Raw genomic sequence first — 87,157 nt, 5'->3', positions numbered from 1 at the left:
TACATTTTGGCAGTTTTTGACCCCTCTTTTTTCAATCTTGGTGAGAAATCCGGGTTTTGTGTTTCGAGTCTTGAGATGAGTTATTTTTGGTTTCGCGCAATAGCAATATTTGTTAAACATTTTTGTATTTCAAATATATTCCCTCAACCATATGTATAACTTCCTTCTTATGTTCTTCCAGCCAATCTAATGCAGTATCAATCTGGTGATATACAGAAAGCCCCTTTAATACCTGTGCCATTAAAACCACTAAAATATCATTTTTACTCAAACGTCGCTGCACAGACTTAAACCTCTCAACCTGGTTAACAGCATTTACATAAGCATCTTCTAAAATATTTGTCAGATTATTATCTAATTTTACCTTCTCCCTTTTCTTACAAACCACAATTACATCAATATCAATAGGTTCTCTTGCCTGACTTTTTGATGTAGCCACAGACATTTCTGATTTAATAGGGTGCGTTGCCACAATAGCAAAACCAGCTTTAACTAAAGCACTTAAAATCGCACTCCATCCATCTGTTCTAGAATGATGATATGTAAATATCATTAAACCATCTGTTTTCAAAACACGGTGACATTCAACAAATACTCTTTGCAAACGATGAGCAAAAATTAAATAATCACTTGATTGCACTTCATGAAGATGACGAGTTGTATCTTTATCACTCAGATGATTTGTAATTAAGTAACATTGCCATACATAAAAAAAATCGGCTAATTCTGAATAGTGAACATTATCAAAAAATGGCGGATCTGTTATAACTGCATCAATACTTTCCGTTGGTATATCCGTTTCTCCTGAATCTCCAACGGAAAGATAAACAGGACGCAAATCATTTAACTCTTGAAAAGAATTTGCTATTTCATAACCAATTGGATTAGATATACCATAAACCTTTTGTGATTGCCATTTATTATTAACCTGAACTGCTTTCACCTCAAAAGGTTTTTCACAGTAATCTATTGCTTTAATTATTCTACTTGCAAATAATGTGGAAAACGACCCAGAACTTTTAGGTGTACCCCAAATATTAGCTTCAATTGGTGTCCGTTCTGGCTTCAAAATATGATTAGAAAATATTGGACGAACTGCGCCTGTTCCTTCTCCCTTAAATGAAGAAAATATATTATTAAATTCTAGAACACCAGAAAATAGGCAAATAAATAAATCTCTGATATTTATATCCTCAATTTTCTTAATTCTTTCAGCTAAAATACCCAAGCATAATAACTGACGTTCATTAAACATTTCATGCCAATAGTGGTAAGAATAATTTAAAATTTGATTAGTATTATTACCAGGTCGTATGGAAACCACAGGATAAAAATTATCTCTCTGACTCAATTCTCTAACGGTTACTTTATAGAGATCAATATCATATTGTTTAACAGTTAAATATTGCTTGACACCATTTTTTAATAAAACCAATTTAGCATACATTCTATGAGATGGTGGTTTACGAATATTTTGAATAATTTTATTAATTTGAAAAGAATGTCCACAACACTTGCAACTTGCCATTTTACCTTTGACAGTCGCAACTTGAGGGTTAAATACTGTGCTACATTGCTGACAAGTAACAGAAGTATCTTTATAATGTATAGAATTTATATCCCCACAATTGGGACAAACAGCCTTGGCTTCTGGAAACTTATTAGGGTAAGCGTGTTTAGAAAAAATATATGAAGAAAACAAATCTACTTGTTGATGACATTCAGGACATGGTAAGTATTTCACCCAAAAATAATAAAGAACTGTTACAGTTTCTCCATTACTTAAAACAGTAGTATAATATTTTTGCATTTGAGAATATATATCTTGTTTAATCTCATTAAATGTTGATTGAATACGTCCTTTATCTTTCTGAGATAAGGCATTTTTGACAAGAAAATAAGCAACAGGATTAATATCTCTACCAATAGCTGTTGCACCAAGTTTAACCGCTTCACCAACTGTAACTCCACTCCCCATAAAAGGGTCAAAAATTCTACTTCCTTTCAAGTTTAATTGTTTGTAAAAATCATCAACAATACTGCAATCTTGAGAAGAAAAAGTACCCATAATAATGGCGCGGAATACAGTTCCTAGTCTTCTTGCCCACCATTTATGAACATAATAAATAGGTCGATGTACTTCTTTACGCCAACTTTCTATCTCAGCAATAATACTCAAATATTCAAAGGGAAAATTAGGCGACTCTATGGCTTTTTTAAGAATTAATTTTTCTGCTGTTAAATCAACATGATCAAAATCAATAGTACACATAATTATTGTATATTAATTTACATATAATTGCTCTGAATAAATTAAGTACTTTTCTCTTCCTCCTCAGCTTCATTCAATACTTCTTGCTGTTCACTTTGCGATTTGAGACTAACTTTTTGACCTAGTGCATTAATACTTTGTAAAATAGCAGGACGATAAGCTATAAAATCATGAACTTGTCCTATAGATGGGTTAGGCAGAAGTTGAGGTCGTATGATATTAGTTTGCATATCAAATGAATAGCCTACAACCATTTGTGAAACCTCCATTCTGCTAAATTCGCCAACAGAAACAAGTCTATTATCTACAAGATAATCTCTCGGTAATATTAGTGTTATTTGTGATTCAACACCATTAAGTAATCCAAATGGCGTAGGTGCTACATACATTTTTCTGTCTCTAATTAAAATATCACCATAACTACCAAACCCCCTAAAACTCTTATTTTTATGGACATAATTATGATCAGCGTTCAGAAAATCACCATGACAAATAACTAAATCGTGAACTGGGTATGTTTTTGAGCTTACATTTTTAGGATATCGACCAAAAACATAAAAGATAGTTATCCCATTGTGATAGCCGCGTGGTACTTGACTGTTGCTATCATAATCCTTATATCGTCCTGGATATTCCAACCCTTTAATTTCATATCCTTCAGGATTTTGAATCATCCTAAAATCAGGATATGTATTTCTTCCTGGTTGTTCAAAATTAAAGGTAAGAGTAGATTGTAGATTTGTTAACCTAGCACCAAACCAATCTTGAAAGTGGTACTCTTTATCTCTCTGATTTTGACGGCTTACTAAAATACCATTTAAAATAGCCTGATGGCATTCAAAAAAAATATCAATGTAAAGCATGGTAAAGACAGCTAACTTGTTGACGAATAGATTTAGGGATAGATGACACTGGTATTACTTTACTAATTGCTCAAAATATGGAATAAAATAGCCTTTCCATTCTAAAAGTGCTGCTGCTAAATCTGGAATAGTTATTGCTATAACTTAAAACTCTCAACTTGATATACTAGAAATATTCCTACATACACATCTCATGTTAACCGTAACAATTGATGAAATCCAGCAAAACCTAATTAGCTATCTTCACCAAGTAGCCGCAGGAGAAACTATTATTATCATGCAAGCAGGTAAACCTATTGCAGAAATTAAACCAGTTTCAGCCACCTCTCAACAAATTAGACCTTATGGCTTATGTACTGGGGAGTTCATTGTTCCAGATGATTTTCATAGTCCCTTAACTGAAGAAATATTAAATAGTTTTGAGGGTAAATGAAACTATTATTAGATACCCATATTTTCTTATGGTTTATTAGTGGTGATCAAAAATTACCAATTCATTTACAAAATAGCATTCGTGATTTAAATAACGGCGTATATTTAAGTTGCGTTTCAGTTTGGGAAGCAACTGTTAAATATCAATTAGGGAAATTACCATTACCAGAATCACCTGAAATGTATCTTCCTAAACAGCGTCAGCAGCATCTAATCAGTAGTCTCAACCTAGATGAAGAAAGTATTGCTCAACTCTTGAATTTACCATTATTACATCGTGATCCTTTTGATAGAATGTTGATTTGTCAATCTTTACATAATTTAACAGTTGTAACTGTAGAGTCGGCAATTAGTTCTTACTCGGTCAGTGTTTTATATTAGGGTAATAATTGTTCAAAATTTAGAAGAGAATAGCGTTCACATTTTAAAATTGCATAAGCATAGGCTTTTTTCAGCATTAAATAATCAGCGCTCACTCTCAGCGATGCCTGCGGCGGGCTACGCCTACGCAACAATAATCTATCTGATTGACTTACTTGATTTTTCTCTAAAAGGCGATCGCTCTGACTCAGTTTTCCAATTATGATGGACTCAAAGGCTTAAGTTTCAACCTCAGAAGCTCAAAAGCACCTTCCTAGCACTCTGGTAAAAAATACTTAAACTATTAAGATTAGAAGCATCTACCTACTAAATACTCACTAATCTTTCCCAACCATGCCTCTGTCACGCATAGTAACGCTGATTGTTGGTCTGATCGTCATTTTGGGGCTAGCCCTATGGCTAATTGATTCCCTATCGCGCCTCTATTGGCAATTGTCCTATTCGCCGTTGCTAGGCAATTTGCTGTTGTTGCTGCTGATTATCCTCATTGCAGCGTTGGTTGCGGCTTTTGTCTATTATGTATTGGTGATTCAATCTGGAGAAAAGCGATCGCGCCGCAACCCGAAGCGAGTGACTGCGGCACAAATTCCTGCTGGCAAATCTGACGCTGCTTCTACAACTCTCCAGGCTGTGCGCCAACAGGTAGGGCAAATTCAAGATGAAGTAGCACGTCAGGCTTTATTAAGTAAATCGCGGGAGATTGAAGCGAACTTAGCACGGCGTGAAATTCAAGTAGTGGTATTTGGTACGGGGAGTGCTGGCAAAACTTCCCTAGTTAATGCGATTATGGGACGCATGGTAGGTCAAGTGGATGCACCGATGGGTACAACCCAAGTTGGGGAAACCTATTGTCTGCGGTTGAAGGGATTAGAACGCAAGATTTTAATTACAGATACGCCGGGGATTTTAGAAGCAGGGGTGGCGGGGACGGAACGGGAACAAATGGCGCGAGAACTGGCGACAGAAGCAGATTTACTGTTGTTTGTGGTGGATAATGACTTACGACGCTCAGAATATGAACCACTGCGGGGATTAGCAGAAATTGGTAAGCGATCGCTTTTGGTGCTTAACAAAACCGATTTATATACAGATGAAGATAAAGAAGCCATCCTTGCGAGATTGCGTCAACGGGTACGGGGATTTATTGCTACTAATGATGTGGTGGCGATCGCTGCTAATCCCCAATCTGCACAACTAGAAACTGGCGAAACCTTTCAGCCGGAACCGGATATTATCCCTTTGCTGCGACGCACGGCTACTGTTTTACGGGCTGAAGGTGAAGATTTGGTGGCGGATAATATTCTTTTGCAATCTCTGCGATTGGGAGACGAGGCGCGAAAACTCATCGATGGCCAGCGTCGCCGTCAAGCTGACAAAATCGTAGAACGGTTTCAGTGGATTGGTGCTGGTGTAGTATCAGTCACACCTATACCAGTTGTAGATTTATTGGCGACAGCTGCTGTTAATGCTCAAATGGTTGTGGAAATTGGCAGAGTGTACGGCTGTGAATTGAATATGGAACGGGGACGAGAGTTAGCCCTTTCTTTAGCGAAAACGATCGCCAGTTTAGGCATTGTCAAGGGAGCGATTCAATTATTATCTACAGCTTTGCAACTCAATGTTGCCACCTTTATTATTGGTAGAGCAATTCAAGGTGTGACAGCAGCTTATTTAACGCGAATTGCTGGTAAAAGTTTTATTGAATATTTTCGTCACGATCAAGATTGGGGTGATGGTGGGATGACGGAAGTTGTGCAGCGACAGTTTCAAATTAATCGCAGAGATGAATTTATTAAGGCTTTTATTCAAGAAGCGATCGCGCGGGTAGTGAAACCGTTAACAGATAAATCTGAAGCGATCGAGGAACAAGAAAGCAGAGAAGAATCTCAATAACTCTAAACTTTTTTTACAAAACAAATTAGTGTCAAAAATGCTCTTGCAAAAAAGCAAGAGCATTGAAATTTTTATCTGAAAAAATACTTTGTTGGATAGGCATCAAATTCAATTAGCCTATACAGCTTGGAACGCTTTTCTTTTGCGCTTTAGCCACAAAGCCGTAATAGCAGCAAGCACCGCTCCGCCAAGAGTGCCAGGTTCTGGAACAGTGGCTAGATCGCCATCAACCACAAGTCTAGCAGAAGAATTAACACTAGCTGCAAATAGATACTGGTCGCCAGTTCCAAAATTACCCAGAAGCGCAGCTCCAATTGAGAAAAATTTTCCACTTCTGGCGTTAATATCTGCAATAGCGTCCGAGTTGAGAACAAAACTTAGGATTTCCTTTTGTTGGATTTCGTAGTTATTGGGAGAGGTGGTGACGTTAAAAGTACCGTAATTTTTACCACTTCCCAAATCGTTATAAATATTGATATCGAGAATATTAACGTTTTGACTAAGTACATCAGCAGATGTTGAAACATCAAAAAAACCTAAAGTCTTTGTTGGGTTTCCTGAACCATTAAATCGTTGAACTTGCAAAGTTGCTGTGGAGACTCTAGTTAGAGGGCTAAGATCGAATGTAAAAAAGCTATGAAAACCGTTATCACTGTAATTTCCCGTTATATAGTTGTCGTTATCGTAACTGTTTTTTAAGCCCGTACTCCACCAACCTTGATTTGAACTACTCAAACTAACAGTTGCTGCTTGCGCTACGTTTAGCGTTCCTAATCCGAATCCAACAATAGCAGCCGTAATTGCCACTTTGTAACAGTTTTTCATGGAATATACCTCTAAGTTTGAAACTGTTTAGGCGAAATTCACAAAAATTTTTCCTATGCAATCACTGATTTTCAGAGGACACGGTTGCTCCACAATCAGAGTAACTAAGCGTAGTGAAAAATTCAATATTGAACTAAGGTTTTATAGCACTGTAACTTATGTATTAAATCTAATAATGTTGTTCATAGCATGATAGTACGAGAAATACTATCGTAAGTAAAACTGTGTAAACTTTATATAAACTTTACACAGTTTTTATGAATTCTCCATTTTTCCCTTCAAATTACGTCTGAACTCTTACAAAAAGACAAAAAATAGCTTTGAAGTTTGAGATTTTTTATTACTTATATAGAAATATATCGTTATATTAATATTTAATAATTTTAATAATTTTTGATAAACTATCTTACTATTTTTTACGCCAAAATACTAAAAAAATTAAATTTGTATTCAAAGTATCAAAATTCTGGTTATTTATTTTTAAAGCTTTCCGGAAACTGGAGGAAATGCCAGTAAATCTTGATAAAAGGACTTACTGAGTAACCAGGGCATGACCTACCACATAATCGGTAAATTACTACAAGGGCGTTACCAAATTGTCGAAAGCCTTAGTGCAGGGGTGTTTGGACAAACATATATTGCTGTAGATGTAGATTATCCACAGAACCCCAAATGCGTTGTTAAGCAGATTAAAGTTAGCAGTTCCGAATCCGGCTACTTGGAGATGCTGAGGTTACTGTTTCAAACTGAAACCCAAACCCTGAAGCTTCTGGGAAGCCATCACCAAATTCCTGAATTCATCGCCTGCTTTGAAGAAAACGAGCAATTTTATTTAGTGCAAGAGTGTATTGAAGGACATGCGCTGACTGCGGAATTGCCCATCAATCAACAGTGCGGGTGTCTGTGGAGTGAAAGCGAAGTTGTAGAATTTCTGATAGATGTCTTAGGTATTCTAGAATTTGTTCATTCTCAAGGCGTTATCCATTGCGATATCAAACCGGAAAACTTGATCAGACGTAATAGCGATTGCAAGTTAATTCTGATTGACTTTGGCTCAATCGAGTCTATCAATTTTGGCATAGGTGCGGAATTGCCCATTTATAGAATTCCCGTGACTTCATTGGGGTATATACCGCCAGAGCAATTTATTGGACAAACACAGCCCAACAGTGATATTTATGCTTTGGGTATGATTGCCATTCAGGCTTTAACAGGGTTAGAACCATTACAATTAAAAGCTGATCCTTATACTAATGAAATTTTTTGGCGTTCTCAAAACACGCCAGTTAACGATTATCTAGCTGCTGTTCTCAGCCAAATGATCCGCTACGATTACCAAAACCGCTTTCAGTCTGCGGGTGAGGTACTGCGGGTACTCAAACAAATAATATGGGAAACTCAGCCACCAGAAATATTAGAAGCAGATTCTCAATTTTTGCTAGAGGCGGCGATTGAAAATGATAATTCTCAGAATCCGACATCTGGGAAATTCTCGCCATTATTAACAGGGATGAAAGTAGGACTCGCGGCTAATTCTTTGGTGATGGGATTTGGTGTATATTCTTTAGTTAATAGTTCACCTGCATACTCAGAAACAGATACTTTATATAAAGCAACCGAAGAATATCAAGCAGGAGATTTGCAAGAAGCGATCGCACTCGCTAAATCAATTCCCTCCCACAGTAATGTTTATCCAGAAGCGCAAGCTACAATCGAAGAATGGCAACAGCAATGGCAAGTAGCTGCACAGCAATATCAAATAGCTGAAACAGCTTTTCATCAGAGCAGATGGTCAGATGTTCTTCATGCTGCTTCTCAAGTTCCAAATATTTTATATTGGCAATCTAAAACAGATAAACTAGTTCAGCAAGCATCCGTCAACATTGAAGCACAGACGGAAGATTTATTAGCCAAAGCTTACGAAAGTGCGAGGGAAAAAGATTTTTCTACTGCATTACAATATCTGCGTCAAATTCCTCAAGAAAGTCATGCTGGTACTTTAGTTCAAGAAAAGTTGGCTGAGTACAATCGAAAGCGGCAGATTAGAGCAGCCTACTTTTTACAAAAAGCCTATAAACAAGCATCTATTGGTGATTTTGATCGGGCTGTAAAACTTCTCCGAAATATTCCCAACGATACTTTAGTTTATGCTCAAGCTCAGGTTAAATTAAATGAGTATACTCAAAAACAACGCCTGCTGGCTGACAATCAAAAAGTAGCTTCTACAAACAGAACAAATTCATTCGTTCCTAAAAAGTCAGTCACTAGGGTTGAATATCTTCAGGGAGCAAATTACCTGCAAGAAGTGAATATTCGGTAGTTACAGCAATGTTTAAATGCGTGGAATACAGTTGTCTCGTTCCCAGTCTCCGACTGGGAATGCATATTGGAGGCTCCGCCTCAAGACTTGCGGCAGAGCCGCAATGAGGAGCATTTCCAGCCAGAGGCTAGAAACGAGATTTTAAAGGAGTTTGATCTGAAGTTGACACTAATGAATATATTGTGCCCTCATTACGAACCCAGCAGAGTTATATTGACAGAATACTAGGGTCTGGTCTGCGGTGGATTAGTAGGATTAGGAACTGGGATAATTGGCACGATTATAGGCTGTGGTTTTTGGCCTTGCAGTTGAATTTGGGCTTGATTGCGAGCATCTATTGCTTGTTGATAATTAGGCTTGTATTTTATTGCTTGATTGTAAGATGCGATCGCATCCTGATAGCGTTTCAAATTTAATAGGGCGTTACCTCTGCTATACCAGCTTTCGGAATGATCTGGTTTATAACGAACTGCCTTATTATAAGACGCGATCGCATCTTCGTATTGCTGCAAGATGTATTGTGAATTCCCCATATTATACCATAGTTGATAGTCATTTGCCTTAATTTTTGCGGCTTTATTATAATATTTTATTGCTTCTACATAACGTTGGTTTTGATGCAGCGACCAGCCCAAATTATACCATGCTTTATAGTTACCAGGATTGTATTTAATTACTTGATTAAAAGATTCAATTGCTTCGGGATAACGTTGTAAATTCAGCAGGACATTACCTCGCGACAACCAAGCTTGATAATAATTTGGCTGGTATTGCACTGCTTTATCATAAGCTGTGAATGCATCTTTGTAGCGTTGCAAATTGACTAGAGCATTCCCAAAATTATACCAAGCTTGCTCATAGTCTGGTTTTAAATCAACAACTTTTTGGTAGGCTGCGATCGCTTCTTCATATCGCTTAGAATTCTGCAAAGCTAATCCTTTTTTATACCAAGCTTCGTAATTATCTGGTTTGAGTTCAATCGCTTTTTCATAAGATTTAATTGCTTGGTCATATTGATTTAAATTACTGAAAGCTTCACCTTTAGCGTTCCAAACTTCTGAGTTGTCATTCTTTAATTCTAAGGCTTTGTCAAAAGAGGCGATCGCTTCTCGATATCGCTGTAAATTTCCTAATACAAAGCCTCGTCCAATCCAAGCTTCTAAATAATCTGGCTGAATTTGAATTGCTTTGTCATATGCCGCTAATGCGTCTTTATATTTTTTTAATTTATCCAGCGTTTTGCCTTGCCCATTCCAGCCTTGAGAATAATCTGGTCTAATATTAACTGCTTTTTCATATACTTCTAGCGCGTCTTGATAGCGTTGCAAATCAAAAAGCGTATTTCCTTGTTTTGATAATTCTATGGCGTTATTAGAATTAATGTTATTCAAAACCAATATTGATGCTACTCCGCTAATACCAATTAAAAATATCGTTAGTAAAATTTTACCCAATATACCTTTTTTAGGTTGAGGTTTGTTTATATTTTTTGGTGGAGAAATAGGAGTTAACGCTATTGTTTGTGCGGGTGGTTGTGTTAACTCTTTCAGCGCTTGTAATGCCACCGTTGCCGAAGGGTAGCGTTGCCGAAAGTCGTAGCACACCATTTTATCTAAGAATTTAGCGAATTCTGGCGTTACCGTGGCTTGATTATGCCAGATAATTTCATTAGTATCAGCATCTTTTACTATTTCCTCTGGGGATAATCCAGTCAGAGCTTGAATAGCAATTATTCCCACAGCATAGATATCACTACTTAATTTTGGCGTACCATGAGCTTGTTCACCAGGAATATATCCAGGCGTACCGATAGCAACAGTACCTTGTGTTTGACCTTGGGGAGTAATAACTTGAGTAGCGATTTGTTTAACTGCACCAAAATCAATTAAAATTAATTTGCCATCTGGTTTGCGTCTGAGGATATTTCGAGGATTGACATCACGATGAATTACATTCTGTTGATGGACAAATTCCAAGATTGTCAAAAGTTCTTGTAAAAGTGAAATTACTTGGTCTTGACTTAGGGTTTTACCTGGTGTTAATTCTTGACTCAGGTCGTGACCTTCAATCAATTCCTGTACGAGATAGAATTCGGCATTCTCCTCAAAATAAGCTAAAAGTTGGGGAATGCGATCGTGAGTTCCTAATTTATACAGAACTTGTGCTTCTGTATCAAATAAACGCCTAGCTGTCTCCAAAGTTACTGGATCACTTGCCTGGGGTTTGAGTTTCTTAACCACACATGGAGGTGAACCGGGTAATTGGGTATCACAAGCCACAAAAGTTTCACCAAAACCCCCACCTCCCAAGTTACTAATAATTTGGTATCTTCCTACAAGTGTGTTTCCCAGCATCTCGTTTGCCTACTTAAGTGCGATGCGATCTGATTTCAATCTTGCCACACGTTAAGGGAGAATGAGGGAGTGGGGAATGGGGAGTGGGGAGTTGGGAGAGACGCGATTAATCGCGTCTGTACGGAGTGGGGAGCAAATAAGAAACCCCTTATATAGCCTTGCTTCGTGTTTCCTAATTATGAATTACAAATTATGAATTATGAATTAGTATGATTCCTATTAGTGATAATATTCGTTGTCGGAGTAAGCCAATTATTAATTATTGGCTGATTGGCATTAATGTTACCGTATTTTTATGGGAACTTCAACTAGAATTTAGTGATGGATTGGGCTATTTTGTCAATAGTTGGGGTGTGATACCAGCCCAGATTAGTGGGGCAATTACAAATGCACTCTTCTTCAACAACTCTGCTGCATGGATAATTGTAATTTGGCGAACATTTTCGCTATTTGTGGGAATATTTCTACATGGCAGTTTTAGTCAAATATTGGGAAACCTGCTATTTTTGTGGGTTTTTGGGAAGACTGTAGAAAATATTCTCGGACATAGACGCTATCTCGGATTTTATCTGGCTGCTGGCGCGATCGCATCTTTTGTACAAATTCTGGCTGAACCGAGTTTGACAGTACCATTGATTGGGGGCAATGGCGCGATCGCAGCTATTTTAGGAGCATATGTTATGAAGTTTCCTAAAGCTAAAATTGATACAATTTTGCCGCTAATAATCGTGTATATTCCCATCCAACTCCCAGCCTTTTTCTATATATTTTGGTGGTTTGTGCAGCAATTATTTTATGGTATTGGCAGTTTAAATATTCCCCCCTTTGGCGTAAATCAATCGGGTGTTGTCTTCTGGGGGCAGGTTGTGGGATTATTGATTGGTGCAGGTTTTGTACGATTGAAGAGATAAACAAAAGTTGTATTTTAAAATTTTTACTTTTCAATTTTGAATTGTTTATGTGCCTTTTGAGGGATTACATTTTTAGCTGAAAAATCCATAGTTAAACTAGCGGATGCCTACTCTTCAAGTTGGTGTTATTAAGTATAAGCGGTGTACAGCAAGATGCCAAATGTTGATATTAACTTTCAACTCACTGATGAATTAGCAGTTATGCGGCAACGTGTAGCTGAGTTAGAGCAATCAGAGATATCTTATCAACAAAGGCAAGCAGCGCTTGAGGAGCAATTAGCAGAACTAGAAAAAAAACTGGCAATAGCAGCACAAAATCCCCAGATTCAAGTTGTCGAGCATGACATTGAATGTCATCTTGAACAGGGGACATCCACAGCCTTAAATCTGCCAACAGATGCGGCAGCAATTTTAGAGCAACTCCAACAAGGAATTACACAGCGACAGCAAGTAGAAGCCTCCCTGAGAGAGAGTGAAGAACGGCTGAGGCTAACTCTAGAGGTTTCCCATATGGGCTTGTGGGATTGGAATATTCTTAGCAATAAAGTCGTCTGGTCTGAAAATTACGAAGTGCTTTTTGGTGTGCTTCCAGGTAGTTTTGATAGCCCTTATGAGGCATTTCAAAAGTGCGTTCATCCTGAAGACAGGCAATCTGTAATGCAACTTCTCGCCCAGGCTTTAAGACAAAAAACTGACTACAACGATGAATTTCGCATAGTTCGATTAGACCAAAGTGTTCATTGGATTTCTGCCAAGGGAAAATTTATCTACAACGATCAGGGGCAAGCGGTGCGAATGATCGGAGTTTGTATGGAAACTACTGTCTGCAAGCAGGCAGAAGAAAGTACTCGCAAACTCACCAGCCAAGTGCAAGAACAGGCAAATATTTTAAATGCTATCCTCACCGCATCAGTGGATCACATTTATATCTTTAATTCCGCAGGTTGCTATCAGTATGTCAGTCGTGATGGAGCTACTTTACTAGGCTTGAAGCCCCAGGATATTATCGGAAAAACTTTGCAAGAAGTGGGTTTCCCCGCAGACCTTGTAGAGCAGGTAGAGAATCAACGACAAGCTGTGATGAAAACTGGGCAGCCAATCAAGGATGAGTGTAAATATATTACCGCCGATGGGGTGCATAATTATGAATACATCCTCACACCATTACGGAATTGCAACCAAACTATTGACGGCGTAATTACTGTTTGTCGCGATATTACCGAACATAAACGGGCAGAAAAGACATTACGTGAAAGTGAAGCGCGATTTCGGCGTTTGTTTGAATCTAACCTAATCGGCGTCGCTTTTTGGAATCTGGATGGTTTGATTATTGATGCTAATGATGCTTTTCTTCAACTAGCTGGCTACACTCGTGATGAATTTGCCACCTTAGATAGATTTAATTGGAAAGAACTTACTCCTGTCGAGTATCAACATTTAGACGATCGCGCCCTCTTGGAGGTGCAAACCACTGGAGTTTCCAGAATTTATGAGAAAGAGTACATCCACCGCAACGGTAAGCGAGTACCAATTGTTTTAGGGATAGCCTTACTGAATGATTCCCAAGACAAAGGTGTTGCTTTTGTACTGGATATTACCGAGCGCAAATTGGTAGAGAAAGAATGCGCTTATTTACTCCAACGAGAACAGACAGCACGCCAACAAGCAGAAATCGCCAACAAAATCAAAGATGAATTTTTGGCGGTTCTCTCCCATGAACTGCGAACCCCACTCAACCCCATCCTGGGATGGTCAAAAATGCTGCGGACTCGCAAATTTGATCAAAAAACTACTAACCACGCCTTGGAAACCATTGAACGCAACGCCAAGTTACAAACCCAGCTAATTGAAGATTTGTTGGATGTGTCTCGCATTCTCCAAGGAAAATTAAACTTGAATATCTGTCCAGTGAACTTAGTAATGGTAGTTGAAGCCGCACTAGAGACAGTAAAACTAGCAGCACAAGCCAAGTCAATTCAAATTCAGACCATATTTGATCCGACTTTGGGACAAGTGATGGGCGACTCAAATCGACTTCAACAAGTTTTGTGGAATCTACTTTCCAATGCAGTAAAATTTACACCAGCAGGAGGACGGGTAGAAATTCGACTTATGGAAGTTGGTAAGCAAGCTCAAATTCAGGTCAGCGATACAGGTAAGGGAATTCTGCCAGACTTTTTGCCTTATGTGTTCGATTACTTTCGCCAAGCTGATGGCACAACTACGCGGATATTTGGTGGATTAGGTTTAGGATTAGCGATCGTGCGTAAGGTTGTAGAGATGCATGGGGGAAATGTCCAAGCCGAAAGTCCTGGAGAAGGATTGGGTGCAACTTTTACTGTTGAGTTACCGCTTTTGGTCAGAAGTGAACATATTCGGGGTGAAGAGAAGGAGCCTTTAGATTGTCACCCGGAATCCTCGCTGCTTTCGCACACTAAAATTTTGGTGGTGGACGATGAACCGGATATCCGCGACTTAATTAGCTTTATTTTGCAAGACTACGGTCTAGAAGTAACCGCCGTAGCATCCGCACAGGAAGCATTACAAGCACTATCTGAGTCGATACCAGATGTTTTAATTAGCGATATTGGAATGCCCAAGACAGACGGTTATATGCTGATACGTGAAGTGCGATCGCGATCGCCCCAACAAGGAGGACAAGTACCAGCGATCGCTCTGACGGCTTATGCAGGGGAAATGAATCAGCAGCAAGCACTAGCAGCAGGATTTCAAATGCATATTTCCAAACCAGTAGATCCAGATGTATTGCTGAAGGCGATCGCTGATTTGATTAAGCCAAGCTAATCTAAATTATCCAATATATATAGGATGTCGAACATGGCGATCGCATTCTGCCAGTTGCGTAATATCAGGTTCGATTAAACACTTATTATATCTGTAGGTTGGGTTTCACTGCCGGTACCAACCTACATTCATAGATTTTATTACAAGTAATCACCCTAACTTCATATAATCCCTGGACTTGAAAAGAAGATAGGCGATCGCTACATGGGGAAAACCCTGTGTTCTCTGCACTACCTCACTGTATCAAGGATATTATTTGTATATTCTTATACTTTTTTCCTGACAATACAGGGGCTTTTATCCACAAAGAAGCATTTATTTTATTATTCGTAAGTATTTTAGATATGGCATCTGTATAAAATATCTATCTTTAGATATAATTTGTTAAAAATGCCCCGTTACCTAGTACACTTCGCATGGTGGATTGACTTAAATCTCTTTACATATGTTATGATTTGTATTAGTCTAATGTTATGATTTGTATTGTGTTCTAAGTTACTGGCCAGTAAATTATTTGCTAGTTTAAGCTAAAATAGCTTAATTTAGAACTAAAAAGCCAATTCAAGCAAACTTAGAAACTTTTTAACAGACACCCATTCCTTAGTAAAGGTTAAAGTTTTGTTACTAGTAACTCAGATATATTTAAATTATAAATTTTTAGGAGTTACTGAGGTGGTATGCTGAATACTGAGCAGTAACTTTACTGAATAAAAGAGGAATTATACTGTCATTCTCAATAGAATGTAGCGAGTTTAGCGATATAAGGTTTGATAGGAATGTTAAAAAACAGCGAACTAAGGATTAATCAGGGTTCTAATCTCAAATTAAAGCTTGGAGATAAACATACGAGTATTTCTCCAGGACAGAAGTTTTGCGAAAACGAAGAATCGGAAAGCTACTAAAATTAAGCAGAGTGGAATAAATCTGAATTAAGATGAATTTTCCTCTCATTAAAGTCAACAATCCCGAAAAAATAGTGCAAGCGTTATGGCAAGATATTGCTAGTAGGATTAGTTGACTAGCTTAGAGGTTATCCTGAATGATAGGTTAACCCACATACAGAATTTACTCAAATGAATGGTGTTGTTTAATAACATTGGCAGTCAATAATAAAAGTAAGCTTTTTTTATTGAAAGCTTATTTTGTGGCGACTTTAATCTCAAAGGATAAAGAGCATTATTTCCTGCTGACATACATGAGGGTAAATCGGAGTTATTACCGAAATCTCACTGTTTTTTAGTTGCAAAAAAGGTCAATAGACATGAATAAAGTTCAAGCATCGTTTGAAGCTACGGAAACTGCGTTTAACGTCCAAGGTTACGAAAAAATCGATTTTAGTCTCGTCTATGTGAACGGTGCATTTGATATTAAAAACAGAGAAATAGCAGATAGCTATGCGAAATTTGGTCGCTGTCTGACTGTGATTGATGCCAATGTCCATGAACTTTATGGCGATCAAATCAAGTCATATTTTAGACACTATGACATTGAACTCACAGTATTTCCGATCATCATTACAGAGACAGCTAAAACTCTTGCAACGTTTGAAAAAATTATTGACGCTTTTTCGGACTTTGGCTTAGTTCGTAAGGAACCAGTCTTAGTCGTCGGTGGTGGTCTAATTACTGATGTGGCTGGGTTTGCTTGCGCTTCTTACCGTCGCAAGAGTAACTACATTCGCATTCCTACCACGTTGATTGGTTTAATCGATGCAGGTGTAGCGATTAAGGTCGCAGTTAATCATCGTAAGGAAAAAAATCGCTTGGGAGCATATCATGCACCTTTAAAAGTGATCCTAGATTTCTCATTTTTGAAAACCTTGCCAACGGCTCAAGTTCGTAATGGGATGGCAGAGTTGGTGAAAATTGCGGTAGTTTCTAACTCTGAAGTCTTTGAACTGCTATACGAATATGGCGAAGAACTGCTTTCCACTCACTTTGGACATGTGAATGCTACACCGGAAATTAAAGAGATTGCCCATAAAGTCAACTATGAGGCAATCAAAACCATGTTGGAGTTAGAAACTCCTAACTTGCATGAAATAGACCTCGATCGCGTCATTGCTTACGGTCACACTTGGAGTCCTACCCTAGAATTAGCACCTCAGATACCCCTATATCATGGTCACGCGGTCAATATAGATATGGCTTTGTCTGCAACGATCGCAGCACAACGGGGCTATATTCCAACAGAGGAGCGCGATCGCATCCTAGACTTGATGAGTCGTATCGGTTTATCACTCGATCATCCTCTATTGGATGGGGATTTGCTCTGGTATGCCACCCAGTCTATAAGCTTGACACGAGATGGTAAACAACGCGCAGCTATGCCTCGTCCGATTGGTGAGTGCTTCTTTGCCAATGATTTGACTCGTGAAGAACTTGATGCTGCCTTAGCTGAACACAAACGTCTTTGTGCTAAATACCCTCGTCGTGGGGAAGGGATTGACGCCTACGTTGAAAGTCAAGAAGCCAAGCTTTTGGGGGTCTAAAAACATGACCAGTGTTTTAGGACGAGAAACTGCTAGGCCGATAACGCCACATAGCATCTTAGTAGCCCAGCTACAGCAAACCCTCAAATTAGCACAAGAGAGTAACATTCCCGTAGAGATATTAGATTCTCTGCGCCAGGGAGTTGAATTAGCAGCCGGTTTAGATCCCTACTTGGATGATTACACCACCCCGGAATCGAGCGCATTAACAGCATTGGCGCAAAAAACTAGCATTGAAGACTGGAGCAAACGCTTCAGCGATGGTGAAACAGTGCGCCAGCTAGAACAGGAGATGCTCTCAGGACATCTTGAAGGACAGACATTGAAAATGTTTGTTCACATGACTAAGGCAAAGCGGATTCTAGAAGTGGGAATGTTCACAGGGTATTCAGCCTTGGCAATGGCAGAAGCATTACCAAGTGATGGGCAACTTATAGGTTGCGAAGTAGATCCCTATGTCGCTGAATTTGCTTTTCGTTGCTTTCGTGAATCTCCCCACGGCGAAAAAATCGTTGTGGAAGTAGCACCTGCCCTAGAGACACTCCATAAGCTGGCTGCGAGAAAAGAAATATTTGATTTTATCTTCATCGATGCGGATAAAAAAGAGTATGTAGAGTACTTCCAGACCATCTTGGATAGTAACTTACTGACACTTGACGGGTTAATCTGCGTGGATAATACTTTGTTGCAGGGACAAGTTTATCTACCACCAGAACAACGCACCGCCAACGGTGAAGCGATCGCTCAGTTCAACCGTGTTGTCGCCGCCGATCCTCGTGTAGAGCAAGTTCTCTTACCCATACGAGATGGTGTGACTTTGATTAGACGCGTTGTCTAATCGAGAGATAGTCATTAGTCATTAGTCATTAGTCCTTAGTCATTGGTACTAATGACTAATGACTTCGATTTCCCCACGGCGATGAAAACATTGCTTTGCTCGTTTTCATCGCCGTGGGATGAGTTAATTTCTTTATCTGTGCTTCAGTTTAAGCTGAAAAACATCTAAATTGCATAACCCAATTAAACCTAACTCTTGTGGGGTGGGCATCTTGCCCGCCCTAATTATGCAAGTTATCTGTGCCTGAGTTTATCTGTCCCCAAGTCTTTTAAAATCAAAGAGCCTCAAGAAGTTATCAATTTCGATTTTAATCAAGAAACCCGCAAATATATTCTAAAAAGTATTTCTTACGACTCCGTTCGCCGTTTAAATTTAACCATAACATTAATTAGGAAAATTAATCATGCCAATACTTCGTATCCTTCATTTAGTTGGGTCTCCATACAATGATTTTTACTGTGAGTTGTCACGCAATTACGCCCAAAGCTGTCTGGTAGCTACGGCAAATCCATCGCTCTATGACTTTCTGATTGCATACATCACACCTGATCGCCAATGGCGATTTCCTTCCTCTCTCAGTCCTGAAGATATTGTTGTCGCCAAACCGATGACTCTATTAGATGCCATAGAGTTTATAACAGCGCAAAACATTGACCTGATGTTGCCACAAATGTTTTGTATCCCTGGAATGACTCACTACCGGGCACTATTCGACCTGCTTAAGATCCCTTACATAGGCAATACTCCCGATGTCATGGCAATAACGGCTCACAAAGCCAGAACCAAAGCAATTGTCGCAGCAGCAGGGGTGAAAGTGCCTTTTGGAGAACTGCTCCGCCAAGGAGATGTGCCGACAATTACACCTCCAGTAGTGATCAAACCCGCAAATGCTGACAACTCTTTAGGAGTGTCCTTAGTTAAAGAGGCTAGTGAATATGACGCTGCCTTGAAGAAAGCATTTCAATTTGATTCGGAGGTGATCGTAGAAACATTCATTGAAGCCGGTCGAGAAGTCAGATGCGGCGCCATTGTCAAAGATGGGGAGCTAATCGGTTTACCCCTTGAAGAGTATCAGATAGACCCCCAAGTAAGACCGATCCGCAGCTATACTGACAAATTCAAAATACCAATCGAGGGCGACTTGGATTCAACTGCTAAAAATTATGTCCCAGGTTGGATTGTAGATATTAATGACCCGATCACCCAAAAGGTTCAGCAAGAAGTTAAGAAGTGTCATTTGGCTTTGGGCTGTCGCCATTATAGTTTATTTGACTTCCGGATCGACCCACAGGGACAACCTTGGTTCTTAGAAGCCGGGTTATTTTGTATTTTTGACCAGAAAGCGGTGATTGCCTGTACGGCGAACGCAATAGGAATTCCTTTAGATGAGTTATTTATGACGGCAATCAATGAAGCGTTGGGGATGATATGATGTCCGGCAAATCACCAGCCACAGGTTCCACTATCATGTGACAATTACAACTATGAGAAAGCAGATTTTTGCAGTGTTCCAAAACTTGGGCACTCTTGCATTACTAGCGATCGCATTTCCCTTTAACTGCACCGTCGTACTTGCATCGCTGCTGTGGAATTTTTTCAGCCGCCCGAATGCTAATCTTGTGGTTTTGAACGAGAATCCTAAAAATATCTTGATCGGTGGTGGTAGAATGACCAAAACCCTTCAGCTGGCGCGATCATTTCACGCTGCTGGGCATCGAGTCATTTTATTTGATCTCGATAAATACTGGTTCAGTGGTTATCGATTTTCCAACGCTGTGGATGGCTTTTACACAGTTCCTGACTCGCAAGAAGATTTAGAAGCATATACTCAAGCCGTGCGTGCGATCGCCAAAAAAGAAAACATCGACTTTTTTGTTCCAGTAGGCATTTTCGCTGCCAGCTACTTTGACTGCGATCGCAAACCAGTGTTATCAGGCTATTGTGAGAATTTCCACTTCGATGCTGATACAATGAAGATGCTGGATAACAAGTTTACCTTTGCTGAAATTGCACGCTCACTCTCGCTATCTGTCCCGAAAACCTTCCTAATTACAGATTCCGAACAAGTTCTTAAATTTGACTTTTCCAACGAAAAGCGCAAGTACATTCTTAAAAGTATTGTCTATGACTCTGTTTTACGCTTAGATTTGACTAAGCTACCAATGGATTCTCCTGAAAAAATGGCGCTTTATGTCAAAAGTAAGCCAATTAGTGAAGATAACCCTTGGATATTGCAAGAGTTTATTCCCGGAATAGAATATTGTACTCACGATACAGTGAGAAATGGTGAATTAACGGTACATTGCTGCTGTGAATCATCTGCTTTTCAAGTCAATTACGAAAACTTTGAACACCCACAAATTAAGGAGTGGGTGAGTCATTTTGTCAAAGAACTACAACTGACTGGACAACTCTGTTTTGACTTCATTCAGGCAGAAGATGGGACGATTTATGCGATCGAGTGCAACGCTCGCGCTCACTCTGCAATTACAATGTATTACAACCATCCTGGTTTAGCGGATGCCTATCTTAGTAAAGAGCCTCCGGCTGAACCTCTGCAACCCCTGAGTGATAGTAAGCCTACTTATTGGCTTTATCACGAACTTTGGAGACTTAATGAAATTAGATCGTTAAAGCAGTTACAAAAATGGTTTAAAAATATTTGGCGAGGAAAAGATGCAATATTTGAAGTTAACGACCCACTACCGTTCTTAATGGTACATCATTGGCACATTCCTTTGCTATTACTCGATAGTTTGCGCTCCTTACGAAGTTGGGTGAGGATTGATTTCAACATCGGCAAACTCATACAGTTTGGAGAAGACGTAAAATATAAAACCTCTACCTCTGCAACTCCTAAGTGATAGTAAGCCTACTACCGCAAGGCGGAAGTCAAAAATCAAAAGTCAAAAGTCAAAAGTATTATGAAATAGGCTTTTTAGGGATTTTAAATGGTTGCCCTATTTCCGCCGTAGCATACTAGTTATTGGCTTGAATACTAATAGGGACTTAATAAAATTAGCTCGTTAAAGCAGTTGCAATTGTTTGAAAATATTTGACGAGGAAAGGATACAATCTTTGATGTCACAATTATAACTATGAAAAAGCATATTTTTGTAGTGTTCCAAAACTTGGGCACTCTTGTATTACTAACGATCGCATTTCCCTTAAACTGCATCGTCGTCTTAACTTCGCTACTCTGGAGCTTTCTTAAGCAACCATTCAGTAAGCCAATTGTTGTTAACCCGAATTCCAAAAATATCTTAATTGCTGGCGCTAGAATGACTAAAACCCTTCAGCTAGCGCGTTCATTTCATGCTGCTGGGCATCGTGTGATTATAATTGATATTGAGAAATACTGGTTAAGTGGTAATAAATATTCCAACTCTGTTGCCGGCTTTTATACCGTTCCCGATCCCAGCAAAGACTTAGAAGGCTACATTCAAACCCTACACGCGATCGCCAAAACAGAAAAGATCGACTTTTTTATCCCGGTAGCGATTTTTTCCGTCATCCACTACGATCAAGGCAAGCCACCATTACCAGACTTTTGTGAATTTTTCCACTTCGATGCTGATGTCACGAAGATCCTGGATGACAAGTTTGCCTTTTCCGAAACAGCGCGATCGTTCGGTTTATCTGTCCCCAAATCCTTCAAAATTACCGATCCCGAACAAGTCCTCAACTTCGACTTTTCTCAGGAGAAGCGCAAATACATTCTTAAAAGCATCCCCTACGATCAAGTGCGTCGCTTGAATCTCACCAAGCTACCTTGCGATACACGATCACAAACAGCAGAATTTGTCAAGAGTCTGCCCATCAGTGAGGAGAACCCCTGGATTATGCAGGAATTCATCCCTGGAAAGGAATACTGCACTCACACTACCGCGCGAGATGGAGAGTCAAGAATGTACTGCTGCTGTGAGTCATCCGCCTTTCAAGTCAACTACGAAAACGTTGATCAGCTAGAAATTATGCAATGGGCGAGTCATTTCACCAAAGAACTGGGAAAAACCGGGCAACTTTCCTTTGACTTCATCGAAGCAGAAGACGGAACTGTTTACGCGATCGAGTGTAACCCCCGGACTCACTCCGCCATTACTATGTTTTACAATCATCCAGGAGTAGCGGATGCCTATCTTGGTAAAGAGCCTCTGGCTGAATCTTTGCAGCCTCTTGCTGATAGTAAGCCAACCTATTGGCTGTACCACGAAGTTTGGCGGCTGAATGAGATTAGATCGTTTAAGCAACTGCAAACCTGGGTAAGAAATATCAGGCGGGGGAAAGAAGCAATTTTTGAGGTGAGTGATCCCTTACCCTTCCTGATGGTACATCACTGGCAGATTCCCTTACTCATTCTCGACAATTTAAGAAGACTCAAAGGTTGGATAAGAATAGATTTTAATATGGGCGAGCTTATAGAGTGATGTACAGTGACTTTTTATTTGTCGCTGTGCCAAATTAATGTCATCGAGGCTATGAAGCTTCAACTCTCGCTTCGTTAACCCCAGAAGCAGCACAGGGAACTTATAGGCTATATCAACACGAATTGTTGCCCTACTAAAGTGAATAAAGCTTGGTTTGATGACACGAATTTGTCTCAACGCCATTTAATTTGTCGCTGTACATCTTGATTCAGTAACGCCCTAATTTTTCATAAAATTATGCCACACTGGCAGCACGAGACAACCAAGCTTGGCGAAAATGTGCCGCTATTGGCAGAATTTTGAGAAAATCCTCTACAAATTCTAATTTCCATACCAGGGGTACAGTAGGCGATATCTTAGGCGCTGATACTGCATAATTTAGAATTGCTTCCATCAATGCGGCTGATTCAATTAGCGGTTCTGGATGCAGCCAAGAGGGAAAAATCCGAGCTTCAAAAGTAAATTTGTCAGGAATCTGATGAATTAAGTTTTTGAGGTTAAAGTCACAGTATTTTGTTAACTGCAATTTGGCAAGGACTATTTGGACATCAGACCAAGACATCTCACAAAAATCAGTTTCATTAATTAGTGTCAATAACTCTTCATCCCAAGCCCCCAAACGCCTGCAATGAGGGTTAGTTCCCACCAATTTTTTCAAAATTTCCCCGTATGTCCACAAAATATTAACTAAATTGGTGAAGACTCTTGGTGAACATAAGTTGACAGCATCGAAATGGAAGTGGGTCGCACCTTCACAGGGAATTTTGAAACCCAATGAGCGAGCCTTGTTGAGCACAAGCTCCAAACGCTGGAAATGATTGCTATCAATCGGTGGCGTAATTAGTTCACAGGGGCGTTCTCGTTCCCCTGGTAAGAGTGCAGCGATCGCAATCGGATTACCTGTATGATCGGCAACACGCATCATCCCACCAGGCCCTATTTCCACTTGAGTCGCAAATAAATCGGCAATTGGTTTAAGTACTTCCCCAGAAGCTGCTTTCGGGTCAGCTTGACAGATCACCAGTTGTAAAAGTCTGGTATCATCACTCACAATTCGATACCATTCTGGCTGCGGTTTTTGAGTTTTGTCTAAGTCGTCTTGGAGGGTGAGATCATCTACACAGCGAACAATTAAATTCCCTTCGCTATCAATAACCTCAAACCCTAAGGTGAGATTATGAAACAAGGGAGTTCCCGGAACATGACTTGGTTCAGATTGAGGATAAAAGATGCGATGGACAAAGCCATCATGTTCTTGAGCGATCGCCTCTGCTAAATCCTGTCTGCTAAGTCCTCGCGGTGCCATTAGCTCAATCTCAAAACCAATTTTCCAATTCAACTCGGACATCACTGTTTAATGATTGCTAAAAGCTAGTCTAAACTTACTATTTTGAGGTACGAGCATATTGCAATGCTTCCTCGATAATCTCGTCATTTCCCAAAATTAGGTTACGTTCAATCCTTAGTTTGGCATCCCAAGGTGACGGATCACCCCAAAATTTAGCTAGTAATACGGCATCATCGTATTTATATTTCGACTCATTATATAGAGAGTTTGGGGTTGTTCCTACTGACTGGAGAGCTTTCACTCTAGCATCTAAAAGAAACTGTTCTAGGATGGCAACATCCTTTCTCCCCCAAAGAATTTTTCTGCCAATTCTAGCTTTAGCATCTTCTAGCGACTGTCCCCAATAATTAGCTAAAACTCGTGCATCCCAATAGTCATATTGGCTTCTAAAAAAAGCTTGGAGTTCTTTACTTGTATCTGTCGGTTTTGGTGCTTTTGTAAAGTTTGCCTCTTTTTCAGCAATATCGGTGATTGATTGATAATTCTCATTAATCTGTTGTGCAACTGCTGCATTTAGAGAAGTGCTTACAGAAGCAAATAAGCTTAATAATAATAAGAAAATCTCTAACTTATATTTCATCTTGAATTTCTCCTACATTGATATATTTAATAATTTTTTGCAATGCCAATGACTTTGTAATCTTTTATTGCATCGACGCTGACTTTCAGTTGTTTATGGGAGCAACGCTCTAACAGTGAGGTGCTAAAAATTAGAGGTAGAAATCACCTGTTTAATAGTGCGTAGGCATCGCAGTGAAATAACTGTTTTTATTGAGAATTTAGCTATATAACTGAGGATTAAACCCCGATCTCACTTTTTCGCGTTGCTCCCGTTATTTATTTATACAATTTCAGGGTGGCGTTTTTCTGAAAATTGCAGAAAAAACTGATGACTTGAGTAAATTTCAAATCACTTGTGTACAGTGACTTTTTATTTGTCACTGTACCAAATTAATCTCATCGAGGGTATGAAGCTTGAACTCTCGCTTCGTTAACCCCAGAAGCAGCACAAGGAACTTATAGGCTATATCAACACGAATTTTTGCCCTACTAAAGTGAATAAAGCTTGGTTTGATGACACGAATTTGTCTCAACGCTATTTAATTTGTCACTGTACAAGTGATCCCTGGAATGACTGACTACCGCGCCCTATTCCACCTGGTTAAGATCCCTTGTATCACAGTTCGGGTGATTACTGGTATTGATAGTCACTATCCCCCTCTGCGGTGGGGACTATCAACTCAGTGTATTCCCAAATATCCCTCTAGGTGCATCAGCACATTGCTGCGAGATATCCATAAGCGATCGCAGTTTCGCACATTCTCAGCGCTTCTAGAATTTATCCTCAAATTCAGCAATGCCGGATAAGTAGATTAGACTTCAGGTGAACCAAGTTTGACAGTACGATAAATATAGACAGGATGTAGTTTGAATTCTATCTACCGGTTGGATGGAAATGACTGAGCAACGTGATTCTGACTCACCGTTAACTGATTCTCAACAATTGAGTGAACCGACTGATATAACCAAGTCGGTCAATAATTCCTGGACAAATCGCCTTGGTGGTGTCTGGAACAAAGCAACAACACGTCTAACGCAAGTCCTACCCGTAGAACAACTGGCACAGATGGTTGTTGAATGGTTTAGTGTGAGCGAGACTCAGGTTGCAGAGATTTTGGAGAAAATCCGAGCCGAACTGCCAACCACAGAAGCGCTGCTAATTGGTAAACCCCAAGCCGGAAAAAGTTCTATTGTGCGGGGATTGACGGGAGTTTCTGCCGAAATTGTCGGTCAGGGATTTCGTCCCCACACGCAACACACCCAGCGCTATGCCTATCCTTCTAATGACCTGCCGTTACTGATTTTTACTGATACGGTGGGATTAGGTGATGTTAAAAAAGATACTAATGCAATTATTCAGGAGTTAGTTGGCGATTTACAACAGGAAACTGATTCCGCGAGAATCCTGCTGCTGACGGTTAAAATCAATGACTTTGCAACTGACACGCTTCGACAAATTGCTCAACAGTTGCGCCAGCAATATCCAAACATTCCCTGTCTGCTGGTAGTTACCTGCTTGCACGAAGTTTATCCTCCCGATACCGTCGATCATCCCGCCTATCCGCCAGACTATCAGGAAGTCAACCGCGCATTTGCGGCAATGCAACAAGCTTTCGTCGGAATAACTAACCACTCTGTACTAATTGACTTTACCTTAGAAGAAGATGGCTACACTCCGGTATTTTATGGCTTAGAAGCACTGCGAGATTCCTTGGCAGAACTACTCCCACAAGCAGAAGCCCAGGCGATTTATCAGCTATTGGATCAACAAGAAGCTGGCAACCAAATTAGCAACCTTTACCGAGATGCTGCACGCCGTTATATTTTGCCATTTGCGATTATGTCTGCCACCCTGGCGGCTGTACCTTTGCCATTTGCCACAATGCCCGTACTAACTGCCTTGCAAGTATCAATGGTGGGTCTGTTGGGTAAATTATATGGGCAGACAATTACTCCATCTCAGGCGGGAGGCGTTGTGAGTGCGATCGCAGGTGGTTTTTTAGCACAGGCAATTGCACGAGAGTTAATTAAATTTATACCAGGTTTTGGCAGTGCGATCGCAGCCTCTTGGGCAGCCGCCTATACTTGGGCACTAGGGGAAGGAGCCTGCGTTTACTTTGGTGATTTAATGGGAGGTAAGAAACCCGATCCCCAGAAAATTCAGTTGGTGATGCAAGAAGCGTTTCAGGCGGCGCAAGAACGGTTTAAGGGAATCAAACATTAACCGATCAAGAAATTCCTTTCTCAAAGCAAACACTCACTGGATTTCCCACATAGCGTCCAAAGTTCAAATACCTTGATAACCCGCAGATTCATATAATCGAATCGCCGAGCAACACAAAATTATTCAGGAGATCAATATGGCTTTCAGTAGTTACAAAACCATCGCTGAAGTCATCAAAGAATTTCAGGTTATCTATACAGAAGCTAATTTCATCGGCGAAGCTGAGTTTAATGTCTCTGACTACTTTCGAGAAGATTTAGAATTTACGATGCGAGAAGGAGCCGTTGACTGTTCTGAGTTTGCTATATGTGAAAACTTGATATTCCCAGTATTAAAACAAGTTTGGAAATTATATAGTAGCAAGTTGATTTTGTGGAGTCATTATTCTCGAAATTATGACGAAAAGCTATCAGGATTTCCTGAATATATTTTGGCTAAACGTTCTCCTTTAGGCAAAGTTGTCTTTGACAAGCCATACTTTATTTTAGTAGAAGCAAAACAGGATAATTTTGAAACGGGTTGGGCACAGTGTTTAGCAGAAATGATTGCTGCTCAAAAACTGAAGGGCGAATTGTCAATAATGATCTTCGGTATTGTTTCTAATGGAGTCACATGGCAATTTGGCAAGTTAGAAGCAGAAGTTTTTACGAGAAACATCACATATTACAGCATTCAAGAGCTACATAAATTATTCCCTGCTGTAACTTATGTATTTAAACAGTGTGAATTGCAGCTAAATAATTTGGTAGCTGCTTAATACTCCAAATTATTATAGTGAAAAAAATAAATGTAGAGACGTAGCACTGCTACGTCTCTACAAAGGTTCTGGATAACGCATATTTAATTTCACGCCTATGTCTAATAGCTATAAGATGCAGAAATTTACATCTGCGATCGCTATAGTTATCCAGATGAGTAATCTGTCATCAGCCTAACCAATAAATTTCTGCCAGCTAGCAGGCCCGACAATGCCATCAGCACCTAAACCATTTTGCTTTTGAAAGTTCTTAATTGCAACCTCTGTTTGCGGCCCGTAGACGCCATCAGGCTCAATACCTACACGCTCTTGCAAGTATCTCACAACTGCACCACCAGCATGGTTTGGTCTGATAATTCGTTTTGCCAAAATTAGATTTATGGCATTCCATGTAGCATCATCAGCAATTCCAGTCGGCTGAACCCCGACAATAGTCTGAAATTTTTCTACGGCAGATTTGGTGTTACCCCCGGTGAAGCCATCTTCCACTAATGCCTTACCATTTTTATCGGTTATTTTGAGTCGATTTAAGGATTTTTGTAGTCTTTGAATAGTGGTATCTACATTCTCCTCTTCATCCGGTACGGGTTTAATAGGAACACTTGGCACTTTACCAGTTAAGCCTTTGACGATCGCATTAGCCATTGCTTCTGGATTATAAAGATTCATATCTTTTTGCGAATCGAGAAAACAACTTTCTACCAGAATCGCCGGCATATCTGTATTTTTCAGAACATACAAGTGGGAACCACTCTTAACGCCGCGATTAAAAAATCCTAATTTGACGATTTCATCTAGTACAGGTTTAGCGATTTTTCTTCCCGTATCGCTAGTCGCATATACTTCTGTGCCGTTAGCTTGTCCGTTAAAGCAGTTAAAATGAATCGAGACGTAAATATCTACTTTACTCCCATTAGCTGTAGAACACCTTTTTGAAAGTGATTCAGTTACTGTACGAGCACTACTTGGTCTACATACTACGACTTCGTTTCCCAAAGCTCTTAACTTGGCTATAACTCTATTACCTACATCTAGAGTTAAATTATCCTCAAATTTAATCCCGTTGGCTCCTGTATCTGGTGGACAATTGTGCCCGCTATCAATTCCAAATTTCATGATTTCATCCTTGGCTTACTTATTTTTAAACTAGTTCCAATCTATTTCAATTATAGAGACAAAGCTTTGTTAATAATTTTGTTTAAGTACTTGTAGGCAATGTCCGCATTATTTTAAGCATTACTACGCTGGTAAACAAAATAAGTTTTTGTGTGAACCTGATCAGCAAATTCTATTTGATAAAACCTCCTAATTCAAATCTATATTTCACCCAAACCACAACCATTATAATTTATCAAAATCGGGAATAATCGGTTAATTTTTGCAATAAATTGAAATGCAGCAATTGCCTCCATTATTCAAATAATAACGCTGACAAATGTACCTAGTACCGCAAGGCGGAAGTTTGCCTACCTTTAACAAGTTGCTCAAGCAATTGTCTGGTTAATTGAGATGGTAGCTGGATTTACGCCCTACCTCAAGCAATTACTGACCGGAATCTGTGGGTAGATATTTAACAATCAGCCTGTGAGCCAGTTTAAAATTTAAGTAAAGAAATATTTCGTAGCTTACAGGCATGAAACGCATCGTCTTGGTTGCTGGGTTTGAATCGTTCAACGCTGACTTGTATAGAAAAGCAGCTTTTTTGGCTAACTCTCGCTGTCCTGAGTTGGATATTCGGGTATTTAGCGATCGCGATATTACCACCAAACGCACCGAGGTAGAAGCAGCACTTCATGAGGCGGATGTATTCTTCGGTAGCCTACTATTTGATTATGACCAGGTTGTGTGGTTGCGCGATCGCATTGCCCAAATTCCCATTCGCCTAGTCTTTGAGTCAGCCTTGGAATTGATGAGTTTAACCAAGTTGGGTGACTTTGCCATTGGCGACAACCCCAAAGGAATGCCCAAACCAGTTAAATTCATCCTGGACAAATTTAGCAACGGACGAGAAGAAGACAAACTCGCTGGTTACATCAGCTTCTTAAAAATTGGCCCCAAGCTACTGAAATACGTGCCAGTGCAAAAAGTCCAAGACTTACGCAACTGGTTAATTATCTATGGTTACTGGAATGCTGGCGGCCAAGAAAACGTCGCTTCATTATTCTGGACACTAGCAGAAAAATATTTAAATTTAAAAGTCGGCGACATTCCCCCACTAATCGAAACCCCCAACATCGGATTACTCCACCCCGACTATCAAGGGTTTTTTGAATCGCCCCGTGAGTATCTGGAATGGTATAAAACCTATTGTAGAGACGCGATTCATCGCGTCTCCCCTAATCGCGACTCCCCAGTTGTTGGAATTCTCCTCTACCGAAAACACGTCATCACCAAACAACCCTACATTCCCCAACTAATTCGCAGTTTTGAATCAGCCGGGTTAACTCCTTTGCCGATTTTCATCAACGGCGTAGAAGGACATGTGGCGGTACGAGATTTGATGACAACCGACTATGAAATTCAGCAACGACAACTAGGTAATATAGAGACTCCCTCACTTTCTAGTGAAGCAGTAAAAGTGGATGCGATCGTTTCGACAATTGGCTTTCCTCTAGTGGGTGGCCCGGCTGGTTCAATGGAAGCTGGGCGTCAGGTGGAAGTTGCAAAGCGCATCCTCACTGCGAAAAATGTACCTTATATTGTTGCTGCACCATTATTAATTCAAGATATTTCCTCGTGGACGCGCCAAGGTGTCGGCGGCTTGCAAAGTGTGGTGTTGTACGCGTTACCAGAATTAGATGGTGCTATTGATACCGTTCCCCTTGGTGGTTTAGTGGGCGAAAATATTTATCTGGTTCCCGAACGGGTGCAGCGATTAATTGGGAGGGTGAAAACTTGGGTGGCTTTGCGGCAAAAACCTGCTTCGGAACGCAAGATTGCGATCATTTTATATGGGTTTCCTCCCGGTTATGGTGCTGTGGGCACAGCTGCATTATTAAATGTGCCGCGTAGTCTCCTGAAGTTTCTCCACGCACTCAAAGAACAAGGTTATACCGTGGGAGATTTACCAGAAGATGGGGAAGAATTGATTCGCTGGGTGAAAGAAGCAGATGAAGCTAATTCTCTTGTGGGGCAGTCGTCTCGCCTGCCCCTAGATAATGGCGGGCAAGATGCCCAACGCCACTTGCTTCAAGTCGGGGAACCCGCCCAACGCAGTGGCTCCCCCACAAGTACTGTAAATGTCCGTACTCTAGAAAAATGGCTGGGATATCTACAAACTTCCCGGATTGAAAAACAATGGAAATCTCTCACGGGAACTGGAATTAAAACCTATGGCGACGAATTCCAGATTGGCGGTGTGCAATTAGGGAATGTCTGGATAGGTGTACAACCACCTTTGGGTATACAAGGCGACCCGATGCGCTTAATGTTTGAACGGGATTTAACGCCCCATCCACAATATGCTGCTTATTATAAATGGCTGCAAAATGAGTTTGAAGCTGATGCTTTAGTTCATTTTGGAATGCATGGGACGGTGGAATGGTTGCCTGGTTCTCCGTTGGGTAATACGGGTTATTCTTGGTCGGATATTCTGTTAGGAAATTTGCCTAATCTATATATATATGCGGCGAATAATCCGTCTGAGTCGATGTTGGCGAAACGTCGCGGTTATGGTGTGTTGATTTCTCATAATGTACCGCCTTATGGGCGGGCAGGTTTGTATAAGGAATTGGTGGCGTTGCGTGATTTGATTTCGGAGTATCGGGAAGATCCACAAAAGAATTATGTTTTGAAGGAAGGGATTTGTAAAAAAATTGTGGACTCTGGGTTGGATGCAGATTGTCCGTTTGAGGATGCGAAGAGGTTGGGGATTGCGTTTACTCCTGAAAATGTGCGAATGTTTAGCGGTCATGCTTTTGATGATTATTTGGTGGAGTTGTATGGATATTTGCAGGTTTTAGAGAATCGGTTGTTTTCTTCGGGGTTGCATACTTTGGGGGAAGCACCGAATGAGGAGGAGTTGGCGGCGTATTTGGAGGCTTATTTTGGGGGGGAAGAAAACGAACCGCAGAGGCGCGGAGAACACAGAGAGGAGAGAGTAGAGGAGGAAAGGGTAATAAGGGATTTGTTGATGCAATCTACGGATGAGTTAACGAATTTGTTAAGGGGGTTGAATGGGGAATATATTCCGCCTGCGCCTGGGGGGGATTTGTTAAGGGATGGGGCTGGTGTTTTGCCGACTGGGAGAAATATTCATGCTTTAGATCCTTATCGGATGCCTTCACCTGCTGCTTATGAACGGGGACGAGAAATTGGTCAAAAAATTATCGCGCAGCATTTGGATGAACATGGGAAATATCCAGAAACGGTGGCGGTGATGTTATGGGGATTGGATGCGATTAAAACTAAGGGTGAATCTTTGGGGATTCTTTTGGAGTTGGTGGGGGCTGAACCTGTTAAGGAAGGAACTGGTAGAGTTGTTCGTTATGAGTTGAAGCCGTTGGCGGAGGTTGGACATCCCCGCATTGATGTGTTGGGTAATTTATCTGGGATTTTCCGGGATAGTTTTGTAAATATCATCGAATTATTAGATGATTTATTTCAACGGGCGGCTGATGCTGATGAACCGGATGATCAAAATTTTATTAGAAGACACGCTTTAGCTTTGAAAGCCCAAGGTGTGGAAAATGCATCGGCGAGATTGTTTTCTAATCCGGCGGGTGATTTTGGTTCTTTGGTGAATGATAGTGTAGTGGATGGTAACTGGGAATCTGGCGAGGAGTTAGGCAATACTTGGCAAAGTCGCAATGTATTCAGCTACGGGAGAGAAGATAAAGGTCAAGCTAGACCGGAAGTGTTAAATACGTTGTTAAAAACTAGCGATCGCATTGTTCAAGAAATCGATTCTGTAGAATATGGTTTAACTGATATTCAAGAATATTACGCCAATACTGGCGGTTTGAAAAGGGCAGCAGAAAAACAAGGCGGTAAGAAGGTTACAACCAGCTTTGTAGAAAGTTTCTCGAAGGATACTACACCCCGCAATTTAGATGATTTGCTGCGAATGGAGTATCGCACTAAGTTGCTAAATCCCAAATGGGCGCAAGCAATGGCGAATCAAGGTTCTGGTGGTGCTTTTGAAATTTCCCAACGGATGACGGCGTTGATTGGTTGGGGTGGTACTGCCGATTTTACCGATGATTGGGTTTACGATCAAGCCGCAGACACTTATGCGTTAGATGCAGAGATGGCGGATAAATTACGCAAAGCAAATCCTGAAGCTTTTCGCAATATTTTAGGCAGAATGTTAGAAGCGCATGGACGCGGTTTCTGGGAAGCTGATGGTGATAAGTTAGATAAATTGCGCCAGTTGTATGAGTTAACGGATGAAGAGTTGGAGGGTGTCACAGTTTAGAAAGTAGATGCGTTAAAACTTCAAATTAAGACACTAACGATTAATAAAAATTATGGAAAATTCTTTTACTGCTGTATACCAAAAGTTAGATGACTGGTATATCGGCTACGTTCAAGAGTTACCTGGTGCAAATGTCGAAGAGAGAACTCTGGAAGAAGCTAGAGAAAGCCTACGGGAAGCGATAGAGTTAATTTTAATATCAAATCGGGAACTCGCAGAGCAACAAATTTCCGGTAAAGATGTCGTCCGTGAACAGATTACTGTCAAATCATAGTGAAAAGACGTGAATTGATTCGCCATTTGGAAAAGAACGGCTGTTTGTTTCTTCGAGAGGGTGGAAGGCATACGATTTATTAGAGAACTCCAAATAAAAAATACTCAACTACTTCTTGTGGGGTGGGCGTCTCGCCCGCCCATAGCCAAGGGCGGACAAGATGTCCACCCCACAAGATTGGATAATTTATTTGTTGGAAGTCCCTTACAATCCATCAAACAACAGAACCTCGGCAGTTCCAAGACATACTGAGATTGTTGAGATTCTAGCTATCAAGATTTGCAAAGATTTGGAGATTTCCCCACCCTAGTGTTGTAAATGAAGCGTAAAGCCTTCTCTTGTCCTTCCGTTCGGGACGCTGCGCGAACAAAAACGCACTCGCGTTCGAGAGGCTTCTTTTTCAGAGACGCTAACGCGTAGCTTGCTTCTCCGTAGGAGTACGCCTTCGGCATAGCTTCTCTACGAGAGGCTGCGCCAACGCTTAAGGCGGTAACGTCTCGTAAGAGAAAAAGCGTAGCTTTGGGGTTCTTATTTTTGATTTATGCAAGAGGTATAATCTTCAGACAACAAGCAAAAGCGATGTCTACGATGGGCTACGCCTACGCTCTTACGCTTGAGGCTGTGAAAATTTAAACCTTTGCAGCTAATATTACTTCATATATAAGAAAGGCTTAAGTTTTTCTTGCAAATGTATAAGGCGTTGCTCCAAACGCTTAATACTTTGCAACAAATGTTCTTCCATGTATAAGAAAGGCTTAAGTCTTTCTTGCAAATATATAAGCAGTTGCCGCAATTGTTTAATGCTTTGCAACAAATGCTCTTCCATGTATAAGAAAGGCTTAAATCATTGCAGCAATTGTTGTAATGAACTTATGAATCTATTTATGACCGGGAATAAAATATAGTCTAAGTGAAATTAACTAAACTTTGAGAAATGTAATTGCAACCGATTTGCTAGATTTTCCCATGACAATCAGAAATTTTTTGGTATAAAACAGTACTAACAAACTAGTACCAAAGATGCATTATGGCACGTCGTAAAAGAAATTCCAGCATTTTAGAACGAGCCGATCGCCGGATTGAAAGTTTACAATCTATCAGCGTACAACTTGACTTTGGCCAAGGATTGACTATACAAGCTTACACCGTGACAATTAACAATCTCCGGTCTAAGCTTGCTGCCTATAACACTGCATTATCTACCATTGACAAACTCACAGATGAGGTGAATAACGCCGAAAAGGCTGTAATAACGATGTCAGAAAAAATGTTACTAGGAGTTGGCAGCCGTTACGGTAAAACCAGCCCAGAATACGAGATGGCGGGTGGTGCTAGACGAGGTAATACTAAGAAGAAGCAAAGCGTAGTAGGCAATTCCAAACTCACCAATTCTTTAGTAGCTGATTCTGTTAAGCTTTCTTCTACAAATGGATCTATGAATGGGGTGTCGGGTGCGATCATCAGTTGAGTAAAATCCAATAGGGTTTAGTGTCAACTTAAGTAAGTCGGTGAGAATAAATCAAACTAGATTAAGTAATGTAAAAAATCTTGAGATTAGTTCGTAGTGAGGACTTTAGTCCTCAAATGATGGCTGAAGCCCTCACTACAAACCTTGAATTATTCACACCGCTCTACTTAAGCTAAAACACTCAATTTACCGTGATTTGAGATCCCCCAACCCCCTTAAAAAGCGGGCACAAGTCAAATTACCCCCCTTAATCCCCCCGATATATTGGGGGGAAACAAGAAATCCAGTTCCCTCCCCTTGTAAGGGACTTTTAAATAAAAAAATACTCAACTACTTCTTGTGGGGTGGGCGACACGAGAGCCCTAAGCCACTCTCAAAAGAGCATGAAAATTTGGATTTCCCAATTAGGCGCGGATAGTATTAGGGAAATATCGCTAACTCGGTTTCCGGATCAAAAAAGTGAATTTTCTCTGGAGTTAGCGATAACCATAGTTCCTCACCAACTTGTACAAATCGGTCTGGTGGTATTCGCACTTGTAGGTAATTGGCTGTAGTGGCTCTTTGAGATCCCGGTTGGGCAATTTTAACAGCGAGAAAGGAATCGTTGCCAAGATTCTCTACCAAATCTACTTGCACTGGTAGATTTTTGGTCGCAGGCATACTCAAGTTAAAGTGTTCTGGGCGAATGCCTAAAATTAGAGTTTTTCGATCATATTTTTGTAGGGCTTTTCCCCAAACTTCGGGGAGGGTGAAACGAAACTGGGAATGGATAATCAACTGCGGGGCATGAAATTCTACAGGAATAAAATTCATCGGTGGTGAACCAATGAACTCTGCGACAAAAAGATTGGCAGGGCGGTTATAAAGTTCTAGGGGAGAAGCAACTTGCTGAATTTTACCCTCAGACATAATCGCAATGCGATCGCCCATTGTCATCGCTTCTGTTTGATCGTGGGTAACGTAAATTGTCGTTGTCCCCAATTGGCGCTGCAATTTGACAATTTGGGCGCGGGTTTCCGCTCGCAGTTTGGCATCTAAGTTAGAAAGCGGTTCATCCATTAAAAACACTTGGGGGTCACGCGCGATCGCTCTTCCCAATGCAACCCGTTGTCTTTGTCCCCCAGATAGCTGTTTAGGTAAGCGATTCAGCAATGTTTCGATTTGCAACAGTTGGGCAACACTACGTACCTGCTGATCCACCGCCCGTTCTTTGTCAGAAATATAGCGCAGTCCTTTAGGTAACTTTCTTGTCGCCCCCACGAAGAGATTTTCTGTCCAATTGGGGAGTGGGGAGTGGGGAGTGGGGAGTGGGGAATGCTGATTTTCCCTATTCTCTGATTGTCTGCGGCGTAACCCAAAGGCGATGTTGTCATACACCGTCATGTGGGGATAGAGGGCGTAATTTTGAAACACCATTGCGATGTCGCGTTCTTTGGGTGGTAGGTCATTGATCAAGCGATCGCCTATCCAGATATTACCGCCAGTCATCACTTCCAAACCGGCAATTAACCGCAGCAGGGTACTTTTACCACAACCAGAAGGGCCTACCAGCACCATAAATTCGCCATCTGCGATCGTCAGGTTAATCCGCCGCAAAACATTGACACTTCCCGCACGCTCTGGCGCTGCATCAGTTTTCTCGCCAGACTTGAGTGGGAGTTCGGTTTGTGAGGGAACACTTTCCCCTTTACGCGAGGAAAAACTTTTATAAACGTTTTCTAAAATAACTTGGGACACAACTATTAATTATTGTCATTGGGGATTGGGCATTGGGGAGCCAGGCGGTAAGAGCGGGTTTCCCACGCCAGCCCGCACAACGGGGGGAAAATACGCAAGCGGCTGGCTCGACTTGAGGCGACTGGCGTCATTGGATTTGGACTAATGACCAATGACAGTTTAGCGCCAATCATAATACACGTTCTCTGTAAATACGAAAAGTTAAAAAAACAGCTCGCATCATAAAAAGCAAACTATCCTGAAATTTAGGGCTATTAGGAGGTGTTGTTATGACTACCGATGTACCTAAAAATCTTTCCCAAGACCCAATTATTAACCCTGTTCATGACATTGTAGACGTACAAACCACAGATTGTTGCATTGTGGGTGGGGGGCCGGCAGGAGCAGTATTGGCGCTGTTATTAGCGCGTCAAGGCATTTCTGTGATGCTGCTGGAAGCGCACAAAGATTTTGATCGCGATTTTCGTGGAGATACGATTCATCCATCGGTGATGGAAATTATGGAGGAATTGGGACTTAGTGCAGCTTTGCTAGAACTCCCCCATACAAAGATGCGCCAAATTAGGTTTAAAACTCCTAAAGATACTGTCACATTGGCAGATTTTAGTCATCTGAAAACCCACTACCCCTACATTACGATGCTTCCCCAGGTAAAATTCCTGGAGTTCATCACCCAAGAAGCACAAAAATATCCTAGTTTCCATCTGGTGATGGGTGCGAATGTACAGGAATTAATTACGGAAAATGGGGTGATTCAAGGTGTTCGCTATCGAGGAGGCGGTGGCTGGCATGAAATCCGGGCAATAGTGACAGTGGGTGCAGATGGTCGCCACTCACGTTTACGCCATCTGGGTGAGTTTGAATCAATCGAAACCTCGCCGCCAATGGATGTCCTCTGGTTCCGCTTACCGCGTCAGCCAGAAGACCCTGAAGGGGGAATGGGGCGCTTTGGCAAAGGTAAAATCATTGCCATGCTTGACCGTGGTGATGAGTGGCAAGTTGCATATATCATCCCCAAGGGAGGCTATCAACAAGTGCGGGCTGAGGGTTTGGAGGAATTAAAAAAATCTTTTGTCGAAGTAGTGCCAGAATTCCAGCAACGCATCCAAAATTTAGATGATTGGTCACAAATAGCCTTTCTCTCAGTCGAGTCCAGCCGCGTCAAACGCTGGTATCGTCCAGGACTGTTACTCATTGGTGACGCAGCCCATATAATGTCCCCTGTTGGTGGAGTTGGCATTAATTACGCGATTCAAGATGCTGTCATCGCAGCGAATCTACTCAGCAAACCGCTCAAAAACGGACAAGTACAACTTAGCGACCTAGCAAAAGTACAGCGTCAACGCGAATTGCCCACACGCATCATTCAGGCGTTTCAAACTTTTATCCAAAAGCGGGTATTGGCCACGGTTCTCACCTCAAATCTCACCTTTGTACCACCTGCGTTTTTGCGCTTACCCATTTTGCGCGACCTTCCAGCCAGGTTGATCGCCTTGGGTGTTTTTCCAGTTCACATCAAGTCTTAATTTTTGCCAAGAATTTTTTCTATTTGATGAATCGGTGGTACAATTATACTATTCAATGCAGAATTTAATGCTCATTTAGTCAAGCGAGGGTGGCGAGCGGCATACTCAATGCTGTTCAAAGCGATCGCTTGGCTTTTATGCTAGAAATGACTAAAAACCTAGAGCGGATGTAGAAAATTTGTTCAAACATTATTAAAAAATGCAAAAGATTAAACCTATCTAGATATTAATTGGCACTACATAGAAAAACCTTCTCTTTTTGAATCAGTACTTTTTGCAGTCAGGAGTAATTTTAATGAACAGCTGCGTTTTGATGGCGGAAATTATTAACGAACCGCAACTCCGCTATACAGCCGATAATCTGGGAGTCACGGAAATGCTGGTGCAGTTTCCCAATTCCCAGAAACCAGAAGATCCGCCAGCCACCTTAAAAGTTGTCGGCTGGGGGAATTTAGCGACAGAAATTCAGCAAAACTACCACCAAGGCGATCGCGTCATCTTGGTAGGACGTTTAACTATGAATACTGTTGAGCGTCAAGAAGGTTTTAAAGAAAAACGCGCTGAATTGACGGTGCAACAAATTCAACCTGTTGGAGGTAGTTTTAATACTGATCCATTGCCCTCAGCAACCGTAACTCCATCATTCACTGAAACGTCTCCTCGACAACCATCTTCAGCATCCCGTCCTCCACAGAAAGACGTTCCCAGTTACGATTCACCACGTCCAGCACCTACCCCAGCGACAAATCCTGTTGGTGTTACTCCCCAAGCGACAACTTACGAACCCGTACCCCAAGCCACAAATTATGAGCGAACCACTTATCCAGCAGTGAAAGCGGAAGAACCAGATCCAGATGATATTCCGTTCTAAAGTTGGTAGTTGAGCGTGTATTCAATCGCAAAAAACATTACGATTAGACAATTTCTACAAGTAGCCATCCTTTAGGATGTGCTATTTTTTTGTCTGCGTTGACGCTTTACGTTTTTTCCTGAGACATCGCTTAGTTTAGCTATCGGAGTGAGTTAGGGATAGAGAAAGTTATACCAATTCTGTCTATCAAGAGAGGTGCTGAAAGATTTATTGATCAGGAAACGCCATAACAAAATTTTCACAAGTTATGTTTATCTTTATCTCGCTTTAGACAAATTCAGTCCTATTAACAAACCAATTTTCAACTCTTAAATTATTAAAAAACTCGAAATCAGAACATTATTAGTTACCAATATTAGATTATTACAGTAAGCAATACTCGCAATTTGACTATCTACAAAAGCAGGAGTTTTGCCAATCTTGGATAATCTAGCCCTTTCTTGGGCGTGCCATTGTGCCGCATTTAAATCGTAATCAAGGACTGGTAAATTTAATATCGATTCATGAATATAATTCCAAAGTGACTCTCGCCGCTTAGATTCTGGCAATCGCAAACAGCCATGTAAAAGTTCATGAACAACAACTTCTGATTTATGAATATCTAGCTTGTGCAAAACATTAGCATTAGGAATAGGACGTGCTGGCTCTGAGAGAATATTGGTATCAAGTAAGTATTTCAAGCTCATAAATCAATTTCTCTTCCCACACTGCGATCGCGTAAGTCAGCGAAATCATCATCAGTAAAGATAATCCCCTCGCTTTGGATTACGCTCATTCCAGGGCAATATCCACAATTATGTTGGTGTCAAGCAAGACTTTCACTGATTATGTTTATCCTTTAAATATTCCCATTTGGCTTGAAAGGAACTAATGCTATTAGTTTTCCAGCCGTTCTAAGGCAGCAAGGATACCTTTAGTAAAACTGTTAGCAAGCGCTGACGCAGCAGCAGGATCTTGCTGTATCTTTTCAATGTAGTTGCGATCGCTCCCATTAGCTAGATCACCTACAAAAATTACAACTGCTGGTAAATTCACATCTCGGCAAAACCTCAAGCCACGAGTAGACGTATAGGAATCAGGAAGGGCACTGATGGAGAACGATGGATTGTCTTCATGAAGAACAGTTTGCAAGGATTCTGCTAATTTCTTAGCACGGTCATTGCCAGCGTTGTAGTAGAGTTTGATGCTAAAATTTTTGGAGCTAGAAGTATCTGAACGATTGACCAGCAGTTCAATTGCTAGTTCACCCTGCTGTTCAGGATTGCGTTGCTGGTTAACATCCTTTATCGCCAGCTTGAGAGCTTCGGAGTACGATATCTCAGGATTTCCTAGTATGGAGACAAGGTGTACCCCTGGATCACGACGTTTCGTTTCCTCAAAAATTGACTGTCGCAGATGCTTCATCGCCTCCTGTTCTAGCTCTGCATCATCTCCTAAAAATGAACGTCTTCGTCCGGCTAGGATAAATACTTGAGGCTGTGTGCGTGGGGCAGTGCGATCAATGTACTTCTCCCAAAAATCTTGCAACTTTGGATCGCTAGAGGTTTGTTTCTTCAGGTCTGCTAAAATGCTATCGATCCGAATGCCTAGATAGCCTTTGATCTTCTTATCTTTGCTTTTTTCATCTAAGAGTGCCGCTTGATGAATACCAACTACCTGCCAATCTGTATTAAATAACGGACTACCAGAGGAGCCAGGCTCCGCATCAGTGTCATACTCAAGAAAATTCTCGTACACATTTACCAGGCGATTATTAAACACAACGACTTCTTTGGGTCGCCCCCCAGGATGCTCAATCATGTGGATTGGATCACCGTCAATAAATTTTTTGCTCTGGATGAGAGTTACAAAATCAGGTTCAATGGCTGCTTTGAGGTTGGAGTCAGTAGCTAACATATCTATGTTTATACGTGGAGCAACTTCTTCTTCTAAGATTTTTGCTAGATTAACTTTCCCAAATTTTACAATCGCCGACTTACCATCTACTGGCTTCAGTTTCAGCAACACGTAATCTAGGTCTGTGTTGGATGACTTGATCAAAAAATCATCAAACTTATACTTGTCTAATCGAGCTAATAGCTCTGGATTGCTTTCCTGACGATGGGGATCGGCTTCGTAGTTAAACACCGCACTAAATTCAGAGAGGAACTTTTTTTGCTCCTTACCATCGCAATTGGTTAGCAGATCCTCAACAACATGGCGATTCGTTAGCAGGTAGTCGCCGCCTACAAGAAATCCAGAGGCGTAAGGCAAATCCACCGTTGGAGCCTTAGTCTTAAATTTGTCTTGATCAGTGATCGGGTCAAAGCTGTACCATTTCAGTAGTATTGATCGCAGTATTGGGTCTTTGTCAGCTGCTTCGATCAATTTGTCTAAGTCTTTGGGTTCGCTAATTCGACGGACTAGACAACAGACACTTTTACCTGCCTCTAGCCCTGTCCTAAAAAAACTCAAAGGTAACAAATCGTTCTCATTTAAGACTGGGGTCAGAGGCGTACTGGTCTTCTGATATCGTCGGTGTAATCGCTTATTGATGAACTTTGCTAGGTCAGACCCTGACACGTGGGTTAACTCTATATTTTTTTCTTGAGCCTCGATACTTTCTAGCTCTTTGGAAATATTGCCGAGTTCAGGCGATATTCTATTCAGTAAAATCCTTGCCATAAAAAAATTTCAATGGTAATTTATGCTAATTATAGTACGTGTCATTACTTAATTAACAGTAGCTATTATTTTACTTGAATGAATCAGGCATCACTACCAACTAGCGTGCCTCGCTTGATTGATCTCCGAGGAAAGCGCATTTCTCAAGAGATGCTGAGTCAACTGGACTTCAGCCAATGTTTGCTGGGACTTTCGGCGATGAGTCGAATTGGGATATTTTCCTTAAGCTTACTACTGAGCCTCTTATGTGCCGTGGTAGCAGCCAACGCTGGAGCTAAGTTAGCGCTCGACCTGGTATTCGATTACCAGGGGTGGCGGTATCTGACGATCGCAATTGTGGCAATCATCCTAGCTACATTTGTTTACTGGGTGCGTACCCAATGGTTGCAGAGTATTTTAGTGGCATTGGTTGGGTGCTGGCTGGTTTTGCCAATTTTAGCGCTGGGGCTTCGACTGATGGGGCTAGAGAACTTTGTGGTCGTTAGCGCTTTATTCGGCACTTTATTGACAGCGACTTCTCTGTTGAGTGTAGTTGGTTTAAGCTTGGCGAGTTCACTGCTGGCTATGGGCTTTCAAAGACAATTCCGCTGGTTACATGGATTTTTGCTAGCTAGCTTCATGCTGTTTTGTGGTGCAGTCGGACTGGTGCGGGCTGCAAGCGGTGCTATGGACAATAAGTATTTGCAGGAAATACGGCCAACTCAAAAGATCATAGGTTTCATAACGGAGTTAGTGGGATGGTTAGGTAGTAGTGTTTTGGCTGTAGTGATCGCCTTAGTAATACTGCAATTTTTCCAAGACAACCCTCGTTTGCAGGGACAACCCGATGCAATTCTGGGACTGGGAAAGGCGATCGCTAACTTGGGAGGCACTTCTTTCCGTGAGCTAGACTTGAGCCACCTCAACTTTTCAAGAATATCCTTAGCAAACATTGACCTACGGGCCAAGAAACTCTACAGGACTCGTTTTACTGGTACAACTGATTGGGACGCCGCAACGGTGGATGATTCCTACTTAGATTTGCATCAGCCCAAAGTGCAAGCCTTACTAAAAGGAGAACCCAAAACCAAAAACTTTTTTCGCGCCAACCTGCGGGGAGCTTATCTGCAAGAGGCGGACTACTTGCAGGATTTCGACTTCACAGAGGCAATTTTGGATGGGGCAGACTTCCGGGGAGCTAACCTCCGTCATGCTAGGTTTGTGCGGACGCTGGTTACTGATGTAGACTTTTCCCAAGCAGATTTAACTGGTTGCTGTCTGAAAGATTGGAGCTTTAATCGCCAGACCTGTTTTCAGGGGATAATTTGTGACTATATCTACTGTGACTTTGAAGATGGTAAGGCTACCCAACGTTATCCTATAGAACGGAACTTTTTGCCAGGGGAGTTTGAGGCGATCGTTCGCAAAATAGAAACTTCCTATGAGCTGGTGTTTGAGCAGGAGATTGACCCCATATCCCTGAGTTTTGTGTTTGAGAAATTCCGCTTGGAGGATGAGAGTCTAGGGTTAGAGTTACAGGGTTTAGAGCAACGCGGCGATCTTTGGATTGTCAAAGTTGGTCATCGGGAAGGGGTTTCTCGTCAACAAGTGGTTGAGCGGGTAAATGAAACTTACGAAGACTTGCGTAAAGTGTATCAGTTAGCTTTCGACGCTAAGGATGGTGAGATTGCCAGGCTAAATAGTTACTTCCAGGTTTTAATGGATATGTCGCAAAAATTAGCTGAACGCACAGGTAGTTCTGCTGAAAGTGTGATTGTTCAGGGACAAGGCCATCGAATCTACCTTACAAATCAACTTGGAGAGATTATGGAACATCAGAACATTAATGCAGGTGGTAATGTGGATGCCTCCACAGGTGCAAAAATTACGGTGGGAGGCGACATTACAGGTTCAACCATTAATTTGGGTGAAATTAGCGGTAGCGTGTCTAACGTTCTCAATCAGTTGCCTAGTTCTCCAGATCCTACTCAACCTGGAATTAAAGAACTACTGATCCAACTTCAGCAAGCGGTTAATGAAGATACCGACTTAGCTCCCGAAGATAAAGCAGATTTATTAGAGCATGTCAAAGCTTTGGCTGAAGCAGAACAAACACCTGACCAGGAGAAAAAGAAAGGATTGGTGCGAAAGGCTAGAATAAACTTTGATGGAATATTGAAGAGTTTGCCAAGCACTGCGAATATTATTGAGGCGTGCAGTAAGCTATTGCCGCTGATTGTAAAAGCGTTGGGACTTCCTGCGTAGCGTTTTGCGTCATAACAATAAATCTAATCAGCAACGCCAGATTTTTGCAAAAATCAAATAGGAGTCTTATAGTGCGATGTCTACGATGGTAACAGAGCTTTGTCGAAGTGCGGGCTACGCCTATGCAACATTTTTGTAAAGATACCATGAGCCGATCGCAGTTTGCAGAGATCACAGGCAGTAATACATCGCAAATGCATGTATATTGTGGAAGTATGCGATGTCAGAAAAACTGCCAAAGAGTGTAAAAACCAAATTTACCGACACATACATCAAAACTATTGTTAAAATCAAATAATTTTAAGTTAGAATTTCTACCCAACTCCTATGAGAGAAACTGTCCTAGAGGTTCGCAATCTCCAAGTTGAATTTCCCGGTGATGGCAATACTGTCAGAGCTTTGGATGGTATTTCTTTTGCGCTGCATCGAGGTGAAACTCTAGGAATAGTAGGAGAATCGGGGAGTGGTAAATCAGTGACAGCCCTAGCTGTGATGGGTTTGTTACAAAGTCCCGGTATAGTTACTGGCGGTGAAATCTGGTTTCGTCCGCAGGAGAATGCCAACGCCATCGATTTGGTAAAATTGCCTCCTGAGCAAATGCAGTTACACCGGGGTGGCGACATTGCGATGATTTTTCAAGAACCGATGAGTTCGCTTAATCCGGTTTATAACATCGGGTTTCAGCTAACAGAAGCGATTATGCGGCATCAAAATGTCTCAGCAACCCAAGCAAAACAAATTGCGATCGCAGGTCTGCAAGAGGTAAAACTTCTACCTAGCGATCAGGAGATAGAGCAGCAGTATATCGAAAGTTGGCATCAAACCAACAGCAATTCATTGAAACCAGAACGATCAAAGTTGGCACAGATGGTTAAAGAACACAAAGAAGCCATGCTGGAACGCTACCCTCATCAACTTTCTGGGGGTCAGTTGCAACGGGTGATGATTGCAATGGCAATTTCTTGCAACCCATTAATCTTAATTGCCGATGAACCAACCACAGCTTTAGATGTGACGGTGCAAGCGACTATTTTGGACTTGTTGCGAGAATTGCAGCAAAGCCGTGATATGGCAATGATTTTCATCACGCACGACTTGGGGCTAATTTCAGAAATTGCTGACGAAGTAGCGGTGATGTATAAAGGTAAAGTTGTCGAATCTGGTACTTCTGGGCAAATTTTCAGCAGTCCCCAGCATCCATATACTAAAGGTTTGATCGCCTGTCGCCCCTCACTTGACCGTCGCCCCCAAAAATTACTCACCGTTTCTGACTACATGAGTGCAGAAGAGACAGCAACGGGAGAAGTAGTAATTCAGGCGAAAGAACCCGCACAACCTACAGAAGTCACCACCGAAGAGATTGCTGCAAGATTGGCAAACTTCAATCAATTGGAACCCCTGCTGCAAATCCGCAACCTGAAAGTTGGTTTTCCAGTGCGCGGGGTGTTTGGTGGTACAAAACGCTACAATATGGCAGTTAATGGCGTTTCCTTTGATGTCAAACCAGGAGAAACACTAGGTTTGGTGGGAGAATCTGGTTGCGGTAAAACCACCCTTGGCAGAACCTTGCTGCGATTAATTGAACCGATGAGTGGTCAGATTATCTTTGAGAAACAAGATATTACTAGCCTCAAAGGAGAACCATTGCAAAAACTGCGGCGGGAAATGCAAATAGTCTTCCAAAACCCTTTCAGTTCCCTAGATCCCCGGATGAAGGTTGGGGATGCGGTGATGGAACCATTGTTAATTCACTCCGTTGGTAAGACCAAGCAACAACGACGCCAACGGGTAGTCGAACTCTTAGAACGGGTGGGGTTGAGTGCAGATGCAATTAGCCGCTATCCCCATCAGTTTTCTGGTGGTCAACGTCAACGGATTTGTATAGCCCGTTCTTTGGCGTTAAATCCTAAGTTTATCATCTGCGATGAATCAGTTTCAGCGCTGGATGTTTCAGTACAGGCGCAGGTATTAAATCTTCTCAAAGAGTTACAGTCAGATTTTCAGCTTACCTATATTTTTATTTCTCACGATTTGAGTGTAGTGAAATTTATGAGCGATCGCATTTTAGTCATGAATCGCGGTCAAATTGTTGAAGAAGGGACAGCCGAAAGCATTTACCTGGAACCCAAAGAGGAATATACGCAAAAATTAATTGCTGCGATTCCTACTGGTAGTGCTGAACGTGTGCGAAGTCGGCATCTGAAGGCTTTATAGAAAGGGCGGTTAGAAACCGCGTCTACACAGACAAAACCCACCTCCGTGGGTTATAAAATTCTTTTTAACAAATATTTGTGCAAACAAAGTTAATTACATCTGCAAGTCCAGACTGAGTTTTCAAATTAGTAAAAATAAAAGGTTTATCGCCGCGCATTTTTTTAGCATCTCGTTCCATCACACTTAAATCTGCACCAACGTATGGTGCTAAGTCAGTTTTGTTAATCACCAACAAATCAGATTTAGTAATACCAGGGCCACCTTTGCGGGGAATTTTATCACCAGCCGCAACATCGATAACGTAAATCGTTAAATCTACCAATTCGGGACTAAAAGTAGCAGCTAAATTATCGCCGCCACTTTCCAAAAATACCAAATCCAAATCGATAAAACGTTCCTCTAACTGTTCAATTGCCGCCAAATTCATTGAAGCATCTTCGCGGATGGCAGTATGAGGACAACCACCAGTCTCTACACCCAAAATGCGATCGCTTGCCAACGCCTGAGAACGCACTAAAAACTGAGCATCCTCCTGAGTATAAATATCATTCGTCACCACCGCAATCTGATACTGCTCACGCAATCCCTTGCACAAACCATCAACTAAAGCCGTCTTCCCCGAACCCACTGGCCCAGCTACCCCCACTCTAAATGCATTCATAACTCCTAACTCCTTGTACGCGATTAATCGCGTCTCTCCTAACTCCTTGTACAGACGCGATTAATCGCGTCTCTCCTAACTCCTAAATAACCTTGTATACTGCGTTTCATGCTGCATACTCGCCAGCGACAAACCCCAACTACAACAGGCGAGTTGATCATCCTCCAAGGCTAGAATTTCTAAGGCCGCAACGCTAAATAATGGTTGTAAATTTAGTAATAACTGCTGTCCTGTTGTTTGTCCAAGAGGAATAAGTTTCACACCGGCAGTAATCAAATTACTTGCCCAACTATGCAGATATCCGAGTAATCCGGCTTGGATACTGATTTGCCAATGGGCAACGGCAATACCAAAAGCGATCGCATAATTGCAAGGATTACCCACAGCATTGGCAATAGGTACAAGCTGCGGTTCTAGTTTACCAAGTAATTGGATCAGCGATCGCCCCATTTGCCAACTAGAAGCGCGTAACTCTTCTGTTTCTCTAGCAGCCGATAACCAGAGATTCCAACGGCATAGCGACTCTACATCACCCATTTTTGTAGCTTGCTGCGATCGTACCATCACCGCCGCCTCTAACCGAATTGCCCCGTAGAGCAACTCTGCTTTTAACCAATGTTTGAGATGTATCTGGTTAGCGATCGTACCATTTTCCACCAGCATTTCCAAACCTTCAGAATAACTATATGCTCCCACAGGCAAAGTAGGGCTAGCCAGCTGCAAAATACTCAAAAGATGGTTGTCAGTGAGCATGATACTGTTGTCCATAAGCTCCCAATTCTGGTTGAAACGGTAAAATTTCCTCTTTAACTTCTAACCCCAATTGTTCCAACATTGTGCGTAAAACCGAATCTGAAGACAAGCGTAAATAAGTCGGAGTAATTTCTACAGGTACATGGCGATTTCCCAGATGGTATGCTGCACGTAATAATAAAAGTGGTGTTTGGGCAAAGGCAGTCAGCACTAATTCTGGTTTGGCAGTAATTCTGATTAAACTGCTATAGGTTTGTTCTTGCAGAATATCGCCATCGTGTAAGACAGTTCCTCTGGGTAAATGTAAAAACACAACCTTACCATCTTCTACTTCAAAGCGATGACGACTGCGGGTGCGTTCTTCTGCTGTCAGCGCCAGAGTAAAAGTAACGGCGGCATCGCTATTAGGTGGTTTAAGTTGGGTAAATGTCAGCATACATTTCGCCTGATCTTCCGCTTTTGATTATGGTTCTAATTTAAATAGCATAGCTGCCTTGCCCGAAGCAAAGATAAAATTAAACAAAGGCAACGAACCAAACGGGGACAATCATGAACCAAGCCATTGAGGGAGTACGCTGGACAATTCACGATTTAGAAGTTCTACCCGAAAATGAGTGGACGCGCTATGAAATTATTAATGGAGAACTCTTTGTGACTCGCACTCCTCACCGCCGTCATCAACAAGTTTGTGGCAAAATATTCCGACAACTCGATGTTTGGTCAGATTCGAGTGGTTTAGGGGAAACAATTGTGAGTCCCGGAGTGATTTTTTCGCAATTAGATAGCGTGATACCGGATGTAGTTTGGGTAAGTCGAGAACGACTGGCGCAAATTGAAGATGAAGCGGGACATTTGATCGGCGCACCAGAGTTAGTTATAGAGGTTTTATCCCCTGGTAAACAAAATGAATTTCGAGACAAAGAAGCAAAGCTGAAACTTTATTCAGAGCGAGGTGTGCGTGAGTATTGGATTGTCGATCGCTTCAGTCAAAAAGTCAAAGTTTATCGGCGAGAAAAAGCACAATTGGTTTTAGTTGCTACTTTGTTAGGCGATGATGAAATAACATCGCCACTTTTACCCGGATTTTGTTGTTCTATTCGTTTGTTTTTTCCTGAATAATAGCAAATTCGAGAAGGTTTATGGAAACCTAACCACTAGATATAGATGCAAATATTGATTCCAAAATTTATGATGTGGTTAGCATAACTATTTATGCGGACATGATATTACTCATAATTTGGACAAAAAACGCCTAATTTTTTTAGCAGCCCCTTGAATAACATTATTTAAGCATTAATTTGAACAGATTTATGCAAACAAAAAAAGAGAGTATTGCTACTCTCCTAACGTAATATGAGGGAAAATTTTCAGCTTAGTGATTAAAACGGGCTTGACGTTCACGCAATTCACGAGCTTGACGTTCACGCAATTGACGAGCGCGTTGTTCACGAGCTTGACGTTCACGCAATTCACGAGTGCGTTGTTCACGAGCTTGACGTTCACGCAATTGGCGAGCGCGTTGTTCATAGACTTGACGTTCGCGTTGAACTTTATTGTTATTAAAACCTACAGTATCACGATTAAAACGATCATGCTCAGATCTAAATTCAGCAGCATTAGCATTTTGAGAAAGAGCAGCAATTGAAGCAGCTGCTAATAAGCCTCCAAGAAGAATAGATTTAAAGCGGTTCATATATCCTTTAATCTCCGTTGCATTGCTTGATTTGTATATTCTCAATTTAATCAGAATAATCAGGCATACACCTGTGCCAAAAGTCACCTTTAAATGGTTACTTTTGTCACTAATACTAGGATTTATATTTGATTTTTGAAATTGGATAAAGACCGAAAGCTTCCCTGGTATAGGTTATACCCCAGTATGCCTATTCAGCTAATAGGTAATGTAAACCAAAAAGTTGCCCCTGCATCCAATGCACTATTTACACCAATTTCGCCACCGTGAGCATGGATGATTTGCTTACACAAATACAAACCCAATCCCAAGCTTACAGAATTGCGGATACTTGCACCCCGAAAGTAAAGGTCAAAAAGCCGATCGCTTTGTTGTTGACTAATTCCCACGCCGTTGTCACTAACAGTACAATAAATTTTGTCATCCTTACGGGTAGCGTTGATTGTCAAGACCAATCCAGGGGGATTGTGTTTCAGAGCATTAACAATTAAGTTAGAAAAAACCCGCCATAGTTGCGTAGGATCAGCGTTCACTAATGGCAAATCTGCGGATACGAGATTTGTCAAGGTTGTTTGATTTTGTGTCAGCAATGGCTCTAAATCGGCGATCGCAGCTTCGACAACTGTCAGTAATTGTACGGCTTGACGTTGCAATACAACACCTTGCACCTCGCTGATATGAGCTTCCATCAAGGAATTGATTAAATTAAGTTGGCGATCGCTACTTTGAATCATCCGCTCTAAAATTGAGCGTGAAAGCGAAATATTTTCCTCTGGACGTGCAAGCAAATTTTTCAGCACCATTAAAGTACCTAGCACTGGGTTGCGTAAGTCATGGGAAACTGCATGGAAAAATACTCGTAGTTCTTCTTCAGTTTGTTTGCGCTGGGTAATATCTTCAATCAAACCTTCGTAGTAAAGCAGGTTTCCTTGTTCGTCACGGACTGCGTAGGCTTTTTCCGAAATCCAGACAATACTTCCGTCTCGGCGATAAATTTGGGACTCGAACTCGGAAATGCTGCCATACTTTTCCATCAGACGCACAAATTCTGCGCGGCGGTTTGGCTGAACGTACAATTGTTTAATATCAGTTAAATTTGTTGTCACCTCCTCCGCTAAGGAGTAGCCATAAATGCGTGCTAAAGCCGGATTTGCTGTAATGTAACGTCCATCGGGACTACTTTGAAAGATACCTTCAACGGCGTTTTCAAAAATCGTGCGATATTTAGCTTCTGCAACCTTGAGCTTTTGGTAGGCAGATTCCAGTTCTTGACGAGCGTAAAATTCAGAGCGTTGCAGGCGATCGTACAGATAAACACCGATATCACATATAGCACAAAACCAAAAAATGTATAAAATGAACGTTACATTATATATTTCTGGATGGTCGGGGATTGGTGTTTTTAGCCCAAGTGCCGTATTCACACCAAAATAGTAAATCAGCACACTCACTTGAGTCAGCAAGTGAAAAATCCAGCAGACAGGCATCAACACAGCTTGGCTCAAGAACAACAGCGACCAGCCGATGGTATCGGGTAGCGCAAAACCTGTGATGGTTGCAAACAACTGTGATGCTAGACTAATCGACCAAGAAGACCCTAAAAATAATAAATCTGGATGATAACGACCTAACTTAGTTTTATGTAAGGCAAGGCAGATTAGTATACTCAGCAACATTGCAATATTAATTACAAGGCGTTGAGTTCTAAGTACTTCTGGCAGTTGATGCAACTCTGCAAAAGGAAAAAACAAGCCGTAAATGTCTCGCAAAGTAAAAGACAACAGACAAATTAACGCCAGCCATAACCATAAACGCAATCTCTGCCACAAAAAACGGTTACGCCAATCTCTGTAAAGAGTAGTGGTTTCATCTGTTGTTGGTGCAGAAAAGCTTTGTTTGCACCACCTTTGCACTGTTGTAAATGGAGTAGCCATTAGCATCCGAGCAACTTTGCCCATACCTTGAGGGTGTTCCCTTACTCAACATTGCCATAAATAACACCCTCTCATTTTTTGGTGATTTATGGGCGATTTGTTGCCGATGTTGCTAAAGGTAATGTAAACCAGAAAGTTAACCCGCGCTTGCGGTTACTAATAACACCGATTTCGCCGCCGTGTGCTTTAATAACTTTCCGACAAAGATACATTTTTAAGCCAATGCCTGTGGAACAACAGTCTTGGGGATCACGGACATGCAGATCGAAAAGGCGATCGCACTCTAGTTTACTCATTACCACACCGTCATCTTGAATCTGAGTGCGAATCATTCCGCCCTCAACGCTGGCACTCAGAATAAAATTTAATCCTGGTGGATTATTTTGCAAGCTATGTGTTACTAAATGTGACAAAACTTTCTGCAATCGAGTTTCATCTGCCATTACTAACGGTAAATCTGCGGGAACCAAGTTCTTCAGAGCCGCTTGATTTTGTGTCAGTATGGGTTCCAACTGGGTGAATGTTACTCTCAGTAGGGTGCTAAAATCCACAGGTTCGCGTTTGATGTCAATACCCTGTTTTTCACAGGAATTAATTTCTAGCAATGAGTTAATCATCGTCAGTTGGCGATCATTGCCTTGAATCATCCGCTCGATGATTGAGCGAGGTACTGGAATTGGGGATTGGGCATTGGGAGGAGACAAGTGAGATTCTTCAATAATTCTTCCTTGTCCGCCTTGTCCACCTTGTCCGCCTTGTCCGCCTTGTCCGCCTTGTCCCCTTGTCCCCTTGTCCTTCCCCACTCCCTGATTGAACAAATTTTTTAACACCATCAAGTTACCCATCACCGAAGTTCGTAAATCATGGGCAACTGTGTGCAAAACTACATCTTTGACGCGATGCAATTTTTCAACTTCTTGCATTTTCTGCTGTAACTGTGCTGTCCGTTCTTGTACTTGCTGTTCTAAATTAGTGTTGAGTTCTGCTAGTTTTTGGCATATCTGGCTTTGCTGAATAGCGATCGCTACCTGTTCTGACATCTGCTGTAACAAATCAATTTCTATGGGCTGCCAATGACGCGAACCTGAGCATTGATTGGCAATTAACGCCCCAAATAATTCGTTGTTTAACATAATTGGTACAGCCAAAGTAGCTTTCGTTTGGAATTTTCGATAGTGTGCTTTGACTTTGGGAGATACTGATATTTTTGTTATATCTTCAATGACACGGACAAGATTATCTTTTAGTAAGTTTCTTAATTCTTGTAGATAAGCTTCATCATTAGTAGACCAACCTAAGACTGATGGATACTTGGGATCTACTGATTCGGCAAGAGTTCTGATTCCTAAAGTGGGATTATTTAAACTTATAAAAACTCGATCTGCTTGGAGAAATTGCCTGACTTCCGTCACGGTGGTTTGGAGGATTTGGTCTAAATTAAGGGAAGACCGAATTCGCACTAGGGTTTCTGCCAACAAGCGATCGCGTTCTCCACAAAGGCGTAATTGCGCTTCTACTTGTTTGCGTTCTGTAATGTCGTGATGGACTGCTAGGATGCTCTTGTTACCATCCAAATCAATGACTTCGGCTGAAACCAGCGTTGTAATTATCTCGCCAGACTTTTGCCGAAATTCAACTTCCAAGTTGCGAACAACTCCTGTGGCTTGCAACTCCTGTAACAAATTTAGGCGATCGCGATCGTCTACCCAAAGATTTAACTCAAAAGAAGTTTTACCAATCACCTGATCTCGCTCATAACCTGCCAGTTTCACAAAACTGTCGTTAACTTCAATAAAGCATCCTTCACCAAGCGTACTAATAGTAATTGAATCCGGGCTGCAACTAAAAGCTTTAGCAAATTTTTTGGCAAGATTTTGTAATTTAACTTCTGCTTGTTTGCGTTCTGTGATATCTCGCACAATTGCTAATACCTCATCTTCACCACTTACTACCAACCGCGCCTCATAATCTTTGACTCCCAAAGGCGTTGGTAGTTGATATTCGCAAGTTTGCAAAGTTCCAGAATCTAAAGTTTTAGCGATCGCTACTTGGCTAATCGCCGCAACATCACTGGGCAATAACTCCTGCAAATTTTTCCCAACTATTTCTTCTCTCGAAAGAGTAATATTTGCTCCTTCACTTTTCAAATCTAGATACTCGCCATCGCGGCTGATGCGAAACATCAAATCGGGAATAGCATCCAAAATTGCTTTATACCGCGCCTCACTCTCTTGCAATTTTTCTTCGGCTAGTTTTCGGTCTGTAATATCCACGACTAAGCCATTCCAAAGAAAATTGCCTTCTGCTTGTAATTCGGGTTGCGAAGTGCCTTGAATCCACTTAAGTTTGCCACTAGGCGTAATGATCCGACCTTCCCAATGCCAAGGTGTAAGCGTGGTTTTACAAACAGTAATAGATTCTCTAAAAGCTTTTATATCCTGTGGATGGATCAGTTTGTATAGCACCTGGAAGTCTGCCTGTAAAGCTTCTGGTTCTAATTCATACAAATATTGACAACCAGAACTGACATAAGGGACAAACACAGAACCATCCTGCCGTTGCAGAACTTGAAAAATCACCCCTGGTAAATTGACGGCAAGTTTTGAGAGCAGGTTAATAGCCTCTTGCTGGCAATTTGGTGTATACAGCCATTTTACAACGGTTTCATCCACTCTTTGACCCTTTGATAGACAAGCTATTGATGTACAATTAAAAGCCAGAATAATCAATTTAACAGTTTTGATTCTGTAGGCATAATTGCTAAGATAATCAAAACACTACCTTCTTTCAGAGTAGTTCCTGATGAGGCGATCGCATTCACCCAATCGGGTGAACCAGTTGTCAAAGAGCGAATCAGTTAAGGACTAAAGTCCTGACTACAAACTTATTTACCCAGGATAGTTGACTTGACAGACTACTAGAATAGATATATAGCTTCTCGCCAAACTGATAATATGAATACTACCACCGTCAGTTTACCTCCTACCCTCGAACTAAACATCGACCTGACTGACGAGCAATTTTTTCAGCTTTGTCAAAATAATCGAGACTTAAAGTTTGAGCGGACGGCTTCAGGGGAGTTAATTATTATGCCACCTACGGGGAGTAGCACTAGTGACCGGAATGCTGACTTAACTTATCAATTAAGAGATTGGAGTCGTCAAAATCAGCTAGGGAAATCCTTTGACTCTTCTGGTGGTTTCAAACTTCCCAATGGTGCAGAGCGTTCTCCAGATGCGTCGTGGGTGAAAATGGAACGCTGGAATGCTTTGAGCGAAGCAGAAAAAGAAAGATTTGCTCCTTTGTGTCCCGATTTTGTGGTGGAGTTAATGTCTCCTAGTGATTCCTTAGAAAAAACGCGAGCCAAAATGAGGGAATACATGGAGAATGGCGCAAGATTGGGCTGGTTAATTAATAGAAGGCAGCAGCAGGTAGAAATTTATCGTCCCAATCGAGAAGTTGAGATTTTACAAAGTCCTAAAACTCTATCGGGAGAAGATGTTTTGCCAGGATTTGTTTTAGATTTGGCGGAAATTTGGTGAGTAATTGCCTACTGTACAACGCTGGCATAATTATCATAAATTATTCTCAGAAATTAAGTGTGATGTCTACGACGGGCGTAGCTGCCGCAACGATAACATCACAGATAATATGGCTTTGATCGCAACAATCAGATAGAAAGTAGTTTCTCGATCCAGCTAATCTATTCTCATTAGACATAGGAGTGAAAAAGAATGTAGAGACGTAGCATTGCTACGTCTCTACAAGGGTTCTAGATAACGGATATTTAATTTCTGGAGATGTCTATTTAGAACATGAATAGATTTACTAACATGGAGAAATTAATAATAGGTTTTTGGGAGTGAATAGTTTCTGTATTATGGCGAGGCTCCGTCTTTTTTATCAAAAAAGTCAGGAGGACGTTCGGCGAAGGCTCAGTCAGGAGGAAAACCCACCATTTGCCGTACTAGCCAGTCTTTCATATTCAGGTTGTAAAACTGACATGATAGTCAGGGAATCATAACCATTTTCTGATTTTAGACATTCGCGTAGCTTTCTTTCGATAATAAAACCAGCACCCTTGTAGACAGCCTGAGCACGATGATTTTGTTCTTTAACATCCAGCCATAACCGATGTGCTTTGTATGTCTCAAATACCAATTTCTTAATCATTTCAACAGTGTCTTTGCCATAACCTTGCCCCTTTTGTGTGACGACAATGCGACGAAACTCAATACTCTGATTTAAATTAAGCAGTCCAGCCAAAATAACATAGCCAATTTTTGTTTCCGTTTGCACAATCAGATGAGCAATATCAGAATCAGCGATCGCTTGAAGATGCTGTTGATATGACCAAGGAATGATGTACTGTCGATTATCGTCATCATACTCGGCTTGCAGAACATAATCGAGATCAGCTTCTTGTGTTTTGCGTAGACTTAAACTGTGCATGATCTCACTCAACGACGTATTATCATCACTTTATTCGTTATTGTGAACACTTACGTTTATTTTAGGTGAACATTCACCAGCATCACGCTCATCTTTACGGATCTAGTTGTGATTGACAGTGGGGTGATAAAAGCAAATGAATTCCTTAATAAAAAATATATTGAAGGAGGCATCAATGCAATTACAACAAACACTAGTCTTAGAAGAAACCCTCTGGGAAGCAGTTCTCAATCGAGATCCCGCTTTTGAAGGCAAGCTTTTCTACGGTGTTCGCTCTACAGGCGTTTATTGCCGACCTATTTGCCCTAGTCGCAGACCAAATCGCCATCAAGTTTGTTTCTTCCAGTCAGCACAAGAGGCTGAAAGTGCAGGTTTTCGTCATTGTAAGCGGTGTCAGCCACAATCTGAAACAGTTCCAAATCCGGCCAAAGCGAAAGTTTTAGCAGCATGTCGATACATTGAAGCAGAAAGCGATCGCATCCCAACGCTGGCGGAATTATCCTCTCAGGTGGGAATGAGTCCCAGTTATCTGCAAAGAATATTTAAGCAAATAATTGGCGTATCCCCTTTTCAATATGCAGATGCGCTGCGTAGCCAACGATTAAAGCAGCGTCTCCAGTCAGGCGAGGAAATTGCTCATGCAGTTTACGACACGGGGTATGGTTCAAGTAGCCGCTTGTATGAGAAAGCACCGAAACAACTGGGAATGACACCAAAGACTTACCAACAAGCTGGAAAGAGAATCAGCATTGTCTATGCGATCGCTCCATGTCCACTAGGATATTTGCTTGTGGCAACAACAGAAAAGGGTATCTGCGCCGTTAAACTAGGTGATGAAGCAGACAAACTTGAACACATTTTCAACCAGGAATTTAACCAAGCTGACATCGTGCGTGATGACCACACACACAAAGAATGGATACAAGCAATCCTCAACTTTATTGCTGGAGATGAAACACATCTCGATTTACCACTTGATATACGCGGGACAGCATTTCAGAAACAGGTTTGGGAAGCATTACAGAAAATTCCCTATGGCCAAACGCGCACCTATGCCGATATCGCGCGTAATATTGCCAAACCCCAGGCAGTCCGCGCGGTGGGAAATGCTTGTGGAGCTAATCCGATCGCGCTGATTGTACCATGTCATCGTGTGCTACGAACTGATGGCAGTCTTGGTGGTTATCACTGGGGAATTGAGCGCAAACAAAAACTGCTTGTACAAGAATCAGAACGCACCGCGCGGGATTGATTAAAAAAATTCTTCCCCACTCCCCACTCCCCACTCCCTTTTTCAAAGATGACTCAAACACCTGAACTAGAATCGCTGACTGAAGAAAGTCTAACCCGTGGTTTGCTGGTACTTGCCAATCTTGACAGCGATTTGGCTCGGATTTTAGAGACACTGGGAACTCCACCTATGTGGCAAAGAGAACCGGGTTTTGCAACGCTGTTATGCATAATTCTGGAACAACAAGTTTCCGTAGCGGCTGCAAGGGCTGTATTTAACCGACTATGTGGGGTTGTTGTAACTCTCACGCCAGAAAGTTTTCTGACATTGGATGATGCTCAATTGAGAGGAATTGGATTCAGTCGGCAAAAGATTCTATACTGTCGTGGGTTAGCTCAGGCGATCGCAACTGGTCAGCTTGACCTAACCAAGCTGGAAAGAATGGACGAAACTGTTATCAGAACTGAGTTAAAGTGTCTCAAAGGTATAGGAGACTGGACAGTTGATATTTATTTGTTAATGGCGCTGCAACGTCCTGATATCTTTCCCAAAGGTGATTTAGCGATCGCGATCGCTTTCCAAAAACTCAAAAACTTGGCGACGCGTCCAACACCAATTCAACTGGAAGCAATGACACAGCACTGGCGACCCTGGCGGGCGATCGCTGCCAGACTTCTATGGCACTACTACTTGAGTAATGCCAATGCTAAGTCGGTTACAGTTTCCCAGTGAATACCCGCTCGGCTGGGCCTGTCATGTAAACTCTTTGGTCTACTTCTGACCATTCAATTTGCAAACAGCCACCAGGTAATTCGATAGTGGCGGCGCGATCGCATTTTCCAGTTAACACTCCAGCTACCAAGGAAGCACAAGCACCAGTCCCACAAGCTAATGTAATTCCAGCCCCGCGTTCCCATACCCGCATTTTCAAATAGTCACGGCGTACCACTTGCATAAATTCCGTATTTATGCGTTGGGGAAAAGCTGGGTGATGCTCAAATTTAGGGCCGATGGTTTCTAGCTCGATTGCTGCTACATCTTCCACAAAAGTGATGCAGTGGGGATTTCCCATACTTACACAGGTGACTGACCAAGTTTGCCCCGCCACCTCCAACGGCTGAGAAATTACTTTTTCTTCAGCAGGTGCAAGATTAGTGGGAATTTCGCCAGCGAGTAACCTGGGTAAACCCATGTCTACTTTAACTTGACCATCAGGTAAGAGTTGGGGAGTCATTACACCACCCAAAGTATGAATACGATATGAGTCTTTATTCCGGGATTCACCTTCTAAGTCTGCTAAAAAGCCAGCTAAACAGCGAATGCCATTGCCACACATTTCTGGTTCTGAACCATCGGAATTAAAAATCCGCATCGTGTAGTCAGTGCCGTTTTCTCCAGGTAGGGCAAAAATTACACCATCAGCACCGATACCAAAGTGGCGATCGCACAACTTGATGGCTTGCTCTGGTGTGACTACAGGCACTGATGAGGAGCGATTATCAATCAGAATAAAGTCGTTGCCTAGACCATGATACTTAGTAAATTCGATTGCCATTTCTTCAAGGATGAATTATCAAGGATTAGTTACTCTTTATTTTGCCTTGTAGGTTTATCTTTACTAAAAATGCTTACCGAATTTGACACCACTTTGCCTAGTATTAGACAAGTCCAAAACCTGATTAAACAAACAATGTCAGTGGAGTTCAAGCTGCTGACGGGTGATTTAATCACAGGAAAGGTTTTATGGCAAGATCCACACTGTATCTGTATTGCTGATGAAAACAGTCAGCAAACCACTGTTTGGAAACATGCGATCGCTTATATTAAACCCAAGAGTTAGTCAAAAGTCGGCGTTTGGAACGCCCCTTCCCACAGTGCTGGCTAAAATTTCGTAGATTGGAAAAACCTAGTAGTGGTAAAAATCCTTTTGATTACCACTACAAAAAATCCTTAACGTCACGAACCCAAAGCAGTGGCAGTTTTTTAGCCGAAGACTCTGGCTATTACCCACAACTGAGGCTGCATTTTTATCTCACATTGGGCAGAGCAACAGCTACAGTAGCAGCGAATAAAAAAGTTGAAATCTCCTGGCTGACCAGAACGGCATAGTCTTCATCGCTCTGCTTAATGCGAAAAGCTGGCGTAAGGCTGAAACTGATGCCTCAGAGTTTGCAGACTGGGGTTGGGGTAGTATCTCACAAGCTTGGTCAACGAACAGATAACGATTATTAGTATTAAAGGACTAAACACTGTGGATAAAAGCTTAAATTCACTATCTAAAATCTTTACAGAAAAACTCTATAGAATACCAGACTATCAAAGAGGCTATGCTTGGACAGAAAAACAATTAAAAGAGTTTTGGGGAGATTTAGAACAATTAGACAAAGGGAAAAATCACTATTTAGGTGTTTTAACTTTAGAGGAAGTTGATAAGTCTTTACAGAAAGAATGGAAAGATGACTTATGGATCATACAATCTAAAAATTATGAGCCATATTTTGTTGTCGATGGGCAGCAAAGGTTAACAACAGCTATAATTTTAATTCAAGCTATTATTGAATGTACAATTGAAAATGAAAAATTAAATTATACTACTATTTCTGAAATCAAAAAGAAATTCATATTTGATTCTAAAGATGAGGGTATATCTAGATCCTACATTTTCGGTTATGAAAAAGATAATCCAAGTTATGAATTTTTAAAAACACAAATTTTTGGTGAAAAATCAGACATGATTAGCCTTCATCAAAATACAGTTTATACCCATAATTTAGAAGATGCAAAAAACTTTTTTATAGAGAAAATAAAGCTGTTGAATTTTGAGCAAAAAGAAGAGGTTTACCGCAAACTAACTCAGCATTTGCTATTTAATATCTATACTATTTCAACTGATATAGATGTTTGCGTAACTTTTGAAACAATGAACAATAGAGGTAAGCCACTTTCCTATTTAGAATTATTAAAAAATAGATTAATATATTTATCTATCAAATTTAATGTCGATTTATATGAACAAGAAAAGTTAAGGAATAGTATTAATGAATCTTGGAAATCTATATATTATAATCTAGGGAGAAATAGGAATAATCCTCTGAATGACGATGATTTTTTATTCAACCATTATATTACTTATTTTGATGAAATAATAGCTGGAAGTAATAACGTTGAGAAATTCTCAATCAGCATTAGGACAATAAGAATTCATAAAGAATATTATTCAACATATTTATTAGAAAAAAAATTTACTAGTAAAAATATATTATTACATCAAGAATCTATAGAGAGTAATAGTACGAATAATAGCTTAACCTTAACGGAGGTTTATAATTATGTTCAAAGTTTAAAAATTTCTGTCGAGATTTGGTACAATATTTTCAACCCAAATGATAGTAAATTTTCAGAACCTGAAAAATTTTGGCTCAATAAATTAAATAGAATAAGAACCAAAGGTTCTATTTTATTAGACACAACTTTGATTATGGTTTTCTTTTCTAAGGAAAACGACCCAATCAAAAGAATTAACTTTTTAAAAAGCTTAGAAAGACTAAGTTTTTTGTTGTTGTTATCTAACGATTATTACTATACAATCACTATAATTCACCCTGTTACCTTTTTAAACTGGGCAACTGCTTTAAGTAAAAACACTCTAACAGTTGAAAAGTTAATAAAAGAGATAGAAGAAAAGCGCCAGAGCATTATTAATAATAAAGAATGGCTAGAAAAAATAAAAGCTGCCTTTAGAAATGAGGGATTTTATAAATGGCAGGGTATAAGGTATTTCCTTTATGAATATGAATTACATTTACAAAATCAATCAAAAACGAATAGGGATAAAATGAATTGGCATGAGTTTATTGAAAATAGAAATGAAAATGAAAATGAAAATGAATTTGATTATAAAACTATTGAACATATATATCCACAGAATCCAAGAAAGGAATGCTGGACTTCAAGATTTAGTAATTATAATCCTAGAGAAAAAAACATATTAAGGCATTCTTTAGGTAATCTATTACCTCTTTCACAACCTAAAAACTCGACTTTTCAAAATAAATGTTTTTCAGAAAAAGTCTCAGGTATTGATAGCATTATTGGGTATGAATATGGTTCTTATTCCGAAATAGAAGTTAGCAAATATAATGACTGGACTGCTAAAAAAATATTAGAAAGAGGGATAAAACTTTTGGATTTCATGGAGAAGAATTGGAATATAATTATAGGAGATAAAAAACAAAAGGCTGATTTTCTAAACTTAAATTTTGTAATTTCAAAGGAAAATATTAATCTCTAAAAAATATTTTACTGAAAGTTTCTCATGAATAAGGTCTTTGTGAAAGTACAGAGAGAGAATTGTGTCGATTGAGTGAGATGCAGGGCCGAGTGTTCTATAGTCCACTCTAGCTTAGAACTAAACACTAAGCTAGAATACAAATACAGAGTAAATTGATGCTGTGAGCCAATACCGCGCAAGCAAGATATGTGCGCGATTACACCTACCTAAAGATCACAACTAATGATTATTCTCGCCAATTATCCATAGGCAGAAACTCTTTGAGCGCTTCTGCCTCAGCAGCTTTCACTACTGGGATAGAAAGGGGTGCTGAACTTGCGATCGCAAATAATTCTTCTAGTTGACTCAGACCTGTCAAACTACCACATAACAATACTTGGTCGCCAACTCGTAAGTCCATGCCGCCATCAGGATAGCGAATAAACTTGCCATCTCGCCGGATTGCCTGTACTTGCACTCCATATTGGTTGCCGATATCTAAATCTGCAAGGGTCTTACCTAGTGTTGGCCCATTTGCATTAACTGTAACCCACTGACAAGCACTATTTTCTCCGGGAACAGCCGCCTGTCCTTTTGCGAATTCTGCCAAAGCCGCCAGTTCTTCATCTGCTCCCACTACCAGCAAGCGATCGCCTTGTGCCAATTTGGTTTGATTATTGGGATAATCGATTTCATCGCCGTTAGCGCGGCGAATTGCCATCAAACTCGCTCCTGTTAAGTAGCGCATATCTGATTCTTCTATGCTCATGCCAATTAGGGGCGAATCAGCTGGTAAAGGATACCAGCGCTGATTTAAATCGCGGGTTGCTTGGCGCAAATCACGAGCAACTTCAATAGCCGAACGCTCTGGCCGCAATTCTAAATAATGATCGTTGCGGATTTGCTGCATTTGGCGTTGGACGACATCTGGCGACAACAAGCCTAAGCTAGTTAATAAATGAGTTGCCATTTCTAAGCTGGCTTCAAACTCTGGTTGCACAACTTCTTTCGCTCCCAATTGATACAGCACCTCAATATTTTTATCCTGGGTAGCACGGACAACTAAATCTAATTCTGGGCGCAATTCCAAAGCGCGTTTCAAGCAAAGACGGGTACTCATGGGGTCAGGGAGTGCGATCGCCATTCCTTTGGCATGATTCACCCCGGCGGTTTCCAGAACATGTAAACTCACGCAATTGCCATAGACATAAGACACCCCAGCCTCACGCAACTGCTGAATTGTACTCTCTGATTGGTCGATTACTACCACAGGCAGGTGGTGTTGCAGCAATAACTTCACCAAATTTTTGCCGACTCGCCCATAACCGCAGACTACCACATGGTCTTTGAAGGGCAAATCTTCTGACACATCCCGCGCCTCTTGTTCTTCTAAATACGGTTTTAACCAAGGCATTGATTCGGCAAAGTTAAATAAAAATGGCACTAACCGCAGGACAAAGGGAGTAAGCATGAGAGTGACTGCGGTGGTTCCCAAAATTAATAAGTATATTTGTCGAGACACCAACCCCAAAGACTGCCCTTCACTGGCGAGAACAAAGGAAAATTCCCCAATTTGTGCTAGTCCCAAACCGGCGATTATCGCTGTTTTTAAAGGGTAGCGGAATAGCTTTACTAGGGGCGTGATAATCAAAAATTTACCTACGAAAACTATTGCCACCAACCCCAAAATCAATTCTAGGTTGTTCCACAAAAACACTGGGTCAATTAACATCCCAATGGCAGCAAAAAATAAAGCGGCAAAGATATCTCGCAGTGGTTCCACATAAGTCAGGGTTTGATCGGCGTACTCCACCTCAGAAATCATCAAACCTGCGACAAATGCCCCCATCTCAATTGACAGCCCCAAATGCTCTGTCAACAAAGCAATGCCCAAACATAGAGCTACAACACCTAATAAAAATAGTTCTTTGCTTTCGGTACCGGCTAACAGTCGCAACAAAGGCGGTATCAGCCAAATCCCCGCAGCTACTGCCCCAGCAGCAAATAAACCAATCAAAGCTAGGGCTGTTAGCACAGCGATGCCAATAGTTTCTGCTGGTTGGTTGAGGGCTGGTAAGACTGCTAACATCAGTCCTAGTGCTAAGTCTTGTACTACCAAAATCCCTAGCATGACTTGCCCGTGAGGGGTTTCGGTTTCGTTGCGCTCCATCAAGCACTTGAGGACAACGGCTGTGGAAGACAAGGACAAAATACACCCCAAAAACATCCCCTTAGCAGGTAACGCTCCCCAGGCTCCGGTTAACCCGCATACCACAACTGTGACCAAAATCGTCAAAGCAATCTGGAGTCCACCTCCGCCAAGAGCGATCGCTTTTACTTTCTTGAGTTCCGCAAAGGAAAATTCTACACCCAAGGCGAATAACAAAAAGGCGACACCGAACTGTGCCAGAGTCTCTACTTGGATAAGTTCTTTAATCAATCCCAGTCCGGCTGGGCCAATGATCATCCCGCCAATCAGATACCCCAGCAGCACGGGTTGTCGCAAAAGTGCCGCCAACAGTCCGCCACAGGCTGCTACGCCTAAAACTAAAACTAAATCAACAATTAGCCTAAAATCTTCTTGCACCAGTTTTAAAAGAACTCTTAAGACCTATTAATTCAGCATACAAAGTTTTATAATCTCAAGGCAATTGAGGGTTGAAATTTAAACGCATAGGCGCTTCTCTACGAGACGCTACGCGAACGCCTTCCCGCAGGGTAGGAGTGCAGAGGGAAGCGCAGAGGCATAAAGAGAATTTGCTACGAATTAATGAAATGCTGTACTTAGCGATCGCTCATACTAGATGGTAGACACCTTCGACTATAGGAGCCGTCTATCGTTTATATTGGTACAAAGATGGATAAGTTCTGGTATAATTTCGATATTTAAACCTTGTCCATTTTGAAACCTGTAGTTTTTCAGCAGAATGCTATGATTCGGTCGTAGCTGGAATTATAAGCTTTACCTAATCACAACAAAACTATGGTTTTCAAGGTAGACGCGGTTTCAGAAAAATTCTATATATTATGAAGTATGAGCTATGTTATTCAAGGTGATGCTTTTTTATTTGCAGGAGGCTATTCAGAAGCAGTTGATGCCTATGATAAAGCTATTCAAATCCGGCCCTCAAATTTTGAAGCTTGGATTGGAAAAGGCAAGGCTTTAAGACAATTAAAAAAATATGAAGAGGCTCTAGACATTTATAATAAAGCGATTGAGATTCGGTCTGACGATGCAAATGCCTGGAATGGTAAGGGTAATACTCTTAATGCGTTAGGACGATATCAAGAAGCCTTAGATTGTTATGAGAAATCGATCCAGATTGAGCCAAATTACTATGATCCCTGGGTTAATAGAATCTTTCCGCTCGATATGCTGGGGCGGTATGAGGAAGCTGAGGCTTCTATCAATAAAGCGATAGAACTTGCACCTGACAAGCCACAGGCTTACAAAAATAAAGCGTTTCATTCTGCGACACTAAAAAATGCAGATTTAGCAGTTGAAAATCTCCGAAAAGCTATAAGCTTAGACCCCTCAAGCGTAAGTAAAGATATGTTGTCCAGTCGTTTTTTAGACCCAATTCGAGATGATGAGAGGTTTAAACAATTAATTCAAGAGTATGCATAGTCAGGATGTTAAGGCTATTTGTTCGCGCACAGCTTGCTTTCAGATAAATCGTAACTCGTGCGTAAGTCCTATCATTATTAAAGTAAAACGGTATAACTCATGACTAGAAGTCACGAGTGTGCGGCTTGTAGAAATCAAAGGTGGATGAACGGAGCTAAAAGACTCATTAATAAGTATCAAAGGTGGATTCATCCAGTTCAAAAGACTCATTCATATCATGACCGCCTAATCACTTAGGAATAAGAATTAAATAAGATACAATTTATGTCCCTGGTTTACCTCACCCTCAATCCCTCTCCGATATATTGGAGAGGGAAGCTAGAGACAGGATGAAGTTTTGCATTTTATTTAATCCATGTTCCTTACAATATGTGATTGCGAGTGCAACGAAGTGTTCGCAATGACAACTAATTAGCCGGAGATGATATCATCCTTGCCCAATGCTCATTAAATCTTAGGCGAGCTAAGGGCACTCAGTAGCAGCAGTGACCACGGCACTTTAATGTCAGGTATGAGCCATGAGTACTTTCTCAGTACAGGTAACGCAGTCGGCAACACAAAACGCAAAGAACGTAGCGATGCAGGGCAATCGCCATTTTCATCTACAATTCCATATTGCTTGGCTAGTTCGGCAACAATCTGCACACGTCCTGTACGGCGCATGAGATTTGGCTCACTAGCAAGTGCAGCGATCGCCCGTCCGGTTAATAAGGGAGTTTCCCAGTTGTAGCGATCGCTCAGAAATGAGTTTTTTTGGTCAGTATCATTGGTTTGATTCATCTCAGAAGCAAAACGGGAAAAAAGCTCAGTACCAACAATACCTGGCCAAATTGACACAGAAGCGACATTATAGGGTTTGAGTTCAACAGCCATATCAGCTGCTAGGCGATCGCAAGCTGCTTTACCAACACCGTATGCTGTATTAAAAAGATAAGACATACTACCCCACGAAGAAATGGTGCAAATTAGTCCAGAGTTACGCTTGGTCATCATTCGGGCAGCAAAAACACTTGCAACATAGTGGCTACGAAGACCAACGTTGTTGCTAGCATCCCAAATACTAGGGTCACAATCCCAAAAGGGCTGCCCATAAGCGTCTTTTACTGCCTGAACTCCTGAGTAAGCATTATTTACCAGTAGATCCACTTGCCCATCTTGCTCATCTTGGATGCGCTCAAACAGTAAACGCACCTGCTGATCGTCGCTGTGGTCTACTTGGACGGGAATGCACACACCACCGACTTCTTCTACGGCTGATTGGGTTTCACTAAGACTCCCTGAAACCGCATCACTCGAAGAGTTGTTGAGGCTGCGGCCTGTAACGTATACAGTTGCACCAGCCTCACCCAAGCCAATAGCAATTCCTCTACCAATTCCCCGCGTAGCACCTGTTACCAATGCCACTCTACCCTCAAGGTGTTTCATAATCCCTTTTCTCTGCGGTTAACTGATATCTTGCACTAGTACAGCATGGCGTAAATAAACCTACTATTTCATTACAGCCAGAAAGCCCAAAATTAAAGCTTTTTGACTTTTGACTTTTGACTTTTGACTTCCGCCTTGCGGTACTAGTCCCAACAATCGCCTAGTAATGAATTACTCTTGCTTATAGCTAAAGTAGTTTAAAGACTACTAGTAAACGGTTTTAGTCCACTTGAGTGGACTTGGGCTATTAGCCTCAGACTTAAGTCTGAGGCGGGCTAGTTGGCTGATCGAGAATGGCGCAAGATATCAGTTAACGGTATAACCAAACGCGCAATAGTGAAAGCAGTTGCTCAGTATCTACGGGTTTGGTGATGTAATCTGATGCACCGGCTTCAATACACTTTTCGCGATCGCCTTGCATGGCTTTAGCGGTCAGTGCAATAATCGGCAAAGATTTAAATTGCTCGTTTTGGCGGATTAAGCGTGTTGTTTCGTAACCATCCATTTCTGGCATCATTACGTCCATCAAAACGACATCTATATCTGGTGTATTTTCCAACAGGGTAATCCCCTCGCTGCCGTTTTCAGCATATAAAACCTCTATTTGATAACGCTCCAGCATACTTGTCAGCGCAAAGATATTACGCACATCGTCGTCTACAATTAGCGCTTTCTTGCCAGCGAGTAAGCAGTCTATGGAGTGCAGTTGTTCAAGTATTTGTCGTTTGGGTGCTGGTAAATTTGCTTCGACTCGGTGTAAAAATAATGCTGTTTCATCGAGGAGACGTTCGGGCGATCGCACATCTTTAATGATGATTGTTTCGGCAATTCGTCTGAGTTCCGTTTCTTGAGTTTTGCTAATTTCTCTACCTGTGTAGACAATAATTGGTAAAGTTTTGCCGTGAGGTAAAATCTTTATCTGCTCGATCAGTTCAAACCCGGTCATGTCGGGTAGTCCTAAATCAAGAACCAGACAATCAAAATGCTGGGAGCGAATAGCTTCTAGTGCTTCTGTACCCGTGGCAACCGCAGTGGTAGCAACATCGCTGTTACCAATCAACTCGACAATACTAAGCCTTTGAGTGTCGTCGTCTTCGACTACCAACAAATTTTTCACCTGACGCTCAACAAAACCTTTAATTTTGGTCAACGCCTCGGATATTGTCTCGCTGGTTAAGGGCTTTTGCAGATATGCGATCGCTCCTAGTTGCAAACCGCGTTGTCTGCCTTCTTCAACTGTCATCAGATGTACAGGAATGTGACGCGTATTTGGGTCATGTTTGAGACGATCTAATACCGTCCAACCATCCATTTCCGGCAACCTGATATCTAGCAAAATGGCTGAAGGCTGGAATTGCTGCGCTAACATCAAACCTGTACTGCCGGTTTGGGCAGTGATTACCTTGAATCCGTGCTGTTGCGCCATATCTAGCAGGATACGCGCAAAATTAACGTCATCTTCGACAATTAGTAACACGCGATCGCCTATGCCGATAGTAGTGCGATCGTCATTTAAAAGCGGCGAGTGGGTAGAGACGCGATTAATCGCGTCTGTACTGAGATTAATCGCGTCTGTACTGATTGGGGAGTGGGGAGTGGGGAATAGTTTTGATGTAGACTCAGGACTCAGCACTCGTGACTGAGAACTCAATTGTGGGAAGTAGAATGTAAAGGTGCTACCTTGACCGGGTTGACTGATTAGTTTAATTTCGCCGCCAAAGAGACGGGCGATTTCACGGCTAATTGATAAGCCCAATCCGGTACCGCCGTATCTCCGACTAGTAGAGCCATCGGCTTGCTGAAATGCCTCGAAAATAACTTTCTGTTTGTCGGGCGCAATACCAATGCCTGTATCGCTGACTGAGAAGGCGATGACAATCTGGGCGCGATTTAAAGTTGCCTGGTCTTTGCTCCATCCCTGCTTCGCCACTGCAATCTGTAAGCGTACCTCCCCTTGCTCTGTAAATTTAAAAGCGTTGGAGAGGAGATTTTTCAACACCTGTTGTAAGCGTTTGACATCTGTATAGATGGTGTTTGGCAATTCGGGAGTCAATTCAATTGTGAAAGCAAGTCTTTTGCTCTGAGCGATTTGTCGGAAGGTGCGCTCAATCTGATCGCCCAAGTCTGCTAAGGGCATTTGGGTCATGTCAATGGACATCGTGCCAGATTCAATTTTAGCGAGATCCAGAATGTCATTGATTAACGCCAACAAATCATTACCTGCTGAGTAAATTGTTTGGCTGTATTCGACTTGCTTGGCCGTAAGGTTGCGATCAACGTTATCTGTTAACAACTTCGCCAAAATTAACAAGCTGTTTAGCGGTGTCCGCAGTTCATGGGACATGTTGGCGAGAAATTCTGACTTGTATTTTGAGGAGAGGGCGAGTTGTTCAGCCTTGTCTTCTAAAGAAAGTCTTGCTTGTTCAATTTCCCGATTTTTGCGCTCGACTTCTTTCTTCTGGATAGCCAACAACTCTGCTTTTTCTTCTAATTCGGCGTTGGTTTGTTGCAGTTCTTCTTGCTGTCCTCTGAGTAAATCTTCAGAGGTTTTGAGTGATTGCGCTTGTTGTTCTAAGCGCTTGTTGGTTTCCCGGAGTTCGCTTTGCTGGGTTTGTAATTCTTCGGCCAAAGATTGTGACTGCTTGAGTAATTCTTCAGTTCGCATGGATGCTGCGATCGTGTTGAGGACGATCGCTATACTTTCGGTAAGTTGGTCGAAGAATGTCAGATGAATTTCACTAAAGCGGCGGAAGGATGCTAATTCAATCACTGCTGTCACCTGTCCTTCAAAAAGTACAGGTAACACCACGGCATTAAGTGGAGACGCTTCTCCTAAACCAGAAGCAATTCTGACATAATCACTTGGCACTTCCGTTATCAGTATTCGCTCTTTTTCTAAAGCGCATTGTCCTACCAAACCTTCACCCAAATAGAAGCGGTTAGCCAAATGTCTGCGTTCGCGGTAAGCATAGCTACTAATTAGTTTCAAATACGGTATATTTTCCCCAGATTCCATCAGGAAAAATACGCCGTGTTGCGCTCCTACCAAGGGTGCTAGTTCTGAGAGAATTAGTTTAGATACGGTTTCTAAGTCTCGCTGACCTTGCAGCATTCGGGTAAACTTGGCGAGGTTAGTTTTCAACCAATCTTGTTCGGTGTTTTTCTGCGTTGTCTCGCGCAGATTTGCAATCATTTGGTTGATGTTGTCTTTGAGTATCGCAACTTCCCCTAATGCTTCGACGGCAATTGAACGAGTTAAATCGCCCTTAGTTACAGCTGTAGCAACTTCTGCGATCGCTCTTAATTGAGTTGTCAGTGTAGCAGCAAGTTCATTCACATTATCCGTCAAATCTTTCCAAGTTCCAGCCGCCCCAGGTACTCTTGCTTGTCCACCCAACTTCCCTTCAATTCCCACTTCTCGCGCCACTGTGGTTACTTGATTGGCAAATGTCGCTAGCGTATCAATCATTTCGTTGATTGTCTCTGCCAAAGTTTCAATTTCTCCCTTGGCATCTAGCATCAGTTTCCGTTTCAAGTCACCGTTAGCAACTGCGGTTACAACTCTGGCGATACCGCGCACTTGTGCCGTTAAGTTCCCCGCCATCGAGTTAACGTTATCTGTTAAATCCTTCCAAGTCCCCGCTACACCTTGGACTTGCGCTTGTCCGCCCAACTTCCCTTCAGTTCCCACTTCCCGCGCCACCCGCGTTACTTCACTTGCAAAGGAACTAAGTTGATCCACCATTGTGTTGGTGGTGTTCTTCAAGTCTAAAATTTCGCCTTTGGCATCAACGGTAATTTTCTTAGATAAGTCGCCATTCGCTACCGCTTTGGTAACTTCCGCGATGTTGCGAACTTGTCCGGTGAGGTTCCCCGCCATTGAGTTAACGTTGTCCGTCAAATCTTTCCAAGTTCCAGCAACTCCTCTGACGTAAGCTTGCACGCCCAATTTACCTTCCGTTCCCACCTCACGCGCAACCCTGGTAACTTCCGATGCAAAAGAATTTAGCTGATCCACCATTGTATTAATGGTGTTTTTAAGTTCCTGAATTTCACCTTTCACATCGACGGTAATTTTCTTGGATAAATCGCCGTTTGCGACAGCTGTCGTAACTTCGGCAATGTTTCGCACCTGCGCTGTTAAACTTCCCGCCATGAAGTTTACGCTGTCAGTTAAATCTTTCCAAGTCCCAGCTACACCTTTAACTTCTGCTTGTACGCCCAACTTCCCTTCAGTTCCCACCTCCCGCGCCACCCGCGTTACTTCACTTGCAAAGGAATTAAGTTGATCCACCATTGTATTAACGGTGTTCTTCAACTCTAAAATTTCACCTTTGACATCAACGGAGATTTTTTTAGATAAATCGCCATTAGCTACAGCTGTGGTGACGGCGGCAATGTTTCGCACCTGTGCCGTTAAACTTCCCGCCATGAAGTTTACGCTGTCAGTTAAATCTTTCCAAGTTCCAGCCACGCCGCGCACATCTGCTTGCACGCCCAGTTTACCCTCACTTCCCACCTCACGCGCAACCCTTGTGACTTCACTTGCAAAGGAGTTGAGTTGATCCACCATTATATTTATGGTATTCTTGAGTTCCAGAATTTCGCCTTTAACAGCAACAGTAATTTTCTTAGATAAATCACCATTGGCGATCGCAGTCGTAACTTCGGCAATGTTCCGCACCTGTGCCGTCAAGCTTCCCGCCATGAAGTTTACGCTGTCAGTTAAATCTTTCCAAGTACCCGCAACGTCTTTTACATCCGCTTGTACACCCAATTTACCTTCAGTTCCGACTTCACGCGCGACTCGCGTTACTTCCGATGCAAAGGAACTGAGTTGATCCACCATTGTGTTAATGGTGTTTTTCAACTCCAGAATTTCACCTTTAACATCGACGGTGATTTTCTTGGATAAGTCGCCTGTTGCAACGGCGGTAGTCACTTCGGCAATGTTTCGCACCTGTGCCGTCAAGCTTCCCGCCATAAAATTCACGCTGTCAGTTAAATCTTTCCAAGTGCCAGCCACGCCGCGCACTTCTGCTTGCACGCCCAGTTTACCTTCACTTCCCACCTCACGCGCAACCCTTGTGACTTCTGATGCAAAAGAATTGAGTTGATCCACCATTGTGTTAATGGTGTTTTTCAGTTCCAAAATTTCACCTTTGACATCGACGGTAATTTTCTTGGATAAATCGCCTGTTGCAACCGCGGTAGTTACTTCCGCAATATTCCGCACCTGTGCCGTTAAACTTCCCGCCATGAAGTTCACGCTATCAGTTAAATCTTTCCAAGTGCCAGCGACACCGCGCACATCCGCTTGCACACCCAGTTTACCTTCACTGCCCACTTCACGAGCAACTCTTGTTACTTCACTTGCAAAGGAACTGAGTTGATCCACCATTATATTGATGGTATTCTTGAGTTCGAGAATTTCACCTCTGACATCGACGGTGATTTTTTTAGATAGATCACCATTTGCGATCGCAGTGGCAACTTCGGCAATATTTCGCACCTGTCCGGTGAGATTACCCGCCATTAAGTTAACGTTGTCAGTTAAATCTTTCCAAGTACCCGCAACTCCGCGAACTTCTGCTTGTACGCCCAACTTCCCTTCAGTTCCCACCTCACGCGCAACTCGCGTCACTTCCGATGCAAATGAATTCAGTTGATCCACCATCGTGTTGATGGTATTTTTCAACTCCAGTATTTCGCCTTTCACATCCACAGTGATTTTCTTGGATAAGTCGCCATTTGCAACCGCCGTTGTCACTTCCGCAATATTTCGCACTTGTGCCGTCAAGCTTCCCGCCATGAAATTCACACTATCGGTAAGGTCTTTCCACGTACCCGCTACCCCGCGAACTTCTGCTTGACCGCCTAATTTTCCTTCAGCACCCACCTCACGCGCAACCCTTGTTACTTCCGATGCAAAAGAATTAAGTTGATCCACCATGATGTTGACGGTGTTTTTCAACTCTAAAATTTCGCCTTTGACATTAACAGTGATTTTCTTGGATAAGTCGCCATTCGCTACCGCCGTTGTCACTTCCGCAATGTTACGCACTTGGGCAGTCAAATTTCCTGCCATCAAATTAACGTTGTCAGTTAAATCTTTCCAAGTACCTGCTACACCCTTAACTTCGGCTTGTACGCCCAACTTCCCTTCAGTTCCCACCTCACGCGCAACTCGCGTTACTTCCGATGCAAAAGAATTCAGTTGATCCACCATCGTGTTGACGGTGTTTTTTAGTTCCAGAATTTCGCCTTTCACATTAACAGTGATTTTTTTGGATAAATCACCATTTGCGATCGCAGTGGCAACTTCGGCAATGTTGCGAACTTGTCCGGTGAGATTACCCGCCATCAAGTTAACGTTATCAGTCAAATCTTTCCAAGTGCCAGCGACACCTTGCACTTCGGCTTGAACACCTAATTTCCCTTCAGTTCCTACTTCACGCGCAACTCTTGTTACTTCCGATGCAAAAGAACCAAGCCGATCTACCATCGTGTTGACGATATTAGCAGTTTGGAGAAACTCACCTTGCAGAGGTCGTCCATCAATTTCTGTAGCGATCGTTTGCGATAAGTCACCATTAGCAACTGACCGAATTACACGAGTAGTTTCAGCTGTTGGTTGAACTAAATCTGTAATTAGAGTATTGACAGAAGTAACACAATCTAACCAAGAACCACGAACATCTCCGAGAGAGGCGCGATCGGCAATTTTGCCTTCTTTGCCGACAACGTTACCAATCCGTTGTAGTTCGGCCGCCATCCGCTCATTTTGATAAATAATATCATTGAGCGTATCAGCTATTTTCCCCGCCACACCAGTATGGTCTATGGGCATCCGAGCAGAGAAGTCACCCTGTTTTACAGCATTCAGCGTTCTTAGTAGCTGATTTAAATCTAGATTATCACTGTCTCTAGTTAACTGTTCGGTTGCCATAGCCGTATCCTTAATCTTAATCCTTGAACAATTTTTTGTATTTTTTGCACCCCGTACTTACTTAAAGTACTTTTAGCCAATGCATATCATAATAGAGAGCAGGGAATAGAAAGTCGATCAAACTAATTTTTATGGGTGCGAGTGTAAGCAGTTGATAAAGACTGCTAACTAAATGGTATTGCCGTCGATCTATCTGGCATCCCACTTAGCTAATGATAGCTAGTTGGACTATGTTATGCAGCATTAATTGTCGGCGATGTCTAACTTAGGCGAGTAAGCGATCGCACAGTAGAACATACGATGACAATTAACATTAACGTGAATTCGATTGCTCATATAATATTTACCCAATTTGCTCAATTAAAAAACCTCTAAGAGGATGAATGAACAAGTCTAATTTATTACTAGCCGGGCGACTAGAAGTCGCGGCTACACGAGACTTTACCCACCTCCGTGGGTTAAAAACCTTGATTTTTCATGCTTTCCACGGAGGTGGACGAGAGTTTCTGTAGTAGCGAATTATATTCGCCCAATACTTTTCAAACAACCTCTAAGAAGGTTTTACTACGCAAAACCGTCCCTCTCCGAGTCGGAGAGGGACAGACTTGAACTTTAGTTCAAGGCAGGGAGAGGTTCGTCGAACTCACGTTAACATCACATTTTATGATTTTTGGAATTTAAGGAAAGCAGCAAATCAAGAAATCCTAACTGATAACTGAGGTTTGCTAAAGTCAGAAATATCCGGCAACTCCAAGGATTGGCAAATGGTTAGAGAGTACTCAGCCCAGAGACATCTGCCTCCGCTTGAAAGTGGCGACCGCCTAACTCGCCCTGAATTTGAACGGCGTTATGCGGCTGCACCCCATATCAACAAAGCAGAACTGATTGAAGGAATCGTTTACGTGGCATCTCCCTTAAGACATGAGCAACATGGCAAACCCCACAGTCGAGTCATAACTTGGTTAGGAGTTTACCAATCACTGACTCCTGGCGTTGATTTAAGTGATGCCCCAACCGTCAGACTAGATTTAGACAATGAACCCCAACCAGATGCAGTGCTGTTTATTGAACCAGACGCAGGCGGACAAACCCGTTTGAGCAGCGACGGTTACATTGAAGGATCTCCCGAATTAATTGTTGAAATTGCAGCGAGTAGCGTGGCGATCGATACAGGGAGCAAAAAGCAGGTTTATCGCCGTAATGGGGTGTTGGAGTACGTAATCTGGCAATCTTACGAGAATAAAATTGACTGGTTTTGCCTAATTGATGGTGACTATCGATTGCTATCTCCTGGTGCAGATGGAATTATTCGCTCTCAGGTGTTTCCGGGTTTGTGGTTAGAGGTGGAGGCGCTGTTAAACAATCAGATGGTGCGAGTGTTGGAGGTGGTGCAAGCGGGTTTGAAGTCACCGGAACATAATGCGTTTGTGCAGCAATTGAAGAAATAGACAAGTCTGAAATAGTTTACCGAAAAATTGGGTCTAAAGCCCCGTGCTTCGTTTCCCGGCTTTTTATTAATTGATTTGGATAGCTTGCGGATAAGTTCTCGCAGCACATCTGTCTGATTTCAACATTCAAAGGAAAGCAGTATTGCTTGAGCAATTTTTTCTCATATGCACTAAAGAATGAAATGACCCTCTTTTACCCCCTTTTTAAGGGGGTCGCCACAGGCAGGGCGATCTTATCGGAACCGTATTGCGATCGCACTCTTGTATCTTACTAATTTGTAGAACCGCTAAAAGATAGTGCAGATGCTTCTACTAGATGCGGATGGTGGTGTTGCCAAAAACTCAAAATCTCTTCACCAACCTGTTGAGGATAGAAGTAGTGAAAAAAATGATATCCTTCTGGGCATTCCCAAAGTTTATCTTCTGGCTTGAACCAATTTAACCAGTCATGCAATACAGTTGAGTTGACTACCGGATCAGTCTTGCTACCACATACCATCATTGGCATAGAAACTCCACCCTTGGGTAAATAAACCAACTTAAATAAAGAGTGTGACGAGGGAGATTGTTCTAAATCTTTATCTAAGGCAGCTACTAACTTTTTAGTGGTATGAGGCGGTTGATTTCCAAAAAGACTGCGAACGTTACTTGCTAAAATTAGCTCACGGCTGATGCTAAAAAGTTGTCGTTGAAAGTAATAGTGAGCGTGCCAATTGTTTGCAGGTTGAGCTGCTACAGCCAGCAGGGTGAGCGATCGCACTTTTTGAGGAAATCGACGGGCAAAGGTTAAGGCGATCGCACCACCCATCCCATGACCTCCTAAATGCACGGGGCGATCGCGCCATTCTAAAAAATCATACAGCAACTCCACAGCTTGATCTATGGAACTGGCTTCATCTTTGGTTTGCTGGTATTCCCACTGGGCGATGCTTATATACCCAGATAAGTATTGAAGTAATGGTTTATCAAAACGCTTCAAAATAGGACTAGCATTTAACCACAGAACATCAAATGAATCAGACATAAATACCTATAACTTCTAAATTATCAATTTTGGCCAACTTAACCTTAAAAAGGCGGTTAGAAACCGCGTCTATACAGGCAAAACCCACCTCCGTGGGTTTCAAACACTCACTTGTTCATGATTTCCGCGCAGGCGGTTTACCCTTCTGCTGACGGAGACGCTACGCGAACGGGTTCTCCAAAGGAGTACGTTTGTATAGCCGCGAATTCTATTCGCCCTGGCTTGAAGTTGATTTTCTACAAACCAAATTCTGTCTTCAACTGAGCAACCCAAGTTTTAATTCGCTCGTCTGTTAAATCAGATTGACTACCTTCATCAAGTGCCAGCCCAACAAACTTGCCATTTTTCAAAGCTCTAGAATTCTCAAATTCATAACCCTCAGTTGACCAATAACCAACAGTTTTACCGCCTCGCTGGGAAATTTTTTCTTCCAAAATTCCCATTGCATCCTGGAAGTTATCGGCATAGCCATATTGGTCTCCATCACCAAAATAGGCGATTAGCTTACCATTAAAATCTATTTCATCCAGATCGGGGAAAAAGCCTTCCCAATCGCTCTGAAGTTGACCAATATCCCAAGTGGGAGAGCCAATAATCAGCAATTCATACTCATCAAAGGTGGTAGCATCCGCCTCGTAAATGGGATGTAATGTTACAACCTCACCACCAAACTCATCCTGAATTTTTTCAGCATCTGATTCAGTGTTGCCAGTTTGAGTACCGTAGAACAGACCGATTTTTTTCGACATATAGCGTTATCTCCTGAAAAGTTTGCAAATAGCTGAAATATTATCAATGACTTAATGAATATCTATATCAATAAGCCTGAAGATATCTTATCAGAGTTATTGCAAATTATTTTCATCTAGCTAAGGTAAAGTTTTGTGAACTACTTCAAGAAACAAATTGAAGAAAAGGCTAGACTTGTACAATAAACAGTACAGGTTCGCGCCAGATGAAAGTTATCTCTTTTAGCGAGGCGAGAAATAGCCTGAAGACAGTTTTAGATCGGGTGACGGAAGATGCGGACTATACGATCATCACCAGACGAGATGCGGATGATGCGGTGGTGATGTCGCTAGAGTTTTTCAATAGCTGATGGAGACTGTGCATTTACTGAAGTCTGCGACAAATGCCATCAGCATTCCATTCCAACTACGACCCTGTAATTGCTCCTACAAAATAGATTCGTAATTCGTAATTAAAGAATTCAATTACGAATTACGTTAGCGTTCACGAAGTGTCTCGTAGAGAAGCGGGGCGTAGCCCATTACGAATTACGAATTACACTTCGGCGGGTTGATATTCTTCTTGTCTTTCCACAAAAGTCTGGACACGGCTGCGGTAGTTTCTGATAGTCTCATCTACCCAATCGCGATCGTTGCTATTTGCATACAAATGCACTAGTGGTTCGCTGGCATCTGGTAAAACTAACAGCCAACTGTCATCATAGGGTTGACAAACTTTCACTCCATCGATGAGTTCTAGGTTTTGGGCTGGATGAGTTTCTACCAAGTAACGCATCAAAGCACCCTTGGCTGTCCACGGGCAGCGTACTGTATAAGTTTTGTGAATTACACGAGGCAATTCTGACCGAGCAGTAGCAAGCGATCGCTCCTGTATAGTCAACATTTCAATTATCTTAGCAATGCAGAACATAGAATCAAATCCCGGATGCAGTTGCGGGAAAATAAAACCAGTTTCTCCACTACCTCCCAATACCACATTTTGATTTGTCTGGCAAGCCTCCATTAAGGCTGTAGGATTGGCTTTAGTGCGAATCACTCTGCCATCATGGCGGCGGGCGACTTGTTCAATAGCACTGGAAGCATGAACTGGTACTACTACTGTTCCTCTGGGGTTAGCCGTTAATATCATGTCTACCATCAGTGCTGTTAACATTTCCCCACGAATTGGGAAGCCTGATTCATCAACTAAAATTAGCTGTTCTCCATTAGCCGATACTTGCACGCCAAAGTTAGCTTTCAATGCCTCCACTACATGACCTAACTGAGTCAGCAGTCCTTCGCGGTCAGTAATTGACATCGCCGTTTTATTGACACTGGCATTCAACACCACTGCATCAGCGCCAAATTTATCCAACATTTGGGGTAAAACTGCCCCCGATACCGCATAAACATAGTCAATCACCACTTTTGCGCGACTGTTGCGGAGTGTATGAACATGCAACAGTTTCTCAAAAGCAGTGCAGTAACGATCCATGACTTGGCTAGGATAAGATACATCGCCAATTTCATGAATTAGCGCCCGCCGCATATCCTCCTTAAAGTAAGCCCCTTCAATTTTCTTCTCCAGGGCTTTGGAGATATTAATGCCCTTAGCATCCATGAATTCAATCAGAATGTAATCGGGGCGATCGGGGTGTACCCGCACATGGATACCACCAGCTACCGACATTGTGGGTATAACCGTGCGGGCGATGGGGATAGCTGTAGCATCGAGGTTTTGAATATCAACACCTACTGACATCAAACCAGCAATGAGCGATCGCGTCACCATCCGAGAGACATTACGCTGGTCACGGGAAACCGTTACCTTAGAACCCGGTTTCAAGGTAGAACCGTAAGCAGATCCCAATTTCACGGCGAATTCTGGGGTGATGTCGATATTAGCTAATCCTTGCACACCACGTTGCCCAAATAAATTCCGTTGGGCGGTGTTTCCCCAAATCAAGTTAATGTTTAAAATTGCCCCTGACTCAATCTTTTTACTAGGCCAAACGCGCACACCTGGGCTAATTTGGGCTTCTTCTCCCACCGTGGAAAGCGAACCCACAACAGCAGCTTCTAATACTTGAGCGCGGCGGTCTACACGAGTGCCACGGGAAATTACACAGGCAGAAAGAGCTGCTTCGTCGCCAATGATTGCCCCATTCCAGACTATCGGGCGTTTGAGATTCGCATCAGCACCAATAGTCACATTATCCCCAATTACGGTTCCTGCCTCAATCTGTACTCTTGCCCCGATGCGGCAATTGTCACCAATCACTGCTGGGGCTTCAATCACAGCCGTCTGGTCGATGTAAGTATTTTGGCCTACCCATAACTCATGGGAAACTTCTTTGTAGGCACAATCTAGTTGCACTTTCCCAGCTAAAGCGTCATACTGAGCCTCGCGGTAGGCATCTAAGTGACCAACATCACACCAGTAACCTTGAGCAATGTAACCATACATTGGCTCATCTTTTGCTAGTAGTAAGGGGAATAAGTCTTTGGAAAAGTCGCATTCAGTGTTTGCTGGCAGATATTCCAAAACTTCTGGTTCGAGAATGTAAGTACCAGTGTTGACGGTATCGGAAAAAATTTCACTACTAGAGGGTTTTTCTAAAAATCGATTAATCCGTCCTTCTTTATCGCTAATCACTACCCCAAATTCAATCGGGTTGGGAACCCTGGTCAAAATCAAAGTAGCTTTTGACTTATTTTGTTTGTGAAATGCGATCGCTGCGGTGAGGTCAAAATCTGTGATGCTATCGCCACTAATGACTAAAAAGGTTTCATCAAGAAGTTCGGCAATGTTTTTCACACAGCCTGCTGTCCCCAAAGGCTGATCTTCTTCGACGGCATAGGTCATCTGGACACCAAAATCGCTGCCATCTTGAAAGTAGTCTCGCAAGACATCAGGTAAATAATGCAATGTCGCAATAACTTCTGTAATTTGATGTCGTTTGAGCAGATTGATAATATGTTCGGCAATTGGTCGATTTAGAATCGGCACCATCGGTTTAGGCAAATCGCAAGTTAACGGGCGAAGCCGCGTTCCCGAACCGCCTGCCATTAGTACTGCACGCATAAATCCTCCTTAGCTATTTACAGCCTTCGCTGCTTCAAGACCCATGAGATATGTTTTGGTTCTTCTTTCTCTAGTCTCCTATGGATATCGATATTTGAGGAACTTCTACAAGATGCATCTGCGGTTGACACTCCCCAACGTTCACGCAGGGAGATTCTGTAATCTATATGTAATCTACATTAGATATCTCCAGAAATTAAATATGCGTTACACAGAACCCTTGTAGAGACGTAGCAGTGCTACGTCTCTACAGTCCTAAATCAGTTAAAATACTCAAAATATCAGATATTCCCATCAAAAAATTTGTAAAATACGCTAGCAAAAAATCAGTTATTATTCATCTTTGAAAGGGTTGTAATGGTTTCTCTCAAAAAAAATTCAAAACTGGGAGTTTTTCTACCATGTATTTATTTTAGCTAAAATTCGAGAGTTTAAATCATGACTCAAGCCTTACGCAAACTAGTTACATTCGATGAGTTTGTTGCCGACTATCCCGAAAACTCACAGAAACGCTATGAATTACATGACGGAGTAATAGTCCAGATGCCACCACCCACTGGCGACCATGAAGAGATTCGGGGATTTTTAGTTGGAGAAATAGTTGCAGAATATAAACGTTTAAAACTGCCTTATTTTATCCCCAAAACGGCATTCATTAAACCTACCCAGAGCGAATCAGCTTATTCGCCAGATGTGCTGATATTAAATCAGCCCAATTTAGTGAATGAACCTCTGTGGAAAAAAGAATCTACTGTTAGCCAAGGAGCATCGATTCCGTTAGTCGTTGAGGTGGTGAGTACCAACTGGAGGGATGATTATTTAAAAAAAGCAGCTGATTATGAGGCAGTAGGTATCGTAGAATACTGGATTGTAGATTATGCAGCTTTGGGAGGCAGGCGGTTTATCGGCAATCCTAAACAACCAACTATCTCAATCTACTCTTTAGTTGAGGGTGAGTACCAAGTTAGTCAGTTTAGGAATAGCAGTCGCATTCAATCATCCATTTTACCAGAGTTGAATTTGACTGCTCAACAGATTTTTGAGTCGAGTAGTGTGTAGTGTTTATCAGAAAACTAACTCTGCTGACAATGATAAAGTTTATATTCGTAGCCGTTCACCCTTGGCAAAGATTGAGTATCAGAGATAACGCATGTGTTGACGCTTTCTGCTACAGGTGCGTGAAAGTTTACCAGCCACAAGTCAAAAGGTCGTGGTAATTTCTTTAAAGTATTTTCTAGAGCAATGGTGGAAGTATTCGGGTCTTTATTTTGATGGGCAAGGAGAAACAGAGGTTTTTGGGGTGAATTGGCAACTTTAAACTCCCTAGCTACCCCCATCATTTCCCCAGTGTGTACATAAGTTTTGTGGGTAGTGGCAATCAGTACTGGCACTGGGGATATTTGTTGAATTAGTTGCACAAACAGGTCAGGGCGATAATATTTTTGATAGCCGAGATTGCAGAATACTGTAACTGCACTCACAAATCCCATTAACCAAATTAACATCACGGCTTTTTTACCGTTTATTCCCCATCTACCGATGCTTTTTATCTCATTTTCTCTTCCGATCAATTCCTTGGGAGGTTGCCAACAAACTGCAAGACTTGCCCCTAGTAAAATAACGATCGCCGGAAAGTAAACAAAGTTATACCTAGCACCCCTGGTCAGATCGATTCCGAAAAAGTACGTAAAGATAAAGAATAAAGCGATCGCACTGATCACCACTCCAATAAACACCTGAATCATAATCCGGCTTTCTGGTTGCTGTAGTTGAATCTTGATCCCACGCAGCAAAATTGGTACTGCCCAAATAAAGAAAATCAGCATCACCAGTCCAGAAGGAATCACAACCAATACCTGTGAAGATTCAACTGGCAAGAGGGAAATCATTGCAATCAATGTTCCTAAAGCTTGAAAAATTGGGCTAAACCAATCTAGTCCGACGCGCGAACCTTGAATCCACTCGGTCAAATTACTCCGATTTCTATTCTCTAAAAAGATTGGTAGCCAAATTAAACCCGCTACAAAAGTACCTGTTGCAACGGCATAGATGCGCCGCCAGGCAGAAGAGAAGAAAAGAGAAAATTTGCTGCTAGTCTGCAATTGAAGCCAAGCCAGAAAAATCAAAACTATAGCTTCTGTGCAGAGGGTGAGGCTGAAAAAGTAATGAGTCGCAAGCCCCAAAGCATTAATTGCCACCCAGGAAACTGCTACCCAGATGGGTAAAGGTGTGCGGTTTTGAATATGACGTGTGGCAATTACTAAACAGGTGAGAGAAGCTGTTACCCATAAGGCTGCCAAACTGTAATGGCGTGCTTCTTGTGCTAAAAAGATGGCGTAGGGTGATACTGCGATCATCGCAGCAGCCAAGTGTCCCACTAATGGCGAACGAAACGCTACCCTACCTAATACGTAAGCAGATGGAATCGAGGCAGCACCGATTAAAGCTGGTAGCGATCGCGCCCCAAACAGCGATACTAATCCTCCTTCGCTCTTAAATAATTTCATCCACAGGTAAGCCAGCACAAAATACAGTGGTGGATGGGTATCTTGTGTAACTAAGTTATGAATCACATCGCCAATACTAGCTGCTGGGTTTGGTTGCAGTGGTTGCAATAAAATATCAGCTGCGATCGCTTGATCTAGGGGTACTGATAAAAAATTATTCCCCAAACTAAACACCAAGGTGGAAAACTCATCAGTCCAAGGAGGTTTTCCAGTCAAGTTAGCTAGGCGCAAGCTGATGCCGATGATCAACCACATCAAGTTCAGCAAGAGGTGAACCCAAAAAGGAGGGAGGCGAGTCTGCAAATTATCCCAATGCTTGTTTTGTGAGCCAGAGTTTGCATCTGCCAGAGGCAGGAAATGGGTAGCATAGGCAGGTAGCAACGAGATAATTTTTCTGTAAAAATAAAATGCACCTTGGAAAATAACTCTCATTGCCGATCCTCACAGGAATGGATTTGTAGATTTGACGTTTGAGATTTAAGTTCGTTCTAAAATCAAAATCTCAAATCCCTGGTTGTGATTATTTCACGTCGGTGACGCGCCAGCTGAGTTTCAAATTAATCCAGAAATTCCAGATGGTAGCAACTGCGATCGCAATAAAGTTGGCAATATAACGATTAGGAATGATGAAATTGTATACCAAATTTAATATCAGTACATTCAATAGGAGTCCACCAAGGCAAACGACGTTGAATTTCACAAACCGCTTCCGGCGTTGATGCCATTCTTGCTGTCTGGCACTGACATCAGCAAATGTCCAAGCGTCATTCCAGAAGAAATTATTTAAAATCGCAATCTCACCAGCAATAATTTTGCTGCGTGTGAGTGGCCAAGCCAAGGTAGTCGGATCACTGAGCAAGTAAAGCACTGTCATATCCACAAATACCCCGCTAAAGCCAACCAACCCAAAACGGAGAAATCTACCGATAGGGAAATTGACTTTTCTACTCAATCGTCCTATCCCCCCTGTAGAAAGCCGCAACCGTACTAAGTGATGAATGTAATCTATATATTGCTTCCATGTCACCTTACTCTCACCCTCTTTGCGTTCGCAGAACACATACCCAACTTCGGCAACTTGATCTACTTTTCCCCGCCCGATTACCTCTAGAAGAATTTTGTATCCGACTGGATTGAGTGTTGCATTGGCGATCGCACTCCGGCGCACCATAAAATAACCACTCATCGGATCGGAAACTCTGCCCAGTACCCCCGGTAAAATCACCAAGCCTAACAACTGAGCGCCACGAGACAAGAAACGCCTAACAAGACTCCAACTACTGACACCGCCTCCTTCGACATGACGACTCGCTACTGCCAAATCTGCTCCCTGCTCAACACTACGCAACAGTTGCATCAGCACCTCTGGTGGATGCTGCAAATCTCCATCAATCACCCCCAACATACTCCCCGTCGCTGCTTGCCACCCACGAATTACTGCTGAAGACAGCCCTCGTTCCTGTTGGCGTCGCATCACTCGCAACTGGGGGTATTCTGTCGTCAAGGATTGTGCTATTTCCCAAGTTCGATCTGGGCTATCATCGTCTACCACAATCAATTCATAGTTTCCGGGAATAGATTCATCCAGCAACTGACTCAATATACTGACCACATTCTGGATGTTGTCACGCTCTTTATAAGTAGGAATTACTAGAGAAAGATGGATATATTCACCACTTGTACCCACTGCGTTAGGCGGCAACTCTGAAATCTTGAGTGGCCCAGTTGGTACTGTTAACAGCGAGTTGGATGAGTTTATCTTCATAATTTCATATTACAGAACGAGGATGTGTAAAGGCTGGAGGAAATAGAGCCAAATATTTGCTGGCCTTATTGACTGAACCTGATTACTCAAAGCTTTATGAATACTTTTGTTACAGTTAGCTCTTCTGAAAACTTTAGTAATTCCCGCACCTCAATTCAAAATATTTTCCTAAATTTTATCTAAACTTTAAATTGAGCCACTTATTTTTATGGTAGTTACTGACGTTTACATATTTTTTTTATAAAAACAACTAATACTGTACCATTAAGTCAGCAAATATACAGTTTATCAAGACTATGTGACTTGGAACTATTAGTAGAGAAATAAATACAAAGTATTTAAGAGTGCTGTTAGCTTTCTTCGGGGCGGTTAGCCCGTGCTGTTAGCGGATAGCTAGGGTTTAGCCCGTGCTGGCTCTCCAACCCACTGCTTCTCCTGAATTCTGCTGTAATATTGGCTCGACTTTATCCATTTTAGGACTTACGCACACTCTACGATTCTTGGCGTTCTTCTCTAACGAGACGCTTTGCGTACAAAGAGCGTCCGACAAGCTACACGTAGTGTCTCCTTGGCGCAGCCTCTCGTAGAGAAGAGTTGGCGTCTTGGCGGTTCGATAAATTAAGCGTAGTTGGCGATTTTTGCGTAAGTCCTAGATTTTTACGCTTAGGCAAACACATAAGCTCAAACCTTTGTAGAATGGCAGTTTGACTTTTTGATCTTCATCGATAATTTATGACGTAGAAAAAGTATTTGCCAAAAAGCCAGGGTTTTTGCCGGATAAAGAAAACCGAGTTCTTAATTTTGGATAAAGTCGAGCTAAGGGGATCGGTAGAACCAAATGTCTTTAATGCAAGAATTTTGAATTGTTAATGCTATTGGGGTGTTAATGTCTGTTTTACATAAATATACCGTTATTGCTCCTGTGAGCCTGAGCATTGCTTTGTTGATTACTAGTTGCAACGAAAATAAAGTTTCCCAGTGCCAGCGACTGATTCGAGTTGTGAATACTGGAACTTCTTTGATTGATAAAAATAAAGGAACGCAAGTGATCACCAGCTTACAGCTATCTAAAGATTTGGAATTTGTGACTAAATCGATTGGGGAACTGAAGTTAACAGACCCCAAGCTGAAAGGATTTCAAAGCAATTTTGTGAAAATTTTTCAGAATCTCAGTCAAGCGATCGCTAAGGCAGGTAGGGCGCTTGGTGCAACTAAGACAGCAGAAGCCTCGGAATCTGGTAGAGAAAAAATCCAAAAGGCTAGAACCGAAATTGACTCAGCACTGACAATAGCTACAACTATTGGCAAGCAGTCGGATACGCTAATGAATCAAATGAATAAATATTGTAGCCAGCCAGAATAATCCAATTTGGGCATGGGGGATTGGGCAATTCAATGCAAGGATTTGGGATTGACGATAGCGCCACAAAGAGCGACGTAAAAGCGTCTTTGGGATTAAATTTCAATTCTTCAATTCTTCAATTTTTACTCTCCCACTCCCCAACCTTATTCAAGCTACTTGTTCACAAGATTCTGCCAAGAGATGTACAATACCCACCTTACCCAAACAAGCGATCGCCTCCGTAGTCGAGTGATACTGCGTTAGTTATTTAACATCGTTAGTTCTCAAGGGATAGCGCAATTATTTTACACTCTTGGCAAAAACTTTCGCCTGCTTCTGGAACTGTCGTAGAACAGAATTAAATCAATATAATAGCGAGGACAGGGGCAACATTCCCATAAAAAAAGTCCTCAAAAAGTTATTCAGCAGCGTTTTTATCGCCCAGACTTTCTTCCTGTGGTAGATTTTACCCTGATGATTTTCTGGCTATACTAGTGAATTAAGCTGATTGAGAAATTTCATCCCCCAGTATGAAAGACATAAAAACTTTAAATTTCAGACATATATCACTGTGCATTTCCTTTTAAGTGACACAAAAGCCTTGTCTGGTCTTGGAGTAAATAAATTTTCTTAGGGGGTAGAAAAATTTTATCAGTCAATCACTAAGGTTAACACTAATACTAAAGAGTGAATCTAGATCAATCAAACGTCTTTTGAGTTAGCACCTATGAAAGAAGAATTGATAGCCAGAGTTGTGCAGGTTTTGAGAATTAATATGAGTTGGATGACTTGGAATTTATTTCTGGCTTTTATACCTTTAGCTTTGAGTGTGTGGCTATTTCGCTTCCGGCGTGTTAGCTCTTGGCTTTGGTGGCTAGGATTCTTAGTTTTTTATGCTTTCTTACCGAATGCACCATATCTGTTGACTGATGTAATTCACCTGATAGACGATATCCGCACGATTCAATCGGTTTGGATGATTACTTTGGTACTCATTCCTGTGTATTTGTTAGTAATTTTCGGTGGGTTTGAAGCTTATGTAATCTCGTTAATTAATTGGGGTTACTACTTACATCGCATCGGCAAGAGCCAATGGATTTGGCGCTTTGAGTTGATTACACATTTTCTCTGTGCTGTTGGTGTCTATTGGGGGCGGTTTTTGCGTTTCAACAGTTGGGATTTTATTACTCAACCCGATGCCGTACTCACTAAAGGGGTAGAAGAAATTCTTGGGAAACAGCCCCTGGTGATTATTACTATCACCTTTGGGGTACTTGCAGGTTTGTACTGGATTATGAAACGAGTAACTTTAGGTCTTAGCCAACCAGATAGTAAAATAGGAATAAACTCAGGACGCGCAAAGTCTAACACGCCAAACATTTGATAAACCTGGCGATTTTGGCTTTTAAAGAAGGAGGTTTTAATTAGTAATTCCCCGAATGAATATTGCCTATCAAAAGAAAGATGCAACTAAACCCTGCTTGAGGTGAAATAAATTCAGAGGCAAACGGTTGGACTTCAACCGCCACCATCTGAGAATAACGTTTTATCAGATCATTGAATATCGATGATCTGGTCTGATGTATCTGGTCACCTTGATAGGAGGGATATAATATGCAATTAATCTCTAAAGAGGAAATAAAGACATTAATAGAACAGCCAAAAGGAAATTGTGTTTCAATTTATATGCCAACGCACCCAGCCGGGCCAGAAGTGCGACAAAACCCAATTCGCTTTAAAAATTTGGTCAGGGAAGCAGAGGCTCGTTTAATTGATGCGGGTTTGACACAGGAAGATGCGATCGCATTATTAGAAAAATCCCAGGAAATTGATACCCAAGAGTTTTGGGAGCAAATCGGACAAGGGCTGGCGATTTTTATTTCTGACAATATTTTTCGCTATTATCCCCTGCCAATTGATTTTCAAGAGTTGGTCGTGGTTACAGACCGATTTCACATCAAACCACTGCTACCAATTTGAAATGGTAATGGTCGCTTCTATATACTGGCTTTGAGCCAACAAGATGTCAGGTTCTTTGAAGGAACACGCTACAGCGTCAAAGAGGTAGAAGTAGAAAATCTCTCTAAAAGCCTAGTAGTTTGCCAAGGTAACTTTGCTAAGTAAAACCTCTAATTGGTAAAATAGC

Annotated in this window: 61 protein-coding genes and 3 pseudogenes; 38 read left to right on the top strand and 26 right to left on the bottom strand. The window is 41.7% G+C overall.

Annotated elements, in window-relative coordinates:
• Positions 1-112: 112 nt before the first annotated feature.
• Both HWQ23_RS25210 and HWQ23_RS25205 read right to left on the bottom strand, forming a co-directional pair.
• Positions 113-2,272, bottom strand: coding sequence for a DNA adenine methylase (locus tag HWQ23_RS25210; RefSeq protein ID WP_292834414.1), 2,160 nt, complete (start codon positions 2,270-2,272; stop codon positions 113-115).
• 41 nt (positions 2,273-2,313) lie between these two features.
• Positions 2,314-3,135: a hypothetical protein gene (locus tag HWQ23_RS25205; protein ID WP_292834411.1), complete on the bottom strand. Its 822-nt coding sequence runs from the start codon at positions 3,133-3,135 to the stop codon at positions 2,314-2,316.
• A gap of 193 nt (positions 3,136-3,328) precedes the next feature.
• Between HWQ23_RS25205 and HWQ23_RS25200 the strand changes: the two genes are divergently transcribed.
• From HWQ23_RS25200 to HWQ23_RS25190, 3 genes are all read left to right on the top strand, one after another.
• Positions 3,329-3,568: a type II toxin-antitoxin system Phd/YefM family antitoxin gene (locus HWQ23_RS25200; RefSeq protein WP_292834408.1), complete on the top strand. Its 240-nt coding sequence runs from the start codon at positions 3,329-3,331 to the stop codon at positions 3,566-3,568.
• Positions 3,565-3,948 (top strand): type II toxin-antitoxin system VapC family toxin, encoded by a 384-nt coding sequence (locus HWQ23_RS25195; protein ID WP_292834405.1) that lies wholly within the window; start codon positions 3,565-3,567, stop codon positions 3,946-3,948. The genes HWQ23_RS25200 and HWQ23_RS25195 overlap by 4 nt, the downstream gene beginning before the upstream one ends.
• A 333-nt stretch (positions 3,949-4,281) precedes the next feature.
• Entirely contained in the window at positions 4,282-5,841 is a 1,560-nt protein-coding gene (locus tag HWQ23_RS25190) for a YcjF family protein (RefSeq protein ID WP_292834402.1), read from the top strand.
• A 117-nt stretch (positions 5,842-5,958) separates the two neighbouring features.
• Here HWQ23_RS25190 and HWQ23_RS25185 read toward each other — a convergent pair whose 3' ends face one another.
• Complete coding sequence (locus HWQ23_RS25185) at positions 5,959-6,666, bottom strand: PEP-CTERM sorting domain-containing protein (protein ID WP_292834399.1); 708 nt, start codon at positions 6,664-6,666, stop codon at positions 5,959-5,961.
• Between the two features lie 550 nt (positions 6,667-7,216).
• On the opposite strand from HWQ23_RS25185, the gene HWQ23_RS25180 reads away from it, so the two are divergent.
• A complete protein-coding gene (locus tag HWQ23_RS25180) occupies positions 7,217-8,986 on the top strand; it encodes a serine/threonine-protein kinase (RefSeq protein ID WP_292834396.1) in 1,770 nt (589 codons plus the stop codon).
• 224 nt (positions 8,987-9,210) lie between these two features.
• Here the strand turns inward: HWQ23_RS25180 and HWQ23_RS25175 are convergent, their stop codons facing one another.
• Positions 9,211-11,340 carry a serine/threonine-protein kinase gene (locus tag HWQ23_RS25175; protein WP_292834393.1) on the bottom strand — a complete coding sequence of 710 codons (2,130 nt, stop codon included), beginning with the start codon at positions 11,338-11,340 and terminating at the stop codon, positions 9,211-9,213.
• Positions 11,341-11,549: 209 nt separating this feature from the next.
• On the opposite strand from HWQ23_RS25175, the gene HWQ23_RS25170 reads away from it, so the two are divergent.
• The 8 genes and pseudogenes from HWQ23_RS25170 (at position 11,550) to HWQ23_RS25135 (ending at position 22,812) form a co-directional block, all read left to right on the top strand.
• Complete coding sequence (locus HWQ23_RS25170; protein WP_292834390.1) at positions 11,550-12,251, top strand: rhomboid family intramembrane serine protease; 702 nt, start codon at positions 11,550-11,552, stop codon at positions 12,249-12,251.
• A gap of 153 nt (positions 12,252-12,404) precedes the next feature.
• Positions 12,405-15,056, top strand: a complete 2,652-nt coding sequence (locus HWQ23_RS25165) for a hybrid sensor histidine kinase/response regulator (RefSeq protein WP_292834388.1) — start codon at positions 12,405-12,407, stop codon at positions 15,054-15,056.
• 1,261 nt (positions 15,057-16,317) lie between these two features.
• Positions 16,318-17,547 carry a sedoheptulose 7-phosphate cyclase gene (locus HWQ23_RS25160; RefSeq protein ID WP_292834385.1) on the top strand — a complete coding sequence of 410 codons (1,230 nt, stop codon included), beginning with the start codon at positions 16,318-16,320 and terminating at the stop codon, positions 17,545-17,547.
• 4 nt (positions 17,548-17,551) lie between these two features.
• Complete coding sequence (locus tag HWQ23_RS25155) at positions 17,552-18,385, top strand: O-methyltransferase (protein ID WP_292834382.1); 834 nt, start codon at positions 17,552-17,554, stop codon at positions 18,383-18,385.
• A 243-nt stretch (positions 18,386-18,628) separates the two neighbouring features.
• Positions 18,629-18,763 (top strand): annotated as a pseudogene (locus tag HWQ23_RS25150) (ATP-grasp enzyme); the annotation flags it as partial.
• Between the two features lie 25 nt (positions 18,764-18,788).
• Entirely contained in the window at positions 18,789-19,817 is a 1,029-nt protein-coding gene (locus HWQ23_RS25145) for a D-alanine--D-alanine ligase family protein (RefSeq protein ID WP_292834379.1), read from the top strand.
• 52 nt (positions 19,818-19,869) lie between these two features.
• A complete protein-coding gene (locus tag HWQ23_RS25140) occupies positions 19,870-21,249 on the top strand; it encodes an ATP-grasp domain-containing protein (RefSeq protein WP_292834376.1) in 1,380 nt (459 codons plus the stop codon).
• 234 nt (positions 21,250-21,483) lie between these two features.
• Positions 21,484-22,812: an ATP-grasp domain-containing protein gene (locus HWQ23_RS25135; protein WP_292834373.1), complete on the top strand. Its 1,329-nt coding sequence runs from the start codon at positions 21,484-21,486 to the stop codon at positions 22,810-22,812.
• A gap of 235 nt (positions 22,813-23,047) precedes the next feature.
• Here HWQ23_RS25135 and HWQ23_RS25130 read toward each other — a convergent pair whose 3' ends face one another.
• Both HWQ23_RS25130 and HWQ23_RS25125 read right to left on the bottom strand, forming a co-directional pair.
• Positions 23,048-24,160, bottom strand: coding sequence for an amidoligase family protein (locus HWQ23_RS25130; protein WP_292834370.1), 1,113 nt, complete (start codon positions 24,158-24,160; stop codon positions 23,048-23,050).
• Between the two features lie 37 nt (positions 24,161-24,197).
• Positions 24,198-24,740, bottom strand: coding sequence for a hypothetical protein (locus tag HWQ23_RS25125; RefSeq protein ID WP_292834368.1), 543 nt, complete (start codon positions 24,738-24,740; stop codon positions 24,198-24,200).
• A 551-nt stretch (positions 24,741-25,291) separates the two neighbouring features.
• On the opposite strand from HWQ23_RS25125, the gene HWQ23_RS25120 reads away from it, so the two are divergent.
• From HWQ23_RS25120 to HWQ23_RS25110, 3 genes are all read left to right on the top strand, one after another.
• The gene (locus HWQ23_RS25120; protein WP_292834365.1) at positions 25,292-25,528 is read left to right on the top strand and encodes a hypothetical protein; all 237 of its coding nucleotides are present in this window, start codon (positions 25,292-25,294) and stop codon (positions 25,526-25,528) included.
• An 88-nt stretch (positions 25,529-25,616) separates the two neighbouring features.
• Positions 25,617-26,945, top strand: coding sequence for a GTPase family protein (locus tag HWQ23_RS25115; protein WP_292834362.1), 1,329 nt, complete (start codon positions 25,617-25,619; stop codon positions 26,943-26,945).
• Between the two features lie 136 nt (positions 26,946-27,081).
• Positions 27,082-27,702 carry a hypothetical protein gene (locus HWQ23_RS25110; RefSeq protein WP_292834359.1) on the top strand — a complete coding sequence of 207 codons (621 nt, stop codon included), beginning with the start codon at positions 27,082-27,084 and terminating at the stop codon, positions 27,700-27,702.
• Positions 27,703-27,876: 174 nt separating this feature from the next.
• Here HWQ23_RS25110 and HWQ23_RS25105 read toward each other — a convergent pair whose 3' ends face one another.
• Complete coding sequence (locus HWQ23_RS25105; protein ID WP_292834356.1) at positions 27,877-28,818, bottom strand: N-acetylmuramoyl-L-alanine amidase; 942 nt, start codon at positions 28,816-28,818, stop codon at positions 27,877-27,879.
• Between the two features lie 517 nt (positions 28,819-29,335).
• Between HWQ23_RS25105 and bchH the strand changes: the two genes are divergently transcribed.
• The 3 genes from bchH to HWQ23_RS25090 all read left to right on the top strand — a co-directional run bounded on the left by bchH (position 29,336) and on the right by HWQ23_RS25090 (position 34,860).
• Positions 29,336-33,118 carry a magnesium chelatase subunit H gene (bchH, locus tag HWQ23_RS25100; RefSeq protein ID WP_292834353.1) on the top strand — a complete coding sequence of 1,261 codons (3,783 nt, stop codon included), beginning with the start codon at positions 29,336-29,338 and terminating at the stop codon, positions 33,116-33,118.
• Between the two features lie 52 nt (positions 33,119-33,170).
• Positions 33,171-33,392, top strand: coding sequence for a type II toxin-antitoxin system HicB family antitoxin (locus tag HWQ23_RS25095; protein ID WP_292834350.1), 222 nt, complete (start codon positions 33,171-33,173; stop codon positions 33,390-33,392).
• Positions 33,393-34,419: 1,027 nt separating this feature from the next.
• Positions 34,420-34,860: a hypothetical protein gene (locus HWQ23_RS25090; RefSeq protein ID WP_292834347.1), complete on the top strand. Its 441-nt coding sequence runs from the start codon at positions 34,420-34,422 to the stop codon at positions 34,858-34,860.
• Positions 34,861-35,280: 420 nt separating this feature from the next.
• Here the strand turns inward: HWQ23_RS25090 and HWQ23_RS25085 are convergent, their stop codons facing one another.
• Positions 35,281-36,597 carry an ABC transporter ATP-binding protein gene (locus HWQ23_RS25085; RefSeq protein WP_292834344.1) on the bottom strand — a complete coding sequence of 439 codons (1,317 nt, stop codon included), beginning with the start codon at positions 36,595-36,597 and terminating at the stop codon, positions 35,281-35,283.
• Between the two features lie 269 nt (positions 36,598-36,866).
• Between HWQ23_RS25085 and HWQ23_RS25080 the strand changes: the two genes are divergently transcribed.
• Both HWQ23_RS25080 and HWQ23_RS25075 read left to right on the top strand, forming a co-directional pair.
• Positions 36,867-38,123, top strand: coding sequence for an FAD-dependent oxidoreductase (locus HWQ23_RS25080; RefSeq protein WP_292834341.1), 1,257 nt, complete (start codon positions 36,867-36,869; stop codon positions 38,121-38,123).
• Positions 38,124-38,418: 295 nt separating this feature from the next.
• Positions 38,419-38,994, top strand: a complete 576-nt coding sequence (locus HWQ23_RS25075; RefSeq protein WP_292834338.1) for a single-stranded DNA-binding protein — start codon at positions 38,419-38,421, stop codon at positions 38,992-38,994.
• Between the two features lie 267 nt (positions 38,995-39,261).
• On the opposite strand, the pseudogene HWQ23_RS25070 reads toward HWQ23_RS25075, so the two are convergent.
• Together HWQ23_RS25070 and HWQ23_RS25065 are read right to left on the bottom strand one after the other, a co-directional pair.
• Positions 39,262-39,680, bottom strand: a pseudogene (locus HWQ23_RS25070) (PIN domain-containing protein).
• Between the two features lie 190 nt (positions 39,681-39,870).
• Entirely contained in the window at positions 39,871-41,658 is a 1,788-nt protein-coding gene (locus tag HWQ23_RS25065; RefSeq protein WP_292834336.1) for a trypsin-like peptidase domain-containing protein, read from the bottom strand.
• Between the two features lie 78 nt (positions 41,659-41,736).
• Between HWQ23_RS25065 and HWQ23_RS25060 the strand changes: the two genes are divergently transcribed.
• Together HWQ23_RS25060 and HWQ23_RS25055 are read left to right on the top strand one after the other, a co-directional pair.
• Positions 41,737-43,902: a pentapeptide repeat-containing protein gene (locus HWQ23_RS25060; RefSeq protein ID WP_292834334.1), complete on the top strand. Its 2,166-nt coding sequence runs from the start codon at positions 41,737-41,739 to the stop codon at positions 43,900-43,902.
• A gap of 327 nt (positions 43,903-44,229) precedes the next feature.
• Positions 44,230-46,116 (top strand): ABC transporter ATP-binding protein, encoded by a 1,887-nt coding sequence (locus HWQ23_RS25055; RefSeq protein WP_292834332.1) that lies wholly within the window; start codon positions 44,230-44,232, stop codon positions 46,114-46,116.
• A 64-nt stretch (positions 46,117-46,180) separates the two neighbouring features.
• Here the strand turns inward: HWQ23_RS25055 and ureG are convergent, their stop codons facing one another.
• The 3 genes from ureG to ureE form a co-directional block, all read right to left on the bottom strand.
• Complete coding sequence (ureG, locus tag HWQ23_RS25050; RefSeq protein ID WP_292834329.1) at positions 46,181-46,777, bottom strand: urease accessory protein UreG; 597 nt, start codon at positions 46,775-46,777, stop codon at positions 46,181-46,183.
• 75 nt (positions 46,778-46,852) lie between these two features.
• On the bottom strand, positions 46,853-47,530 hold the full coding sequence (locus HWQ23_RS25045) for an urease accessory protein UreF (RefSeq protein WP_375466593.1): 678 nt from the start codon (positions 47,528-47,530) through the stop codon (positions 46,853-46,855).
• The gene (gene ureE, locus HWQ23_RS25040) at positions 47,520-47,966 is read right to left on the bottom strand and encodes an urease accessory protein UreE (RefSeq protein WP_292834322.1); all 447 of its coding nucleotides are present in this window, start codon (positions 47,964-47,966) and stop codon (positions 47,520-47,522) included. The genes HWQ23_RS25045 and ureE overlap by 11 nt, the downstream gene beginning before the upstream one ends.
• Before the next feature lie 113 nt (positions 47,967-48,079).
• On the opposite strand from ureE, the gene HWQ23_RS25035 reads away from it, so the two are divergent.
• Positions 48,080-48,649, top strand: a complete 570-nt coding sequence (locus tag HWQ23_RS25035; RefSeq protein WP_292834319.1) for a Uma2 family endonuclease — start codon at positions 48,080-48,082, stop codon at positions 48,647-48,649.
• Between the two features lie 253 nt (positions 48,650-48,902).
• Here HWQ23_RS25035 and HWQ23_RS25030 read toward each other — a convergent pair whose 3' ends face one another.
• From HWQ23_RS25030 to HWQ23_RS25020, 3 genes are all read right to left on the bottom strand, one after another.
• The gene (locus HWQ23_RS25030) at positions 48,903-49,223 is read right to left on the bottom strand and encodes a hypothetical protein (protein WP_292834316.1); all 321 of its coding nucleotides are present in this window, start codon (positions 49,221-49,223) and stop codon (positions 48,903-48,905) included.
• A gap of 194 nt (positions 49,224-49,417) precedes the next feature.
• Complete coding sequence (locus tag HWQ23_RS25025; protein ID WP_292834313.1) at positions 49,418-51,157, bottom strand: PAS domain-containing sensor histidine kinase; 1,740 nt, start codon at positions 51,155-51,157, stop codon at positions 49,418-49,420.
• Between the two features lie 86 nt (positions 51,158-51,243).
• Positions 51,244-53,829: a sensor histidine kinase gene (locus HWQ23_RS25020; protein WP_292834311.1), complete on the bottom strand. Its 2,586-nt coding sequence runs from the start codon at positions 53,827-53,829 to the stop codon at positions 51,244-51,246.
• Between the two features lie 282 nt (positions 53,830-54,111).
• On the opposite strand from HWQ23_RS25020, the gene HWQ23_RS25015 reads away from it, so the two are divergent.
• The gene (locus HWQ23_RS25015) at positions 54,112-54,699 is read left to right on the top strand and encodes a Uma2 family endonuclease (protein ID WP_292834309.1); all 588 of its coding nucleotides are present in this window, start codon (positions 54,112-54,114) and stop codon (positions 54,697-54,699) included.
• A 397-nt stretch (positions 54,700-55,096) separates the two neighbouring features.
• On the opposite strand, the gene HWQ23_RS25010 is transcribed toward HWQ23_RS25015, so the two are convergent.
• Entirely contained in the window at positions 55,097-55,609 is a 513-nt protein-coding gene (locus HWQ23_RS25010; protein ID WP_292834307.1) for a GNAT family N-acetyltransferase, read from the bottom strand.
• Positions 55,610-55,784: 175 nt separating this feature from the next.
• On the opposite strand from HWQ23_RS25010, the gene ada reads away from it, so the two are divergent.
• Together ada and HWQ23_RS25000 are read left to right on the top strand one after the other, a co-directional pair.
• Positions 55,785-56,861 carry a bifunctional DNA-binding transcriptional regulator/O6-methylguanine-DNA methyltransferase Ada gene (gene ada / locus HWQ23_RS25005; protein ID WP_292834304.1) on the top strand — a complete coding sequence of 359 codons (1,077 nt, stop codon included), beginning with the start codon at positions 55,785-55,787 and terminating at the stop codon, positions 56,859-56,861.
• A gap of 48 nt (positions 56,862-56,909) precedes the next feature.
• Entirely contained in the window at positions 56,910-57,572 is a 663-nt protein-coding gene (locus HWQ23_RS25000) for a DNA-3-methyladenine glycosylase family protein (protein WP_292834301.1), read from the top strand.
• On the opposite strand, the gene dapF is transcribed toward HWQ23_RS25000, so the two are convergent.
• On the bottom strand, positions 57,556-58,395 hold the full coding sequence (gene dapF, locus HWQ23_RS24995) for a diaminopimelate epimerase (RefSeq protein ID WP_292834297.1): 840 nt from the start codon (positions 58,393-58,395) through the stop codon (positions 57,556-57,558). The genes HWQ23_RS25000 and dapF overlap by 17 nt on opposite strands.
• A gap of 69 nt (positions 58,396-58,464) precedes the next feature.
• On the opposite strand from dapF, the gene HWQ23_RS24990 reads away from it, so the two are divergent.
• The 3 genes from HWQ23_RS24990 (at position 58,465) to HWQ23_RS24980 (ending at position 61,131) form a co-directional block, all read left to right on the top strand.
• Complete coding sequence (locus tag HWQ23_RS24990; RefSeq protein WP_292834294.1) at positions 58,465-58,680, top strand: Hfq-related RNA-binding protein; 216 nt, start codon at positions 58,465-58,467, stop codon at positions 58,678-58,680.
• A 56-nt stretch (positions 58,681-58,736) separates the two neighbouring features.
• On the top strand, positions 58,737-58,949 hold the full coding sequence (locus HWQ23_RS24985) for a hypothetical protein (RefSeq protein ID WP_292834291.1): 213 nt from the start codon (positions 58,737-58,739) through the stop codon (positions 58,947-58,949).
• A gap of 142 nt (positions 58,950-59,091) precedes the next feature.
• A complete protein-coding gene (locus HWQ23_RS24980; protein WP_292834288.1) occupies positions 59,092-61,131 on the top strand; it encodes a DUF262 domain-containing protein in 2,040 nt (679 codons plus the stop codon).
• 226 nt (positions 61,132-61,357) lie between these two features.
• Here the strand turns inward: HWQ23_RS24980 and HWQ23_RS24975 are convergent, their stop codons facing one another.
• Positions 61,358-63,697 (bottom strand): monovalent cation:proton antiporter family protein, encoded by a 2,340-nt coding sequence (locus HWQ23_RS24975; protein WP_292834285.1) that lies wholly within the window; start codon positions 63,695-63,697, stop codon positions 61,358-61,360.
• Between the two features lie 71 nt (positions 63,698-63,768).
• Between HWQ23_RS24975 and HWQ23_RS24970 the strand changes: the two genes are divergently transcribed.
• Both HWQ23_RS24970 and HWQ23_RS24965 read left to right on the top strand, forming a co-directional pair.
• Positions 63,769-63,921, top strand: coding sequence for a hypothetical protein (locus tag HWQ23_RS24970; RefSeq protein WP_292834282.1), 153 nt, complete (start codon positions 63,769-63,771; stop codon positions 63,919-63,921).
• A 223-nt stretch (positions 63,922-64,144) separates the two neighbouring features.
• Positions 64,145-64,738 (top strand): tetratricopeptide repeat protein, encoded by a 594-nt coding sequence (locus HWQ23_RS24965; RefSeq protein WP_292834279.1) that lies wholly within the window; start codon positions 64,145-64,147, stop codon positions 64,736-64,738.
• A gap of 447 nt (positions 64,739-65,185) precedes the next feature.
• Here the strand turns inward: HWQ23_RS24965 and HWQ23_RS24960 are convergent, their stop codons facing one another.
• Together HWQ23_RS24960 and HWQ23_RS24955 are read right to left on the bottom strand one after the other, a co-directional pair.
• Positions 65,186-66,163, bottom strand: coding sequence for an SDR family NAD(P)-dependent oxidoreductase (locus tag HWQ23_RS24960; RefSeq protein WP_292834276.1), 978 nt, complete (start codon positions 66,161-66,163; stop codon positions 65,186-65,188).
• Between the two features lie 310 nt (positions 66,164-66,473).
• Positions 66,474-73,112, bottom strand: coding sequence for a HAMP domain-containing protein (locus HWQ23_RS24955; protein WP_292834274.1), 6,639 nt, complete (start codon positions 73,110-73,112; stop codon positions 66,474-66,476).
• Between the two features lie 383 nt (positions 73,113-73,495).
• Between HWQ23_RS24955 and HWQ23_RS24950 the strand changes: the two genes are divergently transcribed.
• Both HWQ23_RS24950 and HWQ23_RS24945 read left to right on the top strand, forming a co-directional pair.
• The gene (locus tag HWQ23_RS24950; RefSeq protein ID WP_292834271.1) at positions 73,496-73,624 is read left to right on the top strand and encodes a hypothetical protein; all 129 of its coding nucleotides are present in this window, start codon (positions 73,496-73,498) and stop codon (positions 73,622-73,624) included.
• A 252-nt stretch (positions 73,625-73,876) separates the two neighbouring features.
• Positions 73,877-74,560 carry a Uma2 family endonuclease gene (locus HWQ23_RS24945; RefSeq protein WP_292834268.1) on the top strand — a complete coding sequence of 228 codons (684 nt, stop codon included), beginning with the start codon at positions 73,877-73,879 and terminating at the stop codon, positions 74,558-74,560.
• 271 nt (positions 74,561-74,831) lie between these two features.
• Here HWQ23_RS24945 and HWQ23_RS24940 read toward each other — a convergent pair whose 3' ends face one another.
• Positions 74,832-75,584, bottom strand: a complete 753-nt coding sequence (locus tag HWQ23_RS24940; RefSeq protein WP_292834266.1) for an alpha/beta fold hydrolase — start codon at positions 75,582-75,584, stop codon at positions 74,832-74,834.
• A gap of 236 nt (positions 75,585-75,820) precedes the next feature.
• The gene (gene fldA / locus HWQ23_RS24935) at positions 75,821-76,333 is read right to left on the bottom strand and encodes a flavodoxin FldA (protein WP_292834263.1); all 513 of its coding nucleotides are present in this window, start codon (positions 76,331-76,333) and stop codon (positions 75,821-75,823) included.
• A gap of 206 nt (positions 76,334-76,539) precedes the next feature.
• On the opposite strand from fldA, the gene HWQ23_RS24930 reads away from it, so the two are divergent.
• Positions 76,540-76,683, top strand: a complete 144-nt coding sequence (locus HWQ23_RS24930; RefSeq protein WP_292834260.1) for a type II toxin-antitoxin system Phd/YefM family antitoxin — start codon at positions 76,540-76,542, stop codon at positions 76,681-76,683.
• A 185-nt stretch (positions 76,684-76,868) separates the two neighbouring features.
• Here HWQ23_RS24930 and HWQ23_RS24925 read toward each other — a convergent pair whose 3' ends face one another.
• Entirely contained in the window at positions 76,869-79,397 is a 2,529-nt protein-coding gene (locus tag HWQ23_RS24925) for a mannose-1-phosphate guanyltransferase (RefSeq protein ID WP_292834256.1), read from the bottom strand.
• A 438-nt stretch (positions 79,398-79,835) separates the two neighbouring features.
• On the opposite strand from HWQ23_RS24925, the gene HWQ23_RS24920 reads away from it, so the two are divergent.
• Entirely contained in the window at positions 79,836-80,456 is a 621-nt protein-coding gene (locus tag HWQ23_RS24920) for a Uma2 family endonuclease (protein ID WP_292834253.1), read from the top strand.
• Positions 80,457-80,470: 14 nt separating this feature from the next.
• Here the strand turns inward: HWQ23_RS24920 and HWQ23_RS24915 are convergent, their stop codons facing one another.
• Both HWQ23_RS24915 and HWQ23_RS24910 read right to left on the bottom strand, forming a co-directional pair.
• A complete protein-coding gene (locus HWQ23_RS24915) occupies positions 80,471-82,159 on the bottom strand; it encodes a glycosyltransferase family 39 protein (protein WP_292834417.1) in 1,689 nt (562 codons plus the stop codon).
• 265 nt (positions 82,160-82,424) lie between these two features.
• On the bottom strand, positions 82,425-83,669 hold the full coding sequence (locus tag HWQ23_RS24910; RefSeq protein ID WP_292834250.1) for a glycosyltransferase: 1,245 nt from the start codon (positions 83,667-83,669) through the stop codon (positions 82,425-82,427).
• 886 nt (positions 83,670-84,555) lie between these two features.
• Here HWQ23_RS24910 and HWQ23_RS24905 point away from each other — a divergent pair.
• From HWQ23_RS24905 to HWQ23_RS24895, 3 genes and pseudogenes are all read left to right on the top strand, one after another.
• Positions 84,556-85,032: a hypothetical protein gene (locus tag HWQ23_RS24905; RefSeq protein ID WP_292834247.1), complete on the top strand. Its 477-nt coding sequence runs from the start codon at positions 84,556-84,558 to the stop codon at positions 85,030-85,032.
• 706 nt (positions 85,033-85,738) lie between these two features.
• A complete protein-coding gene (locus HWQ23_RS24900) occupies positions 85,739-86,395 on the top strand; it encodes a DUF1361 domain-containing protein (protein WP_292834244.1) in 657 nt (218 codons plus the stop codon).
• Positions 86,396-86,625: 230 nt separating this feature from the next.
• Positions 86,626-87,105: pseudogene (locus HWQ23_RS24895) on the top strand (baeRF7 domain-containing protein); the annotation flags it as partial.
• Positions 87,106-87,157: the final 52 nt, after the last annotated feature.

This window comes from Nostoc sp. JL33 (assembly GCF_017114985.1).
In the GTDB taxonomy this organism is placed as follows: Bacteria; Cyanobacteriota; Cyanobacteriia; order Cyanobacteriales; family Nostocaceae; genus Nostoc.
This window is presented reverse-complemented; position numbering and strand designations above follow the sequence as displayed.

Coding starts and splice junctions, on each gene's coding strand:
- HWQ23_RS25210 (WP_292834414.1), bottom strand. CDS start 2,272: ATGTGTACTATTGATTTTGATCATGTTGATTTAACAGCAGAAAAATTA.
- HWQ23_RS25205 (WP_292834411.1), bottom strand. CDS start 3,135: ATGCTTTACATTGATATTTTTTTTGAATGCCATCAGGCTATTTTAAAT.
- HWQ23_RS25200 (WP_292834408.1), top strand. CDS start 3,329: ATGTTAACCGTAACAATTGATGAAATCCAGCAAAACCTAATTAGCTAT.
- HWQ23_RS25195 (WP_292834405.1), top strand. CDS start 3,565: ATGAAACTATTATTAGATACCCATATTTTCTTATGGTTTATTAGTGGT.
- HWQ23_RS25190 (WP_292834402.1), top strand. CDS start 4,282: ATGCCTCTGTCACGCATAGTAACGCTGATTGTTGGTCTGATCGTCATT.
- HWQ23_RS25185 (WP_292834399.1), bottom strand. CDS start 6,666: ATGAAAAACTGTTACAAAGTGGCAATTACGGCTGCTATTGTTGGATTC.
- HWQ23_RS25180 (WP_292834396.1), top strand. CDS start 7,217: ATGACCTACCACATAATCGGTAAATTACTACAAGGGCGTTACCAAATT.
- HWQ23_RS25175 (WP_292834393.1), bottom strand. CDS start 11,340: ATGCTGGGAAACACACTTGTAGGAAGATACCAAATTATTAGTAACTTG.
- HWQ23_RS25170 (WP_292834390.1), top strand. CDS start 11,550: ATGATTCCTATTAGTGATAATATTCGTTGTCGGAGTAAGCCAATTATT.
- HWQ23_RS25165 (WP_292834388.1), top strand. CDS start 12,405: ATGCCAAATGTTGATATTAACTTTCAACTCACTGATGAATTAGCAGTT.
- HWQ23_RS25160 (WP_292834385.1), top strand. CDS start 16,318: ATGAATAAAGTTCAAGCATCGTTTGAAGCTACGGAAACTGCGTTTAAC.
- HWQ23_RS25155 (WP_292834382.1), top strand. CDS start 17,552: ATGACCAGTGTTTTAGGACGAGAAACTGCTAGGCCGATAACGCCACAT.
- HWQ23_RS25145 (WP_292834379.1), top strand. CDS start 18,789: ATGCCAATACTTCGTATCCTTCATTTAGTTGGGTCTCCATACAATGAT.
- HWQ23_RS25140 (WP_292834376.1), top strand. CDS start 19,870: ATGAGAAAGCAGATTTTTGCAGTGTTCCAAAACTTGGGCACTCTTGCA.
- HWQ23_RS25135 (WP_292834373.1), top strand. CDS start 21,484: ATGAAAAAGCATATTTTTGTAGTGTTCCAAAACTTGGGCACTCTTGTA.
- HWQ23_RS25130 (WP_292834370.1), bottom strand. CDS start 24,160: ATGTCCGAGTTGAATTGGAAAATTGGTTTTGAGATTGAGCTAATGGCA.
- HWQ23_RS25125 (WP_292834368.1), bottom strand. CDS start 24,740: ATGAAATATAAGTTAGAGATTTTCTTATTATTATTAAGCTTATTTGCT.
- HWQ23_RS25120 (WP_292834365.1), top strand. CDS start 25,292: ATGACTGACTACCGCGCCCTATTCCACCTGGTTAAGATCCCTTGTATC.
- HWQ23_RS25115 (WP_292834362.1), top strand. CDS start 25,617: ATGACTGAGCAACGTGATTCTGACTCACCGTTAACTGATTCTCAACAA.
- HWQ23_RS25110 (WP_292834359.1), top strand. CDS start 27,082: ATGGCTTTCAGTAGTTACAAAACCATCGCTGAAGTCATCAAAGAATTT.
- HWQ23_RS25105 (WP_292834356.1), bottom strand. CDS start 28,818: ATGAAATTTGGAATTGATAGCGGGCACAATTGTCCACCAGATACAGGA.
- bchH (WP_292834353.1), top strand. CDS start 29,336: ATGAAACGCATCGTCTTGGTTGCTGGGTTTGAATCGTTCAACGCTGAC.
- HWQ23_RS25095 (WP_292834350.1), top strand. CDS start 33,171: ATGGAAAATTCTTTTACTGCTGTATACCAAAAGTTAGATGACTGGTAT.
- HWQ23_RS25090 (WP_292834347.1), top strand. CDS start 34,420: ATGGCACGTCGTAAAAGAAATTCCAGCATTTTAGAACGAGCCGATCGC.
- HWQ23_RS25080 (WP_292834341.1), top strand. CDS start 36,867: ATGACTACCGATGTACCTAAAAATCTTTCCCAAGACCCAATTATTAAC.
- HWQ23_RS25075 (WP_292834338.1), top strand. CDS start 38,419: ATGAACAGCTGCGTTTTGATGGCGGAAATTATTAACGAACCGCAACTC.
- HWQ23_RS25065 (WP_292834336.1), bottom strand. CDS start 41,658: ATGGCAAGGATTTTACTGAATAGAATATCGCCTGAACTCGGCAATATT.
- HWQ23_RS25060 (WP_292834334.1), top strand. CDS start 41,737: ATGAATCAGGCATCACTACCAACTAGCGTGCCTCGCTTGATTGATCTC.
- HWQ23_RS25055 (WP_292834332.1), top strand. CDS start 44,230: ATGAGAGAAACTGTCCTAGAGGTTCGCAATCTCCAAGTTGAATTTCCC.
- ureG (WP_292834329.1), bottom strand. CDS start 46,777: ATGAATGCATTTAGAGTGGGGGTAGCTGGGCCAGTGGGTTCGGGGAAG.
- HWQ23_RS25045 (WP_375466593.1), bottom strand. CDS start 47,530: ATGCTCACTGACAACCATCTTTTGAGTATTTTGCAGCTGGCTAGCCCT.
- ureE (WP_292834322.1), bottom strand. CDS start 47,966: ATGCTGACATTTACCCAACTTAAACCACCTAATAGCGATGCCGCCGTT.
- HWQ23_RS25035 (WP_292834319.1), top strand. CDS start 48,080: ATGAACCAAGCCATTGAGGGAGTACGCTGGACAATTCACGATTTAGAA.
- HWQ23_RS25030 (WP_292834316.1), bottom strand. CDS start 49,223: ATGAACCGCTTTAAATCTATTCTTCTTGGAGGCTTATTAGCAGCTGCT.
- HWQ23_RS25025 (WP_292834313.1), bottom strand. CDS start 51,157: ATGGCTACTCCATTTACAACAGTGCAAAGGTGGTGCAAACAAAGCTTT.
- HWQ23_RS25015 (WP_292834309.1), top strand. CDS start 54,112: ATGAATACTACCACCGTCAGTTTACCTCCTACCCTCGAACTAAACATC.
- HWQ23_RS25010 (WP_292834307.1), bottom strand. CDS start 55,609: ATGCACAGTTTAAGTCTACGCAAAACACAAGAAGCTGATCTCGATTAT.
- ada (WP_292834304.1), top strand. CDS start 55,785: ATGCAATTACAACAAACACTAGTCTTAGAAGAAACCCTCTGGGAAGCA.
- HWQ23_RS25000 (WP_292834301.1), top strand. CDS start 56,910: ATGACTCAAACACCTGAACTAGAATCGCTGACTGAAGAAAGTCTAACC.
- dapF (WP_292834297.1), bottom strand. CDS start 58,395: ATGGCAATCGAATTTACTAAGTATCATGGTCTAGGCAACGACTTTATT.
- HWQ23_RS24990 (WP_292834294.1), top strand. CDS start 58,465: ATGCTTACCGAATTTGACACCACTTTGCCTAGTATTAGACAAGTCCAA.
- HWQ23_RS24965 (WP_292834279.1), top strand. CDS start 64,145: ATGAGCTATGTTATTCAAGGTGATGCTTTTTTATTTGCAGGAGGCTAT.
- HWQ23_RS24960 (WP_292834276.1), bottom strand. CDS start 66,163: ATGAAACACCTTGAGGGTAGAGTGGCATTGGTAACAGGTGCTACGCGG.
- HWQ23_RS24955 (WP_292834274.1), bottom strand. CDS start 73,112: ATGGCAACCGAACAGTTAACTAGAGACAGTGATAATCTAGATTTAAAT.
- HWQ23_RS24950 (WP_292834271.1), top strand. CDS start 73,496: ATGAACAAGTCTAATTTATTACTAGCCGGGCGACTAGAAGTCGCGGCT.
- HWQ23_RS24945 (WP_292834268.1), top strand. CDS start 73,877: ATGGTTAGAGAGTACTCAGCCCAGAGACATCTGCCTCCGCTTGAAAGT.
- HWQ23_RS24940 (WP_292834266.1), bottom strand. CDS start 75,584: ATGTCTGATTCATTTGATGTTCTGTGGTTAAATGCTAGTCCTATTTTG.
- fldA (WP_292834263.1), bottom strand. CDS start 76,333: ATGTCGAAAAAAATCGGTCTGTTCTACGGTACTCAAACTGGCAACACT.
- HWQ23_RS24930 (WP_292834260.1), top strand. CDS start 76,540: ATGAAAGTTATCTCTTTTAGCGAGGCGAGAAATAGCCTGAAGACAGTT.
- HWQ23_RS24925 (WP_292834256.1), bottom strand. CDS start 79,397: ATGCGTGCAGTACTAATGGCAGGCGGTTCGGGAACGCGGCTTCGCCCG.
- HWQ23_RS24920 (WP_292834253.1), top strand. CDS start 79,836: ATGACTCAAGCCTTACGCAAACTAGTTACATTCGATGAGTTTGTTGCC.
- HWQ23_RS24915 (WP_292834417.1), bottom strand. CDS start 82,159: ATGTGGTTGATCATCGGCATCAGCTTGCGCCTAGCTAACTTGACTGGA.
- HWQ23_RS24910 (WP_292834250.1), bottom strand. CDS start 83,669: ATGAAGATAAACTCATCCAACTCGCTGTTAACAGTACCAACTGGGCCA.
- HWQ23_RS24905 (WP_292834247.1), top strand. CDS start 84,556: ATGTCTGTTTTACATAAATATACCGTTATTGCTCCTGTGAGCCTGAGC.
- HWQ23_RS24900 (WP_292834244.1), top strand. CDS start 85,739: ATGAAAGAAGAATTGATAGCCAGAGTTGTGCAGGTTTTGAGAATTAAT.